This window comes from Pseudomonas sp. TE3910 (assembly GCF_056279025.1).
In genome coordinates this window covers 4733110-4848452 of record NZ_JBWBQN010000001.1, presented here as the reverse complement: position 1 = coordinate 4848452, position 115343 = coordinate 4733110, and the positions used below count along the sequence as shown (strand labels likewise).

Here is a 115343-nt window from a genome sequence, read left to right as displayed (position 1 = left end):
GGGCGAACAGTCGGTCATCGTCACAAAGGACCTTGATGTACTCGCCTTGGGCCTCCTCGACACAGCGCAATAGATTGCGCTGAAAACCCAGCCGCTTTGGGTTGCGCAGGTAGCGAATACGGGCATTACCCCGCCCCTCGAAGGAACCGATGATCTGCTCGATTTCCTCATCGCGACTGTCATCACAGACAACGATTTCAAGGTTTTCGTAGGTCTGGCCCAGGGCGCTCTGCAAGGTCATGGAGAAAAAGCGCGCGCTGAAGGCTGGGATAACGATGCTGACGAGGGGAGCTGTAATCACGGCGGAACACTCTCAAACAAAGGGCGCCTGCCATTACCTGGCGAGGCGCCCTAGAAGCAGGAACAGATCCTGGCCCTCTGGGCCAGGAAACTCAGAGCTGATTGAACAGGCTCAACGACGATATCTTGCTGAACGCGAGCTGAGAGGCCTGCAGCATGGTCTGCTGCAAGTTCAGGCGAATCAGCACTTCAGCCGGATCCGCATCACGTATCGAACTCTGTGTCTTGGTGTTGGCCATCTTCAGGCTTTCGTTGGTTTCAGCCTGAACATCCAATGCCGCACCACGCGCACCAATGTCACTGATGGCCGAGGCGATCTGGTTGGAGCCGCTGGCAATGTTACCAATAGCCGAATCCAGTGCAGCCTGGAATTGCTGCTTGGCCAGCGGATCGTTATCCACTGGCAAGGCCAACGCCGTGCGCAACTTGCCAATGGTGTCGAGGATGTTCTGGGTCTGATGGGTGTCGACCTGTATCGAGAACTGATCACCCGCGACGGGTGCGCCGGCCAGGTCAAAGGTCACCCCTGCCGCCGTGGCGGTAGAGCCACTGACCGTACCGGTAGACACCGGCTTGCTGTCGGCAGTTAGCGGCTGCGCATACAGTTCAAAGTCAGTGGCGCTGGTGAACTTCAGAATGGCGCCGCCACCCGGGAAGGCGCTGTTGTAAGCCGTCGAATCGGTGATGGATGCACCGGTGACCTGCGCCGACGAACTGTTGCCTGGGCTGCGTGAACCTGAAATGGCGTCGGGCTTGGCCGCCAACGTGAAGGTGTGCCCCGCAATCGCCGCATCAGGGTTGGCACTGTCGCCCGGCTGGAAGTTGATATCCAGACGCATATCAACACCACGGAAACTGATCATCTTGTTGCTGGAGGCCGGGTCGAATGTACCGCCTTGAGTCGCTTCCAGCGTGACGTCGTTGTTGGACGCGTCGGTGATCTTGAACTGCGTGCTGCTGAGGAACGTGATGGTATACGGCTCACCGCTGCGGAAGCGGTCATTATAGGTGGTGCTGCCAGACACCTGACCATCGGACAACTGAACCCGGCCATCATCAACTGCAGGCAAAATCAGGTTCGTCTCGCTACGGCTGGTATTGAGCGCCTGTTCGAACACGGCATAACCGCTTTCATTGGTCGCCATCGTGAGCATGTCGCCCACCTGCAAGTTCAGGGTGCCCTGGTCACCCTGATAGGTGTAGGTGCCATCCGAGTTGCGCACATACGGCTGGGTATCGCCACGCGAGCCGGAGAACAGGTATTTACCGTTCTCGTCACGGCTGTTCATCAGCGAGTAAAGCTGCTCTTCGAGCTGCGCCAGTTCCTGGGCATTGGCCTTGCGATCAGTGTCGGTAAAGCCGGCGTTACCGGAGCTGACGGCCAGTTCGTTGACCCGCTGCAAAATGGCGCTGATGCCGTTGAGAACACCCTCGGAGGCGCCCAACGAGTTACGCACATTGGTGGCATTGTCACCGAACTGGGCCAACAGGTTGCTTTGCTGCTCCAGCTGCAACAGCCGCGCTGCGCCGACCGGGTCATCCGCTGCGGTACGTATACGCAAGTTGTCACTGGCCTGCTCGCCCGACTTCACCGCATTGGCGAAGTTGCGCTGATAGGTTGAAGTGCTGCTTTCGTAATACTGGGAAGTAGAAATACGCACGGTCTACGACTCCTTAAAGGCTGTTGATCAGCGTGGTAAAGATTTCCTGGGCAGCCTTGATGATTTGCGACGAGGCCGTGTAGTACTGCTGATACTTGATCAGGTTGCTGGCCTCTTCATCGAGCTGGACACCAGAAAGCGAATCACGGCCTGCCTTGGCCGAGGTCTGCAGGGCATTCGTCGCATTGCTGTCCATTTGCGCTTGCGCGGTCTTGCCACCCACGTTTTCAACCAGCTTGCCGTAGGCATCGGTCAGGCTGATGCCCTTACCGTTAGCCCCGACTTCAACCGTGGCCTTGGTTTGCAGGTCAATCACCGCCTGGCCATTGCGGTTGTCGGCAGAGCCTGCACCGGTCAGCGACACGGTGTAGTTATCGCCCTCTTTCGGTGACCCGGCGACAGTCATTTCGAAATTGAAGGTTTTCTGAGTCACGCCATCCATGATCGGGTTGCCACTGGCATCGACCATCGGCACGCTCAATTGCAGCGTGTTGCTCTCGCCCGGAATAATGGTCCCGGAGGACAATTCGGTGCCTTTGGCATCGAACAGCTTGTAGGATTGCGGGTTGGTTGTTTCATCGCCAAAAACCAACTTCACCGGCGTGGAGTACTTCAGGCCGTTCTGCAGATCAATGCGCTGGGTCGAATCATAGATATCCAGCTTCGAGGTCAGTTCGGGCTGGGTGATAACCCCGGTACCCTGATTGCCGGAGCCACTGACCGCCGACAAGGGCGCCGCCAGCGCGATGCGCTTGGGATCGGTCAACACCGTGTCGAGCTTGGCTGCTGCGTTGCGGGTCGGGGTGATCTTGAAGCTGTCACCGGCGCTGGGCGCCCCGCCATTGAGGGCAAGCTTGAAGCCATCAATCTCCTGCGGGGGGGTTGCCGTGATGTCGTAAGGCCCTTGGGCATCGCCGTCCGGCAGCTTTTTGACCGTATATTGGGTCGCACTGCTGAAGGTCACCTGATAATCGGACGTGCTCAGCTTGCCGGTGTCACTGATGGTCACATCCAGATTGCCAGCGCCTGCGCTGTTGCCGGCCTGGGCAATGCTGCGCTGGCTGATCAAGGCTGCACTGTTGATATCGCCGAACAATGCCGCGCCGAACTCACCGTTCTTGTCGATGCCTTGGGCCAACTGCTGGTTGATGCTGTCGGCAACCACCAGGGCAATACGCCCCAGCTCGTTCATCGACGGATCCAGCACCTCGCTGCGGTAGCGCAGTAGGCCACCCATTTCACCGCCGGTAATGCTGGAGGTGATGTCCATGCTGGTGCTGCCACGGTTGAGCTGCAGGCTCATCCGGGTAGGGTCGGTCTTGCTCGGCACGGTTTCCAGGGTATTGATGGTCTTGCCCAGCACCAGCGGCTGACCATTGGCCAGGTAAACGTCGAAGTTACCCTCACGCTCGACCACCTGAGCACCGACCAACTCGTTGAGCTGGCGCACGGCTTCGTTACGCTGGTCGAGCAGGTCGTTGGGGCTGCCTTGCACGGCCGAAACACGGGAGATCTGATCGTTGTACTGGGCAATGGTGGCCGACAGCTTGTTGACTTGATCAGCCATCGACGCCAGGTTGCCGTTGATGTTGCTGTTCTGCTCGTTGAGCTGCGCGGAAATGGTATTGAAGCGCTTGCTCAGCGACTGGGCACTGGTCAACAGCAACTGCCGCGAGGCGTCTTCGGTCGGCTTGGCCGATGCACTCTGCAGCGCCGTGAAGAAGTTCTTCAACGCTCCGGTGATACCGGTATCGGCATCGGACAACAGGTTGTCGATCGGTGAAACCTGATTCAGGTACGCAGATGCGTCGCTGTTCAACGAAGTGGTGGTTCGCAGCTGGTTTTCAAGGAACGCGTTGTACACCCGACGAACATCGGACAGCGTCGTGCCAGTGCCGATGAACACATTACCGCTCTGGATTGAACTCTTGGCGCTTTGTACGTTCTGCTGGCGTGAGTAGCCGGCAACGTCGGCGTTGGCAATGTTGTTACCCGTGGTAAACAGGCCCGACTGCGAGGCTCCAAGCCCCGATACGCCGATGTTGATCAAGCTCGCCATAGTTCAAACCTTATAATTTCGTGGAAGTGTCAATCGCAGCAAAGCTTTCGTACGACTTCATTTGTTTCGCGATCTGCGAGATCTTGCTGGCATAATCAGGATCGGTTGCATAACCGGCCTTCTGCAGCTCTCGCACAAACTGTTCTGGTTTATCGGCAGACTTGATCGCTTCTTGATAGCGCGAATTGTTTTGCAACAGGCTAACCAGGTCATGGAAGCTGTCCTGGAACGAGTCATAGGAACGGAACGCAGCGGTCTCCTTGACCATCTGCCCATTGCGAAACTCGCTGGTGATCGCTCGCGCCTGACCACCTTGCCAATTACCCGTCGCCTTGATGCCAAACAGGTTGTGACTGCTACTGCCATCCGGCTGGCGCATGATCGACTTGCCCCAACCGGTTTCCAGCGCCGCCTGCGCCACCAGGTAACGCGGGTCGATACCAATACGCGCTGCAGCTTGCTCGGCCATTGGCAGCATGGTCGCGACAAATTCATCGGACGAACCGAAGGCACGCTTGGCCGGTGCCAGAGGTGGCTGAGCCATGGCCCGACCATAAATACGCATGCTGCCTGGCGCACCGAAGGATTGTGCCGGCTCCCAGTCACCCTTGATCACCGCATCACCGACGGCCCCCGAGCGATTGGCCAGCGAGTTGCCCGGCGTCGCAGCCGGCGCTGCACCCGCCGACGGCACGATCCCGGCCAGCAGGCGATCAGTGAGTTTGCTCGGCAGATTCAACCGGCGCTGATTGAGCAACGCCATGTCGTTACGCGAAGCCGTTTGCTCTGAGCGCACAGGCTCCGCCACGCGTGCAGCCCAGAGTGCACGCGGCTGCCCTTCCACATGCGGGAACGGGCTGCTGCCTGCGTGCGCCGCAGCCGTCGATTTCGTTTTCGACAGCTGACGCATCAGCACATCCTGCAGACCGATACCGCCGCCCTCCCGAGACAGGCTGACCGACAGTTGCTGGTCGTACATCTGCTGGTACTGCTTGGTGGTCTCAGTGTTGAGGGGGTTGTCCTTGGCCAGCACATCGTTGGCCGAACGCATGGACTTGAGCATCTCGTTGAGAAACAGCGACTCGAATTCCTGGGCCACCTTGCGCAGGTTGGCGTCACTGTCACGGTCGCCGACCTTCAACGAGTTAAGTCGATTGAGGTCGGTGTAGGCCCCGGTATCGGCGCCTGCGGAAACTCCACCCTTGGGCATATCCATAGCCAGCGCCTTAGATCACGATCAGGTCGGCCTGCAACGCGCCGGCCTGTTTCAGGGCTTCAAGAATCGCCATCAGGTCACTTGGGGCTGCGCCCACCTGATTGACCGCACGCACAATCTCATCCAGCGTGGTGCCCGGGCCGAACTTGAACATTGGCTTGGCTTCCTGGTCGGCATTCACGCGCGAACGCGGCACGACCGCTGTCTGGCCATTGGAAAATGGCCCTGGCTGGCTGACCACCGGGTCTTCGGTAATGGTGACCGTCAGACTACCGTGGGTAACCGCTGCAGGCGATACCTTGACGTTCTGACCGATGACGATCGTACCCGTACGCGAGTTGATGATGACCTTGGCCACCGCCTGACCTGGATCGATCTCCAGGTTTTCCAGAATCGACAGGTAATCGACCCGCTGGCTAGGGTCCATTGGCGCGGTCACCCGCACAGAGCCACCGTCCAGCGCTTGTGCCACACCCGGCCCCAGCAATTCGTTGACCTTGTCGACAATGCGCTTGGCAGTGGTGAAGTCCGGACGATTGAGGTTCAGGGTCAGGCTGTTGCCCTGGTTGAAACCGCTCGGCACCGCACGCTCAACCGTAGCCCCCCCAGGAATACGACCTGCCGACGGAACGTTGACGGTAATTTTGGAACCATCACGGCCTTCGGCATCAAAACCACCGACCACGAGGTTGCCCTGGGCAATGGCATAGACGTTACCGTCAATACCCTTGAGCGGGGTCATCAACAGGCTACCGCCACGCAGGCTTTTCGAGTTACCAATCGAGGAAACGGTAACGTCCACCGACTGGCCCGGCTTGGCGAACGGTGGCAGGTCGGCGTGAATCGACACCGCAGCCACGTTCTTCAACTGGACGTTACCCGACCCGGCAGGCACCTTGATGCCGAACTGCGACAGCATGTTGTTGAAGGTCTGCAGGGTGAACGGTGTCTGGGTGGTCTGGTCACCCGTACCATTGAGCCCCACCACCAGGCCATAACCAATCAACTGGTTGGTCCGCACCCCGGAAATACTGGCGATGTCCTTCAGGCGTTCGGCCTGAACAGCAAACGCCGTGGACAGCAGGATCGTCGCGGCAATCAGCCGACTGAACTTGAGCATGGTTATCCGAACCTAGAAAGGCCAAAGCGGGCTGATAAAGAAGCGGTCGAGCCACCCTGGCTGACTCGCATCGGCAAACGAACCGGTACCCGAGTAGGTGATGCGGGCGTCGGCGACGCGAGTCGAAGGCACCGTGTTGTCAGTCGCGATATCGTCGGCACGGACCATGCCGGCAATACGCACCAACTCGTCACCGGTGTTCAGCGTCATCCATTTTTCGCCGCGCACAGCGATGATGCCGTTAGGCAGTACATCAGCCACGGTCACGGTAATGGAACCGGTCAAGCTGTTGCCCTGCCCGGCCTTGCTGTCACCCTTGGTGGTGCGGTCACCACTGTAGCCCGCCTCAAGGGACAGGTCGCCAGAACCCAATGGATTATTGGTATTGGGCACAGTCCCGAACAGGGATGTCAGGCCGATGTCGGCCTTGCTGTTCTTGGCGATCTGCGAGTTGGCGTTCTTGCTCGCCTGGGTTTTCTCATTCAGGGTGATGGTGATGATGTCACCGACCCGGAACGCCTTGCGGTCGCTATACAGGTTCTGCTCGAAACCGGCCTGGTAGATCGAGCCGTTGTTAGCCGCTGCTGGCAATGGTGTGCGCGGCAATACCGGCGCGTAGTACGGGTCGTTGGGCTTGGGCGTCGGCGCGACGCAACCGGCCAACAACACTACCCCACCCAGGGCAAGTACGGAAAACAAACGACTCATGACTCTAACCTCACGGTGTAACAGGCGCTGTACCAGCGCCCCTGTGAACATCACTTACAGGTTCTGGGTAACGAACGACAGCATCTGGTCGGCAGTGGAAATGACCTTGGAGTTCATTTCATAGGCGCGCTGTGTGGTGATCATGTTCACCAGCTCTTCCACGGTGCTGACGTTGGAGTTTTCCAGGGTGTTCTGCAGCGTGGTACCGAAGCCGTTCAAACCTGGAGTACCCACCTGCGGCGCGCCACTGGCAGCGGTTTCCAGGAACAGGTTGTTACCCACGGCCTGCAAGCCGGCCGGGTTGATGAAGTCGGCGGTCTGGATGTTGCCGATCACCTGTGCAGCCGGGTTGCCTGCGGTGGTGATGGAGACGGTACCGTCAATGCCGACGGTGAAGGTCTGCGCATCAGGCGGCACGACAATCGCCGGCTCAAGGGCGAAGCCATTGGCGGTGACGATCTGACCATCGGAGTTCAGGTGGAACGTACCGTCACGGGTATAGGAAACAGTGCCATCAGGCTGCAGGATCTGGAAGAAACCACGGCCATTGACCGCCATGTCCAGCGGCTGCTCGGTGGTCTGCAGGCTACCGGCATTGAAGTTCTTCTGGGTGCCGACAATACGCACACCCGTACCCAGTTGCAGACCCGACGGCAGTTCGCTGTCCTGAGTGGACTGAGCGCCTGCCTGACGACGGGTTTGATAGAGCAGGTCCTGGAACTCGGCGCGGTCGCGCTTGAAGCCTGTGGTCGAAACGTTGGCCAGGTTGTTGGAAATGGTCGTCAGGTTCATGTCCTGAGCGGCCAGACCTGTTTTACTGACCCAAAGAGCCGGAAGCATGCTGTTCTCCTGAAGCGCCTGTTTTACGGCGCTACGCCTGTGTAATTAGCCGATTTGCAAAACACGCGCCATGGCTTCATCGCCTTCCTTGGCCGTGGTCATCATTTTGACGTGCAGTTCGAATTGACGGGACAGTGCCAACACCGAGGTCATTTCCTCTACCGCGTTGACGTTACTGGCCTCAAGGAAACCCGACACCAGCTGAACCGAGCCATCGGCATCGGCGGGCTGACCACTCTTGGTGTGGATCATGCCGTCCAGGCCTTTGGTCATGTTCTTCAGGTCAGGGTTGACCAGCTTGATCCGGTCGACCTCAGCCATGACACGCGGCCCCTCGCCCATGGCGCGGATACTGACGGTACCGTCCTGACCGATCTCGACTTTTTGCTCGGGCGGCACGGCAATCGGCCCGCCATTGCCCATGATCGGCATGCCATTACCAGCACGCAGTACGCCCAGCGCATCGATATTCATGCTGGCGGTGCGCACGTAGGCTTCGCTGCCATCCGGCGCCTGCACTGCAATCCAGCCGTTGCCGCCGACGGCAACATCCAGGTCACGCCCGGTTTCCTGCAAGGCACCCGGCGTGAAATCCGTCGCCGGACGCTCGCTCATGGCATAGGCTCGCGCCGGAAAGCTGTCGCCGAACACCGGCATCGAACGCGCCTGCTCCAGGTCACGCTGAAAACCGCTGGTGGAAATGTTGGCCAGGTTGTTGGCATGGGCCTTCTGCGCCAGCGCGTTCTGGCTGGCGCCGGTCATGGCCACGTAAAGCATCTTGTCCACAGTCATCCTCCGCTGCGCTGGCGAACATTTGCCGTTCACCGCTGCTCTGCGCTGCTAGAAGCAATTATCGAACCAAGTCCCAACAGACCATCAAAAAGACTGTATTTACGGGGCTTTCCCTCACCTCACGACCACCAGAAAGAAAACAGAAGACAAATTCTCGGCGGCATTCTGCCGGCAGCGGCAAAACCTCGCCTCGTCGCCTGACGGCAACAGGAGAATCCAGGCAGCGCCACGGATCAGTTATCGCGACAAGCACCATTGTTGTAGGGCCCGGAAAACAGCCGCCAGCCCTCACCGGGCGAGACCTGCGCGCACACCAGTCGGCCAGTAGCCTGGCTTTCCCAGCGGTACCAGGCCGCCATACCGGCCCAGGACTGCGCTGCAAGCAGCAGCCCCCCCAGCAAAACGCCCACCCCTACCCATCGTTTCAACATCTTCAGCACCTCAAAAACGACAAACCCCTTCCATGAGAAAGGGGCTTGGCTGTACATCATTGACTCATGCGCCCATCAGGTCATCTGAATGATGGTCTGCATGATGGTGCTTTGAGTCGAGATGGTCTTGGCGTTGGCCTGGTAGTTGCTCTGCGCCTTGATCAACTCGACCAACTCCTGGGTCAGGTTGACGTTGGAGGCTTCCAGCGCGTTGGAAGTGATGGACCCCAAGGTACCGGTCTTCGGCGCATCAATACCCGGGATACCCGACGAGAAGGTTTCTTTCCAACGCGTGCCACCCATCTGCTCCAGGCCTTGCTCGTTGGCGAAGCTGGCGATTGCCACCTGACCAATTGCACGGGACTGCTGGTTGCTGAAGCTGGCGAACATGACACCTGTCGAGTCGATGCTCAGGCTGGACAGGATACCGGTGGCATAACCATCCTGAGATTGCGACAGGCGGGTTGTCTCGGTGTTGTACGAAGTGGTCGAGGTCATGTCGAGGCGAATACCGGCAGCATTACCCTGAGAACCGTTCGACACCCAGGCGCCCGAGGCATCCTTGGCAGCCGGCACCCAACCCTTGAGAACAAAGACGTTGTTGGTCACTTCAAAGCTGGTGTCTGGCGGCGTGTACGCCTCACTGCCCGTCATGGCCTTGACACTGCCGTCAGGATTAAATGTGACAGTACCCGAGAGCGGATCTGTAGAGGTCGGATCTTGCGGGTTACGCCCATCGATCAGGGTGTATGCAGACCACGAGTTCTGCCCCGTCTTCACGTAGTACTGATCCATGACATGCTCATTACCCTGGCTGTCGTAGATCTTGGTGGCAAAGGTCTTGGTGTAGGTGCTGGTATCAGCCGGATCGAACGTAGCCGTAATGTCGTCCGCCGAGGAGTTCAGGTTTATACCCTGATCAATCAGGCTAGTGGACTTGGGTGCCAGGGCCGAAGTGTCGATTTTCAGGTCAGTCAGTACACCATTGACGATCTTGCCATTGGCATCAGCGGCATAACCCTGCAAACGAATGCCATCGGACGTTACGACATAGTTGTCCTTGTTGGTCTGGAAGGCGCCGGCACGGGTGTAGCTCAGCGAGCCGTTATCGCTCAGTACGAAGAAGCCCTGCCCCTGAATACCCATGTCCAACACGTTGCCGGTATTGTTGATGTCGCCTTGACCGAACTGCTGAGATACCGCCGCCAGGCGCACACCATTACCCACGGTCTTGCTACCCACGCCCAGCTTGCTTGCCGAGTACACGTCAGAAAACTCTGCGCGCGAGGATTTGAAGCCAGTGGTCGCAACGTTGGCGATGTTGTTGCCCGTTACGTCCAGTTGTTTGTTGGCTGCATAGAGACCGCTAAGGCCGATATTGAATGACATCTTTCACTCCTTGTGCCGTGTACGCCGGCTCTATATACCGATAGTTTGGACTTTGGACAGCGCAATGGTGCCCAGGCCTGCCAGGTTGAGCATCATCTCGCCGCCAGTCTGGCTCAAGGTGACACTGCTGACCGTGGCCGGCAGGTAAGTCGTAAGGGCGGTAGCGGTACCGTCGATCTTGCTGCTGGCAGCAAAGGTGTAGGTACCCGGATCAACCACTTCACCCGCTTCATTCTTGCCATCCCAGACGAAGTCGGCCTTGCCCGCCGACTGCTCACCCAACTCGATGGTCTTGATGGTCTTGCCGTCCTTGTCGGTGATCTTGATCGACAAGTTGCTGACCGACTGCGGAACACTGACGCTACCGGTGAAGCTCTTGGTGGTATCAACCACCGACTTGTCGGTCTGGACGATAACCGAGCGCCCCACCAGCGAAGAGGCCTGCAACGCCTGAGACGATTTGAAGGTGCCGGAGATCGCCGTCACCGAATCGTTCAGCGAGGTAATACCTTCAAGGCTGGAGAACTGCGCCAACTGCGCCACGAACTCACTGTTGCCCTGAGGCTCAAGCGGATTCTGGTGCTGCATCTGCGTCACCAGCAACTGCAGGAACGCATCCTTACCAAGCGCCTGACCAGAGCCAGTCTTGCTGCTGGTAGCCGCAGCAATACCACTGCCACTGTTGGTACTGGTCGTCTTGGCTCCGGAGGCCTTCAGAACGTCGTTCAGATTCACGCCGGTGGTCGTATCGTTAATGCTGGCCATTGATTTAGTCCTTTATCACTGACCCAGGGTCAGGACCTTCTGCATCATGGTTTTGGCAGTGTTCATCAGCTCAGCGTTGGTCTGAAACGAACGGCTGGCGGAAATCATGTCAGCCATTTCTTCGACTACATTGACGTTCGGGTAGTAGACGTAGCCGTCCTTGTTTGCCGCAGGATGATTCGGCTCATAGCGCGCCTCCAGATTGCTCTGGTCTTCAACCACACCCAACACCTGCACGCCCTGACCTGCAGCATCCTGATCCTGGAACAGCGACTGCCCGACACCGCTCTGCGCCTGCTGGAACGTGGTGGCAAACACCGGATGGCGTGCGCGATAGGTCTGGTCGATGCTCGACGAGACGGTCTCGGCGTTGGCAATGTTACTGGCGACGGTGTTGAGCCGAGTGGTCTGGGCACTCATGCCGCTACCGGCGATATTGAATACACTGGCAAGGGACATGGATTACTCTCCGCGCAGGGCCGATACCAGCCCTTTGAATTTACTGTTGAGCAGCGTGAAGCTGGCCTGGAAGCCCACCGCATTCTCGGCGTAGCTGGATTGCTCCAGTTGCGCATCAACGGTGTTCTGGTCAACCGACGGCTGCATTGGGGTGCGGTACTTCAGCGCCTCTTCACCCATGCTCAAACCTTCAGCGTCGATATGGCGACTGTTGGTCCGCTCCAACGAAAAGGTGCCGTTTTTAGCCTTGTCGGCCTGCGCCGCCAACACCTCGGAGAAGTCCAGATCACGCGCCTTGTAGTTTGGGGTATCGGCGTTGGTGATGTTGTTGGCCAGCACTTCGGCACGCTGAGCGCGAAAGCCCAATGCCTTTTCGTGAATGCCGAGCGCTTTATCGAAACTGATGCTCATGTCGGGGAAACCTTCAAAGGTTGACCGGATTGTTCGTTGTCTGAGCTAGAGCAAGTCTCATGCCAAAAAACAAAACCCAACAAAACCGGGCACATCAGCCTATTGCCGGCAGCGGCAATGCCAGAAAAGCGGCAAAGGATTTCCGCTTGGCGCCAGCAAAGCGGCAATGCGGCGGGAGAGCGCGTGCGGCAAAAACGAAAACAGGCAAGACCGGAACCCCTGCACCGCAGGTGATACCGAACTTGCCTGTTTTTTGTCGCCGTTTGCCGGGCATGTTGTTTGACCGGCCTGCTACTTACTTGGCCTGGTAAATGATACCCGGGCTGCACTGAACCATCTGATAGTGATCCGGCAGACCGTTGAGCGCCTCGGAAGCCCCCAGGAACAGGTAGCCGCCCGGCTTGAGCGTGCCATGAATACGCATCAGGATGTCTTTTTTGACCTGCGCCGAGAAGTAGATCAGCACGTTACGGCAAAACACGATATCGAACTTACCCAGGCTTGCATAACTGTCCAGCAGGTTGAACGCACGGAACTCGACACGGCTACGAATCGGCGCCTTGATCGCCCAACGCCCCGCCCCTTTCGGGTCGAAGTAACGCTGCAGACGCTCTTGGGAAAGACCGCGCGCGATAGCCAGGCTATCGTACTCACCGGTCTTGCAGTTGGCCAACATGGAGCCCGACAAGTCGGTCGCAACGATCTGCGCGCCCATTTTCAATTGGCCAATATTGCTACGCTCGAACTCGTCAATCGCCATTGAAATCGAGTAAGGCTCCTGCCCGGACGAACAGGCTGCCGACCAGATACGCAGACGCTGACCAGGGTTTGCCTTGATCTGCTCGGGCAGTACTTTGTTTTTCAACACTTCGAATGGATAGGTATCACGAAACCAGAGGGTCTCGTTGGTGGTCATCGCATCCACCACCTGCTCGCGCAAACCGCTGCGCGGTTGAGTCTGAATGCGCTGTACCAGCTCCCCCAGGCTCTTGATACCTTGCTGCTCCATCAGCTTGTTGAGACGGCTGGAAACCAGGTACTGCTTATTTTCGCCGAGCAGGATGCCACAGGCTTTTTCCAGGAAGACCCGGAATTGTTCGAAATCCAAATTACCCGTAGACAATGATGCCGCCTCTTACAATCGTGTGTACTGCCAGGGAAAGCCCCTGGCCGTTAATGCGTAGCCTTGATCCGGTCGACAACCCGCTGAGCCAGGTCATCCGGCCTGAACTTGGCAAGAAAATCGTCGGCGCCCACTTTCTTCACCATGGCCTGGTTGAATACGCCAGAAAGTGAAGTATGCAGGATGATGTGCAATTTTTGCATGCGCGGGTCGCTACGAATCTCCGCCGTCAGCGTATAGCCATCCATTTCCGGCATCTCGATATCGGAAATCATCATCAGGAACTCTTCTTCCGGACGCTTGCCTTCGTCCACCAGCTTGCGCAGATAGTCGAGCGCCTGCCGACCATCATTAAGCGCCACCACTTCGACACCGACCGTCTGCAGGCAACGACTGACCTGCTTTCGAGCCACCGAAGAGTCATCCACCGTCAGCACCCGCAGCATGACCGCCTTGTCCTGCACATCGGCATCGACAACACCTTCGGAAATCGCCTCGGACGTCGGCGCGACCTCAGCCAGGATCTTCTCTACGTCGATGATCTCCACCAGCTTGTTGTCGACCCGAGTGACGGCCGTCAGGTAGTGATCACGACCGGTCCCCTTGGGTGGCGGATGAATCTCTTCCCAGTTCATGTTGACGATGCGCTCGACCGAATGCACCAGGAACCCTTGGGTCTTGGTGTTGTACTCCGTGATGATCACGAAACGGTTGCTCATGTCGTCATTCTGACCGGGCAAGCCGGTCGCCATCGCCAAATCAAGAATCGGGATGGTTGCCCCACGAATATTCGCAACACCACGTACTACCGGGCTGGATTTGGGCAACAGGGTCAGGTTCGGGCATTGCAACACTTCCCGCACCTTGAACACGTTGATCCCATACAACTGCTCGCCATTAAGACGAAACAACAGCAGCTCGAGGCGATTCTGCCCCACCAGTTGAGTACGCTGGTTCACCGAATCCATTACACCAGCCATACCAGACTCCTTCACCAAAGCTTGGGGCTTCGTACCTAGTCGGCACGCGCCTTGCTTTTTTTAACTGTATGAACACGAAAACGACATTTTTCCGACGCCTGCCCCACCGCCTGCCCCGCATCCTTGCCGTGCTGTGCCTACTGGCCCCTGGCGTTCGACCTCTGGCTGACAACTTTACCTTGCCTGAACAGCTTATCGGTGTCACCCAAGGCTTTCTTGAATTCTCTGTGGAAGATTATCTGGCAACCAGCCAGACCGAAGGCCGCTACGAGATCCAGGTCAACAACCTGGACCCTAGACTGCGCATGCCCGTATGCGACCAGCAGCTGAACGCCACACTGGAAAGCCCGGCTCAACCCCTGGGACGTGTGACCGTGCGCGTGCGCTGTGACGGCAGCTCACCGTGGACGGTGTTCGTGCCCGCCCAGGTACGCCTGTTTCGTAACGTGGTCACCGCCACCCGCCCGCTCAAGCGCGAAGGCATCGTTTCAGAAGAGGACGTGGCCCTGCGCGAACGCGATGTAGGCTTGCTGAGCCAAGGCTTTCTCAGCTCACTGGACCAGGCCGTGGGGCAAAAGGTTATCCGACCAGCGGTCATCGACCAGGTACTCACCCCAGCACACCTTGAACAGGCCGAAGTCGTACGTAAAGGTGACAATGTCGTGATTACCGCACGTAGCGGCACGCTCAGTGTACGCATGCCAGGGGAAGCCCTGAGCAAAGGCGGTCTCAGCGAGCAGATCCGGGTACGCAACCTGAACTCCAAACGCGTGGTAAAAGCCCGGGTAACCGGGCCCGGGCAGGTGGAAGTCGCCATGTAAGGAAAGCGAGGCAAGATCAACGCTGGCGATCAAACAGCGCTTTTCCTAAACTGTCCTCTGTCAGGGCCAAGGACTTGCCGCGCATGCCGCAGTGCATTTGCGCCTAAAGTTTTTTTCGGGTTGGCCGAAAACAAGGCAAGCGTCCAATACCCAGAGGTTTTTCAATCATGGTCATCGACTTCAGTCGTTTGAATAATTCCCCGTCCGTGACGGGCGGTGCGCGCACCGGCAGCAGCCAGGAAAACAGTTCAAGCGCTGCATCTGCCAGCACTGCTCCTGCCGCCAGCACCCAGAGCGGGGAAACCGTACACCTGAGCCAAGAGGCACAGCAGTTGCAGAAGATCAGCGAAAAGCTGCGCGAGCAACCCGTTGTCAACAGCGGCCGAGTGGCCGAGTTGAAGCAGGCGATTGCCGACGGCAGCTATAAGATCGACAGCAACCGTATCGCCAGCAAACTGCTTAATTTCGAAGCACAGCGCTAGCCCTCTGGCGCGCTGACTTCAGGACGCTGAATACCAAGAGCCAGCCATGCACGACATTACTCTGCTGCAACTGATCGAAGACGATATTGCTCCAGCGCAAGAACTGCTCGAGTTACTGCAAACCGAGCTGATAGCGTTGCACGGCCGCGATATGTCGCTGCTGGAGAACATCCTGGCCCGCAAGCAATCGCTGGTGGTGCTGCTTGATCAGCAGGGGCGTCGGCGCAGCCAGGCCCTCGCCAACCTCGGCCTGAGCCCTGACCGCAGCGGTTTCGAGACCCTTGCCAGTCAGTCGTCGCTCGGCAAGCAGATGTTGGAAAAACTCGAAGAGTTGGCAAAGATCATGGCCCAGTGCCAGGCTGCCAACGAGATCAATGGTCGCTCCATCCAGATTCAGCAAGCGACCACGGCCAACCAGATTAGAATTCTCAATGGTGGCGAATCACCGTCACTGTATGACAGCCGCGGATCCACCTCGCCCCTCGCAAAACCTCGCACACTCAGCCAAGTGTGATTAACCTATACCAAGGTGCGAAGCATGCTGGCAGAATGCCTGCGCTTGCGTGTGTGTTTTAGTCTGGAGATTGATCAACCGTGTTGAATGAAGTAGATGCTCCGCAGCCACCCAAGGTGTTGACCACCCCAATGGAAATCGCCGCCAACCTGCGGCAGCTGCAAGAGAGCCATGATCCTCTGATCATTACTTTTCATGAACGTAGCCAGCGCTTCCAGAGCTACGTGGTAGAAGTCGACCGGGAGACCAATAAACTGGCGCTGGACGAAATGATCCCGCGTGACGGCGAACGCTTTTTGCAAAATGGCGAGCCGTTTCGTGTCGAAGGTTTTCATGACGGTGTACGTATTGCCTGGGAATCCAGCACGCCGCTGACCATCCAGGAGACTGATGGCCACCGTAGCTATCACGGCGCCCTGCCGTTGGAAGTCACCTACCACCAGCGTCGCAATGCCTTCCGCGCAGCGCTGAAGCTATCGCAGTTGGTGGATGTATTACTGAGCGGTGACAAACTCAAGGGTGAAGGTGCTCTCAAAGGCAAGCTTTTGGACATCTCGGCCACGGGCTGCAAACTGCGCTTCGAAGGCAATGTCGAAGAGCGCCTGCAACTCGGCCAAGTGTACGAAAAATTCAGCGCCAGCCAATTGTTTGGCACCACTACGACGGCGGTTGAACTGCGTCACCTGCACTTTGAAGAACGCTTCAACACCACGTTTGCAGGCGTGCGCTTCCACAACCTGAATGGGCAAATGCAACGCAAGGTAGAGAGCTTTGTTTACCAGTTGCAGCGTGAAGCGCGTCGTTTCGATAAAGACGACTACTAAGTAGCACTTGCACAAGCCGGTGCTACCGGCAACGGCATTGACCGGGTGCGAGCTCAGTACTCGACACCCGGATCGTCAGCAACACTGGCACCTACACAGGCTTTGCCGGCTCCCCTCTTCCCTCCTCCGCCTGCTGCTCCTCAGCTTCGGTGTCTTCTGCTGCTACAGGCGCCTGCATTTGATCCTGGACGTCCTGCTCAGTCACCCGCGGGTCAAGTGCCGCGGCCAAGGGTGAGCTGGCTGCTGGCATCGCTACGTGCAGCAATGGCGCGTCATCGACCTGATGCAGGTTGGTGACGGCCTGAGGCCGAATCCGCCAAACCAGTACCAACGAGAAGAATGTAAAGAAGGCGTAGAGCATCTGATCGCCCAACTGCTGCATCAGCACACCCGCTACCAGCGGACCGATACTGGCGCCGACGCCATAGGTCACCAACAGCATCGCAGTCAATGAAACACGCCGCTCACTCTCGACATGGTCATTGGAGAATGCCACTGCCAGTGGGTACAGGCAAAACTGCAGCAGCGACACCAGGAAACCGGCAGCAAACAGCACCACCATCGGCACACTCGGCCAAATCGCCAACGGCAACGCCGCTACCGCCAAACCGATTGCCACACCACGAATCAGCACGGCGCGGTCATAACGATCGGACAACCAGCCCAACGGCCATTGCACGAGCAACCCGGCAAAAATACAGCACCCCATGAAGATACCAACCTGCTCGGTACTCAAGCCCTGCTTGGCCGCATACAAAGGCGCCAAACCGTAGAACGAGCCAACGATCAGGCCTGACCCCAGCACGGTACTGAGCGACTGCGGTACGCGCTTGATGAAAAAGCGCGGGTCCAGCGGCGCCGGACGCAACGGCGCCGGGTGAATGCGACGGGTCAGTGCCACCGGCACCAGGCACAGGGCAAAACACATCGCCACCAGCATCAGGAGCTCCAGCCCCAGCTGCGGATGGGCCACCAGAATCAACTGACCCAGCACCAACCCCAGGTACGACGCGATCATGTAACCGCTGAATACGGCTCCCCGTTGCTTGGCATCGGCCTGCTCATTGAGCCAGCTTTCGATGACCATGTACTGGCACATCATGCCCAAACCGACGATGACCCGAAGAAGGAGCCAGGCTGGCAGCCAACTGACCAGGCCATGGCCCAGCACCGCTGCCCCCACAATACCGGCGCACGTGGCGTAGGCCCGAATATGCCCGACGCGGGCAATCAGCCGGTGACCGATCTTGCCGCCCAGGGCAAGACCGAAATAGTTCGCCGCCATCAAGGCACCGACCCACAGGCTGTCAACCTGATCGGCCGCCAGGCGCAGGGCCAGGTAGGTACTTAACAGGCCCGAACCGATCAACATCATCAGAGCGGCAAAATACAGCGCGCGGAAAGACTTCCAGATCTGTCGCATCGGCGTCCCGGTTGGCTCCTTTAGCAGGTGGAAAAACTGGCTGAAAGCATAAGTGAAAAAGCACCGACGGCGCAGCAACAACAGTAGACACAAAAACAGGTGGGAAACACCGCCGACAAATCGTCAAACATTGTTTCGCCACCTGCTATTCCCCAAGCGCCTTAAAAGGCGCCATTTACGCCTGGGATGCCAGCACTCGGCGCTCCCACGGGGTAATCTCATCGAAGAAGCTGGTCAGCTCCAGGGTCTTGGAGGCGATATAGCCCTCGATGAACTCCTTGCCAAACAGCTCGCGAGCCAGCGCACTGCGCTTCAGGCGCTCCAGGGCCGCATGCAAGGTACACGGCAACGACAGGTTGTCCGGCACCTCAAATTCACCCTGAATCGCCGGGGCGGGCGCCAACCGTTGCTCGATACCGTGCAGGCCCGCCGCCAGGCTGGCCGCCAGTGCCAGGTAAGGGTTGGTATCTGCCCCCGGCAAACGGTTCTCGACCCGCCGAGCAGCCGGGCCGCTCGCCGGAATACGCAAGCCAGCAGCACGGTTGTCTTCGGACCAACACGCATTGTTCGGTGAGGCGTACGGATGGCATAGGCGTTGGTAGGAGTTCACATTAGGCGCGAACAGCGCCGTAAAGTCGGCCATGCATGCCTGCAAGCCGCCAATGAAATGATAGAAGGTGTCTGTCGCTTGACCCTCGGCGTCACTGAACACGTTACGCCCACTGTCGATGTCCACCAGGCTTTGGTGGATATGCATGGAACTGCCTGGGGTTTTGGCCAGTGGCTTGGCCATGCAAACGACCGTCAGGCCATGTTTGAGTGCGACTTCCTTGAGCAGGTGCTTGAAGAGGAAGGTCTGGTCGGCTAACAGCAGCGGGTCACCGTGCAACAGGTTGATCTCGAACTGACTGACACCCATTTCATGCATGAAGGTATCGCGCGGTAGCCCAAGGGCTTCCATGCAGCGATAGACCTCATTGAAGAACGGACGCAAACCATTGTTGGAGCTGATGCTGAAGGCTGAAGCGCCATCTTCGCGTCGACCATCCAGGCCAACAGGCGGCTGGAAGGGTTGAGTCGGGTCGCTGCTCGGTGCAAAGACGAAAAACTCAAGCTCGGTCGCAACCACGGGTTTCAAGCCATGCGCCGCATAACGTGCAATCACCGCCTTGAGTTGTGCCCGGGTAGACAATCTGCAGCCTTCGCCGCTCAAGTCATCCGCATCACAAATGGCCAAGGCACGCGGTGTATCGCTCCACGGCAAGCGATGAATCTGCTGAGGATCAGGAACAAGTGCCAGGTCACCATCATCGCTGCCGTAGAAACGGGTCGGTGGGTATCCCCCCATGATGCACTGCAACAACACCCCGCGAGCCATCTGCAAGCGCCGTCCCTCAAGGAAACCTTCCGCGGTCATTACCTTCCCGCGAGGCACACCGTTCAGGTCCGGAGTGACGCACTCGATTTCATCAATGCCCGTCAATCGCTCGGCGAGTGAACGTTGGCCATTGCTCGTCATGACTTGATCCTTATTGTTTTAGCAAGCCGCGAACGGCGACGTGTACAAAATAAGCACCAGCCGTTCAAAATATCAAGCACTTAAGCGCAGCCGCCTTAAGCAATAGCTATAAAAAGCGGCATTGCCTTTGATCAAATCGACGAAGTGTCAATTATTACGCTACACCTACCCGCGCAGGGTCAGGCCGTTGGCAGGCAATGGCAAGGCGGTTTTGTAGCGCACCTGCTTGAGGGCAAAGCTGGAGCGAATGTTGGCCACGCCCGGCAGGCGCGTCAGGTAATCGAGAAAGCGCTCCAGCGCCTGGATGCTGGGCAACAACACCCGCAATAAATAGTCAGGATCGCCGGTCATCAAGTAGCACTCCATGACCTCCGGGCGCTCGGCGATCTCCTCTTCAAAGCGATGCAGCGCCTGCTCCACCTGCTTCTCCAGGCTGACGTGGATGAACACATTGACATCCAGCCCCAACACCTCGGGCGCCAGCAAGGTCACCTGCTGGCGAATCACCCCCAACTCTTCCATCGCCTTGACCCGGTTGAAGCAGGGTGTCGGGGAGAGATTCACCGAGCGGGCAAGCTCGGCGTTGGTGATACGAGCATTTTCCTGGAGGCTGTTGAGAATGCCGATATCGGTGCGATCCAGTTTACGCATGAGAAAAACTCACCTGATTTTTATCTTTATAAAGAATATTTATCCGCAAGCTATCGTAAAGGCAATGAACATCAGAAAAATATTCTTCAGGCTCGGGAATATGATGTAGGACAAGACTGACTGCCTGGTCACAAGCCAACGTCAGTAGCGACCGCTTCAAAGCTCACAAAAACACAAGACAGAGCGAGCGTAAAAAAGCATGAACGAGTACGCCCCCCTGCGTTTGCATGTGCCCGAGCCTACAGGCCGGCCAGGCTGCCAGACCGACTTTTCCTACCTGCGCCTGAACGACGCCGGAAAGGTTCGCAAACCCCCTATCGATGTTGAAGCCGCTGACACTGCAGACCTGGCGTATAGCCTGATCCGCGTGCTCGACGACCAAGGTAACGCGCTTGGCCCATGGGCCGAAGGCATTGAGCCGCAGGTCTTGCGCCAAGGCATGCGGACCATGCTCAAGACGCGGTTGTTCGACAACCGCATGGTGGTTGCCCAACGCCAGAAGAAAATGTCCTTTTATATGCAGAGCCTTGGCGAGGAAGCCATCGGCAGCGCTCAGGCCCTGGCCTTGAACCGCACCGACATGTGCTTTCCGACCTACCGTCAACAAAGCATCCTGATGGCGCGTGATGTATCGCTGGTAGACATGATCTGCCAGCTGCTGTCCAACGAGCGCGACCCGCTCAAGGGCCGTCAACTGCCGATCATGTACTCGGTGCGTGACGCCGGCTTCTTCAGCATCAGCGGCAACCTCGCGACCCAGTTCGTGCAGGCCGTAGGCTGGGCCATGGCGTCGGCCATCAAGGGCGACACCAAAATCGCATCCGCCTGGATCGGCGACGGGGCTACCGCCGAGTCGGATTTCCACACGGCCTTGACGTTTGCCCACGTCTACCGTGCACCCGTGATCCTCAACGTGGTGAACAATCAGTGGGCTATCTCGACCTTCCAGGCCATCGCCGGGGGCGAATCCACCACTTTCGCCGGCCGCGGCGTGGGTTGCGGGATTGCCTCACTGCGGGTCGACGGTAACGACTTCATTGCTGTCTACGCGGCCTCGCAATGGGCCGCAGAACGTGCTCGGCGCGGCATGGGACCGAGCCTGATCGAATGGGTGACCTACCGTGCCGGCCCACACTCGACGTCGGACGATCCCTCCAAGTACCGTCCGGCCGACGACTGGAGCCACTTCCCGCTGGGCGACCCGATCATGCGCCTGAAACAACACCTGATCGCCATCGGCCAATGGTCCGAGAAAGAGCATCAGGAAGTCAGTGCCGAACTGGAAGCCGAGATCATCGCCGCGCAGAAAGAGGCTGAGCAATATGGCACCCTTGCGGGCGGCCAGATGCCAAGCCCGGCGTCCATCTTCGAGGACGTCTATAAGGAAATGCCTGAGCACCTGCGTCGGCAACGCCAGGAACTGGGGATTTGACATGAACGATCACAACAACAATATCCAGTTGGAAACGGCCATGGCGACGACCACAATGACCATGATCCAGGCCCTGCGCTCGGCCATGGACATCATGCTAGAGCGCGATGACAACGTGGTGATCTACGGCCAGGACGTGGGCTACTTCGGCGGCGTGTTCCGCTGTACCGAAGGCCTGCAGAACAAGTACGGCAAATCCCGCGTTTTTGATGCGCCGATCTCTGAGAGCGGCATCGTCGGTACCGCCGTGGGCATGGGTGCCTATGGCCTGCGCCCGGTCGTGGAGATTCAGTTCGCCGACTACTTCTACCCCGCCTCCGACCAGATCGTGTCGGAAATGGCCCGCCTGCGCTACCGGTCGGCCGGCGAGTTCATCGCCCCACTGACCCTGCGCATGCCCTGTGGTGGCGGTATCTACGGCGGCCAGACTCACAGCCAGAGCCCTGAGGCGATGTTCACTCAGGTGTGTGGGCTGCGCACCGTCATGCCATCCAACCCGTACGACGCCAAGGGCCTGTTGATCGCCTCGATCGAGAACGATGACCCGGTGATTTTCCTCGAGCCCAAGCGCCTATACAACGGCCCGTTCGACGGCCATCACGACCGTCCGGTAACCCCGTGGTCAAAACACCCGGCCAGCGCCGTGCCGGACGGTTACTACACCGTCCCACTGGACAAGGCCGCCATCACCCGTCCAGGCAAAGCCGTTACCGTACTGACCTACGGCACCACGGTGTATGTGTCCCAGGTGGCCGCCGAAGAAGTGGGGATCGACGCCGAGGTCATCGACCTGCGCAGCCTATGGCCGCTGGACCTGGAAACTATCGTCAACTCCGTGAAGAAGACCGGTCGCTGCGTAGTCGTGCATGAAGCCACCCGCACCTGTGGTTTTGGCGCCGAGCTGGTCGCCCTGATCCAGGAGCATTGCTTCCATTACCTTGAAGCGCCGATCGAACGCGTCACCGGTTGGGACACCCCCTACCCGCACGCACAGGAGTGGGCGTACTTCCCCGGCCCATCACGAGTGGGCGCGGCATTGAAACGGGTCATGGAGGTCTGAATGGGCACGCACGTCATCAAGATGCCGGACATCGGCGAAGGCATCGCACAAGTTGAGCTGGTGGAGTGGTTCGTCAAAGTCGGCGACACCATCACCGAAGATCAGGTCGTCGCTGACGTCATGACTGACAAGGCGACAGTGGAGATTCCCTCTCCTGTCAGCGGCAAGGTGCTGGCCCTTGGCGGTCAGCCCGGTGAAGTCATGGCCGTGGGCAGCGAGCTGATACGCATCGAAGTCGAGGGGGCCGGCAACCTGCAAGAAGCCACTTCGGCACCTGCTGCGGCGCCCCAGGCAACCGTGGCCCCGGCGGTGCCAGCCCCTGCCCCTGAAGCAGCAGCTCCAGCCCCCAAAGCCCCGCCTGTTACAGCGGCATCGTACGAACCGGCGCCGTTTGTTGCGCGTGAGGCCAACGAGCGGCCACTTGCATCACCCGCCGTACGCAAACGCGCGCTGGATGCCGGTATCGAGCTGCGCTACGTGCAGGGCAGTGGCCCTGCCGGACGTATCCTGCATGAAGACCTGGATGCGTTTTTGGCGCAGCCGACCACAACCTCCGCCTCCGTACCTGGCGGCTACGCCAAGCGCACCGATGCCGAACAAATTCCGGTGATCGGCCTGCGCCGCAAGATCGCCCAGCGCATGCAGGATGCCAAGCGTCGGGTAGCACACTTCAGCTACGTCGAGGAAATCGACGTCACAGCGCTGGAAGAACTGCGCGTCCATCTCAATGAAAAATGGGGCGACAGCCGCGGCAAACTGACTATGCTGCCGTTCCTGGTCCGCGCCATGGTCGTGGCCTTGCGTGATTTCCCGCAAATCAATGCGCACTACGACGATGAAGCACAGGTCATTACCCGCCACGGTGCCGTGCATGTTGGCATCGCGACCCAAGGCGACAACGGCCTGATGGTGCCGGTGTTACGCCACGCCGAAGCCGGCAGCCTGTGGACCAATGCCAGCGAAATCGTTCGGCTGGCTACCGCTGCGCGCACCAACAAGGCCAGCCGTGAGGAGCTTTCCGGCTCGACCATCACCCTGACCAGCCTCGGCGCATTAGGCGGGATCGTCAGCACCCCGGTGGTCAACACCCCAGAGGTGGCCATTGTCGGTGTCAACCGCATTGTCGAACGCCCCATGGTCGTCAAAGGCCAGATCGTTGTGCGCAAAATGATGAACCTCTCCAGCTCGTTCGATCACCGGGTGGTCGACGGCATGGACGCAGCGCTCTTCATTCAGGCCATTCGTGGCCTGCTCGAACAACCCGCCAGCCTGTTTGTGGAGTGATCATGCAACAGACCCTGAACACCACCCTGCTCATCATTGGTGGCGGCCCCGGCGGCTATGTGGCGGCGATTCGTGCCGGCCAGCTGGGCATCCCGACCGTACTGATCGAAGGTCAGGCACTGGGCGGAACCTGCCTGAACATCGGCTGCATTCCGTCCAAGGCGCTGATCCATGTCGCCGAGCAGTTCCACCAGACCCACGCCCACAGCCAGCACTCAGCACTGGGTATCCATGTCGCACCGCCGACTCTGGACATCACGCAAAGCGTTGCCTGGAAAGACGGTATCGTCGATCGCCTGACCAGCGGGGTCGCTGCCCTGCTGAAAAAGCACGGCGTGAAGGTGATCCACGGCTGGGCGCGCATCCTTGACGGCAAAACGGTCGAGGTTGATGGCCAGGACCTGCGCGTCCAGTGCGAGCACCTGCTGCTCGCCACCGGTTCCAGCAGCGTCGAACTGCCTATGCTGCCGTTGGGCGGCCCGATTGTTTCGTCCACCGAAGCCTTGGCGCCCACTCATCTACCCAAGCGCCTGACTGTCGTCGGGGCCGGCTACATTGGCCTTGAGCTGGGTATTGCTTACCGCAAACTGGGCGTCGAGGTCAGCGTGGTCGAAGCCCGTGAGCGGATCCTGCCCACCTACGACAGCGAGCTCACACAGCCGGTAGCCGAGTCGCTGAAAAAGCTCGGTATTACCCTGTACCTCAAGCACAGCGTCGAAGGCTTTGATGCTGCCACGCAGAGCCTGAATGTGCGCGACCCGGCCGGCGAGCCACTGTCATTGGCTACCGATCAGGTACTGGTGGCTGTTGGTCGCCGTCCACGGACTCAGGGCTTCAATCTGGAGTCCCTCGAGCTGAAAATGAACGGCAGTGCCATTGCCATCGATGCGCATTGCCAAACCAGCATGCGCAATGTCTGGGCGATTGGCGACCTGAGCGGTGAGCCGATGCTCGCACACCGCGCAATGGCACAAGGCGAAATGGTTGCCGAACTGATTGCAGGCAAGCAACGCCGCTTCGAGCCGGTAGCCATTGCCGCCGTGTGTTTCACCGATCCGGAGCTGGTAGTGGTCGGCAAAACGCCGGAGAACGTGCAACAGGAAGGTCTGGACTGCATCGTTGCGCAATTCCCCTTCGCAGCCAACGGTCGCGCCATGACCCTGGAATCGAAAAGTGGCTTCGTACGCGTGGTTGCGCGCCGCGACAACCACCTGATTCTTGGCTGGCAAGCGGTGGGCGTGGGCGTTTCGGAGCTGTCCACAGCCTTCGCGCAGTCACTGGAGATGGGCGCCTGCCTTGAAGATGTCGCTGGCACCATTCACGCACACCCGACCTTGGGTGAAGCCGTACAGGAAGCAGCATTGCGCGCACTGGGGCACGCTCTGCATTTGTAACCCAGCACTGCGTCACACGTGTTAACGCCCACCGCAAGGTGGGCGTTTTACGTTCCAGATACCGGCAGGCTCAACCGACCCGGTTCTTACCTGCAGCTTTGGCACTGTACAACGCTTGATCGGCGCGGTTGACCAATTGCTCTGGCAGTTCTTCATTCGCCCATTCAGCCACACCGAAACTGGCAGTCAATCGATACTCCCCCACAGCGGGAAGCTGACTCAATTGCTGCAGGATGCACTCCGCCCGCTCACGGGCAAGCGCTTGCGTGCTGTGGGGCATGACAATCATGAACTCATCGCCGCCCCAACGCGCGAGCAAGTCCTGTGAGCGCAAACAGGTCTTGATGCACTCGACCACCTGAAGGAGTACCCGGTCGCCTCGGACATGGCCATATCGGTCATTGATCAGCTTGAAGTCATCCAGATCGATGACGACCAATGAAAGCGGCTGGCGAAACCGTCGAGAGCGCTCACACTCTTGGCGCAGCACCTTTTCCAGGCGATAACGGTTGGCAACCAGCGTCAGCGCGTCGCGCTCGGCCAGAACGCGATTATCTTCGAGCTGGCGCTGCAGTTGCTCATTGACCCAGGACAACTCGCGGGTTCGCGCAGCAACCAGGGCTTCCAGTGAGTGATTCTTCTGTTCGAGTTGCTGCACCAGGCGCTTGCGATCGTCGATATCGCGATGGGCGCCAAGCATCCGCGCAACCGAACCGTCAGCGTTACGTGCGATCACACGGCCGCGGTCTTCGACCCACAGGTAACTGCCATCCCGACGACAACAACGGTACTCAATGCGGTACTCATCGACCTGCTGGTTCAGGTAGGCCTCAAAATGCGCCATCACCCGTGGATAGTCCTCCGGGTGAATGAGACGTTCCCAGGTGAACACCGTGTTGTCCAGCGAATGGCTGGCATGGCCAAGCATCCGGTACCAACCCGGGTTGCGGTAGACATGACCTGTGTTGGCATTCCAGTCCCAGATACCATCGCTGATCAGATCCAGCAGCGTGTTCAGTTGCTCTTCAGCAAATTCGCCAGGCACTACCTTCGTGTGTGTGTGGATTCATGACTCACCGCCATTCCCCCTGTTTACCGCTTGTTCCACTGAACTGAATAGACTAAAGCACAGTACCGACGCTGGTACGGGATCAACGGTTATGGCGCTTGATAATGTCTGCCAGTGTGGCGGTCATCATTGCCGTCGAGACACCGAACATCAGAATGCCGTTACCAGCCTCCAGCGGGCTGAGCAGGCGCCAATGTTCTGACAACACCACATCGCCATAACCGACCGTGGAAAAGGTTACGCCAGAGAAATAAACCGCTGTAGAAAAGTCGGTGAACTCGCCTAGCAGCAGATACAGCACGGCCCACAGGGCCATCTGGATGAAGTTGCCAAACAGCATCAGCGACATCACCAGCGACAACAACATGATGCTGGTCACAGGGCCGATGTTGCCACTCTGCGGCCGCAGGCGCAGGTAAAGACGTAGCGTGAGCACAACAAACAGTGCCTGCAGAATCAGGCACAACAGCATTACCGGTAAGCCTGTCAGCATGTTGTGCAACATAGTGATGCCCCAAGAATGGCAAACCTGCTGCCCCTTGCAACTGATCCATACAACCGCATGGCACCGTGATTTTAGCTTTTCAAACAGGTTCTGCACGAACACGGTGACAGCAGGGCAACATGGAAAACAGGTGCAGTGCACACGCCCCGATGCGCATCCTACGCACCCGATCCAAGCTGCTACGCTTGAGTGAGGCCCCCCAAACGGCTCCTCGCGATGCCGCATTTACCATACTGGAAGGTTGATTCAGGGGTAACAAGCCAGGCTGACAGGTGAGTTCAAGAGTGTTGCGCACAGGAGTAAAAATGCCTTCCAACAAGAAATCATCGACCAAACGCGCAGCGAAAAAATCGGCAACCCATGTATTGGAGCCCAGCTTCCGCTCACGTAAAGAACGCCTTCACCAGGGCGAAAGCCTGCGTGAGAAAGTACCGCTGTCCAGCCATGCGGTATGGAAGCCACCACGCAAGCACCGCAACCCGATCGACATTCTCGAAGCCTCCAACCGCTACCGACTTGCCAGCCTGGTACCCATTCGCTATGGGCGCATGCTACGCAGCGCGTTTACTTTCCTACGAGGTTCGGCCGGCCTGATGGCCCATGACCTGGCCATGACCCCGAGTACCGGCATCCACGTCCAGGCTTGCGGCGATTGTCATCTATTGAACTTCGGACTATTTGCGACCCCCGAGCGCAACCTGATTTTCGACATCAACGACTTCGACGAAACACTTCCTGCGCCATGGGAGTGGGATGTCAAACGTCTGGCGATCAGCTTTGCGGTAGCGGCACGCGATAACCAGTTCAGCGCCAAGGAAGCTGAAGCCTGCGCAGTCGAATGTGTTCGGGCTTACCGTGAGCGCCTGCGTGAATGTTCAAAAATGAGCCCGCTGGAAGTCTGGTATGACCGTCTCGATGCCCAAACGATTCTTGAGATGTCACCCAACTCAAAAACCAGAAGGAATCGGGAAGAGTTGATTGCAAAAGCCAAGACCCGTGTCGGTGACTACCTCTATCCGACCATAAGTGGCGAGGTCGGCGGGCGGCGACGCCTGATCGATCAACCGCCCATACTGTTTCACGTGTATGAAAAGGACTTTGAGCAGAACGTCAAAATAGCACTGGAGGATTACAGGATTTCCCTGCCCCATGAACGCCGGGTGCTTTTCGATCGCTACCGCATGGAAGATATTGCGGTCAAAGCCGTTGGTATCGGCAGTGTCGGTACCTACTGTTTTGTCGGCCTGTTCTTTTCTGCGGAAAACCACCCACTGCTCCTGCAGTTCAAGGAAGCGAGCCCTTCCGTCCTTGAACCTTATGCGGGCAAGAGCACCTACGCAAACAACGGTCAGCGCGTGGTTACCGGGCAGCGCTTGATGCAGTCTTCCAGCGATATATTTCTGGGATGGACTCAAGGCAAAAATGGTCGCCACTTTTTTGTTCGGCAGTTGCGGGACATGAAAATGTCGGCACCTATTGAACGCGCGACAGCAGCACAGCTGAAGATGTACGCAGAGATGTGCGGTATGACGCTGGCCCGATCACATGCCAAATCGGGCGATGCCGCAATGATCAGCGGCTATCTGGGCAAATCGGATGAATTCGACAAAGCCATCGGCAAATTTGCCATGGCCTATGCCAATCAAAACGCCAAAGACCATGCCGCGCTGGTGGCGGCAGAAAGATCCGGGCGGATCAAAGCGCTGATCGAGGAGGAGTAATGCCCCCCTCTGTACCGAAGATCAAGTGCTTACTGAGCCCCACCCGTATCGCTACGCTGCTCGCCGCAGCGTTCTACATCGCGGGGTGCACCACCCTGGGGCCGGCCTCGGTGCAACGTGATCGAACCGACTATGGCGGTGCACTGGCCACGACCTGGAAGGAGCAAACGCTGCTCAACATCGTCAAGCTGCGCTATGGCGATGCTCCGGTCTATCTGGATGTGTCATCCGTGATCAGTTCCAGCGCCATGGAGAGCCAGGTCAGCCTGGGAGCCAGTTGGTTTTCCGGATGGCCCAATGACGGAAACAGCCAGGCAATCGGTGCCTATGGCCGTTATACCGATCGCCCAACCATCAGCTATACCCCCATCTCAGGGGAGAAGTTCTCCCGCTACCTGTTACAACCCCTTTCCCCTGCCGCAGTATTTTCTCTGATCCAGGCGGGCTACCCCATTGATCGGGTATTGCAACTGACCACACGAGCGGTGAACGGTGTATACAACCGGTCGGCCTCCACTGTCCGCGCACGCGCAGCAGATCCACGCTTTTATCAGATGCTTGAAACCCTCAGGCGAATACAACGCTCAGAAGCCTTGGGGATGCGAATCAACCAGCCTGGTGACAAAGAAAATACGCTGATCATTGTCAACCGTGGCGTGCCTGACGCAGTCAGCAACGACAGTCGTGCCGTACGGGAAATCCTGAATTTGCGTCCCGATGCGACTGAGCTGGCACTGACCTTCGGCATGGTGCAACGCAACGACACCGAGGTAGCGTTACTCACCCGCTCCATGTCGGAAATATTCGTGGAGCTCGCCGCAACAGCCGAAGTACCGCCGATTCATTTGCAGGAGGGCCGGGCGAACCCGGCGCCTCCCGAGCCAGACCCGAATAGCCTGTGGGACCAGCCACTGGTACGTATCCATTCAAGTGCGACCCGCCCAGCAGATGCCTATGCCGCCGTACCCTATCGCGGCTATTGGTTCTGGATCGACGACCGAGACATGCGTTCCAAATCAGAGTTCCTGTTTATCCTCGTCCTGTTCTCGTTGGCCGAGACGGGGGTAGCACCACAGGCGCCAGTCATAACCGTGCCGGCTAACTGATAGGGTTGCGATACAAGGTAAGCAAGCCTCCCGCCTGCAGGTGGCAAGGTCTAGCTGGATTGAGCAATGCTCTCCTCCGAAACCTCATCCAGCCCCTCCTGCTGCGCCGTTGACTCAGTGACAACAGTGAAGTCGCTCACCTCAACAGCCCCCTGCCCGTAACCCAGAAGATGGAAGGAAAATGCCTTGCGCGGTTCCGGGTTGTAGAAACTGAAATCCATCTCCAGCGGTTGATCCGGTGTAACGAGCATTTCCGCAGGCAGCGCCAGTGGCACATCCTGCTCCAACTGCTTGGCCTTGAGCAGGATGTAGGCGTTGTGCTGTGGGTCCGCAGAGCGCACAGTCAGGCGCACACGCGTATGTGACCCCTTCGGCATTTCCAGATACTGGGCACCGATCAGGTTATCTGCCCAATCATCGTCGATCTGTGCTTTAAGCGGGATGATGGCTGCACTGCCGAACTGGTAGTGCTGATTCAATGGCGTGCGCAGCAACGTCTGATCCAGGGCAGCAGCCCGTGCCGCGATCTGTCGTGCACGCTGGCCGCCATATTGTCCGAGTAAGGTTACCCGATCCACAATGAAGCCTGGGCTGGCGTAGTAGCGGCAGCGTTGTTGAAAATCGCACTCGGTCAACGTCCCCTGGCCATCGTGATAACGCAGCTTGCCATTAGTGAATGACATGATCTCACGACCCGTCTCATAGTTTCGAAACAGCGAACGACCACTCAGGGCCTCCGGTACAGGCAACGCAAAATAGTCGAGTATCGAGGCACTCAGGTCGACATGCCCATAAACCCCGGTGTTCACCTTGGGCAGTTGCTCCTGTTCAGGTGCCAGCATCAGGTTGAACCCCCAGGATGAAGCCAGCCGCACCCCATCGATACCGTGGGATTCGTCCGAGGTGATAACCACCAGTGTGTCTTTCAAGATGCCTTGGCGCTCCAGGCCCGCGAGGAACTGCCCAAGCGCATCATCCAGATAACCTACGGCAGCCTGCTTGGGTGTGTCATAACGCTGTAGGTAATCCTCGGGAGCGGAGTACGGCTGGTGCGTACCAACGGTCAGCAGGGTGAGCATCCAGGGCTTCGGCTGTTTCTGTAACTGCCCAACGTAATCCAGTGCGCCCTCGAAAAACGCCTTGTCATCCTTACCCCAAGGAAAATCCAGGTACGAGGCGTTGGTAAACCAATCGAGGCCCAGCGTAGTCTCGAAGCCGATATGCGGCATGATCTTGTCTTTAGCCATGAAACGCAGACCTGCACCTTGCAGGTAGTGCGTGGCAAAACCGTGCTTGCGTAGCTGAGCAGGCAGGCACGCCTGGTTACGCTCGCTCTGAGTCAGCATCTCGACTCCCTTCGGCGTACCATTGTCGAGCTTGTCGTAATCACCGCACAGCATGGCGTACAGACCCCGAATCGTCTGGTGGCTGTGCAGCACATAGTCCGGCGTGTTCATGCCGCGCTCTGACCAGCGCGTCAAATTAGGCATCAGGTTTTCCTGATAGCGGCTGTGCAACGCCTGACGATTGACCCCAACATAGGCGCCAGGAATACCTTCCAGCGCGATAATCAGCACGTTGCGTGCGCGCCCCGCGGCTGGCAGCAACCTTTCGCCATTCAGATCCAACTGCGTAAGCCCTGCCATCTGGGGAGCAACCTCGGTAACGTCGCCCTCCCACCACTCTTGCGCTCGCGTCTGAAGATCACCAGCACTGGCAGCCAAAAGCTGATGCGGCAGATTGAACAGATGCCATTGGTCTGCATCGGAGGCATGCAGGTGCTGTCCCCCCCAGTGGGTAACCAATAGCAATACTGGTGCAGCCCAGGCTTTGCCAGACCAACGAGGGGACAACGCCGAAGGTGCTGCCCATTGGGTGATGAGCCATACCGTAAGGCCGATCAACAACGCGGCAGCAAGCCAGGGTTGAGCGAAACCGCCTCCGGTGGAATTCTCCAGGAACTGAGGATCGACCAGGTAGTGCAGGTCTGTAATGTTCGGCAGCCGCCCCACTGCACTGACCAGCTCGGCAGCAGCCAGTGTCAACAGGCTCCACACCAGCAACACCGGAAGCGCCAACCACCACGGTCGCTGATGCAGCAACACAATGAGTAGACTGCCGATGGCCATGTCGGACAGGTATCCAAATACATCAGACCAACCTAACGCTGCACGCAGGCACAACGGCATGAGCAGCACCAGTCCGACCAGAGCAGTTAGACGAGCATGCGGGTGCTGTAGCCAGCGACGTATAACATTCACAAAAACCTTCCAGCCATCAAAGCGTCATAAACATGTGCTGAATGGTACCAAGCGAAAGGCAAGAAAGGGGGAGCAACTACAGGAGGCGGCATCACTGGCGACGTTTCCAGGCCAGAAAGACAAAACCCCTACCTGCATGCGCAGATAGGGGTTTCGGAATTTAATCTTGACGATGACCTACTCTCACATGGGGAAACCCCACACTACCATCGGCGATGCATCGTTTCACTGCTGAGTTCGGGATGGGATCAGGTGGTTCCAATGCTCTATGGTCGTCAAGAAATTCTGTGTACCAGACCGTCTTTCGACGCTCCAGCAAATCGGGTATGTGATAGTTGTGAGTCGCAAACTTTCGGTTCGTTTCGTCTTCACAACACCGCAATCTGGTCATTTCGACGCAAATTGCTTGGGTGTTATATGGTCAAGCCTCACGGGCAATTAGTATTGGTTAGCTCAATGCCTCACAGCACTTACACACCCAACCTATCAACGTCGTAGTCTTCGACGGCCCTTCAGGGAGCTCAAGGCTCCAGTGAGATCTCATCTTGAGGCAAGTTTCCCGCTTAGATGCTTTCAGCGGTTATCTCTTCCGAACATAGCTACCCGGCAATGCCACTGGCGTGACAACCGGAACACCAGAGGTTCGTCCACTCCGGTCCTCTCGTACTAGGAGCAGCCCCTCTCAAATCTCAAACGTCCACGGCAGATAGGGACCGAACTGTCTCACGACGTTCTAAACCCAGCTCGCGTACCACTTTAAATGGCGAACAGCCATACCCTTGGGACCGGCTTCAGCCCCAGGATGTGATGAGCCGACATCGAGGTGCCAAACACCGCCGTCGATATGAACTCTTGGGCGGTATCAGCCTGTTATCCCCGGAGTACCTTTTATCCGTTGAGCGATGGCCCTTCCATACAGAACCACCGGATCACTAAGACCTACTTTCGTACCTGCTCGACGTGTCTGTCTCGCAGTCAAGCGCGCTTTTGCCTTTATACTCTACGACCGATTTCCGACCGGTCTGAGCGCACCTTCGTACTCCTCCGTTACTCTTTAGGAGGAGACCGCCCCAGTCAAACTACCCACCATACACTGTCCTCGATCCGGATGACGGACCTGAGTTAGAACCTCAAAGTTGCCAGGGTGGTATTTCAAGGATGGCTCCACGCGAACTGGCGTCCACGCTTCAAAGCCTCCCACCTATCCTACACAAGCAAATTCAAAGTCCAGTGCAAAGCTATAGTAAAGGTTCACGGGGTCTTTCCGTCTAGCCGCGGATACACTGCATCTTCACAGCGATTTCAATTTCACTGAGTCTCGGGTGGAGACAGCGCCGCCATCGTTACGCCATTCGTGCAGGTCGGAACTTACCCGACAAGGAATTTCGCTACCTTAGGACCGTTATAGTTACGGCCGCCGTTTACCGGGGCTTCGATCAAGAGCTTCGCGTTAGCTAACCCCATCAATTAACCTTCCGGCACCGGGCAGGCGTCACACCCTATACGTCCACTTTCGTGTTTGCAGAGTGCTGTGTTTTTAATAAACAGTCGCAGCGGCCTGGTATCTTCGACCGGCATGGGCTTACGGAGCAAGTCCTTCACCCTCACCGGCGCACCTTCTCCCGAAGTTACGGTGCCATTTTGCCTAGTTCCTTCACCCGAGTTCTCTCAAGCGCCTTGGTATTCTCTACCCAACCACCTGTGTCGGTTTGGGGTACGGTTCCTGGTTATCTGAAGCTTAGAAGCTTTTCTTGGAAGCATGGCATCAACCACTTCGCGCTCTAAAGAGCACTCGTCATCAGCTCTCGGCCTTAAGATCCCGGATTTACCTAAGATCTCAGCCTACCACCTTAAACTTGGACAACCAACGCCAAGCTGGCCTAGCCTTCTCCGTCCCTCCATCGCAATAACCAGAAGTACAGGAATATTAACCTGTTTTCCATCGACTACGCTTTTCAGCCTCGCCTTAGGGACCGACTAACCCTGCGTCGATTAACGTTGCGCAGGAAACCTTGGTCTTTCGGCGTGGGAGTTTTTCACTCCCATTGTCGTTACTCATGTCAGCATTCGCACTTCTGATACCTCCAGCAAGCTTCTCAACTCACCTTCACAGGCTTACAGAACGCTCCTCTACCGCGTCACCTAAGTGACACCCGTAGCTTCGGTGCATGGTTTGAGCCCCGTTACATCTTCCGCGCAGGCCGACTCGACTAGTGAGCTATTACGCTTTCTTTAAAGGGTGGCTGCTTCTAAGCCAACCTCCTAGCTGTCTAAGCCTTCCCACATCGTTTCCCACTTAACCATGACTTTGGGACCTTAGCTGACGGTCTGGGTTGTTTCCCTTTTCACGACGGACGTTAGCACCCGCCGTGTGTCTCCCATGCTCGGCACTTGTAGGTATTCGGAGTTTGCATCGGTTTGGTAAGTCGGGATGACCCCCTAGCCGAAACAGTGCTCTACCCCCTACAGTGATACATGAGGCGCTACCTAAATAGCTTTCGAGGAGAACCAGCTATCTCCGAGCTTGATTAGCCTTTCACTCCGATCCACAGGTCATCCGCTAACTTTTCAACGGTAGTCGGTTCGGTCCTCCAGTCAGTGTTACCTAACCTTCAACCTGCCCATGGATAGATCGCCCGGTTTCGGGTCTATACCCAGCGACTAAACGCCCTATTAAGACTCGCTTTCGCTACGCCTCCCCTATTCGGTTAAGCTCGCCACTGAATATAAGTCGCTGACCCATTATACAAAAGGTACGCAGTCACCTAACAAAGTAGGCTCCCACTGCTTGTACGCATACGGTTTCAGGATCTATTTCACTCCCCTCTCCGGGGTTCTTTTCGCCTTTCCCTCACGGTACTAGTTCACTATCGGTCAGTCAGTAGTATTTAGCCTTGGAGGATGGTCCCCCCATATTCAGACAAAGTTTCTCGTGCTCCGTCCTACTCGATTTCATTGATAAGAGATTTTCGCGTACAGGGCTATCACCCACTATGGCCGCACTTTCCAGAGCGTTCCGCTAATCTCAAATCAACTTAAGGGCTAGTCCCCGTTCGCTCGCCACTACTAAGGGAATCTCGGTTGATTTCTTTTCCTCAGGGTACTTAGATGTTTCAGTTCCCCTGGTTCGCCTCTTGCACCTATGTATTCAGTACAAGATACCTAGGTTATCCTAGGTGGGTTCCCCCATTCAGAGATCTCCGGATCAAAGTCTGTTTGCCGACTCCCCGAAGCTTATCGCAGGCTACCACGTCTTTCATCGCCTCTGACTGCCAAGGCATCCACCGTATGCGCTTCTTCACTTGACCATATAACCCCAAGCAATCTGGTTATACTGTGAAGACGACATTCGCCGAAAATTCGCAATACTCTTAAAGACTTAAGAGACACTCACAAATTTTACCTTAGCCTGAATAAACACCAGTGAAAGTGCTATTCAGTCTATTTCTATCACATACCCAAATTTTTAAAGAACGATTCTGAAAAAGTTCAGAAATCAATATTCGACGCGAATATTCATTTCTAAGCTTTGACAGACTAGGTAACCGCGTTTCCTAATCAGGAAACCGGCTTTCTCGTCTTCTTCAATGAATCAAGCAATTCGTGTGGGAGCTTATGAAGCAGCTGATGTCGTCGATTAAGGAGGTGATCCAGCCGCAGGTTCCCCTACGGCTACCTTGTTACGACTTCACCCCAGTCATGAATCACACCGTGGTAACCGTCCCCCCGAAGGTTAGACTAGCTACTTCTGGTGCAACCCACTCCCATGGTGTGACGGGCGGTGTGTACAAGGCCCGGGAACGTATTCACCGCGACATTCTGATTCGCGATTACTAGCGATTCCGACTTCACGCAGTCGAGTTGCAGACTGCGATCCGGACTACGATCGGTTTTGTGAGATTAGCTCCACCTCGCGGCTTGGCAACCCTCTGTACCGACCATTGTAGCACGTGTGTAGCCCAGGCCGTAAGGGCCATGATGACTTGACGTCATCCCCACCTTCCTCCGGTTTGTCACCGGCAGTCTCCTTAGAGTGCCCACCATAACGTGCTGGTAACTAAGGACAAGGGTTGCGCTCGTTACGGGACTTAACCCAACATCTCACGACACGAGCTGACGACAGCCATGCAGCACCTGTCTCAATGTTCCCGAAGGCACCAATCCATCTCTGGAAAGTTCATTGGATGTCAAGGCCTGGTAAGGTTCTTCGCGTTGCTTCGAATTAAACCACATGCTCCACCGCTTGTGCGGGCCCCCGTCAATTCATTTGAGTTTTAACCTTGCGGCCGTACTCCCCAGGCGGTCAACTTAATGCGTTAGCTGCGCCACTAAAATCTCAAGGATTCCAACGGCTAGTTGACATCGTTTACGGCGTGGACTACCAGGGTATCTAATCCTGTTTGCTCCCCACGCTTTCGCACCTCAGTGTCAGTATGAGCCCAGGTGGTCGCCTTCGCCACTGGTGTTCCTTCCTATATCTACGCATTTCACCGCTACACAGGAAATTCCACCACCCTCTGCCCTACTCTAGCTCGCCAGTTTTGGATGCAGTTCCCAGGTTGAGCCCGGGGATTTCACATCCAACTTAACGAACCACCTACGCGCGCTTTACGCCCAGTAATTCCGATTAACGCTTGCACCCTCTGTATTACCGCGGCTGCTGGCACAGAGTTAGCCGGTGCTTATTCTGTCGGTAACGTCAAAACAGCAAGGTATTAGCTTACTGCCCTTCCTCCCAACTTAAAGTGCTTTACAATCCGAAGACCTTCTTCACACACGCGGCATGGCTGGATCAGGCTTTCGCCCATTGTCCAATATTCCCCACTGCTGCCTCCCGTAGGAGTCTGGACCGTGTCTCAGTTCCAGTGTGACTGATCATCCTCTCAGACCAGTTACGGATCGTCGCCTTGGTGAGCCATTACCTCACCAACTAGCTAATCCGACCTAGGCTCATCTGATAGCGCAAGGCCCGAAGGTCCCCTGCTTTCTCCCGTAGGACGTATGCGGTATTAGCGCTCCTTTCGAAACGTTGTCCCCCACTATCAGGCAGATTCCTAGGTATTACTCACCCGTCCGCCGCTGAATCAAGGAGCAAGCTCCCGTCATCCGCTCGACTTGCATGTGTTAGGCCTGCCGCCAGCGTTCAATCTGAGCCATGATCAAACTCTTCAGTTCAATACTGCTTGGGTTTTGAGAAAACCCTAAACTTGGCTCAGCAATCTCAAATGACTATTTCGATTTCTCGTGTAGTCACTTGTGATGCTGATAATCTTTTTGACTATCAGTCTGATTTCACAAGCACCCACACGAATTGCTTGATTCGATTGTTAAAGAGCGGTTGGTTAAGAGCTTTTCGTCTCAACCGATGGCGCGCATTCTACGCTTTTCGAAGCACCCGTCAAGCAATTATTTCGAGTTTTTTCAGATTTTCTCTTTAGGCTTCAAATGCTTAACAAGCCCTGCTCACCCTAGCCATATATAAGCAGCAGCTCACATCAACAAACCGACCGAAACATGCCTCTCAATACAGCCTCCCTGCAGGGCACCTGCCAGAGACGGTCGTGATCATTCCAGGCTACGTTGAGGCATATGGTGTCCCAGGGCAGGTTCGAACTGCCAACCTTCCCCTTAGGAGGGGGATGCTCTATCCAATTGAGCTACTGAGACGCAGAAACCGGCAGCGAATGCTGCGCAGCGCAAGTCGGCGAGCATGTTACCCAGCACACCGACATTTGTCATGTCATCCGTAGGGGTTTTTAGCTGTAGGCTTTATTTACGCCTTCGCAGCCAACACCCCCTCCTCGCCCAGCAGTATCAACAAGCGCGAAACGGTATCAAGCAACTCACCGGAGTTATCCAGAACACGCACCGAGCGATCCTCGACACAAGCCAAGGCACGGGCACGCTCCAGACGACGCTCGATGTCATCAAGACTTTCGCGCGCGCGCCCAAGCAAACGCGCACGCAGCACTCTGGCATCAACGGTCAGCAAGATTGGCAACAAGCTCGGGTAGCGCCTGCGGGCCTCAACCAAGTGGGCCCGGGAACCATTGACCAGCACGTGCCGCCCCTCTTCCAGCCAGGCATCGATCTGCGCCGGAATACCGTAGGACAATCCGTTAGCCTGCCAATGCAGCGCAAACGCCCTCTGATCACGAAGCAACTCAAACTGCTGCCAGGTAACCCCATGAGCGTCCTCCCCCTTGGCCTCCACCGCCCGGGTAATCACACGCCGTGCGATCATTACGCCCCGCCCTTGAAGCACAGGACGAGCCGCATCGATCAGGCTGTCCTTGCCGGCCCCTGAAGCCCCCATGAGGTAGATCAATCGGCCGGCCTTGACCGTCTGGACTGTCAAGCAATCGTCACTTGCGTCATGCTGCATAGCCACTATGCTCTTAAGTTAAGGAAACCACGCAAATTTTAGAGTTTTCTACCGCGCCATTCTTGCCATTTGCCGGTGCGAGGAGAAAGCTATCACTCAAACGGATAAGCGAAAAAATGAAAACTTTCAAAACCAGTACGCATTTCTGATAATTGGTACTGGCAAATAGCCTTTATCCAGCTCATTATTTGTCACAGAATTGACGCCAAGGAACCGGCGATTGTGAGGCATCATAAGCGCCTCATTCGCAATTCAGGTTGAACATTTGGCCCCAACAGTGGTCGTAACGTCACCGTGCGGCCAATTTCAAGAACCGCTTCCCCTGAACTAAAACCGGTCAATTATATGCGCCCAATGAAACAGGCTATCTACTCAAGCCGCACCGCAGACAAATTCGTCGTCCGCCTGCCCGACGGAATGCGTGAGCGCATTGCTGAGGTTGCGCGCAACCACCATCGCAGCATGAACTCTGAAATCATCGCTCGCCTGGAGCAAAGTCTGATCCAGGAAGGAGCTCTGGGTGATGAGCTAAGCATGCGCCTGGACAGCCCTGAACTGTCCCTGCACGAACGCGAACTACTGCAACGCTTTCGCCAGCTCTCCCACCGCCAACAGAATGCACTGGTCGCGCTGATCGCCCATGATGCAGAAATGGCAGCTGATGCTTCCTGAATCACGCACACACAAAAAAGCCCGCATCATTGCGGGCTTTTTTGTGCCTGAGCCAAACACACTTACAGCAGAAAGATCGTGGCAAGCCCCAGAAAGATGAAGAAACCACCGCTGTCGGTTACAGCCGTGATCATCACGCTGGAGCCCATTGCCGGATCACGCCCCATACGCACCAGGGTCATCGGAATCAGCACACCCATCAGCGCAGCAAGCAACAGGTTCAGGGTCATTGCAGCAGTCATCACCACACCCAGCGACCAGCTGTGGTAAAGCAGGAACGCCACGATACCTATCACACCACCCCAAATAAGGCCGTTGATCAGGGCAACCGCCAGTTCCTTACGCATTAGCCGCGACGTATTCCCTGGGCTCACCTGATCAAGCGCCATAGCGCGAACAATCATGGTGATCGTCTGGTTACCGGAGTTACCACCAATACCCGCCACGATCGGCATCAAGGCTGCCAACGCCACCAGTTTTTCGATCGACCCCTCAAACAGGCCAATCACACGAGAGGCCACGAATGCAGTAATCAGGTTGATCGCCAACCAGGCCCAACGGTTACGCAGCGAGCGCCAGACCGAAGCAAAGATATCTTCCTCTTCGCGCAGACCCGCCATGCTCAGGACTTCGCTTTCGCTTTCCTCCCGAATAAGGTCAACCATTTCATCAATGGTCAGACGACCAATCAGGCGATCGTTTTTGTCAACGACTGGGCCAGAGATCAAGTCATAGCGCTCAAATGCCAGGGCCGCATCGTAAGCGTCTTCCTCGGGGTGGAAGGTCACCGGATCGCTGGCCATGACCTCGGAAACCTTTTTCTCCGGGTCATTGACCAACAGACGCTTGATCGGCAAGACGCCTTTGAGGATACCGTCATAATCGACCACGAAAAGCTTGTCGGTATGCCCCGGCAACTCTTTCAGGCGACGCAGGTAACGCAACACCACTTCAAGGCTGACATCCTCACGAATGGTCACCATCTCGAAGTCCATCAGCGCACCGACCTGGTCCTCGTCATAGCTCAGGGCAGAACGCACACGCTCACGCTGCTGAGCATCCAGGCTCTCCATGAGCTCGTGAACGACGTCGCGCGGCAACTCTGGGGCAAGGTCTGCCAGTTCGTCAGCATCCATCTCCTTGGCCGCAGCCAGGAGCTCATGATCGTCCATGTCGGCGATCAGGGTTTCTCGAACCGAGTCAGACACTTCGAGCAGGATGTCGCCGTCACGCTCAGCCTTGACCAACTGCCAAACGGTCAATCGGTCATCGAGCGGTAACGCTTCGAGAATATAGGCGACGTCGGCAGAGTGCAGATCGTCGAGCTTGCGCTGCAGCTCGACCAGATTCTGTCGATGAACCAGGTTTTCAACCAGGTCATGATGATGACCTTCCTGGCGATGCGTGAGGTCTTCAACAACACGCTGGCGCTGCAACAGCTCAACCACCTGGGCCAGGCGATCCTGCAGGCTATCTTGGGTCTTTTTTACTTCGATTTCAGTCATAGGCGAACTCCACTCCCAGCAGGGAGCACGCCGGGAGGATCAATCAGTCAGATCGTGATTGGCAAAATCAGCTATTGAGTAACTACTGGGTAAGTCCATGGTGGTATTCCACAAGCCCCGGCGGGGCTGACGGGCGCAATCATACACTGCTTGAACAATCGAAGCGCTTAAAATCTTGACCAGAACAGTCGCTTGCAACATAAAGCTCGACCGCATCCAGACACACTAATACGACGGCACTGCCACAGAGAAAAGCACATCGCCCGGGATATCAGCACAAGAAGATGGCGCACTAACTGACAATCTAGTCATTGCGCTTTACGAGAAAATTAATTTCGTGGAAAACAAAAAGCCCGCATAAAATGCGGGCTTTCTGATATATGGTGCACTCAGGAGGATTCGAACCTCCGACCGCTCGGTTCGTAGCCGAGTACTCTATCCAGCTGAGCTATGAGTGCAGGTTGGTATTTTTAGACCAGATCACCACTGGCTTTAGACTGAAACCGCCTCATTGACTGAAGTCGATTTCTGAATATGGTGCACTCAGGAGGATTCGAACCTCCGACCGCTCGGTTCGTAGCCGAGTACTCTATCCAGCTGAGCTATGAGTGCAGGTTGGTATTTTTAGACCAGATTACCACTGGCTTATTCTGAAACCACTTCAACAAATTAAAGCGACTTCGGAACATGGTGCACTCAGGAGGATTCGAACCTCCGACCGCTCGGTTCGTAGCCGAGTACTCTATCCAGCTGAGCTATGAGTGCAGTATTCTTGCAGCGCATTATAGTTCGCAGAATCATTTTGACAACCACTTTTTCGTTTAAATTCAACGACTTAGCGATTCATCCAGATTACAGCGCCCTACTTGAATAATGGCGGAGAAGGGGGGATTCGAACCCCCGATACCCTTGTGAGGTATACTCCCTTAGCAGGGGAGCGCCTTCGGCCACTCGGCCACCTCTCCGCAACACGGGGCGTATAATAACCAGACCCTTCCCCGTTTGCAAACTCTTTTTTGAAAAAAACTGAGAAAAATTAAAGGGTTGGTTCTTCGTCCTTCTCTTTCTTGATCCGAAGGTAGATTTCCTCACGGTGAACGGCCACTTCCTTGGGGGCATTCACACCGATTCGCACTTGATTTCCTTTGACGCCGAGCACGGTCACGGTGATTTCGCCATCGCCAATGATCAGGCTCTCGGCGCACCGACGAGTCAGAATCAACATACCTTTCTCCTCACGCATTTCAGTTCAGGGATAACAGTCTGCAAAAAAGAGGGCTTCAGCCTACAACCGGGACTGGCTGCCGACCTACGCCTCAGTATTGACCAGCGCAAGTAAAAGGACAGATTTCTCACGCCAGTCAAAAAAACGAAGGGCGCGGCCATGCCGCGCCCTTTTTAGGCAGGAGCCTTACTCACCCTGGCGGGCGGGGGCGTCCAGCTCGAAGGCCGTGTGCAGTGCACGCACAGCCAGTTCCAGGTACTTCTCTTCAATAACTACAGAGACCTTGATCTCGGAAGTGGAGATCATCTGAATGTTGATGCTCTCCTTTGCCAGCGCTTCGAACATGCGGCTCGCAACACCGGCGTGCGAACGCATACCGACACCGACGATGGACACCTTGGCGATCTTGGTATCACCGACTACCTCACGGGCGCCGATTTCACGGGCCGTGTTTTCCAGCACCTGCTGCGCCTTGGCATAGTCATTACGGTGCACGGTAAAGGTAAAGTCGGTGGTGTTATCGTGCGAGACGTTCTGCACGATCATGTCGACTTCAATGTTCGCGGCACTGATAGGACCGAGGATCTTGAAAGCAACGCCTGGGGTATCAGGTACGCCGCGAATGGTCAGCTTGGCTTCATCGCGATTGAAGGCGATGCCGGAAATGATCGGCTGTTCCATGGATTCCTCTTCATCAATAGTAATGAGGGTACCCGGACCCTCCTGAAAGCTGTGCAGCACGCGCAGCGGGACGTTGTACTTGCCGGCGAACTCGACGGCACGGATCTGCAGCACCTTGGAACCGAGACTGGCCATTTCCAGCATCTCTTCGAAGGTGATCTTGTCCAGCCGCTGAGCCTGGGACACTACACGCGGGTCAGTGGTGTAGACACCATCGACGTCGGTGTAGATCTGGCACTCATCAGCCTTCAGTGCAGCCGCCAGGGCCACGCCAGTGGTATCGGAACCACCACGCCCGAGGGTGGTGATGTTGCCGTGCTCATCGACACCCTGGAAACCAGCAACCACAACGACACGGCCAGCCTTGAGGTCGGCACGAATCTTCTGATCATCGATTTGCAGGATGCGCGCCTTGTTATGCGCGCTGTCAGTGAGGATCCGCACCTGGTTACCGGTGTAAGACACGGCAGGAATGCCGCGCTTCATCAGTGCCATGGCCAGCAAGGCAATGGTCACCTGCTCACCCGTGGAGACGATCACATCCAGTTCACGCGGAACCGGCTGATCGCTGATCTGCTTGGCCAGATCGATCAGGCGATTGGTTTCGCCGCTCATCGCCGAGAGTACAACCACCAGATCATCGCCGGCTTCGCGGAATTTCTTGACCTTCTCGGCAACCTGCTCGATTCGCTCGACTGTGCCGACCGAGGTACCGCCAAATTTCTGTACGATCAACGCCATTTCAAAGCCGCCTCAGCCCGTGAAGGGCACCCAATAAACAATCAATCAACAGCCCGCCACTAGACGACGGGCCGCTTCGCGTCTTAGACGCCCTGCTCTACGAATGGCACGGTCAGGGCCAGTGCGCCGTCCAGCGCAGCAGCGTCGACACCGCCGCCTTGCGCCATGTCCGGACGCCCACCCCCTTTGCCGCCCACCGCCGCAGCGGCTTGCTTCATCAAATCACCGGCTTTGAGTTGGCCAGTCAGGTCCTTGGTCACACCCGCTACCAGTACGACCTTGTCCTCATAGACACTGCCGAGCAGGATCACTGCGCGGCCGAGTTTGTTCTTCAACTGATCGACCAGCGCCAGCAGCGCCTTGCCATCCTGGCCATCAAGACGCGCAGCCAGCACCTTGACGCCCTTGACGTCGACGGCTGCGCTCGACAGGTCGTCGCCCGCAGCACTGGCGGCCTTGGCCTGCAACTGCTCCAGTTGCTTTTCCAGCTGACGGTTTCGCTCAAGCACAGCCGAGAGCTTGTCGATCAGGTTGTCACGACTGCCCTTGACCAGTTGCGCGGCTTCCTTGAGCTGCTCTTCGGCGGCGTTCAGGTAAGCCAGCGCAGCAGCACCGGTGACCGCCTCGATACGACGCACACCGGAGGCTACGCCACCTTCGCTAATGATCTTGAGCAGGCCGATATCGCCGGTACGCTTGGCGTGGATACCGCCGCACAGTTCGACGGAGAAATCGCCGCCCATGCTCAGCACCCGCACGCTGTCGCCATACTTCTCGCCGAACAGCGCCATGGCGCCCTTCTTCTTGGCGGTGTCGATATCGGTCTCTTCGGTTTGCACCTCGGAGTTGTTGCGCACTTCGCGGTTGACGATGTCTTCCAACGCCTTGAGCTGCTCAGGTTTGAGCGCTTCGAAGTGGCTGAAGTCGAAACGCAGGCGCTGGCTATCAACCAGCGAGCCTTTCTGTTGTACGTGATCACCGAGCACCTGACGCAGCGCTGCATGCAGCAAGTGCGTCGCGGAGTGGTTCAACGAGGTGGCATGCTGCACATCGGCATCGACCTGAGCCTGAACCTGCTCCCCGACCTTCAGGCTGCCGCTGGCAACCTGACCATGATGCAGGAACGCACCACCGGTCTTGGTGGTATCACGCACATCAAACCGTGCACTGCCGGCCAGCAGGTAACCGGTGTCACCCACCTGGCCACCGGACTCGGCATAGAACGGGGTTGTATCCAGAATCACAACGCCCTGCTCGCCTTCAGCCAACTGCTCAACCGCCTGGCCATCTTTATAGAGGGCTACGACAGTGGCATTGCCTTCGGTGGTGGTGTAGCCGGTAAACTCAGTGGCTACATCAACCTTGACCAGGCTGTTGTAGTCCAGACCAAAGGCGCTTGCAGAACGCGCACGCTCACGCTGAGCATCCATCTCACGCTCGAAGCCAGCCTCATCCAGGGTCAGGTTACGCTCACGAGCGATATCGCCCGTCAGGTCCATCGGGAACCCGTAGGTGTCGTAGAGTTTGAATACCACGTCACCAGGTACCACGCTGCCTTTGAGTTCAGCCAGGTCCTGCTCGAGAATTTTCAAGCCCTGCTCGAGCGTCTTGGCGAACTGCTCTTCTTCCGCCTTGAGGACGCGCTCGATATGCGCCTGCTGCACCTTCAGCTCAGGGAAGGCCTCGCCCATCTCGGCCACCAGCGCAGCCACGATCTGGTAGAAGAAACTGCCCTTGGCGCCCAGCTTGTTGCCGTGACGGCAGGCGCGACGAATGATACGCCGCAATACATAGCCACGACCTTCGTTGGACGGCAACACACCGTCGGCGATCAGGAACCCGCAGGAGCGAATATGGTCGGCCACAACCTTGAGTGAAGGCTGGGCGTCGTTGCTGCAACCGATCGCCTTGGCCGATGCGGCAAGCAGGCTCTGGAACAGGTCGATCTCGTAGTTGGAGTGAACGTGCTGCATGACCGCACTGATCCGCTCCAGGCCCATACCGGTATCAACAGACGGCGCAGGCAGCGGGTGCAGGACGCCGTCAGCAGTACGGTTGAACTGCATGAACACGTTGTTCCAGATCTCGATGTAACGGTCACCATCTTCTTCCGGCGAGCCGGGTGGGCCGCCCCAGATCTCCGGGCCGTGATCGTAGAAGATCTCGGTGCAAGGACCGCACGGGCCGGTATCGCCCATGGTCCAGAAGTTGTCGGACGCGTATGGCGCCCCTTTGTTGTCACCGATACGAACCATGCGCTCAGCCGGAACACCGACCTCTTTGGTCCAGATGTCATACGCTTCGTCGTCGCTGGCGTAGACCGTTACCCACAGTTTTTCCTTGGGCAGGTTCAACCATTTTTCCGAGGTCAGGAAGTTCCAGGCAAAGGTGATTGCATCGCGCTTGAAATAGTCACCACCAAAGCTGAAGTTACCCAGCATTTCAAAGAACGTGTGGTGGCGTGCGGTATAGCCGACGTTTTCCAGGTCGTTGTGCTTGCCGCCGGCGCGTACGCACTTCTGGCTGCTCACAGCTCGGGTATAGGCACGTTTTTCCTGGCCCAGGAAACAGTCCTTGAACTGGTTCATCCCGGCGTTGGTAAACAGCAGGGTCGGGTCGTTGCCCGGAATCAAAGAGCTGGACGCGACACGGGTATGTCCCTGCTCTTCGAAGAAGCGAAGGAAGGCTTCACGGATTTCTGCGCTTTTCATAGGTTCTTCCACGGAAACGGCGGCCAGAGGCAAATGCTTGCGTCAAATTGACGAAACGACGGCAAAGGGCCGCATTATATCGGGCCTGAGGCCTGGGTACAGTGTGTTTATGCGATAGAAGCCGTCAATTGGACAACCTGTAACGGCAATGACAAACAAAAGCGGCAAAATTACCTCCGCCAAGCATGCCCGGGATGCTAAAGCCTGATTTCCCCTACTGACAAGGCATTACGGAGGATCGCCCCGCCAATTGGCAAGGGTTCTCGGATGAAATGTCTTTCATAGGCGTCAATATCATTAGCAGGCTATACGTTTCCCGGAAAACTGTGCTAATAATCCGCTGCCGTCAGCCGCTGACGGCGACGTTCTCAGGGCGGGGCGCAATTCCCCACCGGCGGTAATTGCGCTGAATGCGCATAGCCCGCGAGCGCTTGCAGCACCACTGCAAGGTCAGCAGACCCGGTGTGATTCCGGGGCCGACGGTCATAGTCCGGATAAAGAGAGAACGGGATAGGCACATGCGTGCCTACGGCTGCCTAGCTGCATGCCGACTATCCCTTTCGATCCAGATGCCCTGTTTCTCATACAAACAGGAGTCCGTTTTAATGCAACCCACTGCAATCGATAGCAAGAGCCATCCTCAGGAACGTATCGCGTTCATTCAGGCCTGCTGGCACAAGGATATTGTCGACCAGGCACGCAAGGCCTTTGTCGAAGAGATGGGCAATCACGGCTATCAACCCGGCGACATCGACTTTTTCGAAGTCGGCGGCGCATTTGAAATCCCGCTGCACGCCAAGCTGCTGGCACGCACAGGCCGCTATGCCGGCATTGTGGCTGCAGGCCTGGTGGTCGATGGTGGCCTGTACCGGCATGAATTCGTGGCACAGTCGGTGATCAGCGGCTTGATGCAGGTTCAACTGGAAACCGAAGTACCGGTGTTCTCGGTGGTACTGACGCCGCACCACTTCCACGCGGGCGACGAACACCAGACCTTCTACTTCGAGCACTTCCTGGTGAAGGGTGCCGAGGCCGCGAAGACCTGTGCCGACACCCTGCAGAAGCTGCGCGCGCTTCGCCGCAACGAAGTACCGCAAAAACGCGCCGTATAATCCACCCGCCAACCCGAACGCCGGCGCCCTTCTGCGGGGCCGGCGCCACCGGCAACAGCACGAACCCGATACTGGCGACGCTCGGTCAGCCCAGTTGATCCGGCGTGGTTGGCACAACCAGAATGCCGGCACGCAGGCCATTCTTGACCTTGGGATTCGGGAAAATGATACGAGCCCCCTCTTCCTCCACAATCCAGCGCGTCTCGGCCAGATCCTCGGCCAACAGGTAGCCCTTGGAGAGTTCGGAGAAGTTTTCGATATCGGCAGGTAGGTGCAGGTGGAAGTTGTCGCTGTGCTTGATGATTTCGCGAGCAACGCTGAACAGCTGCAAGCCATCAAGCAACTCGCCTTCTGCGCTCGGCTCGTCACCTTCGATAATTTGCTTAAGACGCTTTTCCAACAGCTGCAGGTTCACCTGCTGGTTCTGACCAAACGGTCGCGCCTTGCCCAGCTCCAACGTAAATGCCTCAGCATCCAGTTGCTCGTAGGTATAGGCCGTGAACGTAACGGAGGCCTTGCTTTGCAACAATACCGCCTCCATACCCGCAGCACGCAAGCGCGCCAGCTCACGACGCGAGTGCTGACGGCCCTCCTTGAAGGGATACAGCGCAAACTGCTCGATCTTCGAACCTCGGATCGCGGTATGCAGGTCGTAATGCAAACGCATACGTCCCGGCACGCTAAAGAATGTCGCAGCCAAGCGCTCGAGCTCGCCGGCACGCAGGGCTTCTGTACCACTGGATAACTCATGGCGCCCATTGAACAGGCGATTGACGTCCTGCTCGATATAACGCTCGCCGCGACGAATGGCTTCGGGGTTACCAAACAGAAACAGCATCCGTACGCGCGGCTTGATATCACCGCGGGCAATGCCATGCAGCAACTCATCGAGCAACTCGATGGGGGCTGTTTCATTGCCGTGGATACCCGCTGAAAGCAGCAGGTCCATGCCATTGTCGCGAGCCTTGGGAGGACACACTTCCAGTGCACCTTCGCCGAGCCAGCGCATACGCACGCCCTCGACAGTCGTCTGAGTCTTCTCCGCCGGTTCACGACCGGCCAGGGTCAGGTCAAGCAGTTTGCCGAGGGCGAGCATGGGCCGTGTCCTTAGTGATGGTGTCCGCAGTCTGGGCCGTGGACGTGATCGTCGTCTTCACCGGCATCGGCCGGTTCCATTTCCAGCTGCAGGCTGACCAGGTTGGTAGCCAGCGGGCGTAGCAGCAGGTTGGCGTACTCGGCGTCGTCTTCTTCGACGTCGACGCCGATCAGCAACTGACCGCGGCCATCCTGCTGAATCCATACCTCCTTGCCTTGCCAGATCACCGCAAAGCGGGTGCAGGAGGTTTCCAGCTGAGTGCCGTCATCGTCTTCGAGGATCAGCTGCAGGGCGTCGGACATAGTCGAATTCTCTCTCAAGGTTCAAGTTGGAATGGATAGACCGAGCCCAGCTTCAGAATCTGGGTCAGCTCATCCAACGCCGTACGGCACTCCACCAGCAACTGCGGGTCGGCCAGATCGCTTTCGCTCAAGCGATCGCGGTAATGCTTGTCAACCCATTGGGTCAGCGTGTCATACAGCGGCGCCGTCATGATAACGCCTGGATTGACCGCCGCCAGTTCCGTTTCATTGAGCGCGACACGCAACCGCAGGCAGGCCGGGCCACCTCCGTTCTGCATACTCTGCTTGAGGTCGAATACCTTGACCTCTGTCACCGGGCCTCCCTGGCTGGTCAGCGCCGACAGGTACGCCCAGACGCGCTCGTTGTTGCGGCACTCTTCAGGCACGATCAGCAGCATCGAGCCATCGGCACGCGACAACAACTGACTGTTGAACAAGTACGAGCGCACTGCATCCTCTACAGACACCTGAGCACGCGGCACGCAGATACTTTTGAAGTTGCCGCCTCGTTTAGCCAGTTTAGCTTGCAGTTCGGCGAGCATCGCATCGGTGCCCAGAAAGGCATCCTCGTGATAGAACAACACCTCACCATTACCCACCGCGATCACGTCGTTGTGGAACACACCCTGATCGATTACTGCGGGATTCTGCTGAGCGTAGACCACACCCTCTTCACTCAGGCCATGCAGACGAGCGACCGCTTGCGAGGCCTCCAGGGTTTGACGTGCCGGGTACTTCTGCGGTGCGGGGTAGCGGGTATCAAAAGCACTGCGACCGAACACGAAGAACTCGACACCAGGCTCACCGTAGCTACGGCAAAAACGAGTGTGGTTAGCTGCGCCTTCGTCGCCGAACTGGCTGACAGCCGGCAACGCAGCGTGATGCGCGAAGTGCCGCTGATCCGCAAACATGGCGCTTAACACCCGACTGGTAGTGGGGTGCTCAATGCTGCGGTGGTACTTGCAGTTGAGGTTCGCTGCGGTGAAATGCACACGACCATCGGCGGTGTCGGCACTTGGGCTCACGGTTGCGGCGTTGGCGACCCACATGCTCGAAGCGGAGCAGGATGCCACCAGCAACGGCATGGCTTCTTTGGCCGCGCGGGCGATCACCTGGGCATCGGTTCCAACAAAGCCCAACTGACGCAGCGCTGCCACATCCGGGCGCTCCTGCGGTGCCAATACACCCTGCGTGAAGGCCCATTTCCATCAGGGCTTTCATCTTCGCCAAACCCTGACGGGCCGCTTCGCGGGGGTTGGAGGCCTGCTGGCTGTTGCTCTGCGACGCGACGTTGCCGTAGGACAGACCGCCATAGTTATGCGTCGGGCCTACCAGACCATCAAAATTCACTTCAAAGGATTTCATCGGCAAGACTCCATGGACCTGTTGTTATAGGGAGACGCCGGGCGTCAGGGTTGCAGGCAGGCTCAGGCTGGCGGTCTCCAGCGAAGCCACCGGGTAAGCACAATAGTCGGCCGCGTAGTAGGCACTGGCGCGGTGGTTGCCGCTGGCACCCACTCCACCAAACGGTGCGCTGCTGGCAGCGCCGGTCAGCTGCTTGTTCCAGTTCACGATACCCGCACGGCTTTCCAGCCAGAATTGCTGGTAGCGCGCCTCGGAGTCCGACAGCAAGCCGGCAGCCAACCCATACTGGGTATTGTTGGCTTCGGCGATGGCTGCATCGAAATCGGTATAGCGAATCACTTGCAGCAGCGGACCAAAGAACTCCTCGTCAGGACGATTGGCTACCGACGTCACATCGACGATTCCTGGCGTCAACAAGGCCGCATTGGGCTGTGGCTGAATCATTTCCAGCAGCGACACCGCGCCGTTAGCCAGCAGTTGGGCTTGTGCATCAAGCAGCGCCTTGGCCGCGCCCAGGGAAATCACCGAGCCCATGAAAGGTGCCGGTTGCTGGTCGAAAGCCCCCACCGAAATGGTTTTGCAAACCGCCACCAGGCGTGTCAGCAGCGCATCACCCCACGCACCTTGCGGCACCAGCAAGCGCCGGGCACAGGTGCAGCGCTGGCCAGCAGAGATGAAGGCAGACTGGATAATGGTGTAAACCGCGGCGTCCAGGTCTTGTACCTGATCGACCACCAGCGGGTTGTTCCCGCCCATCTCCAGAGCAAGAATCTTGTCCGGGCGACCGGCAAACTGTTGATGCAGAAGATTGCCGGTTCGGCTGGAACCGGTGAAGAACAAACCATCGATACCCGGATTGGCCGCCAGCGCGACACCGGTTTCCCGAGCGCCTTGAACCAGGTTCAACACGCCCACAGGCAAGCCGGCTTCAACCCAGCACTTGACGGTCAGCTCAGCCACTTTCGGGGTTAGCTCACTGGGTTTGAACACCACGGTATTGCCCGCCAACAGTGCTGGCACGATGTGTCCATTCGGCAGGTGGCCCGGGAAGTTGTAGGGGCCAAATACCGCCACCACGCCATGGGGCTTGTGTCGCAGTACGGCGGTGGCATCGGCCAGCGGGCCACTTTTTTCGCCCGTGCGCTCACGGTAGCTCTGCACCGAGATGGCGACCTTGTTGACCATGCTGGTCACTTCGGTAGCCGCCTCCCAGAGCGGTTTGCCGGTTTCCTCGCCGATGCAGCGAGCCAATTCGTCGGCATTGGCCTTCAAGCGCGCAGCAAAGGCCTCAAGTACCGCAATACGGGCGTCGAGCGATTGCCGGGCCCAGCCGGGAAACGCCTGGCGCGCCGCCTTGACGGCCTCGCCCACTTGCTCGGCGGTAGCGCCCTGCCCCTTCCAGATCACGTGTTGGGTGACCGGATTGTGCGACTCCAGGGCCTCGCCCTGACCTGCCAACCACGCGCCAGCAATGTAATGGGTAGTCATTTATTGGGCCTCCCGGGCGGACAAGGGTACGGCGCGGACCTGATCGCCAGCGTTCAAGCGCAAGCGCTTCGCGGTTTGTGGATCGACCACCAGGGTGCCGGCGGCCAGACGAGCAGGCGCTGCGGCAATGCGGCAGTCTTCACGCTTGCGGTTGTGGATAATGTATGGGGTGGCGTCGTCACCCGGCGTGCCGATTGCCAGCACCAGCGCCTGGCTGTCATGCACAGCACGAATCTTGCGGGTTTCACATTCAATGGCCGGGCCCGCGTCAAAGATGTCGACATAGCCCTGGTAGCTGAAACCTTCGCTCTTGAGCATGGCCAGCGCCGGCTCGGTGTCGGTGTGCACACGACCAATGACGTTGCGCGCTGCCTCCGAAAGGAAGCAGGTGTAGAGCGGAAACTTGGGCATCAGCTCGGCGATGAACGCCTTGTTGCCTACGCCGGTCAGGTAATCCGCCTGACTGAACTCCATTTTGAAGAAATGTCGACCCAGGCTCTCCCAGAATGGCGAGCGGCCATTGGCGTCGGACATCCCACGCATTTCGGCAATGATCTTGTTACCGAACAGCTCTGGGAACTCAGCGATGAACAACATGCGCGCCTTGGACAGCAGACGACCATTCAGACCGGTACGGTAGTCGCTGCGCAAAAACAGGGAGCACAGTTCAGAGTTGCCGGTCAGGTCATTGGCCAGGAACAACGTCGGAATCTCCCGATAGATGTTCAGCTCCTGGGAAGCACTGACGGTCAGACCGACCCGATAGTTGTACCAAGGTTCGCGCAAGCCAACTGCGCCGGCGACAGCCGAAATGCCGACCACCTCGCCCGCATCGTTCTCCAACACAAACAGGTAGTCCGCGTCGCCCCGCTCGGCTTCACCACGGAAGGTTTTTTCAGCCCAACCTACCCGGTGTGACAATCGCTCTTCATTGGCCGGCAAGGTCGTCAGGCCAGTGGTACCGGTGCTGCGCGCAAGTTCAATCAGCGCAGGTAAATCGCTGCTGCGTACGGGACGAACGATCATGCTATCTCCTCGGGCGGCGGCCTATGGCCCGCCGCAAAACTCGACCTGGATACTCGGTTATCAAACCGCAGGCATCAAACCGCAACCAGGCGCACGCTGGCGCCCTCGCCAACACCCAGGGCATCGGCCGCTTCAAACGTCAGGCTGACTGGCTTGCCAGGCACCCAATCCAGCTCCAGCAATACGGCGCGGTAGTCCTGCAACTGGCCGTTGGAAACCAGATACGGGCGCCCACCCTTGGCCACCTGTTCCTCGATACGCACAGGCACCACGCGGCTTTGGGCGATCGAACGGATACCCGAAACCCGCGCATGCAAGGTTGGGCCACCGTCGAAAATGTCGATGTAGTGATCCGTTTCAAAACCTTCGCGCATCAGGATGTCGAAGGTGATTTGCGCACGCGGGTGAACCTGGCCCATGGCCTCTTGCGCGGCATCCGGCAACAGCGGCACATAGATCGGGTAATGCGGCATCAGCTCGGCCAGGAACGTCCGGCTCTTCAAGCCGCACAGGCGCTCGGCCTCGGCATAATTGAGGTCAAAGAAGTTACGTCCAATGGCATCCCAGAACGGGGAGTCGCCCTGTTCATCGCTGTAGCCGACGATCTCGGTAACCACCGAATCAGCAAAACGCTCAGGGTGAGAAGCCATGAACAACAGACGTCCGCGAGAGTTCAGCTCGGACCATCCCGTTCCCACCAACTCCGGCAGTACATAAAAACTGGTCAGCAGGCTGTTGCCGGTCAGGTCATGACACTGCGACAGCACGTGAATCTTGTTGTGGATCTTCAGTTCACGCGAGGCGTGGACAAAGGTCTCGTTACGAAAGCTGTAGAACGGCTCTGAATAGCCCGCCGACGCCACAATCGCCGAACAACCGGCCAACTTGCCGGTGGCGGTGTCCTCCAGCACAAAAAAGTAGCTCTCTTCGCCATTGAAGCTGACTTCAGCGGCAAAGGAGGTCTCAGAGGCGGCAATCTTGTCGCTCAAACGTGCGGCATCGTCCGGCAGGGACGTGACACCAATCGGACTGTCGGCAGCCAGACGCTGTACTTCGCCTAGATCAGCCATTTGCGCAGGGCGCATCACCAGCATGGTGTCACTCCTTTTCGGGGAAAACAGGCCGACAGCCGTCGGCACGAAAAAAGCAGCGCGTGCGAGGTGCACAGGCCGCGGAAATCAGTTTCGCTGGCCCGCAAGGGCCAGCGAACAGAGAGCAATCAGCCCTGGGTCAGCTTGGCAACAGCACGCTCGAAGCGGTCGAGGCCAGCATCGATGTCGGCATCCTCGATCACCAGGCTTGGCGCGAAGCGCACCACATCGGGACCGGCTTGCAGAATCATCAGGTCTTCTTTTTCGGCCGCGTTGAACACGTCCTTGGCCTTGCCTTTCCAGGCATCGGACAACACGCAACCGAGCAGCAGGCCCAGCCCACGGACTTCAGTGAAGATGCCGTACTGCTGGCCGATCTTCTCCAGGCGCGTCTTGAAGCGATCAGACTTGGCTTTCACGCCGCCCAGCACTTCAGGGGTGTTGATGATATCGATGACGGCATTACCGACCGCACAGGCCAGCGGGTTACCGCCGTAGGTAGTGCCATGGGTACCGACGGCCAGGTGCTTGGCCAGTTCTTCGGTGGTCAGCATGGCACCGATCGGGAAACCACCGCCCAGGCTCTTGGCGCTGGAAAGGATGTCCGGGGTGACGCCGTAGTGCATATAGGCAAACAGCTCGCCGGAGCGGCCCATGCCGGTCTGCACTTCATCGAATACCAGCAGTGCGTTGTACTTGTCGCACAGCTCACGAGCACCTTGCAGGTACGCCTTGTCGGCCGGCAACACACCGCCCTCGCCCTGCACGGGCTCGATGACGACAGCGCAGGTCTTGTCGGAAATTTGCGCTTTCAGTGCTTCCAGATCGTTGTATGGCACATGGCTGATACCCGTGATCTTCGGCCCGAAACCATCGGAATACTTCGGTTGACCGCCCACACTCACGGTGAACAGGGTACGGCCATGGAAGCTGTTCACGGTCGCGATGATTTCGTTCTTTTCAGGGCCGAAACGATCATGGGCAACGCGGCGCGCCAGCTTGAAGGCTGCTTCGTTGGCTTCAGCGCCAGAGTTGCAGAAGAACGCACGGTCAGCAAAGGTAGCATCGACCAGCTTGCGCGCCAGGCGCAGCGCCGGCTCGTTGGTGAAGACGTTGGACACGTGCCACAGCTTTTGTGCTTGCTCGGTCAACGCAGCAACCAGTGCGGGGTGGGCATGCCCCAGGACGTTCACGGCAATACCACCCGCGAAGTCGATCAGCTCGCGGCCCGCCTGGTCCCAGACTCGGGAGCCCGCGCCGCGCACGGGAATGAAACCCGCCGGTGCGTAGTTGGGAACCATTACCTGGTCGAAATCGGCGCGTTGCACCGGAGCTTGCTCAACGGACATCGGAGTCTCCTGAAGAGGAACGCCTGCCTGAAACTGGCGAGCGATGGGGGGATTGTAAGGAGAGATTGGCGCCTGTCCTTGCCGCCAAGCGACAACTTCTTATAGCGCCAAACCCTGTTTTAACAAGGCTTTCGGCAATGCGACAAATAGGGTCGCAAAGGCGCAGTTTAAACGGTGCGAGCTGTCGACGGGGAGATTCCGCTTCAAGGGCAGATGGAGAAATTTCCGGGCGTGCGCATCAGCGCGACAACCTGTTTCACGGGGGCGGCCCCACGCCAACAGTCCAGGCGCTACGCGCACTCGATCCGGCGACAACCGAACCGATGCTGTCGCCGCACATTTACCGATAGGTGGCTATAAAGGGAGTGGCTTACTGCCGAGGCAACACTGCGGAGTCAACCGCGTTCGGCGGGCACAGAAGAGAGCTCGAAGGGGCTGCTGCTGCGACGCTGGTTGCGATCTTCACGCGGCGTTGCGCCGAAAAAGTTGCGATAGGCGCTGGAGAAATGCGGCCCAGAGGAGAAGCCGCACGACAGACCAATCTGAATGATCGATTTGCTGGTCTGCATGAGCATCTGCCGCGCCTTGTTCAGCCGCAACTCCAGGTAGTACTGACTAGGAACACGGTTCAGGTACTGCTTGAAGATACGCTCCAGCTGCCGACGAGATACGCATACATGCTGAGCAATTTCGTCAGTGGTCAGAGGCTCTTCAATGTTGGCCTCCATCAACAGCACCGCCTGGGTCAGCTTGGGATGGCTTGAACCCAAACGATTCTGCAGCGGGATACGCTGGCGCTCACCACCCTCACGGATACGCTCAACCACCAGCTCTTCAGAGACTGCGCCGGCCAACTCCGCACCATGATCACGCGCAAGCACCGCCAGCAGCAGATCCACGACAGACATGCCGCCGCAGGCCGTCAGGCGGTCACGGTCCCAGTCGAACAGATGACTGGTCGCAATGACCTTGGGGAAGCGCTCGTTGAAATCATCCTGCCAACGCCAATGGACGGCCGCGCGGTAACCATCGAGCAAGCCCAGCATGGCCAACGGGTAGATCCCGGCAGACAAGCCACCAATCACACAACCTGCGCGCACCAGCTGCTTGAGCGCGCTGCCCAGCGCCGAGTTGATGGCCTGAGGCGGCTCATCCGCCAGCAGAAAGAGCTTGTGACAGCCCTCCAGACGCCCCGCCCAAGACTCGCCCGGCAAACGCCAAGCGCCTTCGACAGGCGCCTCCGCCTGCAGAAAACGCAACTCATAAACCACCTCAGGATGCACTTTCTGGGCAACTTGCAAGACCTCATCGGCCAGCGCCAGGGTCAGGGCCTTGGTGCTGGGCCAAATGAGAAAAGCAATGCGCTGGGTGGTCATAAAGGACAATCCGAAACCGTGGATGAGACAAAGGTCAAACTGCAACCGACACGCAGCATGACCTGTTTTGGTGCAAAGCGGCAGCCTTGCTGAGCCTCAATGGCAGATTATTTCAGGCTACCTGCCAAGAACTGCTGCAAACGCTCGGATTGCGGCTTGACCAGCACCTCACGCGGATTACCACATTCCTCCACCAATCCCTTGTGCAGGAACACCAACTGATTGGACACCTCACGGGCAAAGCCCATTTCATGCGTCACCACGACCATGGTCCGGCCTTCCTGAGCCAACGACTGCATCACCTTCAACACATCACCCACCAGCTCCGGGTCAAGCGCCGAGGTAGGCTCGTCGAACAGCATCACCTCTGGCTCCATCGCCAGCGCACGGGCAATGGCCACGCGCTGCTGCTCGCCACCGGACATATGCCCAGGATAGGCGTCCTTGCGATGCGCAACACCCACCTTGGCCAGGTAATGCTCTGCCTTCTCCAGCGCATCCTTCTTGGACATGCCCAATACATGGACGGGCGCCTCGATGATGTTCTCCAGCGCCGTCATGTGCGACCACAGGTTGAAGTGCTGAAACACCATCGACAGGCGAGAACGCATGCGCTGCAACTGCTTGGGATCGGCGGCCTTTAGCGCACCCTCCTTGTTCGGCACCAGCTTGAGCTCTTCATTGTTCAGCAGGATTTTACCGGCGTGCGGCTGCTCCAGCAGGTTGATGCAGCGCAGGAACGTACTTTTGCCCGAGCCACTGGAACCAATGATACTGATTACATCGCCTGCCTTGGCAGCAAGCGATACGCCCTTGAGCACTTCGTGACTGCCGTAACGTTTATGCAGATCTTGGACTTCGAGTTTGTACATGCTGTCGGTTCTCAAAAAACGGTCTGTCATGAGCAAATGCCCAGGGCGAAAAAATGCCGCAGGCCTCAGCCCTTGCGCGGCGCCAGGTAGCCAAGCCAGCGGCGTTCGGCCATCTTGAACAGGCGGACCAGGATGAAGGTCATGCACAGGTAGAACACGCCGGCGGTGATATAGGCTTCGAACGGCAGGTAAAACTGGGCATTGACAGTCCGGGCGGCGCCGGTGATATCAATCAACGTGACAATGGATGCAAGACTGGTGGTCTGCAGCATCATGATCACCTCGTTACTGTATTGCGGCAGTGCACGACGCAGCGCCGACGGCAGGAGGATCCGCCGGTACATCTTGACCCGCGACATACCAACAGCCTTGGCCGCCTCGATCTCCCCATGAGGGGTAGCCTTCAAGCTGCCTGCTATGATCTCCGCAGTGTAGGCACTGGTGTTGATGGCAAAGGCCAGACACGCACAGAACGTTGCACTGGACAGCCACGGCCAGAGGAAGCTTTCACGCACCGCCTCAAACTGGGCCAAGCCGTAGTAAATCAGGAACAGCTGCACCAGCATCGGCGTGCCACGAATCACATAGGTGTACAGCCAGGCCAGCAGGTTGACCACAGGCTGCTTCGAGACCCGCATCAACCCCAACGGGATAGACACCAGCAGACCAAAAAACAGCGACAAGGCGAGCAACTTAAGCGTGGTCAGCAAACCGCTCATGTACAGTGGCAAAGCATCCCAAATGACGTTGTAGTCGAAGATCATAGTTCAGCCGCCTTTACGCCAACCGAGTAGCGTTTTTCCAGATAACGCAGCGCCAACAGCGAGACACTGGTAATCACCAGGTACAGCGCTGCCACCGCCAGGAAGAAGGTGAAGGGTTCACGGGTGGCGTCGGCCGCCTGTTTGGCCTTGAACATCATGTCCTGCAAACCGACTACGGAAATCAACGCCGTAGCCTTGGTCAGTACCAACCAGTTGTTGGTGAAGCCCGGAATGGCCAGCCGAATCATCTGCGGCACCATCACCCGGAAGAAAATCTGCACACTGCTCATGCCATAGGCCATGCCGGCCTCAGCCTGCCCCTTGGGAATCGCCATGAACGCACCGCGGAACGTTTCCGAGAGGTAGGCGCCAAAAATGAAGCCCAGGGTACCCACACCCGCAACCAGCGGATTCAGGTCAATGTAATCGTCGTAACCCAGCAGTGGCGCGATCCGATTGAGCAGGTCCTGGCCACCGTAAAAAATCAGCAGGATCAGCACCAGATCGGGGATACCGCGGATCACCGTGGCATACAGATCACCCAACCACGCCAACCAGCGTACCGGCGATAGCCGCAATGCCACGCCAATCAGGCCGAGTACAATGGCCAGGGCCATTGACGACAGGGCAAGCTGTAGCGTCAGCCATGCTCCGTCGAGTATGACTGCCCCGTAGCCTTTCAACATGATGAGGTCCTCGACCTTAGGGATGAAAAAATGGTGCAAACCTCAGAGCTTCTGCTGCTTGCACCATTACACAGGTGAAACTTCGACGATTTACTTCGCGGTCTCAGGACCGTAGATGTCGAAGTTGAAGTACTTGTCCTGGATCTGCTTGTACGTGCCGTTGGCACGAATGGCCGTGATGGCCGCATTGATGCGATCCAGGTTAGCCTTGTCGCCTTTGCGCACGGCAATACCAATACCGTCGCCAAAGTACTTCGCATCCGTGAAGGCCGGGCCGACAAAGCTGTAGCCCTTGCCTGCATCAGTCTTCAGGAAACCGTCTTCCAACAGCGTAGCATCGGCCACGGTGCCATCGAGACGACCGGCAGCGACGTCCAGGTAGATTTCGTTCTGGGTACCGTAAGGGACAATTTCTGCGCCTTTCGGTGCAAAGACTTCCTTGGCAAAGCGGTCGTGAATCGAGCCACGCTGAACGCCAATCTTCTTGCCCTTCAACTCATCCAGGCTTTCACTTACCTGAGCACCCGACTTCATCACCAGGCGCGCTGGCGTCAAGTAGTACTTGTCGCTGAAATCAACCGACTTCTTGCGATCTTCAGTAATCGACATGGACGACAGAATCGCGTCGATCTTGCGCACTTTCAACGCTGGGATCAGACCATCGAACTCCTGTTCGACCCATACACACTTGACCTTCATCTCTTCGCACAAGGCGTTGCCGATGTCGTAGTCAAAGCCAACGATTTTGCCGTCCGGCGCTTTCGAGGCGAAGGGTGGGTAGGCGGCCTCGATACCAATTTTCAACGGCTTCTCATCAGCCAGCGATGCCAGGGAAAACACAGACAGCGCCAGTGCGCCAAGCAGTGCGAGTTTCTTCATCTGAGAACTCCATCGGTACAGGGCAATATGAGGCAGGGGGAACGACTGCCCAATATGCGAATGGGTACAACGCAGAAGCTGCGCGGTGCTCGACAGACAGTCGAAGCAACACGAGCAAGTGATTGGCATTTTAGCGACAGCCCCGAAGCCGATATTTCTTCAATGCGACAACTAGTTACAGAAGCACCAGAAGCACCGACCCGAGATATTGACAGCCTTCACATAGTATGCAAAAGCGAAAGACAAATAACCTATCAACCAAGCAATAACCGGGCCCATTATTGGCAAAGCCTTCTAATCCGGCAAGCGCAGCGTGACGACATACTGTTTCACCCCAAAGAAAAGCCCCCAAAACAGGCACTCACGTTTCTCTTTGCCCCGCTTCTGCGCAGAGCCGGTGACAGAATTGGTTACCGATGAATGTCGAAGTAACAGCTTATGACCACCCCAAAACAAGAAAGCCCCGCCTGACGCGTGCCGGGCGGGGCTCGTGCAAAACCGTAACCGTCAGGCGGCGGTCATGGCCTTGTGGGTATCGATCAGATGTTGCACGACGCCTGGATCGGCAAGGGTCGAGATATCACCCAGGCCATCGTACTCAGCCGTCGCGATCTTGCGCAGGATGCGCCGCATGATCTTGCCCGAACGCGTCTTCGGCAAGCCCGGCGCCCACTGGATAACGTCCGGTGAAGCGATCGGACCGATCTCCTTGCGTACCCAGTTTTTCAGTTCCTGACGCAACGCATCGGTAGGCTCCACCCCTCCATTAAGGGTGACATAGACATAAATGCCCTGGCCCTTGATGTCATGCGGCACGCCCACAACAGCCGCTTCGGCGACTTTAGGATGGGCAACCATGGCGCTTTCGATCTCGGCAGTCCCCATACGGTGGCCGGAAACGTTGAGCACGTCATCCACACGCCCGGTGATCCAGTAGTAACCATCCTCGTCGCGACGGGCGCCGTCACCCGTGAAGTACATACCCCGGAACGTCTTGAAGTAGGTGTCGACGAAGCGATCGTGATCACCAAACAGCGAACGCGCCTGGCCTGGCCAGGAATCGAGAATCACCAGGTTACCCTCAGCAGGACCATCGATCAGGTTGCCAAGGTTGTCCACCAACGCAGGCACCACACCGAAGAACGGACGCGTTGCCGAGCCGGGCTTGAGCGCGGTAGCACCCGGCAGCGGGCTGATCAGCACGCCACCGGTCTCGGTCTGCCACCACGTATCGACGATTGGGCAGCGCGCTTTACCGACAGTCTGGTAGTACCAGTTCCAGGCTTCGGGGTTGATCGGCTCACCCACAGAACCCAGAAGACGCAAGCTGGAACCGTCGGCGCCAGCAACTGCGGCCTGCCCCTCAGCCATCATCGCGCGAATTGCCGTCGGCGCTGTGTAAAGAATATTCACTTTGTGCTTGTCGATAATCTTCGACACACGCGTGATGTCCGGATAGTTCGGCACGCCTTCAAACAGCAAGGTGGTCGCACCATTGGCCAGCGGGCCATAAACGATGTAGCTGTGGCCGGTGATCCAGCCCACGTCAGCAGTACACCAGTAGACCTCGCCCGGACGGTAGTCAAAGACCCGCTCATGGGTCAGCGCGGCATACACCAGATAACCCCCGGTGGTATGCATGACACCCTTTGGCTTGCCGGTGGAGCCCGAGGTATAGAGGATGAACAGCGACTCTTCCGCACCCATTTCCTTCGGCGCGCAATGGCTGGAGGCAACCTTCATCAGGTCTTCGTACCAGATGTCACGATGCTGGTGCCAAGCGATCTCTCCCCCAGTGCGCTTGCAGACGATGATTTTCTGCACGCTGCTGGTTTCGGGGTTGGTCAGTGCCAGGTCGACATTGCCCTTCAGCGGCGTACGACGCCCACCACGCAACCCCTCATCCGCCGTGATTACGATCTTGGATTTACAGTCAATGATACGACCGGCCAACGCCTCGGGCGAGAAACCACCGAATACGACCGAATGAATGGCACCGATGCGGGCACACGCAAGCATGGCAACCACAGCCTCGGGAATCATGGGCATATAGATAGTGACGACATCACCACGGTGAACATCCTGACCACGCAGGGCGTTGGCAAACTTGCAGACCTGCTCATGCAGCTCGCGGTAGGTGATGTTGCGGCTTTCAGAAGGGTCATCACCCTCCCAGATAATGGCGACCTGATCTCCGCGTTCCGCCAGGTGGCGGTCCAGGCAATTGTAGGAAACGTTCAGAGTGCCGTCGGCGAACCATTTGATATCGACATGGTGATCGTCGAAAGAGGTCTGCTTGACCTTGGTGAAGGGCCTGATCCAGTCAATGCGTTGAGCCTGCTCGCGCCAGAAGCCGTCCGGGTTGATCACCGACTGTTGGTACATGGCCTTGTAGGTTGCCTCGTCGGTCAACGTGGTGGCTGCAACCTCGGGACGAACGGGATACAGGGAAGCCGCACTCATCTTTGTTACCTCGGTGTAATAGTTGTTTTTGTATGACCCCGATGTAACTGTACCAGAGCCGCACAGACCATTCGACATTGGTAGTAACAAAGCAGTCTTTTCAGTCAATATTTGACAGAAATGGCTCTAAATCAAGCCTTACAGAGAGATGTACCACTTAGATTTGCAAGCAACGTCCAAGATTACCAGTCGATTGTTACAGTTTCCGTCAATAGTGTTTATCAAAAGTGCATCTGTTTACCACCACGACCCCGCCCTAAAATTCACCTCGCCAGCAACGGCAACGCGATTAACAACTTGTTACAGCCCCCACGAAGGCCCGTTAATCACGCATTAATCCTGAGCATTAACTCTGTTGTTGCACACGTAGCTCCACAAGGGCTACGTGCCCCCCTTAAGACCTAGACAGGTAAAATGAACATGAAAGCTTTACTGGTATTGGCACTCGGCACTGTTTGCGCATCCGCCATGGCTGATGAAGTTGCAAATAATGCGGCCGAGCAAATTCCGGTTGAACAGTACAGTTACTCGCAACACTTGGACATCGCCAAAGTTATTTCCATGAGCGAAATTCCAAACGTGTGTGAAGTCGTCCCAGCACGCATGACCTATGAAGACTCGCAGGGCAAAAAACACATTCTCGAATACCGAGTAATGGGTAACGGTTGCTCCAACGGCTGATCGCCGGAGCCACTGACCGCAGCGCCTCGCTTCCCGAAGAACGAGGCGCGCTGCGCCCCTCCTGAAACACGAGCAACTGCTGGCACACTTTACTCCGCGCCACCCGCCCCTGACTTTCCAACCGCGTGCTCACGCAACTTGTTAGCAATCGTGGTATGTGAAACACCCAGCCGTTTTCCCAAGGCACGACTGCTTGGATACTCATCCAACAAGCGCTCCAATACCGCTTTTTCAAAACGCCCCACTATTTGTGCCAGATCGCCCTCCAGGGAAAACTCACCCAAGGGTTGACGCGCACCGTAGTCCGGCAAGCGAATATGTTCAGGTTTCACAATGCCTCCATCACACAGTGAAACCGCCTGAAATAAAACATTCTCCAATTGACGGACATTACCAGGCCACTGGTACTGACTCAGGCGCTCCATCGCCGCAGGCGCCAACTTAGGTAACGCACAACCAATCTGCCGACTGGCCTGATCCAGAAAATGCTCGACCAGTGGCGGCAATCCATCGAGGCATTCGCGCAGTGGCGGAATATGCAGCGAAAGCACATTCAGGCGGTGATAGAGATCCTGGCGAAACTCACCGCGTGCGCACAACTCGGACAGGTCAACCTGAGTAGCGCAGATGACCCGCACATCCAGGTACACCTCCTCATCACTGCCCACCCGACGGAAACAGCCATCCTGCAGGAAGCGCAGCAATTTGACCTGCAAGCGCGGGCTCATCTCGCCAACACCATCGAGAAACAGCGTCCCTCCCGCCGTCAACTCCAGCAGCCCCAATTTGCCCTCGGCGCGAGCGCCCTCAAAGGCGCCCGGGCCATAGCCGAACAACTCGGTCTCAGCCATCGACTCAGGCAGCCCGGCACAGTTAAGCGCCATAAGCGGCGCCTGCCCGCGCGGACTGGCCAAATGGCAAGCGCGTGCCAGCAGCTCTTTGCCTGTACCGGTCTCACCCTCGATCAGCAGGGGCGCATCCAGAGGTGCCATCCTGCGCGCCTCACGCACCACGGCAGCCATGACTTTCGAGCTTTGGAAAATGCTGTCGAAGCCTCGCAACTCCTGTTTGCGTACATTGTAGATCCGCTCACCAATGCGATCGGCACGGTGCAGGGTCAGTACCGCACCTGCCAGCGCTTCACTGTCATCATGCTCAGACTGCAAGGGCGCGATGTCTGCCAAAAAGACATCGCCTTTGACCTTGACCCGCAAGCCATTGATGCGTGACTTGTTCGCCCGCACCAACTCCGGCAAGTCGAAGTCCTCGGCATAACGGGACAAGGGAATACCCGGCACCTCATCGACCCGCACCCCCAGTAATTGCGCCGCGGCACGGTTGGCGGCAACGATCGAGCCGCCCATGTCAATGGACAGCACCGGGAAATCCAGGGCACCAAGCAGCGCATTGAGCTCCATGTGACGACGCTCACTGGGCATGAGCCCGACGCGCTTCACACCGAACACACCGGCAATCGATTCGAATTTTGGCCGCAAGGCCTGGAACTGCAGATTGATCAGGTTCGGGCAATGCAGGTAGATCGCATTGCCATGCTCCCCACCCACCTCGCCACGAGCAACGTTGATACCGTAATCCACCAGCAGGTTGAGGATGTCACGCAGGATGCCAATACGGTTTTGGCAATGCACTTTGATACGCATGAAATGTCCTACAAGTAAGGCTTCGCTCGGTAATTATTCACACAAGCGCTAGAATTACTGTAAAGAATACGTGACGAATCAACCCTATCTCAATGGCATCCGAGCCTTTGATTACCGAAGCAGCAGAGAATCGTAAAGTTATCGTTACAAAAAACCTGTTCTTTCGAGTGGATGCGCCGCCCTGCCCCAGGTGCAAACGCATCTGCGAAAGGCTATCTCTAGGGCCATGGCTTGACCCATAACAATAAAGGCCCTCAGCAGGAGAGCAGCATGAAACAGACGCACTACGTGGCTCGCGAGCCCGATGCGCAGGGGTTCATTGACTACCCGCAGGAAGAACATGCGGTGTGGAATACCCTGATTACCCGCCAACTGAAGGTCATCGAAGGCCGTGCGTGCCAAGAGTACCTGGATGGCATTGATCAGTTGGGCCTGCCTCATGACCGCATCCCGCAACTGGGCGAGATCAACAAGGTACTGGGCGAAACCACGGGTTGGCAGGTTGCCCGCGTGCCTGCGCTGATCCCCTTCCAGACCTTCTTTGAACTACTCGCCAGCAAGCGCTTCCCGGTCGCCACCTTCATTCGCACCCGTGAAGAACTCGACTACCTGCAAGAACCGGACATTTTCCATGAGATTTTCGGCCACTGCCCGCTGCTGACCAACCCCTGGTTCGCCGAATTCACCCACACCTACGGCAAACTCGGCTTGAACGCCACCAAGGAACAGCGCGTCTACCTGGCTCGCCTGTACTGGATGACCATCGAATTTGGCCTGGTGGAAACACCGCAAGGCCGCAAGATCTATGGCGGCGGCATCCTTTCCTCGCCGAAGGAAACGGTCTACAGCCTGTCCAACGAGCCTGAGCACCAGGCCTTCGACCCGCTCGAAGCCATGCGCACGCCCTACCGTATCGACATCCTGCAGCCCCTGTACTTTGTGCTGCCGGACCTGAAGCGCCTGTTCGACCTCGCCCACGAAGACATCATGGGCATGGTCCAGACTGCTATGCAGCTAGGCCTTCACGCACCGAAATTTCCACCGAAGGTAGCCGCCTGAGCTGCCCATTCATACCCATAACAAACCACTTGCGGAAATACCTATGAACGCCTTGAACCAAGCCCACTGCGAAGCCTGCCGTGCCGATGCCCCACAGGTCAGCGACGAAGAATTGCCGGTACTGATCAAACAGATTCCGGATTGGAACATCGAAGTTCGCGACGGCATCATGCAGCTGGAAAAAGTTTTCCTGTTCAAGAACTTCGCCCACGCACTGGCCTTCACCAATGCGGTCGGGGCAATCTCCGAAGCCGAAGGTCATCACCCAGGCCTGCTGACCGAGTGGGGCAAAGTCACCGTGACCTGGTGGAGCCACTCGATCAAAGGCCTGCACCGCAACGATTTCATCATGGCCGCCCGCACCGACGAAGTCGCCCAGACCGCCGAAGGTCGCAAGTAATGCACTTCGACGCCATCGCGCGCGTACCGGGCGACCCAATCCTGGGGCTGATGGAGGCCTATGCCAAAGACAGCAACCCGAACAAGTTCGACCTTGGCGTCGGCGTGTTCAAGGATGCTCAGGGGCTGACGCCAGTCCCTGTTGCGGTGAAAGTTGCCGAGCAACGCCTGCTCGACAACCAGGCCAGCAAGAGCTACGTCGGAGGTCATGGCGACGCTGTTTTCGGTCGACTGATCTGTGAACTGGTGCTGGGGGACGAGTCGCCGCTGCTAACAGCGCAACGCGTCGGTGCCACCCAGACACCAGGAGGTACGGGTGCTTTGCGCTTGTCTGCGGAGTTCATCAAGCACTGCCTGCCGGGCCGCGGCATCTGGCTGAGCGATCCGACCTGGCCCATCCATGAGACCCTCTTTGCCAGTGCCGGCCTTGCGGTTCATCACTACCCCTATGTGGGCGCAGACAACCGCCTGAACGTCCCGGCCATGTTGGCGGCACTGGAGTCTGCCCCCAAGGGCGACGTGGTACTGCTGCACGCCTGCTGCCACAATCCGACCGGTTTTGACCTGTCACAACAGGACTGGCTGGCCGTACTGGAAGTCGTTCACCGTCGAGAACTACTGCCACTGATCGACTTTGCCTACCAAGGCTTTGGTGATGGGCTTGAGGAAGACGCCTGGATGGTACGGCGGTTCGCTGCTGAACTGCCTGAGCTACTGATCACCAGCTCCTGCTCGAAGAACTTCGGCCTGTACCGGGAACGTACGGGGGCCCTGCTGGTCTGCAGTAGCGACGCCCAGAAGCTGCTGGACGTGCGCAGCCAATTGGCCCTGCTGGCCCGCAACCTCTGGTCAACGCCACCCGACCATGGCGCCGCCGTGGTTGCGCAGATTCTTGGCGACCCTGCATTGAAACACCTGTGGGTAGAAGAAGTGGACGCCATGCGCCAGCGCATCGCACAACTGCGCACAGGCCTGGTCGAGGCGTTGGCCCCACACGGCCTGAGTGAACGTTTTGCCCACATTGCCCAGCAGCGGGGCATGTTCTCCTACACGGGCTTGTCTGCCGAACAGGTCTCGCAACTACGTGAGCGACACAGCGTCTATCTGGTCAGCACGGGCCGGGCGAACATCGCCGGCGCAGATGCTGCGCGACTGGACGCACTGGCAGCAGCCATTGCCGACGTCTGTCGCTAGCCCCAAGCAGGCCGTTCTCCAAAAGGAGACGGCCTCGCTGACGAAACACCCCACGCGCTAGCACCCACCGACCACGCCCAAAGTATGAGCTGCCGATTGGCAGTAAAACTCATACTGTCACGCAGACTCCTGTATCCTGCCGAGGCTTTTTGCAAAGCCATGCGTGTATTGCGCAGCCTTTCCACTCACACTTGCGAGGAACGACGAGATGCATGAAATCCCGAATCTTCCCTTCCCAAGCCTGAACCCCGCCGAGCAGGAACCTGCTCTTCATAGCGCCGAATCAGCCAATGCTGCTGACACCAACGGCGAAGAACTCCCGAGCGCCGACCAGGAATAACCGCGCACAGAGGGTGTGAAAACCAGTATCGGGGCAACCCAGCCCGCGGTTTTCACACCACCAAGCCCCTCAGTAATCCACCTTGCCTCGCCCAGCCTTTACCGTTCCACGCTTGCTCTTGCTCTCCAGCCTGCGGGTCTTGGAGCCCAGCGTTGGGCGCGTCGGCCTGCGCACCTTCTCAACCTTGACCGCTGCCTTGATCAACTCGAGCAGGCGCTCCAAGGCGTCGGCGCGGTTCTGCTCCTGCGTACGGTACTGCTGAGCCTTGATGATGATCACGCCCTCGCGGGTGATACGGTGATCACGCAGCGCCAGCAAACGCTCCTTGTAGAACGTCGGCAATGACGATGCCTGCGTATCGAAACGCAGGTGCACGGCACTGGACACCTTGTTGACGTTTTGCCCACCAGCACCTTGGGCACGGATCGCGCTCAGTTCGATTTCGTCATCAGGGATATGCACAGCATTGGATATGATCAGCATGGGTCTGGCTTGAAGAGAACAGCCTTCAGCATACCCCATAAAAACCAAAAGCCCGGCACAAGGCCGGGCTTTCGAACAGCGTCGCAACATGTTACTTGGCTGTGGCGCTCACAGCGGCAAGGGATGCCTGGGCGCTACGCTTGTTCTTCAGCACGTAGCAACCCCACATCACCACCACCCACACAGGGATGGCATAAACCGATACCTGGATGCCCGGGATCAGCAGCATGATGCCGAGGATGAAGAGTACGAAAGCCAGGCAGATATAGTTGCCATAGGGGTACCACAGCGCCTTGAACAGCGACGTCTGACCGGTACGATCCATGTGCTGGCGGAACTTGAGGTGCGAGTAGCTGATCATAGCCCAGTTGATCACCAGGGCTGCAACCACCAGCGACATCAGCAACTCCAGCGCATGCTGCGGGATGAAATAGTTGAGCAGCACAGCAACCAAGGTCACACCGGCCGAGGCCAGAATCGAGCGCACCGGCACACCACGCTTGTCGATTTTCGCCAGGCCTGCCGGAGCATCGCCCTGCTCAGCCATACCGTAGAGCATACGGGCATTGCAGTAGGTGCCGCTGTTGTAGACCGACAGTGCCGCCGTCAGTACCACGAAGTTGAGAATATGCGCGGCGGTGTTGCTACCGAGCAGGGAGAACACCTGCACGAATGGGCTGCCACTGTACGCGTCACCAGAGCTGTTCAGACTGGTCAACAAGCTATCCCATGGGGTCAGCGACAACAGTACGACCAAGGCGCCGATGTAGAAAATCAGGATACGGTAGATGACCTGGTTGATCGCCTTGGGAATCACGGTTTTCGGCTTGTCGGCTTCGGCCGCAGTGAAGCCGAGCATTTCCAGGCCGCCAAAGGAGAACATGATGATCGCCAGCGCCATGACCAGGCCACTGACACCATTCGGGAAGAAACCACCGTGATCCCACAGGTTGCTGACCGAAGCTTGTGGACCACCACTGCCACTGACCAGCATGTAGCTGCCCAGGGCGATCATGCCAACGATCGCCAGCACCTTGATGATCGCGAACCAGAATTCAGCCTCACCAAAGACTTTGACGTTGGCCAGGTTGATCGCGTTGATCATCACGAAGAACACGGCTGCCGAAACCCAGGTCGGGATCTCCGGCCACCAGTAGTGGACATACTTGCCGACTGCCGTCAGCTCCGACATGCCCACCAGGATGTACAGTACCCAGCAGTTCCAGCCAGAGAGGAAGCCGGCGAAACCGCCCCAGTATTTGTGGGCGAAATGGCTGAACGAACCGGCAACCGGTTCCTCGACGATCATCTCGCCGAGTTGACGCATGATCATGAACGCGATGAAGCCACAGATCGCGTAACCAAGAATCATCGACGGGCCCGCCGACTTCAGCACGCCTGCCGAGCCGAGAAACAGCCCGGTGCCAATTGCACCGCCCAGGGCGATCAACTGGATGTGGCGATTTTTCAGGCCGCGCTTGAGCTCACCTGAATGCGAGTTTTGTCCACTCATGAACGGAGTCACCTGTTTGTTTTTATCTGTGACGGAATCGGACCCACCGCACTCGTGGCGCAGCGGAATTAACAAGGTGGTAGACCTTGAGGGTTCTTGGACGGGGTCGGTCATACGGGCGGCAGCCCGGACGAATTAGCCTGGTGTCAGCAAGATTGCGCGGTACGCATTGGGGTCACAGTTAAAACGCGGCGCATTGTATACCCCTGCAGTCGGGCAGGGGTCAACACGTTGCGTTAATGTCTGCTGACAAAACGCACCGGTCCTGTGGGAGAGGTGAAGCCTGGAAGTGTGTCTGGCGTGCATGGCGCCTCCGATTGTTCTTATTAGCAGCCCAGGCTCTTCGGCCCGGCTTTGCACACGGCAATGGCGCACATATCACCGCGCCCGGCAGACGCGAGCAAGCCATTGACGCTCACGGAAAGCGCAACGAGAGGGGATTTTCGGCAAGGTTTTGTTACAGCTGCAGGCGATGGCCGATTTGACGGGGAAAAAACGGCATTCTTGTAAATATTTTTTTACAGGACGGTTCAAAAACTTTCCGCACTGTGGAGGGCAGGCCTGCCTGCGATAGGGTCAGCGGGGTGTCAGCCAGTGCGCGGGGCCTGCATCGCGGGCAAGACCCGCTCCTAGAGCGACAGAGTCAGCGAGGTGAAAGCCTGTGCGCGAGGCCTTTGCCTTAAAAAACAAACCCCCGCTAAAAAGCGGGGGTTTGTCAGCAGCCCGAGCCAACCCGAAGGTGGCTGTGGTAACGCTTACTCAGCGCGTGGCGGCTTGCCACGGCTGCTGCCTGGACGCTTCGGCGCAGGCTTGCGCTTGTTCATCTCGCTAGGACGCTCTGCGACAGTAGAACGCCCCTTGCGTGGCGCCTCCTCGCGTGGCTGACGTGCTGGACGCTCGGTCGCACCGTCTTTGGCTGGACGCAGCGTACGCACACGTTCACCACGGCCAACTGGCTTGGACGATTTACGCTGCATCCGCTCAAGCTTGTCCTTGACCTTGGCTTTCATGGCCGGCATGGCGACTGGGGTCAGGCCCACTTCGGCAGCCAGGATATCCACTTCGCCCTGGCTCATTTCGCGCCAGCGGCCCATCGGCAGATCGGAGTTGAGGAACACCGGGCCGAAACGCACGCGCTTCAGGCGGCTGACCACCAGCCCCTGGGATTCCCACAGGCGACGAACCTCACGGTTGCGCCCTTCCATCACCACGCAGTGGTACCAATGGTTGAAGCCTTCACCGCCAGGCGCTTCCTGGATGTCGGTGAAACGTGCCGGGCCGTCTTCAAGCATGACGCCGTTTTTCAAACGGGTCAGCATGTCTTCGTCGACCTCACCACGCACACGCACCGCATACTCGCGGTCCATTTCGTAGGACGGGTGCATCAGGCGGTTGGCCAGTTCACCGTCAGTGGTGAACATCAACAGCCCCGTGGTGTTGATGTCGAGACGACCGATGTTGATCCAGCGGCCTTCCTTCGGGCGAGGCAGGCGGTCAAACACGGTCGGACGGCCTTCCGGGTCGTCACGGGTGCAGATCTCACCATCAGGCTTGTTGTACATGATCACGCGGCGCACGGTTTCGGACGCCTCTTCTCGCTTGATCAGGCGGCCATCGACCGAGATGGCGTCGTGCAGGTCGACGCGCTGGCCAAGGGTGGCTGCAACGCCATTGACCTTGATGCGACCTTCACCGATCCAGGCTTCCACATCACGACGCGAGCCCACGCCAATACGTGCGAGCACTTTTTGCAGTTTCTCGCCGGCTGGACGGGGTTGGGGTTCTTGCAGGTCTTGTTCACTCATCTGGGCACCTCCCGGTGTACTGAAAATCATGGTGTGGGCACACTGATGCCCAAACGGGCGCGAATGATACGCCGAACGCAGACGCGGCGCATCACAGACGCATTGAAAATCGCCGGCCAACGGGCATTTTCCGCTCGAAGGTGAGCTCAGTCCCGAGGCAAATCTTCGACAGATTCCGCTTCTTCAGCTGGCGGCGAGGGTTCATCGAGCAGGTCCTCGAAGTCGGTCTTGAGCCCCTCCTCCATCGAGTCGAGCTCAACCAGCAGGCTGTGAAAACTGGTTTCCTCGCGCTCGGCTTCGGGCTCGGCACTGGCATCCGCCAGCGCCTGCAGATGAGCAGGTACGGGAGCATCGTCCGGATCAAGCAGCGGCTCGGGTTCCATTTCCCTCAGTTCGGCCAGTGGCGGAAGCTGGTCGAGGCTCTTGAGGTTGAAATGATCGAGAAAGGCCTTGGTGGTAGCGAACATTGCGGGCCTACCCGGCACTTCCCGGTAGCCAACGACACGAATCCACTCGCGCTCCAACAAGGTCTTGGTGATGTTGCTGTTGACCGCCACACCGCGCACGTCTTCGATCTCGCCACGAGTGATGGGCTGGCGATAGGCGATCAGGGCCATGGTCTCCAGCAGCGCACGTGAATAGCGCTGCGGACGCTCTTCCCAAAGCCGCCCGACCCAGGGGGCATAGTCTTCGCGAATCTGCAGACGGTAGCCGGAGGCCACCTCCTTGAGTTCGAACGCACGGCCATTGCAGGACTTGCGCAGCACTTCCAAAGCCTTTTTGAAGACCGCAGGCTCCGGGCGCTCGGCTTCCTCGAACAGCTCAAAGAGCCGCTCCAGCGATTGCGGCTTGCCCGACGCCAACAGAAAGGCCTCAAGCAGGGGCGCCAGGTCCCGCGGGTCGTTCAGGTTCATTGCCATGCTCGTTGCTTGTAGGGGTTACTCGGCACGCGCCCGGACATGGATCGCGGCAAAGGGCTCATTTTGCACCAGTTCGATCAAGGATTCCTTGACCAGCTCAAGGATCGCCATAAAGGTCACTACAACACCCAGCTTGCCTTCTTCTGCCGTAAACAGCTCGACAAATGGCACGAAACCGCCGCCCTTGAGACGTTCAAGCACCTCGCTCATGCGTTCACGGGTGGACAGCGCCTCACGACTGACCTGGTGGCTCTCGAACAGATCGCCACGGCGCAGGACCTCGGCCATGGAGACCAGCAGCTCTTCAAGGCTGACATCAGGCAGCAACTTGCGCACCTTGGCTTGAGGCGCCTCAAGCCTGGGCACGATCACATCACGCCCCACGCGACTGAGCGCGTCAATGCCTTCGGCGGCGGCCTTGAAGCGCTCGTACTCCTGCAAGCGGCGAATCAACTCGGCGCGCGGGTCGTCTTCCTCGGCCTCGATCTCCGCCGAGCGCGGTAGCAGCATGCGCGACTTGATCTCGGCCAGCATCGCCGCCATGACCAGGTACTCGGCAGCCAACTCCAGGCGCACACTCTTCATCAACTCGACGTAACCCATGTACTGGCGTGTAATTTCGGCCACAGGGATGTCGAGAATGTCGATGTTCTGCTTGCGAATCAGATAGAGCAACAGGTCCAGAGGCCCTTCAAAGGCCTCAAGAAAGACCTCAAGCGCATCCGGCGGGATGTAAAGGTCCACCGGCATTTCGGTCAGGGCCTGGCCATAGACCAGCACCAGCGGCAACTCTTGCTGCGCCCCTGCCTGTGGATCGACCGGAGACTCGGTGATGACGGCCTGGCTCACGCTTCGACCAGAAAAGGGGCAGGGTCGCCGCAGCCCACGCGCACCACTTCCGGCTCGCCCTCAGCCAGATTGATGACTGTGGACGCCTTGAGGCCGCCAAAACCACCGTCGATGATCAGGTCGACATGGTGCTCCAGGCGCTGGCGCATTTCATATGGGTCAGTCATGGGTTCGTCATCACCCGGCAAGATCAGACTCACGCTCATCAAGGGCTCACCCAACTCTTCAAGCAGCGCCAGCATGATCGGATGATCCGGCACCCTGAGGCCGATGGTACGGCGCTTTTCATGCATCAATAACCGTGGCACTTCACGGGTAGCATTGAGGATAAAGGTGTATGGCCCCGGCACATGGGCCTTGAGCAAGCGAAAGGTACCGGTATCGATCTTGGCATACAGCCCCAACTGCGACATGTCACAACACAGCAGTGTGAAGTTGTGGTTTTTGTCCAGCTTGCGCAAATGCCGAACCCGTTCAATGGCATTTTTGTCGCCGATCTGGCAACCCATTGCATAGGCCGAATCGGTGGGGTAGATCACCACCCCCCCCTTTCGGATAATCTCCACGGCCTGCTTGATCAGGCGCGGCTGCGGATTCTCCGGATGAATCTGGAAAAATTGACTCACATTTTCTACCTGTTCAGACCGCGTCGTTAGGCTGCTCATGCTTGAATCGGCGCCATAGAGGCGGCAGATCCTCGGGCAATGGCCGGTAGACACCGATCTCCGACCAGGCGCCCGGACCATGGAAATCACTGCCGGCACTGGCCAGCAGACCGAATTCACGGGCCAGGATGGACATAGTGCCGACCTGTTCAGCTGGCATCATCCCATTCACCACTTCCAGCGCTTGCCCGCCTGCTTGAATATAGTCGGCAATCAGCCGACGGCGCTTGCTGCGCGTAAATTCATAGTGCAGCGGGTGCGCCAAACTCACCCAGGCGTCCGACTGACGCAAGGTTTCAACGGTGTCCTCCAGGCTCGGCCAATGCTGCTTGACGTCGCCCAGCTTGCCAGCCCCGAGCCATTTGCGAAACGCCTCTCCACGATCCTTGACGTAGCCGGCACGCACCAGAAATTCGGCAAAATGCGGTCGAGCCGGGGCATTGCCGCTGTCGCCGAGCTCCTTCTGAATGTCCCGTGCACCGTCCAGCGCCCCGGTCATGCCTTTCGCCGCCAACCGTCGGTCGATTTCCTCGGCACGTAACCAGCGCCCCTGATGCAACGCATCAACCGCTGCATTCAGCGGTGCGGCATCGAGTGGAAACCCATAGCCCAGCACATGAATGGTGGCACCGCCCCAGGTACAGGAAAGCTCTACGCCACTGACCCACTGCATGCCCAGCGCACGCGTGGCGGTACGCGCCTCAATTTGCCCTTCAAGGGTGTCGTGGTCGGTCAGGGCCAATGTCCGCACGCCGTGTTCATGAGCCCGGGCGACCAGAGCAGTGGGCGACAAGGCGCCATCGGAGGCCGTACTGTGGCAGTGCAGATCAACATTCATAGGTGGCGCTTTCGCTGTCATTGATGTTTGTTATTATGCCGTCACATCCTGCTTCTGGCTGCCACTGTGAAACAATTCATCGATTTCATCCCGCTGATCCTGTTCTTCATCGTCTACAAACTTGAACCCCGTGCCGTCGAAATTGCCGGCCACGCCTTCGAGCTGGGCGGTATCTATAGTGCTACAGCGATGCTGATCATCAGCTCGCTGGTAGTCTATGGCGCGTTGCTCATCCGTCAGCGCAAGCTGGAAAAAGGCCAATGGCTGACCCTGGTCGCCTGCCTGGTATTTGGCGGCCTGACACTGGCCTTCCATAGCGAGACCTTCCTGAAATGGAAAGCGCCAGTGGTGAACTGGCTGTTTGCGCTGGCCTTTGCCGGTAGCCACTTCGTCGGCGATCGCGTGCTGATCAAACGTATCATGGGGCACGCCCTGACGCTGCCGACCCCGATCTGGAACCGCCTAAACGTCGCCTGGATCTTCTTCTTCCTGTTCTGTGGCGCCGCCAACCTCTTCGTCGCATTCACGTTCCAGAGCTTCTGGGTCGACTTCAAGGTGTTTGGCAGCCTGGGCATGACCGTACTCTTCCTGGTCGGCCAGGGCGTGTACCTGTCCCGCCACCTGCACGACAGTGACACCACCACATCGAAAACCGAGGACTGACATGCTCTACGCCATCATCGCCAGTGACGTTGCCAACTCGCTGGAAATCCGCCTGGCTGCGCGCCCTGCTCACCTGGAGCGCCTGCAGCAACTCAAGGCTGAAGGCCGCGTCGTACTGGCCGGCCCGCACCCGGCCATCGACAGCAACGATCCCGGTGCAGCGGGCTTCAGCGGCAGCCTGATCGTCGCTGAGTTCGAGTCACTGAGCGCCGCCCAGGCCTGGGCTGACGCCGACCCGTACGTTGCCGCCGGGGTTTATGACAAGGTTGTGGTCAAGCCGTTCAAGCAAGTCCTGCCGTAATGCCTGAGGCGGTGCGCACAACAGCGCACCGCCTGCCAGCATGCCTTTCTAGCGCCAATCGCTCATCATTCTCGTTAAACGGCCGACAACCTCTGGAACACTCAAGTGGAATCAGGAGTTCCGATGCGTCAAGGTCCGTTGTCCCTGCTGCTGTCCCTGTTGCTGTTGAGCCCGCTTGCTCAGGCCGAAGAGGCCGCTGCCAGCACCCCGCTGTCACTCAGTGCCGGCAGCCAGATCACCGAGCTGCAACAGCGTTTGAAGGAAAGCGAAGCACAGCGCCAGGCGCTGACCCAACAACTGCAAACGCTCGACAACACACGCGAAAGCTCACAGCTGAGTGAACTTCGCCAGGAAAACCAGCGTTTGAAGGCTCAGGTCAAGGCGCTGCAAACCAACAGCCCGATAAAACTGTTGACCGATCAACAGCAATGGTTCGTGATTGGCGGTGGAGTTGCCCTCTTGGCAGCACTCTGCGGTATCTTTGCCAGCGGCAGCTACAGACGGCGCCGGCAATGGTTGAATTGAGTGAGACATGAGCGAGCTGTTACTGATCGATGATGACGAGGAGCTCTGCGAACTGCTGAGCAGTTGGCTGACCCAGGAAGGCTTTCAGGTGCGTGCCTGCCACGATGGCCAGAGTGCGCGCAAGGCCTTGGCCGAGTACGCGCCAGCCGCAGTGGTACTGGATGTGATGCTGCCCGACGGCAGTGGCCTTGAAGTGCTCAAGCAACTGCGCAGCGAACATGCCGAGCTGCCTGTGGTGATGCTGTCAGCTCGCGGCGAGCCACTCGACCGCATTCTCGGCCTGGAGCTGGGCGCCGACGACTACCTCGCCAAACCCTGTGACCCTCGAGAACTGACTGCGCGCCTGCGCGCCGTGCTGCGACGCAGCCACCCGGCAGCGCCACCCAGCCAGCTGGAAATCGGTGACCTGAGCTTCAGCCCGGCCCGTGGTGTCATCAGCATCGACGAACATGAGCAAACCCTGACCCTCTCCGAAAGCCGCATTCTCGAAGCCCTGCTGCGTCAGCCCGGCGAGCCGCTGGAAAAACAGGAGCTTGCACAGATCGCCCTCGGACGAAAACTTACGCTCTACGACCGCAGCCTGGACATGCACGTCAGCAACCTGCGCAAAAAGCTGGGCCCACACCCGGATGGCCGCCCGCGAATTGTCGCACTGCGTAGCCGTGGCTATTACTACAGCCTCTAATGTCAGGCCGACGCCAACGACTCTTTACCCAAGCTTTACGCTTGCCTGACCGCCGCTGACCTTGATCTCCCTACACTGAGCACATCCGGCCACTACCGGCTTCAGACAAGGAGACTCACCATGCGCAAGACCCTGATCGCCCTGATGCTCGCTGCGACCCTGCCAACGGTCGCCATGGCCATGCCCGAGGGCGGCCCGCACCAAGGCGAACACCACCGCGGCGGCGCGCCCTTTGCCCAACTGGACCTGACCCACGAGCAACGCCAACAGGTCCGCAAGCTGATGGGCGAACAAATGAAAGAGCGTCACGAAATCACCCAGCGCTACCTGGAGAAACTCCCGGCAGCCGATCAAAAAGCCATGAAAGACGAGTTGAAGGCCAAGGAAGACAAAACCCAGGCTGACATTCGTGCACTGCTCAAACCCGACCAGCAAAAGCAGTTCGACGAAATGAAGAAGAAAGAGGCTGAGCGCCGCGCCGAGTGGAACGAGTTCAAAGCCTGGAAAGCTGAAAAAGCCACCAAGGCCCAGTAAGCTGTGCCACAACTGCCCGGTCTGCCACCGCACACCGGGCATTTTCCGTTAGAGGTGCCTCCTTTGCGTTCATTGTTCTGGCGCATCCTTGCCAGTTTTTGGCTAGCCATCACGCTGGTTGCCGGCCTGTCGATCCTGTTGGGCCACATGCTGAACCAGGACGCCTGGATTCTCAGCCGTCATCCTGGGCTGAACACACTGGCCAAAAACTGGACCGAACGCTATGAACGGGACGGCCCGGAAGTCGCTCAGGACCTGCTGGAACAGCGAAAACGGCAATATCACATCGACGTCCAGGTGCTGAACGACGGTGGAGATGCTGTCGTCCCCGGGACCTTCCCGCGCCGCGCCGCCGCCTTTGAGGCTCGTCGCCACAATGATGAACGGCAACTCCCCTGGCGTCGCCTCACAGAGGAGTACACCAGCCCCGACACGGGCGACACCTACCTGCTGATCTACCGAATCCCCCACCCTGAGCTCGACGCCTGGCACCGCGAAAGCCTGCTCTGGCCATTGAGCGCATTGGGCATTGCACTGGTCGTGCTGACCCTGTTCAGCCTGCTGGTGACCCTGTCGATCACTCGCCCACTGGGCAGGCTGCGCGGCGCAGTACATGACCTGGGGCAAACCACCTACCAACAGAACAGCCTGGCTCGACTGGCCAGCCGACGTGACGAGTTTGGCGTACTGGCCAACGACTTCAACCGTATGGGCGCACGTCTGCAAAGCCTGATAGGCAGCCAGCGCCAACTACTGCGTGATGTGTCGCACGAACTGCGCTCGCCACTGGCACGCCTGCGCATCGCTCTGGCCCTTGCAGAGCGCGCCGGGCCGGAACAACGCGAAGCGCTATGGCCGCGACTGACCCGTGAATGCGACCGACTGGAAGCCCTGATCAGTGAAATACTGGCATTGGCCCGTGTCGATGCCGAACAGGCCAAAGCCGAGCCGATTGACCTCTCGGCGCTGCTGCTGAACGTACAGAAGGATGCACTGCTCAATGCACCAGAGCAGGACATACACCTGGACAGTGAGCCCGGGCTGACCCTTCAAGGCTGGCCGACACTGCTGGAGCGTGCGCTGGACAATCTGTTGCGCAATGCCCAACGCTTCAACCCACCCGGGCAGCCTATTGAGCTCAAGGCCACTGGTGACAGTGAACGGATCGTCATCAGCGTGCGTGACCATGGCCCCGGTGTAGCCGGCGAACACCTGGAACAACTGGGTAAACCATTCTTCCGAGCCCCCGGGCAAAGCGCAGCAGGTCATGGCCTGGGGCTGGCCATTGCACGGCGAGCAGTGGAGCGTCATGGCGGCAGCCTCACACTGGGCAATCATCCGCAAGGCGGCTTTGTAGCAACCCTGACGTTACCGTCGCAAGGTGCTGCACAGTAACCTCATCGGGTTACTGGCAGCACAGAACGACTTAGCTCGGCATCGACCAGGCGCTGACGAAGTCCTCGGTGGCCAGTATCGGCGCTGTACGGGGTTCGTTCTGAGGCGTGCCCAGGTACAGGAAGCCAAGAACCTCCTCCCCTTCGGCCAAGCCCAGCCCCTTGGCCACATGGGCGCTGTAGGACAGATCACCGGTACGCCACACCGCGCCAATCCCCTGAGCATAAGCCGCCAACAGAATACCGTACGCCGCGCATCCTGCGGCCAGGCGTTGCTCCGACTTGGGCACCTTGAAGTGGTCCTGCAAACGGGCAATGACCACGATCAGCAGTGGCGCCCGCAAGGGCATGGCACGGGCTTTGTCCAGCGTCGCCGGGGTCGCATCACCCTTGAGCTCGGTCGCCTCGACCAACAGCTGCCCCAGTTGTTCGCGAGCCGCGCCTTCGACGGTGAGAAATCGCCATGGCCGCAGTTGACCGTGATCGGGGGCACGCAAGGCTGCCTGAAACAGCGCCTCACGCTGTGCAGCATTCGGTGCCGGCTCCACCAGGCGTGGAACGGAAACACGGTTGAGCAATGCGTCGAGAGCCTCCATCGGCTACCCCCTGTAATTAAATGTGAGGCTATTCTAGCGTTTACATAAAAAGGTCCATAGGTAGAATGGCGCCTTTCCGCATCGAGTCAGAGCAGATCACATGGCGTTGCCGACCTTAAGGATCATTGGTTTCATTATCGGCATCTTCCTGATTACTCTGGCAATCAGCATGGTCGTGCCCATGGCCACCCTGGTGCTTTTCGAGCGCACCGGCGACCTGACCTCATTCCTCTGGGCCAGCCTGATCACCTTTCTGGCCGGCCTGGCACTAGTCGTTCCCGGACGCCCGGAGCACGTGCAACTGCGCCCACGGGACATGTATCTGCTTACCGTCAGCAGTTGGCTGGTGGTGTGTATCTTTGCTGCATTGCCCTTTCTGCTGACCCAGCACATCAGCTACACCGACGCATTTTTCGAAAGCATGTCGGGCATCACTGCCACCGGTGCCACCGTACTCAGCGGCCTGGACACCATGTCGCCAGGCATTTTGATCTGGCGCTCGCTGTTGCACTGGCTTGGCGGTATCGGCTTCATCGCAATGGCTGTGGCGATTCTCCCGTTGCTGCGTATCGGTGGTATGCGCCTGTTCCAGACCGAGTCGTCGGACCGCTCGGAAAAGGTCATGCCGCGCTCACACATGGTCGCCAAGTCGATTGTCATGGTTTACGTCGGTTTCACCACCCTCGGCGCCCTGGCGTTCTGGCTCGCCGGCATGAACCCGTTCGACGCCATCAACCACGCCATGTCGGCCATTTCCACCGGAGGTTTCTCCACCTCCGACCAGTCTCTTGCCAAGTGGGACATACCCGCCGTGCATTGGGTTGCCGTGGTGGTGATGATCCTCGGCAGCCTGCCCTTCACCCTGTATGTCGCAACGCTGCGCGGCAACCGCAAGGCACTGTTCAGAGATCATCAGGTTCGCGGGTTGCTCGGCTTGTTGCTGGTCACCTGGGCGGTACTGGGCACCTGGTACTGGGCCACGACCAGTCTCCACTGGCTCGAAGCCCTGCGCCATGTAGCGCTGAACGTGACATCCGTGGTGACCACCACCGGTTTTGCCTTGGGCGACTACAGCCTCTGGGGCAACTTCTCGCTGATGCTGTTTTTCTACCTCGGCTTTATCGGCGGCTGCTCAGGTTCGACCGCTGGCGGGATCAAGATCTTCCGCTTTCAGGTCGCCTATACCCTGCTCAAGGCCAACCTGAATCAACTGATCCACCCCCGCGCGGTGATCAAACAGAAGTACAACGGGCATCGTCTCGACGAAGAGATCGTGCGCTCGATTCTGACCTTTTCGTTCTTCTTCGCCACCACGATCTGTGTCATTGCCTTGGCCTTGTCGTTGCTGGGCGTAGAGTGGATGACCGCTCTGACCGGTGCAGCAGCCACCGTTTCAGGCGTTGGGCCGGGACTGGGCGAGACCATCGGCCCTTCCGGCAACTTCTCCAGCCTTCCGGATGCGGCGAAATGGATTCTGGCGGGCGGCATGCTGCTCGGCCGCCTGGAAATCATCACGGTGCTGGTGCTGTGCATGCCAGCGTTCTGGCGTCATTGACCCGCTAAGCGCTCGGCACACACCCACTCAGGCGGGCCCGATACTCTCCGGGCGTCTCATCAAACCAGCGGCGGAAAGCCCGAAAAAAGTTGCTCGGGTCAGCAAACCCCAGCAGATAGGCCGCTTCTAGCAACGTCATGCCCGGCTGGGCGAGGTACTGCTCAGCCAACTCACGGCGGGTGTCATCGAGCAAGGCCTGGAAGCTGGTGCCTTCTTCCTGCAATCGTCGCTGCAAGGTGCGCTGGGACAGGTGAAGCGCCTGGGCAACCATCTCCCGTTTCGGCTCGCCCTGAGGCAACATCCTGCATAGCACCTGACGGGCCCGATGCGTTACGCGGCTCTCGGAAAACCGCGCCAGGTACTCACCCGCGAAACGATCATGCAAGGCAGCCATGGCCTCGTTGGCGGTGGGCAATGGCGCTTCCATGTCTTTGCGCTCGAAAATCAACGCATTGTGCTCGGCACCAAACACCAGCGGGGCCTGGAAGGCCTGGCGATAGGGCTCCTGATCGACAGGCTCCGGACCATGGATCAACACCCGCCGCAACTGGATAGGACGACCGCTGAGCCAACTGGACAGCGACAAGGCACACGCCAACGAGGCTTCGGCGCTATGCCGGGTCGGCGGCAGGTGATCGCCATGCACCGTCAGCACCAATGCATAACCCTCAGGCTCCAGGCGAAACGCCAGATCGGAGCTTTCAGCAATGATTCGTTGATAACGCACCAGACGCTCGAACCCCTCCGCCAGGGTTCGACTGGACATCAACGCATAGCCGACGACGTGAAAGGAAGCCGGGCGCACCACACGGGCCAGGTTCAGGCCAATCGCCTGATTGCCGGACAGCTCCACTGCCAACTGCCAAAGGCGGGTCATGGAGTCCTGTGGAAAGCGCGCGTCGGGGTCATCCAACGCCGCAAAATCCAGACCAAGCTGGGCAAACATGGCACGACAATCGAGCCCTTCCAACTCAAGTGCCTTGACGATTCCCGTTGCCCAGCTTGCTGAAGTGGTTCTTACGCTCATGGCTGGCTTCTTTTAAGTTCACATACCGCGATGCGGTGAACCAGAAGGATACTAAAACGGCGCCTATTGTCACTGGCTGATGTAGCTAATGACTCTAGACTCAATTCAGGCTCCACGTCGTGTACCGTGGCCATATCCGATAAACCAAGGAAGCGTTATCGTGAACAGCCCTCAGCATTTCAGCAGTTTTGCCGAGTTCTACCCCTACTATCTGGGGGAGCATAGCAACACTGTCTGTCGCCGCCTGCACTTTATCGGCACCAGCCTGGTCATCGCGCTGGCAGCCTACACGGTGGCCACTGGCAACTGGGCGCTGCTGCTGACGCTACCTGTTGCAGGTTACGGATTCGCATGGGTCGGGCATTTCTTTTTTGAAAAAAACCGTCCGGCCACGTTCAGCCATCCGCTCTACAGCTTGATTGGCGATTTCGCGATGTACCGCGACATGCTGCGTGGCAAGATCACTTTCTAGCCCGGTGTTCCCGGCAAACTCGATTGTGCTGCTGAAAAGCGTGCCAGCCACCAAGAGATGTAAACTACGCTGCTGCACTTCGAGGAAGCATCGATGAGCGCCGGCTCGATATTTACGCTGCGTCACTACAGTCATGACCTGATTGCCCACAGCCATGAGCACCCACAACTGGTGTTCGGTCTGCGCGGCCGCCTGGACTTCGAAGTCGAGGGACACGCAGGGCAAATCGAGCGTCAGGGGTTAATGGTGGTGCCCTCTGGCGCACATCACACCTGTGGCAGCCCCCAGGGCAGTCACTGCCTTGTACTGGATGTACCGGTGGGTCAATGGCTGGGGAAACGCCTTGGCGAGCACGCCGAAGCTAGCCAACGCCTGCTGGATCACCCCGGCGCAATCAACCTGAACAACCGCCAGCAGCAACTGGTCGACTGGCTGGCAGCAAGCCCAGTGAACGACCCGGTGATTGCCCAGCAGGGTGCTGTCTTGCTATTGGCCAGCCTCAGTGACGCCGCAACAACGCATGTGCCTGAGCGCCTGCTGCCCTACGCAGCCTTCGATGCCCACATTGAGCAGTATGCTGCCTACCCGCTGCAGGTAGCCGACTTGGCAAGGCTCGCCGGGTTGTCCAGTGCGCGACTGCACGCACGATTCATGGCCGAGTGCGCCATGACCCCGATGGACTATATTCGCCAGCGCCGCCTGATAAAGGCTCGCCATCTACTGAGAAGCACAACGCTGCCTATCGGTGAGATTGCCTGTCGCGTTGGTTACAGTTCGCAAAGCGCATTCGCTGCCGCCGTACTCAAGGTATTTGGTTGCACGCCTGGCGCATTGCGCCGAGAGCCCGGCGACAACTGACGCGAGGATCGCGACAGACAGGCAGCACAACCGACTTTTACACTGAGCAGGCTGCCTCACTCAAACAACAAGGACCTCCATGAATCACCGCACCGCCCTGGGCGCCTTGCATATTGGCGCGCTGTTTTTCGGCCTGACTGGCGTGTTTGGCAAGCTTGCCAGCGCCGCACCGTCGATCATCGTCTTTGGCCGAGCGGTGTTCGCGGTAGCGGCACTGGCTGCGTTCACAGCCCTCGCCGGGCAAGGCTGGATCCGCTTGCGGAATCAGGACTGGCAACGGCTCACACTCGGCGGAGTACTGCTGGCGGGGCACTGGGTCAGCTTCTTCATTGCCGTAAAGGTCGCCGGCGTCTCGATCGCCACCCTGGGCTTTGCCAGCTTTCCGGCCTTTACCATCATCCTTGAAGGCCTGCTGTTTCGCGAACGCATCCGTGGCAACGAGGTACTTTTGGTAGCGCTGGTCAGCCTTGGCCTGATTCTGGTCACCCCCGACTTCAACCTTGCCAGCGAAGCCACCGGCGGCCTGCTGTGGGCGTTACTTTCCGGGCTGCTGTTTTCATTGCTGTCGCTGATCAATCGCGCCAATTCCGGACGCGTCCCGGCAGTCCAGGCTGCCCTCTGTCAAAACGCCGTGGTCGCCCTGTGCCTGCTGCCTCTGGCGGCACCGGAAATCAGCGCGGTACCTGCACTGGACTGGCTGTGGATTGGCCTGCTCGGGGTGTTCTGCACAGGCGTTGCCCACAGCCTGTTCGTCGCCAGCCTCGCGGTCATCAAGGCTCGCACTGCGGCGGTGGTCTTTGCCATGGAGCCGGTCTACGGCATTGCCATGGCCTGGATGATTTTCGCAGAGACGCCCACACCGCGCATGCTCATGGGCGGTGTGCTGATCATTCTCGCCATTGTCGTATCCAGTCGCATGGCCACAGGCCGCCAAGGCAAGAAGCTCAAGGCCGCCGAGAGCGCCTGATCAAGGCCGGTCACTGTGCCCCAGGTCGCGCTGCGGATCGATCTGGTCGCGTACACGCTGCTTGAGCACTTTGGCCTCAGGGAAACCGCCATCGGCCTTGCGCTCCCAGATCTGCACACCGTCGCAGGTGATGCGAAAGGCGCCTCCCGTGGCCGGCTCAAGCGCCACCCGCGACAGGTCATCGCTGAAGGTACTGAGCAGTTCCTGAGCCAGCCAGGCAGCACGAAGCAGCCACTGGCACTGAGTGCAATAGGTGATGACGATTTCAGGCTTGTGCAGGGTCATGCGGGTACTGTCTCCTGACCGATGACTAGGACTTCTCCAGGTTTGCCAGAATGCGTGCATGCACACGCATGCAGATGCTCAACTCCTCTTCATCGACCCCCGTGAACAGCTCGGCACGCAAGGCATTGGCGATGGTTTCGATCTGTTCGATCAGAGGTTTGGCGGGAGGGCAGAGCAAAATTTTCTTCGCCCGGCGATCCTCCAGGACTGCCTGACGACGCACCAGGCCCTGGGCCTCCAGGCTATCGAGCAAACGGGCCAGGGTCGGTCCCTCGACGCCAACACTCTGCGCAAGTTCGCGTTGAGTTGGTGCCTCTTCGAAACGGGCCAGGTGCAGCAGCACCAGCCAACGCGCTTGCGAAAGGTTCAATCCGGCCAAGCGGCGATCCAGTTCGGCGCGCCAGCCACGGGACATCTGCGCCAGCTGCATCCCAAAGCGGTGGTGATCGGTCAACGGCATAACACACTCATCATCAAAAACAATTATTAGTCAGCTAACCATGACCGAGCCCCTTAGGCAAGGCTCTGACACCAGGCATTTTGTCCAACAATCGTTATAAATGATGACACTAGCGGTGTTTTACATCTCAAATTCAGCGGCCAGGGCAGCCCGAACGCAGTACAACACCCCTTCGGGCACCCGCGCCCCGAACTGCCCGGCAATCGCCGAAACTGGCGGCAACTCCCCCTCGCCATCAAGGAACGCGTCCTGAAGCTCAAGCAACAGGTCTTCCGGCAAGTCCAGCGCCTGCTCCAGTGACAGTTCCTGACGACCAATGGCTTCGGCCAGCAGGCTGTAGACGTTTTTTTCACTGCATTGCAGTTGGCCGGCGATCTGGATCGGTGTCATGCCGGCACGGGCCAGGGTTACCAACTCGTGACGCAGATCGACCACAACCCTGGGCGTTTCAGCCTCGCCACCAAGCACCTCAAGGAAAGCCTGACCATAGCGCTCCAGCTTACGCGCACCGACACCACTGACCCGGGCCATTTCGCTCAGGCTGCTCGGTTGGCTGCGCAGCATTTCGAGCAACGTCGAGTCGGGGAAGATCACGTAAGGCGGTACGCCATGCTCCTCGGCCAACTTGCGCCGCAGCGCACGCAGGGCCTCCCATTGCTCGCGCTCTTCACCACGCACCAACTGGCTCGCCGGGCTGCCGGAGCTGCCAGTGCCTTTGCTGGTCTGCGGTTTGAGATCTCGACGCAGCTCCAGGTTGACCTCGCCACGCAGTAACGGGCGGCAACTGTCGGAAAGGCGCAGGCCGCCATACCCTTCAAGGTCGATATCAGCCAGGCCTCGGGCAACCAGTTGACGGAACAGCGAGCGCCACTCCCCTTCCTGGCGCGCCTTGCCGACGCCAAATACCGACAACTGTTGATGGCCAAAACTACGCACTTTTTCGTTATCACGACCGAGCAATACGTCGATCAAATGGCCAACACCATAGCGCTGCCCCGTACGGTAGATGGCCGAAAGGGCCTGGCGTGCCGGCTCGGTCGCGTCCCAGGTCTGTACGCTGTCAACGCAGTTGTCACAATGACCACATGGCTGCTGAAGTTCTTCGTCGAAGTAGTTCAGCAATATCTGACGCCGACAGCGGGTTTCCTCGCACAAGGCCAGCATGGCGTCGAGCTTGTGCTGCTCGATGCGCTTGTGGCGCTCATCACCCTCGGAGTTTTGCAGCATCTGCTTGAGCATCACCATGTCCTGCAGGCCGTAGGCCATCCAGGCATCGGCGGGCAGCCCGTCACGGCCGGCGCGACCGGTTTCCTGATAGTAGGCCTCCAGTGACTTGGGCAAGTCGAGGTGAGCGACAAAACGCACGTTGGGCTTGTCGATACCCATGCCGAACGCAATGGTCGCGACCATGATCAGGCCCTCCTCGTTGAGGAAGCGCCGCTGGTTGCTGGCACGGGTTTCAGCGGGAAGACCGGCATGGTAGGGCAAGGCCGGGAAGCCCTGATCACAGAGGAAGGCTGCAACATCGTCGACTTTCTTTCGCGACAGGCAGTAGACAATACCGGCGTTGCCACGGCGCTCGCCAAGGAACGCCATCAACTGCTTGCGTGGCTGCTCCTTGGGCACTATGCGATAGAAAATGTTCGGCCGATCGAAACTCGACAGAAAGCGCTCGGCATTCTGCAAATGCAGACGGGTAACGATTTCCTCGCGGGTACGCATGTCGGCCGTGGCCGTCAGGGCAATACGCGGCACGTGCGGAAACAGTTCGGCCAACTGCCCCAGTTGCAGGTACTCCGGACGGAAATCGTGGCCCCATTGCGATACGCAGTGCGCCTCGTCAATCGCGAACAGCGCAATCTCCAGGTCGCGCAGGAAATCCAGCATACGCGGCTGAACCAGACGCTCAGGCGCCAGGTAGAGCATCTTGATTTCGCCGCGCCGGATCTTCCCGGCCAGCTCGCGCTGCTGCTCGGCACTCAGGGTCGAGTTCAGCGAGGCAGCCGCCACCCCCAGCTCATCGAGGGTTGCAACCTGGTCTTCCATCAGGGCAATCAGGGGCGAGACAATCACCGCCAGACCATTGCGCAGCAACCCTGGCACCTGATAGCAGAGCGACTTGCCACCGCCGGTAGGCATCAGCACCAAGGCGTCCCCGCCCTTGGCCACACATTCGATGATCGCACCCTGGCGACCACGGAAACTGTCGTAGCCGAAGATATCCTTGAGGACGCGCTGAGCCTGTTCGAGCATAGAAACTCCAAAAATCGCAGAACCATCCTCGCCACAGGCTGGATGAAAAACCGATCCGCCTCATCCGAAAATGCGTAAGCGGCTTTTACCCCGGGACCGCCACGCAGGGCTCCCGACACAAAAGCCGAGCATTATACCCGAGCACCTGCCCGCGCAGGCGCCTCTACGATAGAGCGTCTTCCTTTGCATCGTTTGCACCGCAAGGTGCTAGAATTCATTATCGTTTATTCCCAAGGTAGCCCTGTAATGTCCTTCGCTGAGCAATTGAACCGCCTGCAAGCCTTCCTCGACGCCGACGAGTTGCATGAGGAAGCGCTGGACTACGTTGCCGCTCACGGCTACCTGACCGCGCTGTCGATCTGCGCCGAAGCCGTGCCCGAGCGTGAATGGATCGACGCCCTGTTCTCCGAAGAGCCGCATTACAAGGACGACGCCCAGCGCACCGAGATCGAAACGACGCTGATCAAGCTCAAGGAACACATCGCGCGCCAACTGGCCAGCGACGAGGAGTTCGAGCTGCCATGCGACCTGGACCTTGGCGACGAGCCGGACGACTCCGAGTTGCGCGGCTGGTGCATCGGTTTCATGGAAGGCGTATTCCTGCGTGAAGAAGCCTGGTTCGAGACCGCGGAAGAAGAAGTCAGCGAAATGCTGCTGCCGATCATGGTCGGTTCCGGCCTGTTCGACGAGCAGCCTGAATTTGCCGACATCGCCAGCGATGCCAACCTGATGGACGACATGATCGTGCAGATCCCCGAGGCGCTGACTGCGCTGTATCTGCTCTGCCATGCGCCAGACGAGAAGCCAGCGCTGCTCAAACCCCGCCACCACTGAGTTTTTACCGATGCGTTACCTGCTGCTGGCCATCGGCTGGCTCAGCGTTGCGCTGGGGGTGATCGGCATCTTCCTGCCGGTACTGCCGACCACCCCGTTTCTGCTGCTGGCAGCAGCCTGCTTTGCGCGCAGCTCGCCCCGTTTTCACGACTGGCTGATCAACCACGCCCAACTGGGCCCGTGGATTCGTGACTACCTCAACGGCGAAGGCATTCCCCTGAAAGGCAAGGTCTACGCCATCGGCCTGATGTGGGCAAGCATCAGCCTGTCCTGCTACTTCGTACCCTTGCCTTGGGCGCGTGGTTTCATGCTGACCAGTGCGGTGTTGGTCAGCGTCTACATCTTGCGTCAGAAAACCCTGGTTAAACGTTGACAGCCTATGCCATTGGCGGGAGCCGCCGCGCTTTGCACAAACACTCAGCGCACATGGTTACGCGCGTAGGTCTCACTGCCCATCGCCGCAATCTGCCCTTCGATCAGTGCGTCGAATGGCTTTAGCAACCCGTCAAACACGTCCGGCGCCTCGAGCACGTTCAATGCCTGCACCACCGCCTCCAGCGTCGATAACGCGCCTGGTTCCGGCGCCTTGCGCAACCGGTAACGCGACGGCTGAACGGTTGCCAGGCTGACCCTCGGCAGGCCCGCCAGCAACGGGTTCAGGTGCAACAACTTGCGTGCCTTGCGCCAGGTTCCGTCAGGCACTACCAGCAACCAGGGACGCGAGTCCTGGTCGTTACTGTAGGGGCCAAGCGCTTGCGCTTCATCGCCAGGGAATAGCACGGCAACCCGGTAACCGGGGGTCGCGATCAGATCGTGCAGGTCATCAAACACCTCGCCCACCCGCAACTCGGCATTGCGCAGGCCCAAGCCAGCCAGGCGAGCAGTGTTCAGAGCATGGCGGACTTCACTCGGGTGCTGCAAAAGCACGACGCGTGTACGGCTCTCAAGGCTGGGGATCAAGGGGCAAAGGCAGTGGTTTTGCGGTCGCAGGCAGCGCTCGCAGTTGATTCTGGACATCGATTTCTCCTGAGTGCACAAGTGTGCCACAACAGGCTCGAAAAGCTTACCCACATCCCTGTGGGTAGCCGGGGCTAGCGGTTGAAGCGTTCTGCCAGGCTGTACAGGTAATCAGCCATGTGTTCGAGGTCCTGACTGATCTCTGCTCCCTGCTTGGCCTGATCGGCGCTGTGGTCGCAGAGCTGGGCGATACGGGTAATCTGCTGATTGATGTCCTCGGCCACATGGCTTTGTTGCTCGGAAGCCGTGGCCATTTGTTGGCTCATGCCCGTAATGCGGCTCACGGCCTGGCTAATACCGACCAATGCTGATTGCACGGCCTCAACACGCTGCACACTGTCACGGGAAATCTGCTCGCCCTTGGTCGCGGTGCTCACGGCGCGCTCGGCACCGGAACGCAGCGAGGCAATGATCTGGTGGATTTCCTCGGTGGACGTACGGGTACGCTGGGCCAGCGAGCGAACCTCATCGGCCACGACCGCAAAGCCCCGCCCCTGCTCCCCCGCCCTGGCGGCCTCAATGGCCGCGTTCAGCGCCAGCAGGTTGGTCTGCTCGGCAATCGAGGTGATCACATCCACGACGCTGCCAATCGACTGGGTCTGGTCAGCCAAGGCATGCACTGCCACGCCAATGTTGTTGACCGCTTCGCTCATACTGCTCATCGCTTGCAAACTCTGCTGAGCCAGATCACTGCCCTGCTGAGTCAGCTTGTCAGCATCGGAAGCGGCAATGGCCGTGTTCTGCACATTGTGGGTCACCTCCTGAATCGTCGCAGCCATTTGCGCGATGGCCGTGGCGGACTGGTCGGTCTCATTGCGTTGACGATCGAGCATCTGCGCCTGGGAGCCCGACAAATCGGAAGATTGCGCCGCCCGCGCCTTGACCCCGACGCCCGCATCAACCAGCCGGGTCAGTGCGGTCTGCAGCCGGGCCTCCTCACTGATAATGGCCAGCTCCAACTGCCCCAGCAACCCCGCATTGTCACTGTAGGTCAGCGCAACCAGTGGGCTGGTGAAGGCTTTGGGGTGCTCAGCCAAAGTGCGCTTGATGGCGCGGTTCTGTCGCGATTCGGTCAGGTACCAAGCCGCAAGCAGGCTCGCCGCCAACACACCCAGCGCCGCGTATTGCGGCAACCACAGGTACCCTGCTGCCGACACGCCTCCTGCAACCAGCAATGGCCAGCCATGAGCCAACTGGGTGCCCAGCCGTGCAGCGACCGGTAGCGCCGAACGCCCTTGGCGCAAGCGCGCATACAATGCCGAGGCGCGGCGAATCTGCTCACGGCTCGGCACTGAACGTACCGACTCATAACCGCTGATCCGGCCATTTTCATAAATCGCTGTAACGTAGGCACTTACCCAGTAAAAATCGCCGTTCTTGGCCCTGTTCTTGACCACGCCCATCCAGGGCTTTCCCTGCTTGATGGTCTCCCACATATGAGCAAACACCGCAGGCGGCATGTCCGGATGACGTACCAGGTTGTGCGTCTGGCCTACCAGTTCCTCATTGGTAAAACCACTGATCGAGATAAAGGCATCGTTGCAGTAGGTAATGCGGCTGTTCAGGTCGGTGGTGGAGATTAGCCGCTGTTCATTGGGAAAGGTTCTTTCATGCTCAGTTACGGGCAAATTCATGCGCATCTGGGCGTTCCCTGCTTGGAGGAAAATGATAGAAAATCATCAAGCAAAGGAAGGTTTAGCAGAGCCTTTACGGGCGTGATGGCGAAAAAACCCAGAAATTTCCCGATTTTCGAAAAATATTTTCCAGACATACCGTTCAGGCTGGCATGAGCTGTGCCTTGAGCAAATCACGAAAGGTCTGGATCAACGGTTCGCGGCTGCGCCCGCGGCGGATGATCATGGAAAATGGCGCTTGGTAGCCGAAAGTCGCCGGGGACAGTACCCGCAAATCGCCCTTGTCCACCCAGGCCTGTGCATAGTGCTCGGGCAAATAACCAATGTAGGCACCGGACAACACCAGGATCAGTTGTGCCTCCATGCTCTCCACCGTTGCCGCGCTGTGCTTGAAACCATGCCGAGCAAGTTCCGCCTGGCTCCAGTAACCGCGCCCGACCATGCGCTGCTGGGTAATCACTTGCTCGGGAATACGCCGTTGCAGGTAGAGCGGATGGCGATTGCTGCAGTACAACCAGTGTTGCTCGCGGTACAGCGGCTGATACAGCAAGCCACTCATGCGCGTGGAAAACGCGCCAATCGCCAGGTCCAGGCGGTTGTCCTGCACGCCCAACTGCAACTCGTAAGGGCTGGACACCGACAAGTGCAAATGCACCGCCGGGTGCTCCTGACTGTATGCACCAATGGCCTCGGCCAGCGGCAAGGCACGGTCACCTACCGTGGAATCGATCACACCCAGGTTAAGCGTGCCACGCAACTCGCCTTTGAGCGCTGCAGCGTACTGCTCGAAACCTTCCATTTCCGCCAGCAAGCGCAACGTTTCCTGATGAAACAGTTCACCCTTGCTGGTCAGGCTGAAGCCACCACGCCCCCGATGGCACAGCACGATCCCTAACGCAGATTCCAACTGGCTCATGTAGGTGCTGATGGCCGAGGTCGACAGGTTCAACTCTTGCTGGGCATTGGCGAACCCTTGATGACGCACGACGCTGACGAAGATGCGCAGCAGTTTCAGGTCAGGCAATGCGTTGGCCATATTCGGTTGATCCGTGAGGGGTGGTCTGCAAAGTCTAACCAGCACCGGGCGCATAGTTCATAAAAATCTGAAGTAAGTATTTAGCTGTAGCGATTCTTTTCAACCACTACGTTTTGCAGACTCCGCCACAACCCGGCCTGTGCGCGGTGTTTCAGTTGCCTTCCCGCTTCAGCCCGACAGGTTTCAACCACTAAAACTATCGAATCGATGAGGCCAGACCGTGGACAAGATTCTTCATCAACCGCTGGGCGGCAACGAAATGCCGCGCTTCGGCGGTATCGCCACCATGCTCCGTCTCCCCCACCTGCAAAGCGCAGCCGGCCTGGATGCCGCGTTTGTCGGTATTCCGTTGGACATCGGCACCTCGCTACGCTCAGGTACTCGCTTCGGCCCACGGGAGATACGTGCCGAGTCGGTGATGATCCGCCCTTACAACATGGCAACCGGTGCCGCCCCCTTCGACTCGCTGTCAGTGGCCGACATCGGTGATGTGGCAATCAACACGTTCAATCTGCTCGACGCGGTGCGGATCATTGAAGAAGCCTACGACCAGATCCTGGCACACGATGTGATTCCACTGACCATGGGCGGCGACCACACCGTGACCCTGCCGATCCTGCGTGCCCTCCATAAAAAGCACGGCAAGGTCGGGCTGGTGCATATCGATGCCCACGCCGACGTCAATGACCACATGTTCGGCGAAAAAATCGCCCACGGCACCACCTTCCGCCGCGCAGTCGAGGAAGGCCTGCTGGACTGCGACCGGGTGGTCCAGATTGGTTTGCGCGCCCAAGGCTACACCGCAGAAGACTTCAACTGGAGCCGCAAGCAGGGCTTCAGGGTGGTTCAAGCCGAGGAGTGCTGGCACCAGTCGCTAGAGCCACTGATGGCTGAAGTGCGCGAGAAAGTCGGTGGCGGCCCGGTCTACCTTAGCTTTGACATCGACGGTATCGACCCGGCCTGGGCGCCTGGTACCGGCACGCCAGAAATCGGTGGCCTGACCACCATACAGGCCATGGAGATCATTCGTGGCTGCCAGGGCCTGGACCTGATCGGCTGCGACCTGGTGGAAGTGTCCCCGCCTTATGACACGACCGGCAATACCTCGTTGCTCGGCGCCAACCTGCTCTACGAAATGCTGTGCGTATTGCCGGGCGTGGCACGCCGTTAAAGCAACACCTCCAGGACAACCGCCACGGCAGGAAGCCATGACAGTGCGGCCGCTGACCGGCCCGCTGTACTGAAGAATGCCCCGGGCGGCCATGGCCGCCCGCGAGGTCGATCTCGCCATAATAAAGACAATCGGAGACACCCCATGGCCCTGGATATTTTCGTTGTACTGATTTATGCCGCCGGCATGCTCACGCTCGGCTGGTATGGAATGCGCCGAGCCAAGACCCACGAAGACTACCTTGTCGCTGGCCGCAACCTCGGCCCGACCCTGTACATGGGCACCATGGCCACGACCGTATTGGGCGGCGCGTCTACCGTTGGCTCTGTACGCCTTGGCTATGTCCATGGTATCTCGGGTTTCTGGCTTTGCGCCGCCTTGGGCATGGGCATCATCGCCCTGAACCTGTTCCTGGCCAAACCGCTGTTGCGCCTGCGTATCTTCACGGTCACCCAGGTACTTGAGCGCCGCTATAACCCCATGGCACGTCAAGCCAGTGCCGCGATCATGCTGGCTTATGCACTGATGATTGGGGTGACCTCTGTCCTGGCCATCGGCACCGTTCTGGAAGTGCTGCTCGACCTGCCGTTCTGGCTGGCCATTGTGCTCGGCGGTGGCGTGGTCGTGACCTACTCAACCATCGGTGGCATGTGGTCACTGACCCTGACAGACATCGTCCAGTTCGTGATCAAGACCGTCGGCCTGATGTTCATCCTGCTACCGGTGTGCCTGTACAAGGTCGGGGGTTGGGATGAGTTGGTGAACAAACTGCCAGAAGCCAGTTTCAGCTTCACAACCATCGGCTGGGACACCATCATCACCTACTTCCTGATCTACTTCTTCGGCATCCTGATCGGTCAGGACATCTGGCAACGGGTGTTCACCGCGCGCGACGAAAAGGTGGCTCAATATGCCGGTACGACCGCTGGCCTCTACTGTGTGATCTATGGTCTGGCCTGTGCTCTGATCGGTATGGCAGCACATGTGCTGATGCCTGACCTGAGCAACCCCAACAACGCCTTCGCCGCCGTAATCAAGGGCACCCTGCCCGATGGTATCCGCGGGTTGCTGATGGCTGCTGCCCTGGCTGCCATGATGTCCACCGCCAGTGCTGGCCTGCTGGCAGCCTCCACCACGCTGACCGAAGACCTGCTGCCACGGCTGCGCGGCGGCAAGCAGTCGAGCCTGGGAGTGAACCGTCTGTTTACCTGCCTGACCGGTATCGTGGTGCTGGGCATTGCACTGGTGGTGAACGACGTGATCAGCGCGCTGACCCTGGCTTACAACCTGCTGGTTGGCGGCATGCTGATTCCGCTGATCGGCGCGATCTACTGGAAGCGCGCGACCACTGCAGGCGCAATCACCAGCATGGTGCTGGGTTTCGGCACCGCACTGGTATTCATGTTCAAGGATGGCCTGGAAGCCAATACGCCGATCTACTACAGCCTGGCAATTGGCCTGATCAGCTTCATCGCGGTCAGCCTGATGTCACGCCAGCCCGTGAAAGCAGCAGAACTGGCCTGACCTGAACATACCGTCGCATTCGCCATGATGCGACGGTTTTCAGGCCGATACTGCGCCAGTTTACTTGCGCGGCTGGCGTTTGCGTTGCTCCTCATCACTGGGAATCGGAACCGGTTGCAGCGGTGGCGGAATCAGCCCAAGCGCAACAGCCAGGTCATGTAGCCAGTTATACAGCGCATTTTTCATGACATCCCCCTTACGGGCTATCTGGCGCGGCAAAGAAGTCCTGCGGCGCTTCATAGAGATCATAGCCCGATGTCCTTCTCCGCGCACCGCTGAATCTGACAAAGAAAACACGGCTTGACCTCAATCAAGCGCTGACCATACGGCATTGCACGGGCTCAAGCCGGTCTTCCTGCTGCAACGCCACCCAGGCACTGAGGTTCGCACCCAGCATGCCCTTGCGCCACATCAACCAGGTGGTGGCCTCGTCGAACGGTGACTGCAAACGGTGAACCGCCACGCTTTCACGCCCCGGCAAGCTCTCCAGCATGGATTGAGACATCAGTGCGACACCGGCGCCGCCAATAACGCAAGCCAACATGCTGGGGTAGGACTCAATTTCCATCACCCGGCCCATGGCCGCATGGTCGTAGGCATACCAGGCTTCAAGACGCATCCGGTACGAACAGCCCTGACGAAAAGTGAATACCGCACGCCCTGCCACATCACGGGCACTGCGCACCGGGGGATGATCGGCCTCGGTGATCAACACCAGGGTTTCATCGCACAGCGGCACACCATCCAGGCCCGCCAGGCTCAACGGACCATCGACCAGTGCAGCATCCAGGCGCCCACTGAGCAAGCCCTCAAGCAGTTCACCACTGGGCGCCGCCTGCACCTGCAAATTGACCGCGGGGTAGGCCCGATGATAACGCGCCAGCAAGGCAGGTAAATGGATGGCTGCCGTGCTGTACATGGTGCCGAGCACAAAATTCCCTGCCGGTTGGCCGCCCTGCACTGCGGCAAAGGCCTCATCGTGCAAGGCCAGCAGGCGTCCGGCGTAATCCAGCAACACCTTTCCTGCCGGCGACAACTGCAGACGCTGTCGTTCGCGACGAAACAGCTCTACGCCCAATTGCTCCTCAAGTTGGCGCAGGCGCGTCGACAGGTTGGACGGCACCCGATGCAACTGCTCGGCAGCCCGGGTAACCGAACCCGTCTCGGCAACCGCCTGAAAGATTCTCAGCTGACTGAGCTCCATGGTCATTCTCTAAAAAAGAACAGGTTCATCATAATTATTCAATTTTATTGAAAGTCAATGCGCACTAGCCTGACGGTCATCGAACCTTGCATTGGAGACCCGTCATGTCCCCGACTCTGCGCCTGCTCGCCAGCTTCGTCGCCTTGATGATGGCGATGGGCATTGGCCGTTTTGCCCTTACCCCACAACTGCCACACCTGATCAGCGAAGGTCAGTTGGGCCTCAGTGCTGCCGGGGTGGTGGCGGCAGCCAACTACCTGGGTTACTTCGTGGGCGCGCTGGACGGCATGTTTGCGCGCCGGCCCGGGCAGGTCCGGCTGCGCTTGCTGGCCGGACTGTGGCTGTGTGTACTGCTGACCCTGGCGTCGTTCTGGGCGAACGGCTTCTGGGCGCATATGCTGCTGCGCTTTGGTACCGGTGTGGCCAGTGCCTGGGTGCTGGTGATGATCACCAGCTTAAGCCAGCAGTTGGCCGCGCAAAGCAACCGCACGCAGTTGGGCGCCTTGGTCTTTGCAGGCCCAGGCATGGGCATCTGCCTGACCGGTTTGCTCGCCCTGTATTCCAACCTACAGGGGCTCGGTTCCGCACCGCTGTGGTTGATCTATGCCGCCACCGCCCTGCTGATGCTACTGGCCATTCTGCCGCTGCTGCCGCAACCCGCAACCGCTACAAATGCAGCGATCAGCCTGGGCGGCAGCACACCGGGAATTGCCCGCCTGAGCGTTATCTATGCGCTGTACGGCACCGGCTACATCATTCCGGCGACCTTCATGTCGCAAATGGCCAATACACACTTCCACGGCCAGTGGCTGGCCGACCTGTTCTGGCCCGGCTTTGGCCTGGCGGCAACGCTGGGTGTGGTGATGGTCAGTCGGCGTCGCCCCGGACAAGGCAGCACGTCACGCTGGTTGATGGTAACGCTATGGCTGCAGGCCGCCGGGGTATTTGCTTGCCTGCTGGGGAACGGCCCCGGCCTGGCGCTGGGCGTGGTGCTATGCGGTACGCCGTTCCTGGCCTGTATGCAGTTGGTGATGCAGCGCTCTCGGGAACTGGCACCACACGCCACCCAACGCAATGCGGGGCTGCTGACCGCTTGTTTTGCCCTTGGTCAACTGAGCGGTCCTTTGCTGGCCGCCCTGAGTACCCAGTTTGCCGCCAGCCTTGAGCCCGCGTTGATAGTCGCAGGCGCCGGCCTGTTGCTGGCGGGCACCCTGCTGTTGTCCCCCGTTACTGGCCGAGCAGGCTGCGCAAACGTCGACGTACCCACTGCTCTGCGCTGACCATCGTGACCCCGAGCAGCACGCAGACGGCCCCAAGAATGAAGTTCAGACTGAGCGGCTCGCCCAGCAGCAGTACCCCAAACGTCACCCCGAACAACGGGGTGATGAAGGAAAACACTGCCAGGTTCGATGCCAGATAACGGCGCAACAACCAGAACCAGGTCAAGTAACTGAAGAACGACACCACCAGGCCTTGGAACAACAGGCTGCCAACCGATATCGGGGTAAATGTAACCTGGCCGATCTGGCCACTGACCGCGGCGATCATCAGCAGCCCGACAAACCCCACCAACAACTGGTAGAACAGCGTCAGTGTCGCCGGGGCCTCGGACAACCGCGAGCCGCGCACCACGACGGTCGTTGCGCCCCACGCCATGCCGGCCAGCACACCAAAGGCATCCCCGAGCAGCATGCGCCCGTCCAGATGCTCCAGCGATACGCCACCGGCAAATGCCACCGCAATACCGCCAAAGGCCAGCGCAATACCCAGCCATTGCAATGGCCGCAGGCGCTCGCTGGGCAGCAGCCAATGCAAGCCCAGCGCGGTAAACACCGGCGCGGTATAGAGAAACACTGACATATGCGCTGCCGAAGTCAGTTGCAGGCCTTCGGCAATGAACAGAAATTCAAGGCCAAACAGTGCACCGGCCAACAGACCGCCGCGCCAGGTACTGCTGACATGCTCCCAGCCACCACGCCAGCAGATCAGCAACCCGACCAGCACCGCCGCAATACCCGAGCGACCGGCGGCCTGCATCACCGGCACGATGTCGGCCGCAGCCCATTTGATCATGACCTGCTGCATGCCCCAGATCAGGCACAACCCCAGCATGATTTGCAGGGCAAACGCGTCGGTCGCGCGGCGGGTGGTGCTCATGACAGGCACCCCGTCAGCAAAAACAGCATGGGAAACTCTCGGCAACAATGAATTCAGCGCCGATTATCAACGGGTAGTGAGGTGCATTACCAGCTACCGCTCCACATTTGAACGGTGCAGGGGCTTGCCTATGAGGGGATCACGGGCAAGCCCTGCTTCAACACAATGTGTTTCAGAAGCAGGCCTTGCCGGTGACAAGGTGCCGAATTACTCGGCAGCTGGGGCTGGCTTGCGACGCTTCAGGGGGGCCAGGCCATCCTGGCTTACCAGCGGTGCGCTGGCTTTTGGCCGGTTGGCAGGCTTTTTCTTGGCGACGGCTTTCTTGTCACCTTTCTTGTCAGTCTTTTTCTTCTTGACCCCTACCGCCTTGCCCGATGCCTTGACCTTCTTCGGACCGCTGTAGGTGCCCTTGACCTCCTTGATGACCCGGCGCTCGAAGCTCTGCTTCAGGTAGCGCTCGATGCTGGACATCAGGTTCCAGTCGCCATGGCAGATCAGTGAGATGGCCAGGCCTTCATTGCCGGCACGACCGGTACGGCCGATGCGGTGAACGTACTCGTCGCCACTGCGCGGCATGTCGAAGTTGATCACCAGGTCCAGGCCATCAACGTCCAGGCCACGGGCCGCGACGTCAGTGGCAACCAGCACCTTGGCCCCGCCCTGCTTGAGGCGTTCGATGGCCAGTTTGCGGTCTTTCTGGTCCTTGTCGCCGTGCAGCACGAAGGCTTTGAAGTCCTTGGCGACCAGGTGCCCGTAGATACGGTCGGCCATGACCCGGGTGTTGGTGAAGATGATGGCCTTCTGGTAGGTCTCGTTGGCCAGCAGCCACTGAACGATCTCTTCCTTGTGCTGGTTGTGGTCGGCCGTAATGATCTGCTGGCGAGTACCTTCGCTGAGCTGGCTGACGTTGTTGAGCATCAGGTGTTCAGGGGTCTTCAGCACTTTGCCGATCATTTCACGCAGGCCCGCGCCGCCGGTGGTGGCGGAGAACAGCAGGGTCTGTTCACGGTTAGGGCACTCGTTGCACAGCCGCTCGACGTCTTCGGAAAAGCCCATGTCGAGCATGCGGTCGGCTTCATCAAGCACAACAACCTGCACGTGCTCCAGCTTCAGGTTGCCGGCATTGAGCTGTTCGAGCATGCGCCCCGGGGTGCCAACCAGAATATCAGGCACCTTGCGCAGCATGGCGGCCTGCTCCTTGAAGTCCTCACCACCGGTGATCATGCCGGCCTTGATGAAGGTAAACTGAGCGAAACGCTCGATTTCCTTGAGGGTTTGCTGGGCCAGCTCACGGGTTGGCAACAGGATCAGGGCACGGATCTCGACACGCTTCTGTTTCAGATCGACCAGGCGGTTGAGCACAGGCAGAACAAAGGCTGCTGTCTTGCCGCTGCCGGTTTGTGCCGTCACCCGCAGGTCACGCCCTTGCAGCGCCAGGGGAATGGCCGCTGCCTGCACCGGCGTCGGCTCGACAAAGTTCAGCTCGGCCACAGCTTTAAGCAGGCGTTCGTGCAGGGCGAATTGGGAAAACACGGGTGTACCTCGGGCAAGTGCAGAAATTCAGTTGCATAGGGTAACGTTTTCCACGGCTGGAGCCGAATTTCTTTTGGCACTGAACGAGAAATACGGGCTCTAATGGCCCGTCTTTCATTTACAGAACCTTTCAAACGGTATGGATATCTCCACATTGTGGCAAAACGCCCTGGACCTCTGGGGCACGCTGGATCAACACCCGCTGCTGCATGCCGGCCTTGGCCTGAGCGTGCTGCTGGCCCTTGCACTGGCCCTCGGCCGGGTGGCGCGTTTTCTGATCCTGCACGCGGTCAAGCTGCTGGGCCGCCAACCGGCCTTGCACTGGCTCAACGACCTGCTGCGAAACAAGGTATTCCAACGCCTGGCCCAAACCACCCCGTCACTGCTGGTGCAGTTCGGCCTCAAGCTGGTGCCGGAACTGAGCGCCACCACCCAGCATTTCCTCGGCAACCTGGCGCTGGCCTTCACCATCCTGTTCGTTACCCTCGCCGTCAGTGCCCTGCTCGACGCCCTGCTGGCTATCTACGCGCGCACCGAACACGCCCGTACCCGCTCGATCAAAGGCTACATACAGTTGGCCAAGATGGTGCTGTTCGTATTCGGCGCGATCATTATCGTCGCCACCCTGATCGACCGCTCGCCGCTGTTGCTGCTGTCCGGCCTGGGTGCGATGTCGGCGGTGATCCTGTTGGTCTACAAGGACACCCTGCTGTCGTTTGTCGCCAGCGTCCAGCTCACCAGCAACGACATGTTGCGGGTCGGTGACTGGATCGAAATGCCGCAAGTGGGCGCCGATGGCGACGTGGTCGATATCACACTGCACACGGTAAAAGTTCAGAACTTCGACAAGACCATTGTCTCGATCCCGACCTGGCGCCTGATGTCCGAATCCTTCAAGAACTGGCGCGGCATGCAGCAGGCCGGGGGGCGGCGGATCAAACGCAGCCTGTTCATCGATGCCGGGGGCGTGCGCTTCCTGCAACCCCATGAAGAGCAGCGCCTGGCCGATATTCGCCTACTCTCCGACTACATCGCACACAAGCGTCATGAACTGCACAGCTGGAATGAGGCACAAGGCCCGGTTGCCGAACTGTCGGCCAACCGCAGGCGCCTGACCAACATCGGTACTTTTCGTGCATTTGCCCTGGCTTACCTGAAGAGCCACCCGGACATTCAACCGAACATGACCTGCATGGTCCGGCAGATGCAGACCACTGCGCAGGGCGTGCCACTGGAAATCTATTGTTTCACCCGCACCACGGCGTGGGCCGACTACGAGCGTATCCAGGGCGATATCTTCGACTACCTGCTGGCGGTGCTGCCGGAGTTTGGCCTGAGCCTGTACCAGCAGCCAAGCGGCAACGACCTGCGGGCCGGGTTGTTACCCTCGTCCCTGGCTGGCGAGCAACGGTCGTTGAACGCCGATGCGGCTAAGCCATAGCGAGGCAAGTATCACCGCACCGCCAAGGAACAATCGCCCCAGTGGCTCATGCTGGTTCCAGATCAACAGGTTGAGCAAGAGCCCCACGGGCACATGCAGGTTGTTCATCACCGCCAGGGTACCGCCGGAAACCAGGCAGGCGCCCTTGTTCCACCAGTACAGGCCCAACGCGGTCGGGCACACCCCGAGAAACAGCAGCACCAGCCATTGCACCTCGGTGCTCGGCAGGTGCTGCGCGTTGCCGAACAGCAAGAACGCTGGCAACACCACGATCAAGGCGCCGAGATAGAAATAGCCGAAGCGCCGGTAATGCGGCAAATCGCTGGGGTAACGCGCCACAAGGTGCTTGTACAGGACTTGCCCGGCGGCATAGGTAAAGTTGGCCACTTGCAGCAGCAGGAAACCCATGAAGAAGTCCGGGTTGATCCGATCAAAACGAATCACCGCCGCGCCGCCAACCGCCACCAATGCCGCCAGCAGCGCCCACGGGTTGAAACGCCGGTTCAGGGCATCCTCGATCAGCGTCACATGCAGGGGGGTGAGGATGGTGAACAGCAACACTTCCGGTACCGTCAGCACCCTAAAGCTCAGGTAAAGGCACACATAGGTAATGCCAAACTGCAGCGCGCCGATGCCGAGCATTGCACCCATGAAGCGCGGCTCGACCTGACGCCAGCGGGTCAGCGGCAAAAATACCAGCAACGCCAGTAACACCCGCGCCAATACGGCGAAATAGCTGTCGACATGCCCGGCGAGGTATTCGCCGATCAAACTGAAGGAAAACGCCTGGATCAGCGCGACAATTAATAGATAGCCCATGTTTACCCCGTGCAGTGCAGCCCGCGACCTTAGCGGTTCGCCGCCAAGCGATCAATACGCTCAAGCACACGTGGAGCCTTGTCGCCGGGGATAGCCGCGAGCCTGAACAAGCCGCCCACAAAAAACCCGATCAAGCACAGGGCATTGATCGGGCAGGTACACCCAAAGGAGCAACAGGTGTCAGGCGGGAAAGTCGATTGAAGCTCAGGCCACCGCGGCCAGTTTTGCCTTGGCCTGATTCAGGCCCTTGTCGTGGAAATCACCGCCCATGTTCAAGCCCTCGGCATGGATGAAGGTCACATCGTGGATACCGATGAAGGCCATCACCTGACGCAGGTAGGGTTCCTGGTGGTCGCTGGCGCCGCCGGCATGGATACCACCGCGAGCGGTCAGCACATAGGCACGCTTGCCTGTCAGCAGCCCCTGCGGGCCGGTTTCGGTGTACTTGAAGGTAATCCCTGCACGCAGTACATGGTCCAGCCAGGCCTTCAGCGTGCTGGGGATAGTGAAGTTGTACATCGGCGCAGCCATCACCAGCACATCGGCGGCCAGCAGTTCATCGGTCAATTCGTTTGAGCGTTGCAGTGCCTTCAGCTCTTCGGCAGTGCGCTGCTCTTGAGGCTTCATCCAGCCACCGAGCAGGGTTTCGTCCAGATGCGGCACCGGGTTGGCAGCCAGGTCGCGTACGGTGATCGCGTCAGTCGGATGGGCTGACTGCCACTGCGCGATGAAGTCGCGGGTCAATTGACGCGAGATCGAATCGTGTTGGCGGGCGCTGCTTTCGATGATCAGTACACGGGACATGGTTGCCTCCAATCGGCAAGGTCGCTAAGTCGATGGAGGCAAGATTAAACAGCAGCGTATCGATTAAAAAGCGCAAAAATCGGGTGCAATACATCGATTAATTTGTTTTATTTGGCCAATGCTCTACCCTGACAGGTAGAGCGTCTGGTTTTACTGCGGCTTGCAGCTAAGGGCTATGCGCAACTTGATGATCTTGCGGTTGAACTTGGCGTTGACGTCCACGCTTTGCTTGGCAGGTACCTGCACACGGCGTACACGGGGGGCTTCCGGGCCGTTGCGGAAGGTCACCTTGCACTGGGCCGCCACCTCACCGTAGTTGTTCAGGGTGATCGCGCCCATGTCGTAGTCCGTGTCGTAGGTGGTGTAGTCAAGCTTGACGCCCTCCAGCTCCTTTTCCACATCGATGGGATAGGCCAGGGCCGTGAGCGGCAGCAGGGCCAGCAATGCAGCACAACATTTTTTCATTCGGCGCTCTCCATGACAGTGCGCCAGCTTAGGACAACAGGAGCCCTTGATGAAAGCGCCGCGCGTTACCCTGGATCAGTGGCGAACCCTGCAGGCCGTCGTCGACCACGGCGGCTTCGCCCAGGCCGCCGATGCCCTGCACCGCTCACAATCTTCGGTCAGTTACACCGTGGCGCGCATGCAGGAACAGTTGGGCGTACCACTCCTGCGAATCGATGGGCGCAAGGCGGTGCTGACCGAAGCCGGCGGCGTGCTGCTGAGGCGCTCGCGACAACTGGTCAAACAGGCCAGTCAACTGGAAGACCTCGCCCATCATATGGAACAGGGCTGGGAAGCCGAGGTACGGCTGGTAGTGGATGCCGCCTACCCCAACGCACGCCTGGTTCGGGCATTGAGCGCCTTCATGCCGCAGAGCCGCGGCTGCCGGGTACGGCTGCGTGAAGAGGTGTTGTCCGGGGTCGAGGAAGTCCTGCACGAAGGTATCGCCGACCTTGCCATCAGCGGCTTCAACATCCCCGGTTACCTGGGCACCGAATTGAGCGCCGTAGAGTTCATTGCCGTAGCCCATCCCGAGCATGCTCTGCATCGCCTGCAGCGCGCGCTGAGCTTCCAGGACCTGGAAAGCCAACTGCAAGTGGTGATTCGCGATTCGGGGCGCTCGCAACCGCGCGATGTCGGCTGGCTGGGCGCCGAACAACGCTGGACAGTCGGCAGCCTGGCCACCGCTTCAAGCTTCGTCTGCAGTGGCCTGGGCTTTGCCTGGCTACCGCGACACCTGATCGAACGCGAATTGCGCGAAGGCCTGCTCAAGCCGTTACCGCTGGACCAGGGTGGCAGTCGCCACCCGCTGTTCTACCTTTACTCGAACAAGGACAAACCACTGGGCCCAGCCACACAGATCCTCATCGAGCTGTTGCGCAACTTCGACACCGCACCGCTGGACGTGCCCTTCGCCGCCCCCGCCCAAGCCTGACAGGAATCACGCCCATGGCCTACTTCGAACATGAAGGTTGCTCACTGCACTACGAGGTCTATGGCCAGGGCGAACCCTTGGTGTTGCTGCACGGCTTGGGTTCCAGCTGTGAAGACTGGGAGTTTCAGGTGCCTGAACTGGCCCGTCACTACCGGGTTATCCTGATGGACATCCGCGGCCATGGTCGCTCGGACAAACCGCGTGAACGCTACAGCATCGCCGGGTTCAGTGCCGACCTGCTGGCATTGCTCGAACACCTGCAACCCGGCCCGGTGCACCTGGTCGGGTTGTCGATGGGCGGCATGATCGGCTTCCAGTTCGCTGTCGATCACCCGCAATGGCTGCGCAGCCTGTGCATCGTCAACAGTGCCCCCGAGGTCAAAGTGCGCAGCCGAGCAGACTGGCTATGGTGGTTCAAGCGATGGAGCCTGGCCCGCCTGCTCAGCACGGAGGCCGTCGGTAAAGGCCTTGCGGCCAAGCTGTTTCCAAAGCCGGAACACGCCCACCTGCGGCGCACGATGGCGCTGCGCTGGGCACGCAACGACAAACGCGCCTACCTGAGCAGCTTTGACGCCATCGTTGGCTGGGGCGTGCAGGAACGCCTGGGGCAAATACGCTGTCCTACGCTGGTGATCAGTGCCGACCAGGACTACACCCCGGTCGCATTGAAAGAACGCTACGTTGAGCTGATCCCTCAGGCACGACTGGCGGTCATCGCCGATTCACGGCACGCTACACCACTGGATCAACCACATCTGTTCAACCAGACCCTGCTGCAGTTTCTCGCTGCTGCTTCAACTACCGCTCAAGGATCATTGAGTCCATGCTGAAAAAAATCCTCCTGGCCGCCTGCGCTACCGTGTTCGCCACCAGCCTGATGGCTGCCGACAAACAACCCCACGTGCTGCTGACTACCAGCTTCGGCGATATCGAAGTTGAACTGGACGCAGAAAAGGCGCCGATCAGCACCCAGAACTTTCTGGGTTATGTCGACAGCGGTTTCTACAACAACACCATTTTCCACCGGGTGATCCCGGGCTTCATGGTTCAAGGCGGTGGCTTCACCAAAGACATGGGGCTGAAAGAGACCAAGGAGCCGATCAAGAACGAAGCGGACAACGGTCTGCGTAACACGCGTGGCACCCTGGCCATGGCCCGTACGGCGGCGGTGAACTCGGCCACCAGCCAGTTCTTCATCAACCACAAGGACAACAACTTCCTTGACCATGGCGGCCGTGATTTCGGCTATGCGGTGTTCGGCAAAGTGGTCAAGGGCATGGATGTGGTCGACCAGATCGCCAATGTGAAAACCACCACCAAAGCAGGCATGGGCGATGTCCCGGCAGATCCGGTGATGATCATCAAGGCTAAACGCCTCGACTGAAATCGGGTTCACAAGGACGTGACCTACGCTCAGCCGGGCCGAAACAACAGGAGTTGACCCTTTCATGCTGTACCGCCGTTTCGAGCAGTTGATCGATATCTTCCGTGATGCGCCGACGGCGGCACCGCCTGGCAAGGTCCTGCCGTTTTACCTCTACTACCTGCGTCAGGTCTGGCCGAGTTTCGCCGTACTGTTGGTGGTGGGGCTGATCGGTGCGCTGATCGAAGTGGCACTGTTCAGCTACCTGAGCCGGATCATCGATCTGGCTCAGGGCACACCCAATGTAAACTTCTTCAGTGAACACGCCAGCGAGCTGATCTGGATGCTGGTGGTAGCCTTGATTTTGCGACCGATCTTCGTCGGCCTGCACGACCTGCTGGTGCACCAGACCATCAGCCCCGGCATGACCAGCATGATCCGCTGGCAAAACCACGCCTACGTGCTCAAGCAGAGCCTGAATTTCTTCCAGAACGATTTCGCCGGACGCATTGCCCAACGCATCATGCAAACTGGCAACTCGCTGCGCGATTCCGCCGTGCAAGCCGTCGATGCATTGTGGCATGTACTGATCTACGCCCTCAGCTCCCTGGTGCTGTTCGCCGAGGCGGATTGGCGCTTGATGCTGCCGTTGATTACCTGGATTACCTGCTACGTCGGTGCGCTCTTCTACTTCGTGCCCCGGGTAAAGGCCCGAGCCGTGATTTCCTCCGATGCCCGCTCCAAGCTCATGGGCAGGATTGTCGACGGCTACACCAACATCGCAACCTTGAAGCTGTTTGCCCACACTGACTTTGAACAGCAATATGCCCGGGAAGCCATTCGCGAGCAGACCGAGAAAACCCAACTGGCCAGCCGTGTCATTACCAGCATGGATGTGGTCATCACCAGCCTGAACGGCCTGCTGATTGTCACCACCACGGCGCTGGCCTTGTGGTTATGGACGCAGTCGCTGATCAGTGTCGGGGCCATTGCCCTGGCCACTGGCCTGGTGATACGTATCGTCAACATGTCGGGCTGGATCATGTGGGTGGTCAATGGCATCTTCGAAAACATCGGCATGGTGCAGGATGGCCTGCAAACCATCGCCCAGCCGGTGAGCGTCACCGACCAGCCTAACGCACCGGCATTGAACGTGAGCCACGGCGCGGTGCGTTTCGAGCATGTCGATTTCCACTATGGCAAGGGCAGCCGAATCATCGAAGACCTGAACCTGGACATACGTCCGGGTGAGAAAATCGGCCTGATCGGCCCGTCCGGAGCAGGCAAATCGACCTTGGTGAACCTGCTGCTGCGGCTCTATGACCTGGAAGGCGGACGCATCCTGATCGATGGCCAGAACATTGCCACGATCACCCAGGAAAAGCCTGCGCGCACAGATCGGCATGATTACCCAGGACACCTCATTGCTGCACCGCTCGATCCGCGACAACCTGCTGTATGGCAAGCCAGACGCTACCGACGACGAGCTATGGGAGGCGGTACGCCGCGCCCGGGCCGATGAATTTATCCCGCAACTTTCCGATGCCCAAGGCCGCACCGGCTTCGACGCCCATGTCGGTGAGCGCGGCGTAAAACTGTCCGGTGGCCAGCGTCAGCGCATCGCCATTGCCCGCGTACTGCTGAAAAACGCGCCGATCCTGATCATGGATGAAGCAACATCTGCGCTGGACTCGGAGGTCGAAGCTGCCATTCAGGACAGCCTGGAAACCCTGATGCGGGGCAAGACCGTCATCGCCATTGCCCATCGCCTGTCGACCATTGCCCGGATGGATCGCCTGGTGGTGCTGGAAAAAGGTCGTATCGCCGAAATGGGCAGCCATGCCGAGCTGCTTGCGCACCAAGGCCTGTATGCGCGGTTATGGCAGCACCAGACCGGTGGCTTTGTCGGGATCGATTAAAACGCGCCCCGCTTACACCTGACGATACGGCAAGGCCGTTTTGGCCTCCTCGGCATAAGCACGCACGCCTGCACGCTCCTGCTCAAGAAACTCGCTGACCGCTGCCCGCAACCCTGGGTGCAGCAAGTAATGCCAGGAGCGGGTCAGCACCGGCTCAAACCCGCGAATCAGTTTGTGTTCGCCCTGCGCCCCCGCATCAAACCGTTGCAGCCCCTGGGCAATAGCGAAGTCCATGCCCTGGTAGAAACAGGTTTCGAAGTGCAATCGATCAAACTCAGCCAGGCATCCCCAGTAGCGACCGTAGAGGCTATCGCCACCGACCAGGCTAAAGGCCATTGCCACATCGCGCCCGGACTGGCGCGCCATGACCACACGGATCGCCGAAGGCATGCGCTCGGCCAACAGGCTGAAAAATTCGCGGGTCAAATACGGCGAACGTCGGCGTACAAGGTAGGTATTGGCATAGCAGGCATAGACAAAATCCCACTGCGCCTCACTCAACTGTTCGCCACCAAACCAGTGAAAATCGATGCCCTGCCCGGCGACCTGCTCCCGCTCCTTGCGCATCTGCTTGCGCTTGCGTGAACTCAGCGTATCGAGGAAATCCTGGAAATCACGGTAGCCACGGTTATGCCAGTGAAACTGGCAGCCCAGGCGTTCCAGCCAGCCAGGCAGCGTACCCATGTGCCTATCCAGAGCCGGATCGGTGAAGTTCACATGCGCACCTGACAGCACTTCACTGGACAGGTAGCCGGGAATGGCCTGCAGCAACGTCAGGCCATCAGCTTCAGAGGCAGCCAACAAGCGCGTCCCGGCCACCGGGCTGAACGGTACCGCGGCCAACAGCTTGGGGTAGTAATCGATACCGGCGCGCTGACAGGCATCCGCCCAACCGTGATCGAAAACGTACTCCCCAAAGGAGTGCCACTTGCGGTAGGCCGGCAACGCCGCACGGCACTGCCCATCCTGCATCAAAACGAGGTGTTCGCTGGACCAGCCCGTACCAGGCCCCACGCTGCCGCTGTCTTCCAGCGCACTCAGGAACGCATGCCTCAGAAAGGGCTGACCTTCGGGTACCAGCGCATCCCATGCATCCGATGCAATGTCTCGCAGGCCGGCAATGATCTGGAAGGTCATGACAAACGACTCAGGGCAAATGAAACCCTAGTGTTCCAGAAAACTGCACGCCTGCACATCCAGCTCCAGGCCATCACGTCACATGAGCGAAATCAAAGAGACATCATTCTGTAATTGGCGCTCGCAATACTTGCGCCTGTTTTTCGGAACCCAAGACGCTGTCTAGCCAGGCGCTTTCCGAGGACATGCCAATACGGGGTGGGCAGCTGCCTCCCCATTTTTTTCAAATAGGGAGAACCTTATGCGTCTTGTTTCTACACTAACCGGAGCGAGCCTTTGCACAGGCATGATGCTGGCTCTGAGTGCTCCGGCCAGTGCTGCAGTCGACGCCAAGCTGCTCGAAATGCTCAAGGCTAACGGCTCGATCAACCAAGCGCAGTACAACGAACTGCAATCGGACCTGGCCACCGAGACCAAGGAAAAAGCCGCCCAGAAGGCTCAGTCCGAACGCATGAGTTCCTTTGAACAAAAAGTGGCATGGGCCGCCAAGACCCAGATCAAGGGCGATGTGCGCCTGCGTTACGAAGACGTCAACGTCGACAACCCCAACGCAAGCAGCGGCAACCAGGACCGCGAGCGTGTCCGTGCCCGCGTCGGCTTCTACAGTGAGATCAATCCGCAAGTCGACGCCGGCGTGCGCGTGGCTACCGGCAGCAGCGCCGATGCCCGCTCCACCAACCAGAGCCTGGACAAATACTTCGAGAAAAAATCGCTGTGGGTCGACCAGGCCTACCTCGACTGGCACCCAACCGCTGTTCCGAACCTGCACCTGATCGGCGGCAAGATGAACCAGCCATGGGTGAGCATGGGCGACATCATCTGGGATAGCGACATCAATCCAGAAGGCCTGGCCGTTACCTACAAAACCAATTTGGGTGGCGCTGAGCTGTTCGGCAGCGCGGGTCATTACACGCTCAAGGACAACGTCGACGGTGATGGCGTGCAGTTCAAGCACGACGCACAGTTGTACCACGGTCAGCTGGGTACACGCTTTGCTGCTGCGGACACCGTCAAGGTCACCGTGGGCGGCAGCATCTATGGCTATGACAACGACAAGGCGTCCAGCGTACTGCAGTCCTTTGGCAACACCACCAACGAGTTCAACCTCGTGGAAGGTTTCGGCCAAATCGACTTCACAGGCTTCGCCATCCCACTGTCGACCTACGGTCAGTTCGTCAAGAACACCGAAAGCACCGACGGCGAAGACAAGGCCTGGCTGGCTGGTGTGAAAACCAAACTGGGCGCATGGAGCCTCGACTACAACTACCGTGATATACAGCGTAACGCTGTGGTCAGCTTGTTCACCGACTCCGACTTCGGTGCCGGCTTCACCGGTTCGCGCGGCCACAAGTTCAAAGTCGGCTATGAGATCGACAAGAACTTCTCGGTGGGCACAACCTACCTGATGGCCAAGACCGACCTGTCCCAACTGCCGAACAGCGATGCTGACGTAGACACCCTGCAAGTAGACCTGGAAGCCAAGTTCTAATCGCCTTGCACTGAGTTTCAAAGGCGGAAAATGCTGACCCCATCCAGCATTTTCCGCCTTTTTCATTTCAGCGCCGAACTGCTGACAAGCTCAGGCTGGCAAAGTCGATTCACACCACTCAGGGTTTATCTTGAGCCCTGCGCTGCGCCGCCAGTTTCCTGGCCAGCACATCGGCATCCGCCACCGGGGCCTCCGGCAGTGCACGTACCGTTGCCTGCGCCAGGCGCATCTGTTTGATGAAACGCCTGCAGTTACGGCAAAACAGCAGGTGCTGACGTACCAGCAAACGCTCCCCCAACGTGAGCTCACCATCCAGGTAGTCGCTGCTACGCGCCACCATTTCCTTGCAGGTCAACATTGTCCTGTCTCCTCGAAATGCTCCAGGGTCGCGAAGACCTTGAGCCGTGCCCGGTGCAACAGCACCCGTACATTGGAGAGGGATATCTCAAGCAAATTACAGATCTCTTCCAACGCCAGGCCTTGGCGCTCCCGCAGTATCAACACGCTGCTCTGCAACTGCGGCAGGCTCAACAGTGTGTGCTCCAGGCACTGGCGCAACTCATCCTCGCTGAGCAGCGCCTCGGGGGTGTCTTCATGCCAGGCGAACGGGGCAACGCGCCAATGCCCATCAGCCGCGAAGCGATCATCGCCAATGCTGCCATGTGGCGACGGCAGGTCGTCGAGCAGCACCTCACGACGATTTTGCCTGTAGCGATTTTTTGCCGCGTTGGCGGTGATGGTCAGTAACCAGGTCTTGAGGCTGGAGCGGCGCTGAAATCCGGGCAGGCTGCGGACAACCGCCAGCCAGGCATCCTGCACGGCCTCGTCGGCCTGGCGGTTACCCACAATGGCGTAGGCGACCGCTCGCATGGCGCTTTGATAGGTGTCGACCAGTTCCTTGAACGCCTGCTGCTCACCGGCAAGCAAACGCTCCAGCAACTCGGTTTCATTCGTACCGGTCATGGTGGTTTTCCCTGGAAGTCGGGTATGGACTTCGATAGCGGGAATTTGTTACAGCAACAACGCACAACACAACCTGACGCACCCAAGGCATGCATTCGGTTTGCAGGACGGGCTGCCCTCTCAACCAAGACAGCCCCCAGATACACCCCGAGGCGCTTAGCGTTTGCGCAGAATCACACTGCCGATGGAGTAGCCCGCGCCAAAGGAACTGAGCACACCCAGTGCGCCCTTGGGCAAATCATCCTGGTGCGTATGCAAGGCAATCACCGAGCCTGCCGAGCTGGTATTGGCATAGCGATCCAGAATCACCGGCGCTTCATCGACAGTGGCATCACGGCCCAGCAGTTTCTTTACGATCAGGTGGTTCATGCTCAGGTTGGCCTGGTGCAACCAGAAACGCTTGATGTCGCTGACATTGATGTCGTTTTCTGCCAAATGCTGGCCGATCAGTTCGGCAACCATCGGGCACACTTCACGGAAAACCTTGCGCCCCTCTTGCACAAACAGTTTGTCCGGCGCGCCAATGCCCTCTTCCGCCGCACGGTTGAGGAAACCAAAGTTGTTGCGGATGTTGTTGGAGAACTGCGTCAGCAGTTTAGTGCTGACGATATCGAACTGATGGGCCGAGGTGGCGAGATCGGCACGCTCAACCAACACTGCCGTGGCCGCATCGCCAAAAATGAAATGGCTATCACGGTCACGGAAGTTCAAATGGCCGGTACACACCTCAGGGCTGATCACCAGCACGGCACGTGCCTGGCCGACCTGAACGCTGTTGCAGGCCGTCTGGATACCAAAGGTGGCCGACGAACAGGCCACGTTCATGTCGAAGCCAAAACCGTTGATACCCAAGGCTTGCTGCACTTCGATGGCAATGGCCGGATAAGGTCGCTGCAGGTTGGAGCAGGCGACGATCACCGCATCGACATCGGCCGCTGTGCGACCTGCACGTGCAAGCGCCTGTTCAGCGGCGGCTACGGCCATCTGGCAGAGAATCGACGGTTCATCGTTGCTGCGCTCAGGCAAACGCGGCGCCATGCGCTGAGGATCGAGGATGCCATCCTTGTCCATGACAAAGCGGCTCTTGATACCCGACGCCTTCTCAATGAACGCAGCGCTGGATTCAGCCAGGGCCTGAACCTCGCCACGCTCGATGGCCTGAGCATTATCGGCATTGAACTGGCTGACGTAGGCGTTGAACGCCGCCACCAGTTCCTCGTTGGAAATGCTGTTGGCCGGGGTGTACAGGCCGGTGCCGCTGATCACGACGTTATGCACGGTCGTTCCTCTGTTCGGGGCCGGTGCCGGCAGGGCAACGGCCTGTTAGTCGGTGTTCCTGGCACGAAGGTACCAATTAATACACGCAATACCCCCGGTTGGTGGGAGCACTGCGTGGTCATGCAATCTGGCGCCGCTGATGTCACCGAGGGCCGGTCACATCAGCGGCGTACGTCGACGAAGTGTGCCACATTTCCAAGCCGTTAGGCTTCCACTTGCCCCCACTGCTTGCTCAAGCGCTTATCGGAAATCGGCACTTTGGTGCCCAGTTGTTGGGCAAACAGTGAAACCCGGTACTCTTCGATCCACCAGCGGTACAAGACCAACTGCTCGTCACGCTTGCCTTCCTGGGCATGCTTGTCGGCGCGGGCCTTGAACTGTGCCCAGAGGTTGCTGAGCTCACCGCTCCAGACACGATCCTTCTGTACCTGCGCGGGCAGTTTTTCCAGGCGCAGTTCAATCGCCTTGAGGTAGCGCGGCAGCTCCTTGAGCCAGAGCGACGGTGTTTCCCGAACAAACCCCGGGTACACCAGATTGGCCGTTTGCTGCTTGATGTCGTTCAACGCCACAGCCTGGGCCAAGTCAATCTTGCCCTTGAAGCGCTTCTGCAAGCCATGCCAGAGCTTGAGGATGTCCAGCGTCAGACGCGCCAGACGCTCGGCATGCTCGGCCCACTGGCCACGTTTGCGCTCGGCCAGTGACGCCAGTGCAGCACCGTCACGCGGCAGGCTGGCCTCACCCTCGAGGATGCAGCTGTCGAGACTGGCCAGCAGAATGTCCTCGACCAGTGCCTCAATCCGTCCCAATTCGCGGTACAGCAGCCCCAACTCGGTCAGCCCCGGCAACTTGCCACGCAGGTACTTGGCCGGCTCGGCCAACTGTTGCAGCAACAGCCGCTGCAAACCGCGACGGTGCTGGTATTCGGCTTCGGCGGCTGTCGAGAACCGCCCCTCCTTGACCGTCCCGCCCTCTTCCACCAGCGCCGGGTACACCGTCAACGACAGGCCGGCGATCTTCTGCTGGGCACTTTGCGCAACCTTGGCAAAGCCCTTGGCCTCCACCGGCTGCTGGCTCTGTGCGGTCTGCGGTACGGCCAGTGCTGCCTGGCTTGCGGCGACGAAACGCGAAGTCAGCTCCGCCAGGTCACGGCCTTCGCCCAGGAACTTGCCCTGGGCATCGACCACCTCCAGGTTCATTTTCAAGTGGCTGTCCACTTGCTCGGCAGCTTCACTCCAGGCTTCATCGCTGACCCGCGCACCGGTCATGCGCAACAGCTCCGCGCCCAATGCGTGGGGCAACGAGCCGACACCAAAACTCATCCGCTGCAAGGCCGCCTTGACGAAGTCCGGTACGGGCACGAAGTTCTTGCGGGTTGCCTTGGGCAGGTTGCGTACCAGCGCAATGCACTTGGCTTCCAGCAACCCAGGCACCAGCCACTCCAGGCGCTCGCCCGGCAGGTTCGGCAACAGCGGCGCCGGTACGCGCAGGGTGACACCATCACGCGGGTGATTAGGCTCGAAGTGATAACTCAATGCCAGGCTCAGGTCACCCAAGCGCAGGGTATCGGGGTACTGGGCAGCGGTCACTTCACTGGCCTCACGGGCCAGCACATCCTCCTCGCGCATGATCAACAACTGCGGGTCTTTCTGGCTGTTGACCCGGTACCAGCTGTCGAACGTTGCGGTCTGATGAATCTCCGCGGGCAGCCGCGCCTCATAGAAGGCGTAAAGGGTTTCCTCATCGGCGAGAATGTCGCGTCGACGTGCCTTGGCTTCCAGCTCGTCGAGTTGCTCAAGCAAGCGCGTGTTGGCTGTCAGGCACTTGGCCCGTGACTGTATCTCACCGCCCACCAGCGCTTCACGGATGAACAGTTCGCGTGACATCAGAGGATCGATCGGGCCGAAATGCACCGGGCGTCGACCGACGATAATCAACCCATACAGGGTGATCTGTTCATAGGCCACCACTTGGCCGCGCTTCTTTTCCCAGTGCGGTTCGAAGTGGTTCTTCTTGACCAGGTGCCCGGCCAGCGGTTCGATCCAGTCGGGTTCGATCTTGGCGACCATCCGCGCATAGAGCTTGGTGGTTTCGACCAATTCGGCAGTCATCAGCCATTGCGGGCGCTTCTTGCCCAGGCCCGAAGACGGGTGTACCCAGAAGCGCCGCTGGCGGGCGCCGAGGTAGTCGCCGTCTTCGGTTTTCTGCCCGATCTGGCTGAGCAGGCCGGAGAGCACCGCCTTGTGCAGTTTCGGGTAGTCGGCGGGCTCCTTGTTGATGCTCAACTGCAGGTCACGACAAATCAGCCCCAACTGCCGGTGCGCATCGCGCCACTCACGCAAGCGCAGGTAATTGAGGAAGTTCTTCCGGCACCAGTTGCGCAATGGGCTGGCGGTCAGCGCCTGGCGCTGCTCCTCGAAACCGCGCCAGAGATTGACCAGTGCCGCGAAGTCGGAGTCGACATCCTTCCACTGGGCATGAGCCTGATCGGCAGCCTGCTGACGCTCCGGAGGACGCTCGCGCGGGTCCTGCACAGACAGTGCACTGGCAACAATCAGCACTTCCTGCAGGCTCCCCTGCTTCGCGCCTTCAAGCAGCATGCGGCCCAGCCGCGGGTCGACCGGAAGCCGCGCCAGTTGCCGGCCCAGCGGCGTCAGCTGGTTCTCGCGGTTCACCGCAGAGAGCTCTTGCAGCAGGTTGAAGCCGTCGCTGATGGCCTTGCCATCAGGCGGCTCGATGAACGGGAATGCGTCAATCGCGCCCAGGCGCAAATGCAGCATCTGCAGGATCACCGCGGCAAGGTTGGTGCGCAGGATCTCAGGATCGGTAAACGCAGGGCGGGCGTTGAAATCCTCTTCACTGTACAGACGCACGCAAATACCTGGCTCGACCCGACCGCAGCGACCTTTACGCTGGTTGGCGCTGGCCTGGGATACGGCCTCGATCGGCAGCCGCTGCACCTTGGCCCGGTAACTGTAACGGCTGATCCGCGCCGTACCACTGTCGATCACGTAGCGAATGCCCGGCACCGTCAGCGAAGTTTCAGCAACGTTGGTTGCCAGCACCACGCGCCGCCCGGGGTGGGACTGGAAGATTCGCTGCTGTTCGGCCGGTGAAAGCCTGGCGTACAACGGCAGGATCTCGGTGTGCTTGAGCTGGGCCTTGCGCAGCATTTCAGCCGCATCGCGGATTTCCCGCTCACCAGGCAGGAACACCAGCACATCACCCGGGTGCTTGCCTTCGCTGCGCTCATGGGCGGCGATCTCGTCGAGGGTGGCGAGAATCGCCTGATCCACGGTCAGGTCATCTTCAACCCGATTGCCCTCTTCATCCTGCTCGCTGGTCAGCGGTCGATACCAGGTCTCCACCGGGTAGGTACGCCCCGAGACTTCGATGATCGGCGCATCATTGAAGTGCTTGGAGAAGCGCTCCAGGTCGATGGTCGCCGAAGTGATGATCAGCTTCAGGTCCGGGCGACGAGGCAGCAGGGTCTT

At 58.6% G+C, this 115343-nt stretch carries 104 protein-coding genes, 5 tRNA genes, 3 rRNA genes, 2 pseudogenes and 1 riboswitch (2 of these 115 only partly in view); of the genes and pseudogenes, 39 read left to right on the top strand and 75 right to left on the bottom strand.

Features of this window, described 5'->3' with window-relative positions; translation table 11 throughout:
- The 13 genes from ACZ9H3_RS22195 to flgB form a co-directional block, all read right to left on the bottom strand.
- Positions 1–301: the 5' portion of a glycosyltransferase gene (locus tag ACZ9H3_RS22195; protein ID WP_476222561.1), read on the bottom strand. It extends 3269 nt beyond the left edge of the window; 301 of the gene's 3570 nt are visible here — the first part of the coding sequence; its start codon is at positions 299–301; its stop codon lies off the left edge, out of view.
- Between the two features lie 91 nt (positions 302–392).
- Positions 393–1961, bottom strand: a complete 1569-nt coding sequence (locus ACZ9H3_RS22190; protein WP_476222559.1) for a flagellar hook-associated protein 3 — start codon at positions 1959–1961, stop codon at positions 393–395.
- Positions 1962–1974: 13 nt separating this feature from the next.
- Positions 1975–4020, bottom strand: coding sequence for a flagellar hook-associated protein FlgK (gene flgK, locus ACZ9H3_RS22185; protein WP_476222557.1), 2046 nt, complete (start codon positions 4018–4020; stop codon positions 1975–1977).
- Positions 4021–4030: 10 nt separating this feature from the next.
- Positions 4031–5236 carry a flagellar assembly peptidoglycan hydrolase FlgJ gene (flgJ, locus tag ACZ9H3_RS22180; RefSeq protein ID WP_476222555.1) on the bottom strand — a complete coding sequence of 402 codons (1206 nt, stop codon included), beginning with the start codon at positions 5234–5236 and terminating at the stop codon, positions 4031–4033.
- Positions 5237–5246: 10 nt separating this feature from the next.
- The gene (locus ACZ9H3_RS22175) at positions 5247–6356 is read right to left on the bottom strand and encodes a flagellar basal body P-ring protein FlgI (protein ID WP_065759722.1); all 1110 of its coding nucleotides are present in this window, start codon (positions 6354–6356) and stop codon (positions 5247–5249) included.
- Between the two features lie 12 nt (positions 6357–6368).
- The gene (gene flgH, locus ACZ9H3_RS22170; protein ID WP_065759721.1) at positions 6369–7064 is read right to left on the bottom strand and encodes a flagellar basal body L-ring protein FlgH; all 696 of its coding nucleotides are present in this window, start codon (positions 7062–7064) and stop codon (positions 6369–6371) included.
- Between the two features lie 54 nt (positions 7065–7118).
- Positions 7119–7904: a flagellar basal-body rod protein FlgG gene (gene flgG / locus ACZ9H3_RS22165; protein ID WP_065759720.1), complete on the bottom strand. Its 786-nt coding sequence runs from the start codon at positions 7902–7904 to the stop codon at positions 7119–7121.
- Positions 7905–7949: 45 nt separating this feature from the next.
- Positions 7950–8690 (bottom strand): flagellar basal body rod protein FlgF, encoded by a 741-nt coding sequence (locus ACZ9H3_RS22160; protein ID WP_099773898.1) that lies wholly within the window; start codon positions 8688–8690, stop codon positions 7950–7952.
- Positions 8691–8929: 239 nt separating this feature from the next.
- Positions 8930–9127, bottom strand: coding sequence for a hypothetical protein (locus ACZ9H3_RS22155; RefSeq protein WP_476222552.1), 198 nt, complete (start codon positions 9125–9127; stop codon positions 8930–8932).
- 75 nt (positions 9128–9202) lie between these two features.
- Positions 9203–10516 carry a flagellar hook protein FlgE gene (gene flgE / locus ACZ9H3_RS22150; protein WP_476222550.1) on the bottom strand — a complete coding sequence of 438 codons (1314 nt, stop codon included), beginning with the start codon at positions 10514–10516 and terminating at the stop codon, positions 9203–9205.
- Positions 10517–10546: 30 nt separating this feature from the next.
- Positions 10547–11281, bottom strand: coding sequence for a flagellar hook assembly protein FlgD (flgD, locus tag ACZ9H3_RS22145; protein ID WP_476222548.1), 735 nt, complete (start codon positions 11279–11281; stop codon positions 10547–10549).
- A gap of 15 nt (positions 11282–11296) precedes the next feature.
- Positions 11297–11740 (bottom strand): flagellar basal body rod protein FlgC, encoded by a 444-nt coding sequence (gene flgC, locus ACZ9H3_RS22140; RefSeq protein WP_065759715.1) that lies wholly within the window; start codon positions 11738–11740, stop codon positions 11297–11299.
- 3 nt (positions 11741–11743) lie between these two features.
- Positions 11744–12151, bottom strand: a complete 408-nt coding sequence (flgB, locus tag ACZ9H3_RS22135; protein WP_065759714.1) for a flagellar basal body rod protein FlgB — start codon at positions 12149–12151, stop codon at positions 11744–11746.
- A 59-nt stretch (positions 12152–12210) separates the two neighbouring features.
- Here flgB and ACZ9H3_RS22130 point away from each other — a divergent pair, with 59 nt between their 5' ends.
- Complete coding sequence (locus tag ACZ9H3_RS22130; RefSeq protein ID WP_476222545.1) at positions 12211–12462, top strand: hypothetical protein; 252 nt, start codon at positions 12211–12213, stop codon at positions 12460–12462.
- Here ACZ9H3_RS22130 and cheR read toward each other — a convergent pair.
- The gene (gene cheR / locus ACZ9H3_RS22125) at positions 12447–13274 is read right to left on the bottom strand and encodes a protein-glutamate O-methyltransferase CheR (protein WP_065759713.1); all 828 of its coding nucleotides are present in this window, start codon (positions 13272–13274) and stop codon (positions 12447–12449) included. The two genes, ACZ9H3_RS22130 and cheR, sit on opposite strands and share 16 nt — an antisense overlap.
- A gap of 50 nt (positions 13275–13324) precedes the next feature.
- The gene (locus ACZ9H3_RS22120; RefSeq protein ID WP_065759712.1) at positions 13325–14254 is read right to left on the bottom strand and encodes a chemotaxis protein CheV; all 930 of its coding nucleotides are present in this window, start codon (positions 14252–14254) and stop codon (positions 13325–13327) included.
- 68 nt (positions 14255–14322) lie between these two features.
- Between ACZ9H3_RS22120 and flgA the strand changes: the two genes are divergently transcribed.
- From flgA to ACZ9H3_RS22100, 4 genes are all read left to right on the top strand, one after another.
- Entirely contained in the window at positions 14323–15075 is a 753-nt protein-coding gene (gene flgA, locus ACZ9H3_RS22115; RefSeq protein ID WP_065759711.1) for a flagellar basal body P-ring formation chaperone FlgA, read from the top strand.
- Positions 15076–15242: 167 nt separating this feature from the next.
- A complete protein-coding gene (gene flgM, locus ACZ9H3_RS22110; RefSeq protein ID WP_065759710.1) occupies positions 15243–15557 on the top strand; it encodes a flagellar biosynthesis anti-sigma factor FlgM in 315 nt (104 codons plus the stop codon).
- Between the two features lie 46 nt (positions 15558–15603).
- The gene (locus tag ACZ9H3_RS22105; RefSeq protein ID WP_065759709.1) at positions 15604–16071 is read left to right on the top strand and encodes a flagella synthesis protein FlgN; all 468 of its coding nucleotides are present in this window, start codon (positions 15604–15606) and stop codon (positions 16069–16071) included.
- A 131-nt stretch (positions 16072–16202) separates the two neighbouring features.
- Entirely contained in the window at positions 16203–16895 is a 693-nt protein-coding gene (locus tag ACZ9H3_RS22100) for a flagellar brake protein (RefSeq protein WP_099776569.1), read from the top strand.
- Between the two features lie 91 nt (positions 16896–16986).
- Here ACZ9H3_RS22100 and ACZ9H3_RS22095 read toward each other — a convergent pair whose 3' ends face one another.
- The 3 genes from ACZ9H3_RS22095 to bkdR all read right to left on the bottom strand — a co-directional run bounded on the left by ACZ9H3_RS22095 (position 16987) and on the right by bkdR (position 20488).
- On the bottom strand, positions 16987–18318 hold the full coding sequence (locus ACZ9H3_RS22095) for an MFS transporter (protein ID WP_065759707.1): 1332 nt from the start codon (positions 18316–18318) through the stop codon (positions 16987–16989).
- 175 nt (positions 18319–18493) lie between these two features.
- The gene (locus ACZ9H3_RS22090) at positions 18494–19735 is read right to left on the bottom strand and encodes a glutamine synthetase family protein (protein ID WP_330523282.1); all 1242 of its coding nucleotides are present in this window, start codon (positions 19733–19735) and stop codon (positions 18494–18496) included.
- A gap of 267 nt (positions 19736–20002) precedes the next feature.
- Positions 20003–20488, bottom strand: a complete 486-nt coding sequence (bkdR, locus tag ACZ9H3_RS22085; RefSeq protein WP_065759705.1) for a Bkd operon transcriptional regulator BkdR — start codon at positions 20486–20488, stop codon at positions 20003–20005.
- A 199-nt stretch (positions 20489–20687) separates the two neighbouring features.
- On the opposite strand from bkdR, the gene ACZ9H3_RS22080 reads away from it, so the two are divergent.
- From ACZ9H3_RS22080 to lpdA, 4 genes are read left to right on the top strand one after another with little or no spacing between them, the layout of a single operon-like run.
- Entirely contained in the window at positions 20688–21920 is a 1233-nt protein-coding gene (locus ACZ9H3_RS22080; protein WP_065759704.1) for a 3-methyl-2-oxobutanoate dehydrogenase (2-methylpropanoyl-transferring) subunit alpha, read from the top strand.
- Between the two features lies 1 nt (position 21921).
- Positions 21922–22980 carry an alpha-ketoacid dehydrogenase subunit beta gene (locus tag ACZ9H3_RS22075; RefSeq protein WP_065759703.1) on the top strand — a complete coding sequence of 353 codons (1059 nt, stop codon included), beginning with the start codon at positions 21922–21924 and terminating at the stop codon, positions 22978–22980.
- Positions 22981–24264 (top strand): dihydrolipoamide acetyltransferase family protein, encoded by a 1284-nt coding sequence (locus ACZ9H3_RS22070; RefSeq protein ID WP_476222539.1) that lies wholly within the window; start codon positions 22981–22983, stop codon positions 24262–24264. It begins immediately after the preceding gene.
- A gap of 2 nt (positions 24265–24266) precedes the next feature.
- Positions 24267–25658, top strand: coding sequence for a dihydrolipoyl dehydrogenase (gene lpdA / locus ACZ9H3_RS22065; protein WP_476222537.1), 1392 nt, complete (start codon positions 24267–24269; stop codon positions 25656–25658).
- Positions 25659–25728: 70 nt separating this feature from the next.
- On the opposite strand, the gene ACZ9H3_RS22060 is transcribed toward lpdA, so the two are convergent.
- Entirely contained in the window at positions 25729–26724 is a 996-nt protein-coding gene (locus ACZ9H3_RS22060) for a sensor domain-containing diguanylate cyclase (RefSeq protein WP_476222812.1), read from the bottom strand.
- An 85-nt stretch (positions 26725–26809) separates the two neighbouring features.
- Positions 26810–27232, bottom strand: a complete 423-nt coding sequence (locus ACZ9H3_RS22055) for a potassium channel family protein (RefSeq protein ID WP_476222535.1) — start codon at positions 27230–27232, stop codon at positions 26810–26812.
- A 305-nt stretch (positions 27233–27537) separates the two neighbouring features.
- On the opposite strand from ACZ9H3_RS22055, the gene ACZ9H3_RS22050 reads away from it, so the two are divergent.
- Both ACZ9H3_RS22050 and ACZ9H3_RS22045 read left to right on the top strand, forming a co-directional pair.
- Positions 27538–28953, top strand: a complete 1416-nt coding sequence (locus tag ACZ9H3_RS22050) for a DUF2252 domain-containing protein (protein ID WP_476222533.1) — start codon at positions 27538–27540, stop codon at positions 28951–28953.
- A complete protein-coding gene (locus ACZ9H3_RS22045; RefSeq protein ID WP_476222531.1) occupies positions 28953–30059 on the top strand; it encodes a hypothetical protein in 1107 nt (368 codons plus the stop codon). The genes ACZ9H3_RS22050 and ACZ9H3_RS22045 overlap by 1 nt, the downstream gene beginning before the upstream one ends.
- A gap of 50 nt (positions 30060–30109) precedes the next feature.
- Here ACZ9H3_RS22045 and ACZ9H3_RS22040 read toward each other — a convergent pair whose 3' ends face one another.
- The 6 genes from ACZ9H3_RS22040 to phnN all read right to left on the bottom strand — a co-directional run bounded on the left by ACZ9H3_RS22040 (position 30110) and on the right by phnN (position 38705).
- Positions 30110–32320, bottom strand: a complete 2211-nt coding sequence (locus ACZ9H3_RS22040) for an LTA synthase family protein (protein WP_476222529.1) — start codon at positions 32318–32320, stop codon at positions 30110–30112.
- Between the two features lie 164 nt (positions 32321–32484).
- Positions 32485–32600, bottom strand: a 5S ribosomal RNA gene (gene rrf / locus ACZ9H3_RS22035).
- Positions 32601–32737: 137 nt separating this feature from the next.
- Positions 32738–35628 (bottom strand): 23S ribosomal RNA (locus tag ACZ9H3_RS22030).
- Between the two features lie 330 nt (positions 35629–35958).
- A 16S ribosomal RNA gene (locus ACZ9H3_RS22025) occupies positions 35959–37495 on the bottom strand.
- Together the 16S, 23S and 5S rRNA genes with 1 tRNA gene alongside form the textbook arrangement of a ribosomal RNA operon.
- Positions 37496–37910: 415 nt before the next feature.
- Positions 37911–37987: transfer RNA gene (locus ACZ9H3_RS22020), tRNA-Arg, on the bottom strand.
- A gap of 106 nt (positions 37988–38093) precedes the next feature.
- On the bottom strand, positions 38094–38705 hold the full coding sequence (gene phnN, locus ACZ9H3_RS22015; protein WP_476222527.1) for a phosphonate metabolism protein/1,5-bisphosphokinase (PRPP-forming) PhnN: 612 nt from the start codon (positions 38703–38705) through the stop codon (positions 38094–38096).
- Between the two features lie 345 nt (positions 38706–39050).
- On the opposite strand from phnN, the gene ACZ9H3_RS22010 reads away from it, so the two are divergent.
- Positions 39051–39377: an Arc family DNA-binding protein gene (locus tag ACZ9H3_RS22010; protein ID WP_009681471.1), complete on the top strand. Its 327-nt coding sequence runs from the start codon at positions 39051–39053 to the stop codon at positions 39375–39377.
- 62 nt (positions 39378–39439) lie between these two features.
- Here the strand turns inward: ACZ9H3_RS22010 and mgtE are convergent, their stop codons facing one another.
- The 8 genes from mgtE to alaS form a co-directional block, all read right to left on the bottom strand.
- Positions 39440–40882 (bottom strand): magnesium transporter, encoded by a 1443-nt coding sequence (gene mgtE / locus ACZ9H3_RS22005; RefSeq protein WP_065761966.1) that lies wholly within the window; start codon positions 40880–40882, stop codon positions 39440–39442.
- 381 nt (positions 40883–41263) lie between these two features.
- A tRNA-Arg gene (locus ACZ9H3_RS22000) sits at positions 41264–41340 on the bottom strand.
- A 77-nt stretch (positions 41341–41417) separates the two neighbouring features.
- Positions 41418–41494, bottom strand: a tRNA-Arg gene (locus ACZ9H3_RS21995).
- 76 nt (positions 41495–41570) lie between these two features.
- Positions 41571–41647 (bottom strand) — tRNA-Arg (locus ACZ9H3_RS21990).
- A 109-nt stretch (positions 41648–41756) separates the two neighbouring features.
- A tRNA-Ser gene (locus ACZ9H3_RS21985) sits at positions 41757–41847 on the bottom strand.
- A 71-nt stretch (positions 41848–41918) separates the two neighbouring features.
- Positions 41919–42107 (bottom strand): carbon storage regulator CsrA, encoded by a 189-nt coding sequence (csrA, locus tag ACZ9H3_RS21980; RefSeq protein WP_009399024.1) that lies wholly within the window; start codon positions 42105–42107, stop codon positions 41919–41921.
- 186 nt (positions 42108–42293) lie between these two features.
- A complete protein-coding gene (locus ACZ9H3_RS21975; RefSeq protein WP_065760751.1) occupies positions 42294–43529 on the bottom strand; it encodes an aspartate kinase in 1236 nt (411 codons plus the stop codon).
- Positions 43530–43612: 83 nt separating this feature from the next.
- The gene (gene alaS / locus ACZ9H3_RS21970; protein WP_476222523.1) at positions 43613–46240 is read right to left on the bottom strand and encodes an alanine--tRNA ligase; all 2628 of its coding nucleotides are present in this window, start codon (positions 46238–46240) and stop codon (positions 43613–43615) included.
- Positions 46241–46600: 360 nt separating this feature from the next.
- Positions 46601–46751: riboswitch (FMN riboswitch) on the top strand.
- A gap of 94 nt (positions 46752–46845) precedes the next feature.
- On the opposite strand from alaS, the gene ACZ9H3_RS21965 reads away from it, so the two are divergent.
- Positions 46846–47352: a 6,7-dimethyl-8-ribityllumazine synthase gene (locus tag ACZ9H3_RS21965; RefSeq protein ID WP_065760749.1), complete on the top strand. Its 507-nt coding sequence runs from the start codon at positions 46846–46848 to the stop codon at positions 47350–47352.
- An 85-nt stretch (positions 47353–47437) separates the two neighbouring features.
- Here ACZ9H3_RS21965 and astE read toward each other — a convergent pair whose 3' ends face one another.
- The 13 genes and pseudogenes from astE to acs all read right to left on the bottom strand — a co-directional run bounded on the left by astE (position 47438) and on the right by acs (position 62109).
- The gene (astE, locus tag ACZ9H3_RS21960; protein WP_065760748.1) at positions 47438–48448 is read right to left on the bottom strand and encodes a succinylglutamate desuccinylase; all 1011 of its coding nucleotides are present in this window, start codon (positions 48446–48448) and stop codon (positions 47438–47440) included.
- Positions 48449–48459: 11 nt separating this feature from the next.
- Positions 48460–48750: a topoisomerase II gene (locus tag ACZ9H3_RS21955; protein WP_330523536.1), complete on the bottom strand. Its 291-nt coding sequence runs from the start codon at positions 48748–48750 to the stop codon at positions 48460–48462.
- A 14-nt stretch (positions 48751–48764) separates the two neighbouring features.
- Positions 48765–50115, bottom strand: a pseudogene (astB, locus tag ACZ9H3_RS21950) (N-succinylarginine dihydrolase).
- A 24-nt stretch (positions 50116–50139) separates the two neighbouring features.
- Positions 50140–51603, bottom strand: a complete 1464-nt coding sequence (astD, locus tag ACZ9H3_RS21945) for a succinylglutamate-semialdehyde dehydrogenase (protein WP_476222520.1) — start codon at positions 51601–51603, stop codon at positions 50140–50142.
- Positions 51604–52629 (bottom strand): arginine N-succinyltransferase, encoded by a 1026-nt coding sequence (gene astA / locus ACZ9H3_RS21940; RefSeq protein WP_065760744.1) that lies wholly within the window; start codon positions 52627–52629, stop codon positions 51604–51606. It abuts the gene before it with no gap.
- A 74-nt stretch (positions 52630–52703) separates the two neighbouring features.
- Positions 52704–53723: an arginine/ornithine succinyltransferase subunit alpha gene (aruF, locus tag ACZ9H3_RS21935; protein ID WP_065760743.1), complete on the bottom strand. Its 1020-nt coding sequence runs from the start codon at positions 53721–53723 to the stop codon at positions 52704–52706.
- 125 nt (positions 53724–53848) lie between these two features.
- The gene (locus tag ACZ9H3_RS21930) at positions 53849–55069 is read right to left on the bottom strand and encodes an aspartate aminotransferase family protein (protein ID WP_102053088.1); all 1221 of its coding nucleotides are present in this window, start codon (positions 55067–55069) and stop codon (positions 53849–53851) included.
- Between the two features lie 395 nt (positions 55070–55464).
- Positions 55465–56445, bottom strand: a complete 981-nt coding sequence (gene argR, locus ACZ9H3_RS21925; protein ID WP_476222517.1) for a transcriptional regulator ArgR — start codon at positions 56443–56445, stop codon at positions 55465–55467.
- 107 nt (positions 56446–56552) lie between these two features.
- The gene (locus ACZ9H3_RS21920; protein WP_099773877.1) at positions 56553–57317 is read right to left on the bottom strand and encodes an ABC transporter ATP-binding protein; all 765 of its coding nucleotides are present in this window, start codon (positions 57315–57317) and stop codon (positions 56553–56555) included.
- 65 nt (positions 57318–57382) lie between these two features.
- Positions 57383–58081 carry an ABC transporter permease gene (locus tag ACZ9H3_RS21915; protein ID WP_065760739.1) on the bottom strand — a complete coding sequence of 233 codons (699 nt, stop codon included), beginning with the start codon at positions 58079–58081 and terminating at the stop codon, positions 57383–57385.
- On the bottom strand, positions 58078–58767 hold the full coding sequence (locus ACZ9H3_RS21910; RefSeq protein WP_102053090.1) for an ABC transporter permease: 690 nt from the start codon (positions 58765–58767) through the stop codon (positions 58078–58080). The genes ACZ9H3_RS21915 and ACZ9H3_RS21910 overlap by 4 nt, the downstream gene beginning before the upstream one ends.
- 90 nt (positions 58768–58857) lie before the next feature.
- The gene (locus ACZ9H3_RS21905; RefSeq protein WP_330523533.1) at positions 58858–59646 is read right to left on the bottom strand and encodes an ABC transporter substrate-binding protein; all 789 of its coding nucleotides are present in this window, start codon (positions 59644–59646) and stop codon (positions 58858–58860) included.
- Positions 59647–60153: 507 nt separating this feature from the next.
- On the bottom strand, positions 60154–62109 hold the full coding sequence (gene acs, locus ACZ9H3_RS21900) for an acetate--CoA ligase (protein ID WP_065760736.1): 1956 nt from the start codon (positions 62107–62109) through the stop codon (positions 60154–60156).
- Between the two features lie 420 nt (positions 62110–62529).
- Between acs and ACZ9H3_RS21895 the strand changes: the two genes are divergently transcribed.
- On the top strand, positions 62530–62790 hold the full coding sequence (locus ACZ9H3_RS21895) for a DUF2790 domain-containing protein (protein WP_102053111.1): 261 nt from the start codon (positions 62530–62532) through the stop codon (positions 62788–62790).
- An 89-nt stretch (positions 62791–62879) separates the two neighbouring features.
- Here ACZ9H3_RS21895 and ACZ9H3_RS21890 read toward each other — a convergent pair whose 3' ends face one another.
- The gene (locus ACZ9H3_RS21890; protein WP_065760734.1) at positions 62880–64451 is read right to left on the bottom strand and encodes a sigma-54-dependent transcriptional regulator; all 1572 of its coding nucleotides are present in this window, start codon (positions 64449–64451) and stop codon (positions 62880–62882) included.
- Positions 64452–64721: 270 nt separating this feature from the next.
- On the opposite strand from ACZ9H3_RS21890, the gene phhA reads away from it, so the two are divergent.
- The 4 genes from phhA (at position 64722) to ACZ9H3_RS21870 (ending at position 67443) form a co-directional block, all read left to right on the top strand.
- Positions 64722–65510 carry a phenylalanine 4-monooxygenase gene (gene phhA, locus ACZ9H3_RS21885; protein WP_065760733.1) on the top strand — a complete coding sequence of 263 codons (789 nt, stop codon included), beginning with the start codon at positions 64722–64724 and terminating at the stop codon, positions 65508–65510.
- A 43-nt stretch (positions 65511–65553) separates the two neighbouring features.
- Complete coding sequence (locus tag ACZ9H3_RS21880) at positions 65554–65910, top strand: 4a-hydroxytetrahydrobiopterin dehydratase (RefSeq protein ID WP_065760732.1); 357 nt, start codon at positions 65554–65556, stop codon at positions 65908–65910.
- Complete coding sequence (locus ACZ9H3_RS21875; RefSeq protein WP_476222511.1) at positions 65910–67103, top strand: amino acid aminotransferase; 1194 nt, start codon at positions 65910–65912, stop codon at positions 67101–67103. The genes ACZ9H3_RS21880 and ACZ9H3_RS21875 overlap by 1 nt, the downstream gene beginning before the upstream one ends.
- Positions 67104–67311: 208 nt before the next feature.
- Positions 67312–67443 (top strand): hypothetical protein, encoded by a 132-nt coding sequence (locus ACZ9H3_RS21870; protein ID WP_256587578.1) that lies wholly within the window; start codon positions 67312–67314, stop codon positions 67441–67443.
- A 69-nt stretch (positions 67444–67512) separates the two neighbouring features.
- Here the strand turns inward: ACZ9H3_RS21870 and arfB are convergent, their stop codons facing one another.
- The 7 genes from arfB to ACZ9H3_RS21835 all read right to left on the bottom strand — a co-directional run bounded on the left by arfB (position 67513) and on the right by ACZ9H3_RS21835 (position 74516).
- Entirely contained in the window at positions 67513–67926 is a 414-nt protein-coding gene (arfB, locus tag ACZ9H3_RS21865; RefSeq protein WP_065760730.1) for an alternative ribosome rescue aminoacyl-tRNA hydrolase ArfB, read from the bottom strand.
- 91 nt (positions 67927–68017) lie between these two features.
- Entirely contained in the window at positions 68018–69439 is a 1422-nt protein-coding gene (locus tag ACZ9H3_RS21860; RefSeq protein ID WP_065760729.1) for an amino acid permease, read from the bottom strand.
- Positions 69440–70194: 755 nt separating this feature from the next.
- The gene (gene rluB / locus ACZ9H3_RS21855) at positions 70195–71244 is read right to left on the bottom strand and encodes a 23S rRNA pseudouridine(2605) synthase RluB (RefSeq protein WP_065760907.1); all 1050 of its coding nucleotides are present in this window, start codon (positions 71242–71244) and stop codon (positions 70195–70197) included.
- 146 nt (positions 71245–71390) lie between these two features.
- Positions 71391–72158: an SMC-Scp complex subunit ScpB gene (scpB, locus tag ACZ9H3_RS21850; RefSeq protein ID WP_065760906.1), complete on the bottom strand. Its 768-nt coding sequence runs from the start codon at positions 72156–72158 to the stop codon at positions 71391–71393.
- 24 nt (positions 72159–72182) lie between these two features.
- Positions 72183–72914 carry a segregation and condensation protein A gene (locus tag ACZ9H3_RS21845; protein ID WP_176717454.1) on the bottom strand — a complete coding sequence of 244 codons (732 nt, stop codon included), beginning with the start codon at positions 72912–72914 and terminating at the stop codon, positions 72183–72185.
- A gap of 95 nt (positions 72915–73009) precedes the next feature.
- Positions 73010–73639: an L-threonylcarbamoyladenylate synthase gene (locus ACZ9H3_RS21840; RefSeq protein ID WP_099773872.1), complete on the bottom strand. Its 630-nt coding sequence runs from the start codon at positions 73637–73639 to the stop codon at positions 73010–73012.
- A 13-nt stretch (positions 73640–73652) separates the two neighbouring features.
- Entirely contained in the window at positions 73653–74516 is an 864-nt protein-coding gene (locus ACZ9H3_RS21835; protein WP_102053095.1) for a PHP domain-containing protein, read from the bottom strand.
- A gap of 66 nt (positions 74517–74582) precedes the next feature.
- Between ACZ9H3_RS21835 and ACZ9H3_RS21830 the strand changes: the two genes are divergently transcribed.
- From ACZ9H3_RS21830 to ACZ9H3_RS21805, 6 genes are all read left to right on the top strand, one after another.
- Positions 74583–75179 carry a septation protein A gene (locus tag ACZ9H3_RS21830; RefSeq protein WP_330523531.1) on the top strand — a complete coding sequence of 199 codons (597 nt, stop codon included), beginning with the start codon at positions 74583–74585 and terminating at the stop codon, positions 75177–75179.
- A gap of 1 nt (position 75180) precedes the next feature.
- Positions 75181–75480, top strand: coding sequence for a YciI family protein (locus ACZ9H3_RS21825; RefSeq protein WP_102053097.1), 300 nt, complete (start codon positions 75181–75183; stop codon positions 75478–75480).
- 123 nt (positions 75481–75603) lie between these two features.
- Positions 75604–76005 carry an SH3 domain-containing protein gene (locus tag ACZ9H3_RS21820; protein ID WP_102053098.1) on the top strand — a complete coding sequence of 134 codons (402 nt, stop codon included), beginning with the start codon at positions 75604–75606 and terminating at the stop codon, positions 76003–76005.
- A 7-nt stretch (positions 76006–76012) separates the two neighbouring features.
- The gene (locus ACZ9H3_RS21815) at positions 76013–76690 is read left to right on the top strand and encodes a response regulator transcription factor (RefSeq protein ID WP_065760899.1); all 678 of its coding nucleotides are present in this window, start codon (positions 76013–76015) and stop codon (positions 76688–76690) included.
- A gap of 120 nt (positions 76691–76810) precedes the next feature.
- On the top strand, positions 76811–77224 hold the full coding sequence (locus ACZ9H3_RS21810; protein WP_065760898.1) for a Spy/CpxP family protein refolding chaperone: 414 nt from the start codon (positions 76811–76813) through the stop codon (positions 77222–77224).
- A 63-nt stretch (positions 77225–77287) separates the two neighbouring features.
- Positions 77288–78619 carry a sensor histidine kinase gene (locus tag ACZ9H3_RS21805; protein WP_330523530.1) on the top strand — a complete coding sequence of 444 codons (1332 nt, stop codon included), beginning with the start codon at positions 77288–77290 and terminating at the stop codon, positions 78617–78619.
- 31 nt (positions 78620–78650) lie between these two features.
- On the opposite strand, the gene ACZ9H3_RS21800 is transcribed toward ACZ9H3_RS21805, so the two are convergent.
- Entirely contained in the window at positions 78651–79214 is a 564-nt protein-coding gene (locus ACZ9H3_RS21800; RefSeq protein WP_476222503.1) for a nitroreductase family protein, read from the bottom strand.
- A gap of 100 nt (positions 79215–79314) precedes the next feature.
- Between ACZ9H3_RS21800 and ACZ9H3_RS21795 the strand changes: the two genes are divergently transcribed.
- Positions 79315–80769 (top strand): TrkH family potassium uptake protein, encoded by a 1455-nt coding sequence (locus ACZ9H3_RS21795; RefSeq protein ID WP_454240989.1) that lies wholly within the window; start codon positions 79315–79317, stop codon positions 80767–80769.
- A 4-nt stretch (positions 80770–80773) separates the two neighbouring features.
- Here the strand turns inward: ACZ9H3_RS21795 and ACZ9H3_RS21790 are convergent, their stop codons facing one another.
- Positions 80774–81796, bottom strand: a complete 1023-nt coding sequence (locus ACZ9H3_RS21790) for an AraC family transcriptional regulator (protein WP_099773865.1) — start codon at positions 81794–81796, stop codon at positions 80774–80776.
- Positions 81797–81956: 160 nt separating this feature from the next.
- Between ACZ9H3_RS21790 and ACZ9H3_RS21785 the strand changes: the two genes are divergently transcribed.
- The 3 genes from ACZ9H3_RS21785 (at position 81957) to ACZ9H3_RS21775 (ending at position 84093) form a co-directional block, all read left to right on the top strand.
- Positions 81957–82268 carry an Mpo1-like protein gene (locus tag ACZ9H3_RS21785; RefSeq protein ID WP_409279262.1) on the top strand — a complete coding sequence of 104 codons (312 nt, stop codon included), beginning with the start codon at positions 81957–81959 and terminating at the stop codon, positions 82266–82268.
- A gap of 93 nt (positions 82269–82361) precedes the next feature.
- Positions 82362–83126, top strand: a complete 765-nt coding sequence (locus ACZ9H3_RS21780; protein ID WP_099773864.1) for a helix-turn-helix transcriptional regulator — start codon at positions 82362–82364, stop codon at positions 83124–83126.
- Positions 83127–83205: 79 nt separating this feature from the next.
- Positions 83206–84093, top strand: a complete 888-nt coding sequence (locus ACZ9H3_RS21775; protein WP_476222499.1) for a DMT family transporter — start codon at positions 83206–83208, stop codon at positions 84091–84093.
- Here the strand turns inward: ACZ9H3_RS21775 and ACZ9H3_RS21770 are convergent, their stop codons facing one another.
- The 3 genes from ACZ9H3_RS21770 to recQ form a co-directional block, all read right to left on the bottom strand.
- Complete coding sequence (locus tag ACZ9H3_RS21770; RefSeq protein ID WP_476222497.1) at positions 84094–84378, bottom strand: Rdx family protein; 285 nt, start codon at positions 84376–84378, stop codon at positions 84094–84096.
- A gap of 25 nt (positions 84379–84403) precedes the next feature.
- Entirely contained in the window at positions 84404–84838 is a 435-nt protein-coding gene (locus ACZ9H3_RS21765) for a MarR family transcriptional regulator (protein WP_065760890.1), read from the bottom strand.
- 120 nt (positions 84839–84958) lie between these two features.
- Entirely contained in the window at positions 84959–87091 is a 2133-nt protein-coding gene (gene recQ, locus ACZ9H3_RS21760) for a DNA helicase RecQ (protein ID WP_330523525.1), read from the bottom strand.
- A gap of 246 nt (positions 87092–87337) precedes the next feature.
- Between recQ and ACZ9H3_RS21755 the strand changes: the two genes are divergently transcribed.
- Positions 87338–87925 carry a UPF0149 family protein gene (locus ACZ9H3_RS21755; RefSeq protein WP_065760888.1) on the top strand — a complete coding sequence of 196 codons (588 nt, stop codon included), beginning with the start codon at positions 87338–87340 and terminating at the stop codon, positions 87923–87925.
- Positions 87926–87935: 10 nt separating this feature from the next.
- Positions 87936–88298, top strand: a complete 363-nt coding sequence (locus ACZ9H3_RS21750; protein WP_454240983.1) for a YbaN family protein — start codon at positions 87936–87938, stop codon at positions 88296–88298.
- A gap of 44 nt (positions 88299–88342) precedes the next feature.
- Here the strand turns inward: ACZ9H3_RS21750 and ACZ9H3_RS21745 are convergent, their stop codons facing one another.
- The 3 genes from ACZ9H3_RS21745 to ACZ9H3_RS21735 form a co-directional block, all read right to left on the bottom strand.
- A complete protein-coding gene (locus tag ACZ9H3_RS21745) occupies positions 88343–88942 on the bottom strand; it encodes a tRNA-uridine aminocarboxypropyltransferase (RefSeq protein ID WP_330523523.1) in 600 nt (199 codons plus the stop codon).
- Positions 88943–89016: 74 nt separating this feature from the next.
- Entirely contained in the window at positions 89017–90576 is a 1560-nt protein-coding gene (locus ACZ9H3_RS21740; protein ID WP_476222493.1) for a methyl-accepting chemotaxis protein, read from the bottom strand.
- Between the two features lie 142 nt (positions 90577–90718).
- On the bottom strand, positions 90719–91612 hold the full coding sequence (locus tag ACZ9H3_RS21735; RefSeq protein WP_065760884.1) for a LysR family transcriptional regulator: 894 nt from the start codon (positions 91610–91612) through the stop codon (positions 90719–90721).
- A gap of 220 nt (positions 91613–91832) precedes the next feature.
- Here ACZ9H3_RS21735 and speB point away from each other — a divergent pair, with 220 nt between their 5' ends.
- Positions 91833–92783: an agmatinase gene (speB, locus tag ACZ9H3_RS21730; RefSeq protein ID WP_330523521.1), complete on the top strand. Its 951-nt coding sequence runs from the start codon at positions 91833–91835 to the stop codon at positions 92781–92783.
- A 144-nt stretch (positions 92784–92927) separates the two neighbouring features.
- Positions 92928–94307 (top strand): sodium:solute symporter family protein, encoded by a 1380-nt coding sequence (locus ACZ9H3_RS21725; RefSeq protein ID WP_476222491.1) that lies wholly within the window; start codon positions 92928–92930, stop codon positions 94305–94307.
- Between the two features lie 60 nt (positions 94308–94367).
- On the opposite strand, the gene ACZ9H3_RS21720 is transcribed toward ACZ9H3_RS21725, so the two are convergent.
- On the bottom strand, positions 94368–94493 hold the full coding sequence (locus ACZ9H3_RS21720) for a PA1414 family protein (RefSeq protein ID WP_256587577.1): 126 nt from the start codon (positions 94491–94493) through the stop codon (positions 94368–94370).
- A 124-nt stretch (positions 94494–94617) separates the two neighbouring features.
- A complete protein-coding gene (gene ptrR, locus ACZ9H3_RS21715; RefSeq protein WP_476222488.1) occupies positions 94618–95511 on the bottom strand; it encodes a putrescine utilization regulator PtrR in 894 nt (297 codons plus the stop codon).
- Positions 95512–95615: 104 nt separating this feature from the next.
- On the opposite strand from ptrR, the gene ACZ9H3_RS21710 reads away from it, so the two are divergent.
- Positions 95616–96791: an MFS transporter gene (locus ACZ9H3_RS21710; protein ID WP_454240981.1), complete on the top strand. Its 1176-nt coding sequence runs from the start codon at positions 95616–95618 to the stop codon at positions 96789–96791.
- Here the strand turns inward: ACZ9H3_RS21710 and ACZ9H3_RS21705 are convergent.
- Both ACZ9H3_RS21705 and ACZ9H3_RS21700 read right to left on the bottom strand, forming a co-directional pair.
- Complete coding sequence (locus ACZ9H3_RS21705) at positions 96739–97668, bottom strand: DMT family transporter (protein ID WP_065760680.1); 930 nt, start codon at positions 97666–97668, stop codon at positions 96739–96741. The genes ACZ9H3_RS21710 and ACZ9H3_RS21705 overlap by 53 nt on opposite strands.
- A 207-nt stretch (positions 97669–97875) precedes the next feature.
- A complete protein-coding gene (locus tag ACZ9H3_RS21700) occupies positions 97876–99201 on the bottom strand; it encodes a DEAD/DEAH box helicase (RefSeq protein WP_065760681.1) in 1326 nt (441 codons plus the stop codon).
- Positions 99202–99340: 139 nt separating this feature from the next.
- On the opposite strand from ACZ9H3_RS21700, the gene ACZ9H3_RS21695 reads away from it, so the two are divergent.
- The gene (locus ACZ9H3_RS21695; protein WP_065760682.1) at positions 99341–100642 is read left to right on the top strand and encodes a mechanosensitive ion channel family protein; all 1302 of its coding nucleotides are present in this window, start codon (positions 99341–99343) and stop codon (positions 100640–100642) included.
- On the opposite strand, the gene ACZ9H3_RS21690 is transcribed toward ACZ9H3_RS21695, so the two are convergent.
- From ACZ9H3_RS21690 to ACZ9H3_RS21680, 3 genes are all read right to left on the bottom strand, one after another.
- Positions 100583–101461, bottom strand: coding sequence for a carboxylate/amino acid/amine transporter (locus tag ACZ9H3_RS21690; protein WP_099773852.1), 879 nt, complete (start codon positions 101459–101461; stop codon positions 100583–100585). The two genes, ACZ9H3_RS21695 and ACZ9H3_RS21690, sit on opposite strands and share 60 nt — an antisense overlap.
- 204 nt (positions 101462–101665) lie before the next feature.
- Positions 101666–102265: an FMN-dependent NADH-azoreductase gene (locus ACZ9H3_RS21685; RefSeq protein WP_454240980.1), complete on the bottom strand. Its 600-nt coding sequence runs from the start codon at positions 102263–102265 to the stop codon at positions 101666–101668.
- A gap of 150 nt (positions 102266–102415) precedes the next feature.
- Positions 102416–102730, bottom strand: a complete 315-nt coding sequence (locus ACZ9H3_RS21680) for a 3-phosphoglycerate kinase (RefSeq protein WP_065760685.1) — start codon at positions 102728–102730, stop codon at positions 102416–102418.
- A 49-nt stretch (positions 102731–102779) separates the two neighbouring features.
- On the opposite strand from ACZ9H3_RS21680, the gene ACZ9H3_RS21675 reads away from it, so the two are divergent.
- From ACZ9H3_RS21675 to ACZ9H3_RS21660, 4 genes and pseudogenes are all read left to right on the top strand, one after another.
- Positions 102780–103703, top strand: coding sequence for a PA3225 family LysR-type transcriptional regulator (locus tag ACZ9H3_RS21675; RefSeq protein ID WP_065760686.1), 924 nt, complete (start codon positions 102780–102782; stop codon positions 103701–103703).
- 14 nt (positions 103704–103717) lie between these two features.
- Entirely contained in the window at positions 103718–104533 is an 816-nt protein-coding gene (locus ACZ9H3_RS21670; RefSeq protein ID WP_099773850.1) for an alpha/beta fold hydrolase, read from the top strand.
- Positions 104527–105087, top strand: a complete 561-nt coding sequence (locus ACZ9H3_RS21665; protein WP_099773849.1) for a peptidylprolyl isomerase — start codon at positions 104527–104529, stop codon at positions 105085–105087. The genes ACZ9H3_RS21670 and ACZ9H3_RS21665 overlap by 7 nt, the downstream gene beginning before the upstream one ends.
- Before the next feature lie 64 nt (positions 105088–105151).
- Positions 105152–106985 (top strand): annotated as a pseudogene (locus tag ACZ9H3_RS21660) (ABC transporter ATP-binding protein).
- A 12-nt stretch (positions 106986–106997) separates the two neighbouring features.
- Here ACZ9H3_RS21660 and ACZ9H3_RS21655 read toward each other — a convergent pair.
- Positions 106998–108122, bottom strand: a complete 1125-nt coding sequence (locus ACZ9H3_RS21655; protein ID WP_330523510.1) for a GNAT family N-acetyltransferase — start codon at positions 108120–108122, stop codon at positions 106998–107000.
- A gap of 241 nt (positions 108123–108363) precedes the next feature.
- Between ACZ9H3_RS21655 and ACZ9H3_RS21650 the strand changes: the two genes are divergently transcribed.
- Entirely contained in the window at positions 108364–109611 is a 1248-nt protein-coding gene (locus tag ACZ9H3_RS21650; protein WP_065760691.1) for a putative porin, read from the top strand.
- Between the two features lie 118 nt (positions 109612–109729).
- On the opposite strand, the gene ACZ9H3_RS21645 is transcribed toward ACZ9H3_RS21650, so the two are convergent.
- From ACZ9H3_RS21645 to hrpA, 4 genes are all read right to left on the bottom strand, one after another.
- On the bottom strand, positions 109730–109969 hold the full coding sequence (locus ACZ9H3_RS21645; protein WP_476222480.1) for an anti-sigma factor family protein: 240 nt from the start codon (positions 109967–109969) through the stop codon (positions 109730–109732).
- A complete protein-coding gene (locus tag ACZ9H3_RS21640; RefSeq protein ID WP_454240974.1) occupies positions 109963–110574 on the bottom strand; it encodes an RNA polymerase sigma factor in 612 nt (203 codons plus the stop codon). Before ACZ9H3_RS21640 ends, ACZ9H3_RS21645 begins: the two co-directional genes overlap by 7 nt.
- A 156-nt stretch (positions 110575–110730) precedes the next feature.
- Positions 110731–111852, bottom strand: a complete 1122-nt coding sequence (locus ACZ9H3_RS21635) for a beta-ketoacyl-ACP synthase III (protein ID WP_330523507.1) — start codon at positions 111850–111852, stop codon at positions 110731–110733.
- A 203-nt stretch (positions 111853–112055) separates the two neighbouring features.
- On the bottom strand, positions 112056–115343 hold the 3' portion of the coding sequence (gene hrpA, locus ACZ9H3_RS21630; RefSeq protein WP_065760695.1) for an ATP-dependent RNA helicase HrpA. Its footprint extends 624 nt past the window's final position; the window shows 3288 of its 3912 coding nt (coding positions 625–3912); its start codon lies beyond the right edge, outside the window — the gene reads right to left on this strand; it ends in the stop codon at positions 112056–112058.

Bases quoted from the DNA above. Each gene is read 5' to 3' on its own strand.
- ACZ9H3_RS21870 (WP_256587578.1), top strand. From the start codon at position 67,312: ATGCATGAAATCCCGAATCTTCCCTTCCCAAGCCTGAACCCCGCCGAG.
- ACZ9H3_RS21875 (WP_476222511.1), top strand. From the start codon at position 65,910: ATGCACTTCGACGCCATCGCGCGCGTACCGGGCGACCCAATCCTGGGG.
- ACZ9H3_RS21835 (WP_102053095.1), bottom strand. From the start codon at position 74,516: ATGAATGTTGATCTGCACTGCCACAGTACGGCCTCCGATGGCGCCTTG.
- ACZ9H3_RS21890 (WP_065760734.1), bottom strand. From the start codon at position 64,451: ATGCGTATCAAAGTGCATTGCCAAAACCGTATTGGCATCCTGCGTGAC.
- astD (WP_476222520.1), bottom strand. From the start codon at position 51,603: ATGACTACCCATTACATTGCTGGCGCGTGGTTGGCAGGTCAGGGCGAG.
- ACZ9H3_RS21645 (WP_476222480.1), bottom strand. From the start codon at position 109,969: ATGTTGACCTGCAAGGAAATGGTGGCGCGTAGCAGCGACTACCTGGAT.
- ACZ9H3_RS21780 (WP_099773864.1), top strand. From the start codon at position 82,362: ATGAGCGCCGGCTCGATATTTACGCTGCGTCACTACAGTCATGACCTG.
- ptrR (WP_476222488.1), bottom strand. From the start codon at position 95,511: ATGGAGCTCAGTCAGCTGAGAATCTTTCAGGCGGTTGCCGAGACGGGT.
- ACZ9H3_RS22100 (WP_099776569.1), top strand. From the start codon at position 16,203: ATGGAAATCGCCGCCAACCTGCGGCAGCTGCAAGAGAGCCATGATCCT.
- flgE (WP_476222550.1), bottom strand. From the start codon at position 10,516: ATGTCATTCAATATCGGCCTTAGCGGTCTCTATGCAGCCAACAAACAA.
- ACZ9H3_RS22155 (WP_476222552.1), bottom strand. From the start codon at position 9,127: ATGTTGAAACGATGGGTAGGGGTGGGCGTTTTGCTGGGGGGGCTGCTG.
- ACZ9H3_RS22075 (WP_065759703.1), top strand. From the start codon at position 21,922: ATGAACGATCACAACAACAATATCCAGTTGGAAACGGCCATGGCGACG.
- ACZ9H3_RS21915 (WP_065760739.1), bottom strand. From the start codon at position 58,081: ATGATCTTCGACTACAACGTCATTTGGGATGCTTTGCCACTGTACATG.
- ACZ9H3_RS21930 (WP_102053088.1), bottom strand. From the start codon at position 55,069: ATGTCCGTTGAGCAAGCTCCGGTGCAACGCGCCGATTTCGACCAGGTA.
- ACZ9H3_RS22120 (WP_065759712.1), bottom strand. From the start codon at position 14,254: ATGGCTGGTGTAATGGATTCGGTGAACCAGCGTACTCAACTGGTGGGG.
- ACZ9H3_RS21965 (WP_065760749.1), top strand. From the start codon at position 46,846: ATGCAACCCACTGCAATCGATAGCAAGAGCCATCCTCAGGAACGTATC.
- astE (WP_065760748.1), bottom strand. From the start codon at position 48,448: ATGCTCGCCCTCGGCAAACTGCTTGACCTGACCCTGGCCGGTCGTGAA.
- ACZ9H3_RS21670 (WP_099773850.1), top strand. From the start codon at position 103,718: ATGGCCTACTTCGAACATGAAGGTTGCTCACTGCACTACGAGGTCTAT.
- ACZ9H3_RS21775 (WP_476222499.1), top strand. From the start codon at position 83,206: ATGAATCACCGCACCGCCCTGGGCGCCTTGCATATTGGCGCGCTGTTT.
- ACZ9H3_RS21800 (WP_476222503.1), bottom strand. From the start codon at position 79,214: ATGGAGGCTCTCGACGCATTGCTCAACCGTGTTTCCGTTCCACGCCTG.
- ACZ9H3_RS21710 (WP_454240981.1), top strand. From the start codon at position 95,616: ATGTCCCCGACTCTGCGCCTGCTCGCCAGCTTCGTCGCCTTGATGATG.
- ACZ9H3_RS21685 (WP_454240980.1), bottom strand. From the start codon at position 102,265: ATGTCCCGTGTACTGATCATCGAAAGCAGCGCCCGCCAACACGATTCG.
- ACZ9H3_RS22105 (WP_065759709.1), top strand. From the start codon at position 15,604: ATGCACGACATTACTCTGCTGCAACTGATCGAAGACGATATTGCTCCA.
- ACZ9H3_RS22080 (WP_065759704.1), top strand. From the start codon at position 20,688: ATGAACGAGTACGCCCCCCTGCGTTTGCATGTGCCCGAGCCTACAGGC.
- ACZ9H3_RS21735 (WP_065760884.1), bottom strand. From the start codon at position 91,612: ATGGCCAACGCATTGCCTGACCTGAAACTGCTGCGCATCTTCGTCAGC.
- scpB (WP_065760906.1), bottom strand. From the start codon at position 72,158: ATGAACCTGAACGACCCGCGGGACCTGGCGCCCCTGCTTGAGGCCTTT.
- ACZ9H3_RS21905 (WP_330523533.1), bottom strand. From the start codon at position 59,646: ATGAAGAAACTCGCACTGCTTGGCGCACTGGCGCTGTCTGTGTTTTCC.
- ACZ9H3_RS22175 (WP_065759722.1), bottom strand. From the start codon at position 6,356: ATGCTCAAGTTCAGTCGGCTGATTGCCGCGACGATCCTGCTGTCCACG.
- flgD (WP_476222548.1), bottom strand. From the start codon at position 11,281: ATGGCCAGCATTAACGATACGACCACCGGCGTGAATCTGAACGACGTT.
- ACZ9H3_RS22010 (WP_009681471.1), top strand. From the start codon at position 39,051: ATGCGCCCAATGAAACAGGCTATCTACTCAAGCCGCACCGCAGACAAA.
- ACZ9H3_RS22095 (WP_065759707.1), bottom strand. From the start codon at position 18,318: ATGCGACAGATCTGGAAGTCTTTCCGCGCGCTGTATTTTGCCGCTCTG.
- ACZ9H3_RS21825 (WP_102053097.1), top strand. From the start codon at position 75,181: ATGCTCTACGCCATCATCGCCAGTGACGTTGCCAACTCGCTGGAAATC.
- flgA (WP_065759711.1), top strand. From the start codon at position 14,323: ATGAACACGAAAACGACATTTTTCCGACGCCTGCCCCACCGCCTGCCC.
- phhA (WP_065760733.1), top strand. From the start codon at position 64,722: ATGAAACAGACGCACTACGTGGCTCGCGAGCCCGATGCGCAGGGGTTC.
- alaS (WP_476222523.1), bottom strand. From the start codon at position 46,240: ATGAAAAGCGCAGAAATCCGTGAAGCCTTCCTTCGCTTCTTCGAAGAG.
- flgJ (WP_476222555.1), bottom strand. From the start codon at position 5,236: ATGGATATGCCCAAGGGTGGAGTTTCCGCAGGCGCCGATACCGGGGCC.
- mgtE (WP_065761966.1), bottom strand. From the start codon at position 40,882: ATGACTGAAATCGAAGTAAAAAAGACCCAAGATAGCCTGCAGGATCGC.
- ACZ9H3_RS22045 (WP_476222531.1), top strand. From the start codon at position 28,953: ATGCCCCCCTCTGTACCGAAGATCAAGTGCTTACTGAGCCCCACCCGT.
- flgK (WP_476222557.1), bottom strand. From the start codon at position 4,020: ATGGCGAGCTTGATCAACATCGGCGTATCGGGGCTTGGAGCCTCGCAG.
- recQ (WP_330523525.1), bottom strand. From the start codon at position 87,091: ATGCTCGAACAGGCTCAGCGCGTCCTCAAGGATATCTTCGGCTACGAC.
- flgB (WP_065759714.1), bottom strand. From the start codon at position 12,151: ATGAGCATCAGTTTCGATAAAGCGCTCGGCATTCACGAAAAGGCATTG.
- ACZ9H3_RS21665 (WP_099773849.1), top strand. From the start codon at position 104,527: ATGCTGAAAAAAATCCTCCTGGCCGCCTGCGCTACCGTGTTCGCCACC.
- ACZ9H3_RS21745 (WP_330523523.1), bottom strand. From the start codon at position 88,942: ATGTCCAGAATCAACTGCGAGCGCTGCCTGCGACCGCAAAACCACTGC.
- rluB (WP_065760907.1), bottom strand. From the start codon at position 71,244: ATGAGTGAACAAGACCTGCAAGAACCCCAACCCCGTCCAGCCGGCGAG.
- acs (WP_065760736.1), bottom strand. From the start codon at position 62,109: ATGAGTGCGGCTTCCCTGTATCCCGTTCGTCCCGAGGTTGCAGCCACC.
- ACZ9H3_RS22130 (WP_476222545.1), top strand. From the start codon at position 12,211: ATGCCAAAAAACAAAACCCAACAAAACCGGGCACATCAGCCTATTGCC.
- phnN (WP_476222527.1), bottom strand. From the start codon at position 38,705: ATGCAGCATGACGCAAGTGACGATTGCTTGACAGTCCAGACGGTCAAG.
- ACZ9H3_RS21755 (WP_065760888.1), top strand. From the start codon at position 87,338: ATGTCCTTCGCTGAGCAATTGAACCGCCTGCAAGCCTTCCTCGACGCC.
- ACZ9H3_RS21790 (WP_099773865.1), bottom strand. From the start codon at position 81,796: ATGAGCGTAAGAACCACTTCAGCAAGCTGGGCAACGGGAATCGTCAAG.
- ACZ9H3_RS21650 (WP_065760691.1), top strand. From the start codon at position 108,364: ATGCGTCTTGTTTCTACACTAACCGGAGCGAGCCTTTGCACAGGCATG.
- aruF (WP_065760743.1), bottom strand. From the start codon at position 53,723: ATGCTGGTGATGCGCCCTGCGCAAATGGCTGATCTAGGCGAAGTACAG.
- ACZ9H3_RS21765 (WP_065760890.1), bottom strand. From the start codon at position 84,838: ATGCCGTTGACCGATCACCACCGCTTTGGGATGCAGCTGGCGCAGATG.
- flgG (WP_065759720.1), bottom strand. From the start codon at position 7,904: ATGCTTCCGGCTCTTTGGGTCAGTAAAACAGGTCTGGCCGCTCAGGAC.
- ACZ9H3_RS22055 (WP_476222535.1), bottom strand. From the start codon at position 27,232: ATGTTGCACAACATGCTGACAGGCTTACCGGTAATGCTGTTGTGCCTG.
- ACZ9H3_RS21750 (WP_454240983.1), top strand. From the start codon at position 87,936: ATGCGTTACCTGCTGCTGGCCATCGGCTGGCTCAGCGTTGCGCTGGGG.
- ACZ9H3_RS21920 (WP_099773877.1), bottom strand. From the start codon at position 57,317: ATGTACAAACTCGAAGTCCAAGATCTGCATAAACGTTACGGCAGTCAC.
- ACZ9H3_RS21820 (WP_102053098.1), top strand. From the start codon at position 75,604: ATGCGTCAAGGTCCGTTGTCCCTGCTGCTGTCCCTGTTGCTGTTGAGC.
- ACZ9H3_RS21705 (WP_065760680.1), bottom strand. From the start codon at position 97,668: ATGAGCACCACCCGCCGCGCGACCGACGCGTTTGCCCTGCAAATCATG.
- ACZ9H3_RS21655 (WP_330523510.1), bottom strand. From the start codon at position 108,122: ATGACCTTCCAGATCATTGCCGGCCTGCGAGACATTGCATCGGATGCA.
- ACZ9H3_RS21845 (WP_176717454.1), bottom strand. From the start codon at position 72,914: ATGCCGGTGGACCTTTACATCCCGCCGGATGCGCTTGAGGTCTTTCTT.
- ACZ9H3_RS22070 (WP_476222539.1), top strand. From the start codon at position 22,981: ATGGGCACGCACGTCATCAAGATGCCGGACATCGGCGAAGGCATCGCA.
- ACZ9H3_RS21895 (WP_102053111.1), top strand. From the start codon at position 62,530: ATGAAAGCTTTACTGGTATTGGCACTCGGCACTGTTTGCGCATCCGCC.
- arfB (WP_065760730.1), bottom strand. From the start codon at position 67,926: ATGCTGATCATATCCAATGCTGTGCATATCCCTGATGACGAAATCGAA.
- ACZ9H3_RS22050 (WP_476222533.1), top strand. From the start codon at position 27,538: ATGCCTTCCAACAAGAAATCATCGACCAAACGCGCAGCGAAAAAATCG.
- ACZ9H3_RS21815 (WP_065760899.1), top strand. From the start codon at position 76,013: ATGAGCGAGCTGTTACTGATCGATGATGACGAGGAGCTCTGCGAACTG.
- ACZ9H3_RS21910 (WP_102053090.1), bottom strand. From the start codon at position 58,767: ATGTTGAAAGGCTACGGGGCAGTCATACTCGACGGAGCATGGCTGACG.
- ACZ9H3_RS21975 (WP_065760751.1), bottom strand. From the start codon at position 43,529: ATGGCGTTGATCGTACAGAAATTTGGCGGTACCTCGGTCGGCACAGTC.
- ACZ9H3_RS21740 (WP_476222493.1), bottom strand. From the start codon at position 90,576: ATGAATTTGCCCGTAACTGAGCATGAAAGAACCTTTCCCAATGAACAG.
- ACZ9H3_RS21955 (WP_330523536.1), bottom strand. From the start codon at position 48,750: ATGTCCGACGCCCTGCAGCTGATCCTCGAAGACGATGACGGCACTCAG.
- ACZ9H3_RS21810 (WP_065760898.1), top strand. From the start codon at position 76,811: ATGCGCAAGACCCTGATCGCCCTGATGCTCGCTGCGACCCTGCCAACG.
- ACZ9H3_RS21880 (WP_065760732.1), top strand. From the start codon at position 65,554: ATGAACGCCTTGAACCAAGCCCACTGCGAAGCCTGCCGTGCCGATGCC.
- astA (WP_065760744.1), bottom strand. From the start codon at position 52,629: ATGATCGTTCGTCCCGTACGCAGCAGCGATTTACCTGCGCTGATTGAA.
- ACZ9H3_RS21795 (WP_454240989.1), top strand. From the start codon at position 79,315: ATGGCGTTGCCGACCTTAAGGATCATTGGTTTCATTATCGGCATCTTC.
- bkdR (WP_065759705.1), bottom strand. From the start codon at position 20,488: ATGCGTAAACTGGATCGCACCGATATCGGCATTCTCAACAGCCTCCAG.
- ACZ9H3_RS21690 (WP_099773852.1), bottom strand. From the start codon at position 101,461: ATGGGCTATCTATTAATTGTCGCGCTGATCCAGGCGTTTTCCTTCAGT.
- flgH (WP_065759721.1), bottom strand. From the start codon at position 7,064: ATGAGTCGTTTGTTTTCCGTACTTGCCCTGGGTGGGGTAGTGTTGTTG.
- flgC (WP_065759715.1), bottom strand. From the start codon at position 11,740: ATGTCCCTTGCCAGTGTATTCAATATCGCCGGTAGCGGCATGAGTGCC.
- ACZ9H3_RS22090 (WP_330523282.1), bottom strand. From the start codon at position 19,735: ATGACCGCGGAAGGTTTCCTTGAGGGACGGCGCTTGCAGATGGCTCGC.
- ACZ9H3_RS21675 (WP_065760686.1), top strand. From the start codon at position 102,780: ATGAAAGCGCCGCGCGTTACCCTGGATCAGTGGCGAACCCTGCAGGCC.
- flgM (WP_065759710.1), top strand. From the start codon at position 15,243: ATGGTCATCGACTTCAGTCGTTTGAATAATTCCCCGTCCGTGACGGGC.
- ACZ9H3_RS21640 (WP_454240974.1), bottom strand. From the start codon at position 110,574: ATGACCGGTACGAATGAAACCGAGTTGCTGGAGCGTTTGCTTGCCGGT.
- ACZ9H3_RS21770 (WP_476222497.1), bottom strand. From the start codon at position 84,378: ATGACCCTGCACAAGCCTGAAATCGTCATCACCTATTGCACTCAGTGC.
- ACZ9H3_RS21860 (WP_065760729.1), bottom strand. From the start codon at position 69,439: ATGAGTGGACAAAACTCGCATTCAGGTGAGCTCAAGCGCGGCCTGAAA.
- ACZ9H3_RS21695 (WP_065760682.1), top strand. From the start codon at position 99,341: ATGGATATCTCCACATTGTGGCAAAACGCCCTGGACCTCTGGGGCACG.
- ACZ9H3_RS21680 (WP_065760685.1), bottom strand. From the start codon at position 102,730: ATGAAAAAATGTTGTGCTGCATTGCTGGCCCTGCTGCCGCTCACGGCC.
- lpdA (WP_476222537.1), top strand. From the start codon at position 24,267: ATGCAACAGACCCTGAACACCACCCTGCTCATCATTGGTGGCGGCCCC.
- csrA (WP_009399024.1), bottom strand. From the start codon at position 42,107: ATGTTGATTCTGACTCGTCGGTGCGCCGAGAGCCTGATCATTGGCGAT.
- ACZ9H3_RS21720 (WP_256587577.1), bottom strand. From the start codon at position 94,493: ATGAAAAATGCGCTGTATAACTGGCTACATGACCTGGCTGTTGCGCTT.
- argR (WP_476222517.1), bottom strand. From the start codon at position 56,445: ATGACCACCCAGCGCATTGCTTTTCTCATTTGGCCCAGCACCAAGGCC.
- ACZ9H3_RS21725 (WP_476222491.1), top strand. From the start codon at position 92,928: ATGGCCCTGGATATTTTCGTTGTACTGATTTATGCCGCCGGCATGCTC.